The sequence below is a fragment of the Kribbella sp. NPDC048928 genome (assembly GCF_043197975.1).
In the GTDB taxonomy this organism is placed as follows: domain Bacteria; phylum Actinomycetota; class Actinomycetes; order Propionibacteriales; family Kribbellaceae; genus Kribbella.
In genome coordinates, this window is record NZ_JBICUC010000008.1 from 114,541 (window position 1) to 227,196 (window position 112,656).

Below are 112,656 nucleotides of genomic sequence, written 5' to 3' on the forward strand. Positions count from 1 at the left end.
CCGGGCTCTACCAGCGTGACGGCAGAGACCACGTCGTCGGTGGGCTTCGAGTGTTGCTTGATCGACGTCTCGGCGGCCGCCTGCACCTTCTGGTCGAGCGAGGTCCTGATCACCAGGCCGGCAGTCTCGATGTAGTTCTCGCGTTCCTCGGTCGTCTTGCCGAAGGCGTTGTTGGCCTTCAGCCTCGACACGACGTACTCGCAGTAGAACGGGTACCTCGAGTTCGCGCAGCCGCTCGGGATCACCTTGACCTTGGCGGGATTCAGAACCGGCGTCTTCAGCGCGTCCTGCGCCTGCTTGGCGGTGATGACGTTCAGCTCCTGCATCCGGCGCAGGACGACGTCGCGGCGGGCCTTGGCGCGCTTCGGGTTGTCGATCGGGTCGTAGCCGGTCGGGTTCTTCACCAGGCCGGCCAGCATCGCGGCCTGCGGGAGCGTCAGCTTGCTGGCGTGCACACCGAAGTAGTGCTGGGCCGCGGCGTCGACGCCGTACGAACGGTCGCCGAAGAAGGCCAGGTTCAGGTAGCGGTTCAGGATCTCCGTCTTCGGGAGCTCCTTCTCGACCGCGATCGCGTAGCGCAGTTCGGCGATCTTCCGCTCGTACGTCTCGGCGGTCGCTTCCTTGACCTCTTCGGGCGTCCGGGCCTTGTTGATCAGGCTCAGCTTCACGTACTGCTGGGTGATGCTCGAGCCGCCCTGCTGGACGCCGCCGGAGGACTGATTGCGCAGCAGCGCGCGGAGCGTGCCCTTGAAGTCCAGCGCGCCGTGCTCGTAGAAGCGGTCGTCCTCGATCGCGACGATCGCCTTCAGCATCATCGGGCTGATCTGCTTGATCGTCACCGGCGTGCGGTTCTGCTGGTACAGCGTGGCGATGGTGTGGCCGTCGGTGTCCTGGATGATCGTCTTCTGCGCCAGGGGCGCGGTCTCCAGGTCCTGGGGCAGGTACTGGACCGTCTCGTGCGCCTTCGCCGTGGTGACACCGGCCAGCCCGGCGAACGGGAGCGCGAGCCCCGCGGCGAGGGCGCCGGCCACCGCGCTGGTCACCAGGAACACGAACACCGACCAGACGACATTCGGTCGTTTGGCCCGTCGCTCGCCTCTGTGCATGGTTGGGCAGATTACGTCAGGAGAGAGCTTTCCGGGAGTCTCCTCGTTACAGAATTTACACATTGACTCATCGATCTCACCCTCGGTAACCGACGCTTCACAACCCGACGATCATCGCACCCCCCAACCAACACCCCGCACCGGGCGTCTCATCAGCAGGGGAAACACCGGAGCAAGGGGGAGCGAGATGAAGCGCTGGGGAGTTGGTCTCGCGGTCGTGGCGGCCGCCGGGCTGGTGTTGTCAGGGGCGCTGCCGGCGGACGCCGCCGTCGACAGTTCGGCCAAGTACGTCGCGGTTGGTACCGCGAGCACTGCACAGTCGTCGCCGGCGTTCGCGCGACGGTACTTCAGTTGTTACCCGGACTACGGCTGTTCCGCGTCGGCGGTGCTGCCGAAGTCCTGGCGCGCGATCCGGCTGGCCACGTTCGAGTACCGGTTCGCGGACCGTACGGCGCCGCGGATGATCCGGGTCCGGGTGAACCTGCGCGGCCTGAGCCCGGCCGCCGCCGCGAAGCACAAGCAGGCTGCTCTCAAAGGCACCCGCGGACTGAAGATCCTGAGCCGGAAGACGACCACCACGATGAAGTCGGCGAACGGCCAAGGCCCGCTCACCGTCACGACGCTGGTCTACACCTACCGGAGCGGTTCGACGACCCGTTGGGTCGCCACCCGGTACGTCGCCCAGTGGGGGATGTCCGAGGCGAACGTGGAGCTGACTGTCGGCGGGCGTTCGAAGGACCGGGCCGTCCTGACCAAGGTCCTCGACAAGGCGACCACCACGATCGCCCTCGCGGGTTGAGGAACCGCGGCTACCGGGCCACCCACCCCGCCCGGTAGCCGCATCGCGTCACGAGGCGATCAGGACCTTCAGGGCGGTCCGCTCGTCCATCGCGCGGTAGCCGCCCGGTGCGTCGTCGAGCGCGATCGTACGGTCGAAGACCTTGCCAGGGTTGACGGTTCCGTCGAGGACGGCAGGAAGCAGGCGCTCGATGTACGCGCGCGCCGGCGCCGGCCCGCCGGTGAGGGTGATGTTCGGCAGGAAGAGCGTGCCGAAGCCGATCGGCGCCTCGTCGTACTGCGGTACGCCGACGCGGCTGATCACCCCGCCCGGACGAACCACACCGAGCGCCTGTTCGTACGCCGGCAGATGGCCGACCGCCTCGAGTACGACATGCGTACCGTCGCCGCCCGTGAGTTCGCGGACCTTCGCGATGCCCTCGGGGCCGCGCTCCGCCACCACCTCAGTCGCACCGAACTCCACTCCGAGATCAGTACGGTCCTTGTGCCGGCCCATCAGAATGATGCGCTCGGCACCGAACTGCTTCGCCGCGAGGACGGCGAGCAGGCCGACGGCCCCGTCGCCGATCACCGTGACCGTGGTCCGCGCGGACACGCCGCCCTTGAGCGCCGCGTGGTACCCGGTGCCGTACACGTCCGACAGCGTGAGCAACGAGGGCAGCAGTGCGGGATCCGCACCGCCTTCCACCTTGACCAGCGTGCCGTCCGCCTGCGGTACGCGCACCGCCTCCGCCTGGCATCCGCCGACGCCGTTCGCGTTCCAGAACCCGCCGTGCCGGCAGGATGTCTGCACATCCTCCCGGCAGAAATCGCAGGTTCCGTCCGACCAGGCGAACGGTGCGATCACGAAGTCGCCCTTCCGGAGCGTGCGGACCTCGCGGCCGACGTCCTCCACGACGCCGATGAACTCGTGTCCCATGGTCTTGCCGCCGGGCGTCGCCGGCAGGTTGTGGTACGGGTGCAGGTCGCTGCCGCAGATACAGGAGCGGACCACTCGTACCACGGCGTCTGTTGGTTGCTGGAGCACCGGATCTGGTACGTCGATGACGCGGACATCTCCGGGGCCGTACATGTAAGTCGCTCGCATGACTCCAGTGAAGGGTCTGGCGGCCCGGCGTGGCAGTGCCTGTCGTTCCAGGTAACGCCAGTGCCTCCCTCGGGGGTTTCGGGTTCCGTAGGCTGGAGGACATGGACGACCGCGCGGAGATCAAGGAGTTCCTGAGCTCCCGGCGCGCTCGGCTCACGCCCGAGCAGGCCGGGCTCCCGGCGTACGGCGGCAACCGGCGTGTGAAGGGTCTACGCCGCGAAGAGGTCGCGCTGCTGGCTGGCGTGTCGGTTGACTACTACGTACGGATGGAACGCGGGAACCTCGCCGGCGCGTCCGAGAACGTCCTGGAGGCACTCGCCCGCGCATTGCAGCTCGACGACGCCGAACGTGACCACCTGCATGCGCTTGCCCGCAAGTGCGGTCCGGCACCCGTACGCCGACGCCCAGCGGCCAAGGGTGTCCGTCCGGCGCTGCAGCAGATACTGGAGGCGATCACCGACTCGCCGGCCTGGATCCGCAACGCCAACCTCGACATCCTCGCGGCGAACCAGCTGTCACAGGCGCTGTACGCGCAGATGTTCGCCGACCCGCGCCGCCCCGCCAACACCGCCCGCTTCACGTTCCTCGACCCGGCCTCGCAGGACTTTTTCGTCGACTGGGAACGAGCGGCCGACGACATCGCCGCCGTACTGCGCCTCCAGGCCGGCCGCACCCCGCACGACAAGACGCTCAGCGACCTGATCGGCGAACTGTCCACCCAGAGCGAGACCTTCCGCTCCCGCTGGGCCGATCACAACGTCCGCTTCCACCGCTCCGGCCGCAAGAAACTCCACCACCCGGTCGTCGGCAACCTCGAGATCGACTTCGAAGCCATGGAGTTCCCCTCCGACCCCGGCCTCACCCTGATCGTCTACACCGCCCCAGCCACCAGCCCCACCACAGACGCCTTCAAACTCCTAGCCACCTGGTCCGCCACCCAGCAAACCGGTGGCGAGCGGGTCATTCCTGGGTGAGGACCTCGGGGAGGTTGCCGAGGATGGTTAGGCGTTTGGTGGCTCGGGTTGTGGCTACGTAGAGGTCGGAGAGGCCGTGGTCGGAGGTGGTGGTGATGGTGGCGGGGTCGGCGATCACTACGGCGTCGAATTCGAGGCCTTTGGACTGGGGTACGTCGAGGAGGGCGACGGCGCCGTCGAGGACCGCCGGGTCGTGGCTGTGGGCAACTTCTGGTAGGGCGGCGGCGAACTCGTCGTAGCGGGAGGTGGGGACGATGACGGCCACGCGGCCGTCGCCGATCGCGGCGCGTTCGGTCCTGATCGCGGCCCGGACGGCGTCGATCAGTACGGAGGCCGGAACGGGGTCGATGTACGGGGCGGTGCCGGTGTCGCGGACGGAGGTCGGCGGCTGCAGGGTCGGGTCGATGGCCGCGAGGATGTGGCCGGCGACGGCCATGATCTCGGTCGGGGTGCGGTAGTTGACCGTGAGCTCGGCGGTACGCCAGCGGCGCGGGGCGTAGTGGTCGAGGAGCTCGGCCCAGGACCGTACGCCGGCCGCGGAGCCGGTCTGGGCGATGTCGCCGACGAGCGTCATGGAGCGGCGCGGAGCTCGGCGCATCAGCATCCGCCAGTCCATCGCGGACAACTCCTGCGCCTCGTCGACGATCACATGCCCGAACACCGACGTACGGTCGTAGGACCGCTCGCTGTCGTCGACCGGGTTGGCGAGCTGCTGGGTGCGCTGGGCGATCAGGTCGCGGAACTGCTCGATCTCCCACGGCATGACCTCGATCCGCTCGGCGGTCAGCTCGATGTCGACCACGCCGCTCGCGTACGCCCGGTTGGCCTCCTCGGCGGCAGCGTCGTCCCCGGCCTGCTGTTTGCGCCCGACGACGACCGCCGCGGTCTCGCCGAGCAACTCGGCCGCCTCGTCGAGCAGCGCGGCGTCCGACGGAGTCCAGCCGGTCGCGAGCGGGCGCAGTACGGCGGAGCGCTCGGCGCCGGTCAGGTACGGCGCGGCGGTTGCGAGGCGCTCGTCCGACGAGAACAGGACCGAGACGAGCAGCTGTGGTGTCAGCTCCGGCCAGAGGCGGTCGAGCAGTTCCAGGACCTGATCGTCGGTGAAGAGGTCCTGCTCGAGGTCCTCGATGTCGGCGTCGCCGAGGTACTGCCGGCCGATGCGCTCGATGATCTGGCTCGCGAGGGTCTTGATGATCCGGCGGACGAAGATCGGCCGTGCGCGGTTGTGCAGGTGCTGCGCCTTCAGGGCGCCGCGCTGCGCCTTCCGTACCGCGTCCGGTCGCAGCACCAGCTCCTCGGAGTTCACCTTGAGCCGGACCGGCTCGGTCGGCACGACCCGGAAGCCGGCGATTCCCTCCGCGATCACGTCGGCCATCGCCAGCTCGCCCTTGATCCGCGCGGCTTCGGCCGACTCCGGCGCGGTAGCCGTCACGCCGGGAAACAGCTCGCTGACTGTGGCGAGCGTGACGTCGTTCTCGCCGAGCGAGGGGAGGACCTGGTCGATGTAGCGCAGGAAGGTGGGGTTCGGACCGACGACGAGTACGCCGCTGCGCCCTAGCTGCTCGCGATAGGTGTAGAGCAGGTAGGCCGCCCGGTGCAGTGCGACGACCGTCTTGCCGGTCCCCGGACCGCCCTGAACCACCAGCACACCGGGCAGACCGGACCGGATGATCTCGTCCTGCTCGGACTGGATCGTCGCGACGATCTCGTTCATCCGGCCGGTGCGGCCGGCACCGAGCGACGCGAACAGCGCCGCCTCGCCGATCAACGTGCCGCGTTCGCCGTCGCCGAGCGCGCCGACATCCAGCAGGTCGTCGTCGACGCCGACCACGGTACGGCCGTGCAAACGGATGTGGCGGCGGCGCTTCACGCCGAGCGGCTGCACCGTCGTGGCCCGGTAGAACACCTGCGCGACCGGCGTCCGCCAGTCGATGAGCAGCGGGTTGTAGTCGTCGTCGAACAGCCCGATCCGCCCGATGTGGAACCGGTCGCCGGTCGTCTCGTCGATCCGGCCGAAGCACAATCCACGTTCCACCGACGACAATTGGGAGAATCGTCCGGAGAACAGTCTCGTGAACGACTCGCGTTCCGACCAGGCCTGCTCGGTCTCGGTCGTTTCCTCGACCTGTACGCGGCCGAGTTCGCCACGAGCCTGTTCGCGCAGCACGTCGAGCCGCTCGTACATCGCGGTCACTTTCCCTTGCTCAGCAGCAACTTCCTGCTCCAGCACCCCTGCCCCCAAATGATCTCTTGCACAATCCCGGAGTATTTGATAATCTGAACTTAGAAGCCCGAGAGGGCTTCTTTTTTGTTGTCCGATACAAATACACAACGATAGCTTTCCCGGGGTCCCGACGCAAGAGTGGAGGGCCCCTCGCGCAATACGCGAGAAACCGGCTCTTCGCGATCGAGGGCGTGGGGCGCAGTGCTGCGAGCGGCGGCCCGTCGTCGCTCGGGGAGGTGGCGCTGGTGGACAGTTGGACAGGACGTGTGTGGTGGTCGGGTAGTGCGGTTGAGCGTGAACGCGCCCCGCGTGTACACCGTCTCACTGGTGCACTACCTGTCCAAATGTCCAGTGGTCGAGGTGCGGCCGCTGCGGGTGGTCCGGCCCGGCCTGGTTCGGCCGGTGCGTTTGGGTGGTTAACCCCTGCCCTTGCCCCTTCCCCGCTCGTATCCAAGAGGCAGACGGGCAATCTGAGGGGTGAACCACCCAAACGGGGATGCCCAGGCCGCTGGCTGTCGGGTTGTTTGACCGGTGGCGTCGAGCAACCCGCCAGTGGTGACATTGCCCGCCAGTGGTGACATAGCCTGCCAGCGGCGAGGCAACCTACGCTGGGTGCCCGCCGCCTGCAGACCCTCCTACACCCCCAATCGTGAAGAGCCGAGAAGCCCTCCACGGTGAAGACCTACCGGGCTCAGCCGCCCAGCGAGATGATTCCGGCCTGAACGGGTCCGGACTCGCCGTACTGCGCTCCGGTGATGACGAAGACCAGGCCGCGGTTGTGCGGGTCCCCGGGGCCGTCCAGGGGAATGGTGAACCGGCTGTAGCCCGGCGGCATCGGCGACGCGAATCGCCGCCAGCCCTTCGGGTCACCGAGGTTGCGGTTGATCAAGAAGTCCTCGTCGTCGTTGCCGGTGACGATGATCGTTCCGTTCACGCCCCCCGACTGCGACCACGTCACGACCGGGGCGCCGTTCGGGGCGTAGCCGTTCGGGTCCACGAGCGGGATGTCCGGGGAGAACCGGAACGACTCCGGGTCCTTCGCGATCCGGTAGTGCACGAGGTAGGAGTAGTTGTCCTGATCGGGGTTGGCGGGGTCGTCGGGCTCCCCGAACTCGTACGTCATGATCCACAGGTCGCCCTTCAACCGTGCCACCGTGGTCATGCCGGGCCGCTCTGCGTAGGCGGTACCGGTCGCGTCGTTGACGACAGGACCCCACGTGCGCAGGTCCTTGCTGGTCTGGTGTGCGAGTTTCTGGCCGAAGCCGGGGTCCCGCTGGTCGGAGTAGTAGCAGATCAGATTGTCGTTGTGCAGCAGCAGGAACGGTTCCCACACCGGCGTCGCGCCGTTCGTCGTGTCGGCCGGTCCGCCCTGGGCCACCGTGCTCAGGAACTCCCACGTGAGGCCGCCGTCCGTGCTGGCATACAGCTGGATGTTCGTGCTGCCGAAGTTCGCTCCGAGCCAGTTGCACGAGAACAGCAGCGCGCCCTTGGGGAGGCCGGCGAACGCGCGGGGCAGTTCGTACAGGCACGGCTGCAGATACACCCCGGACGGCGCGGCGGGGACGACGCTCTGCTTCGCCCACGTACGGCCGTCGTCGTCACTGCGATACAGCGGCCACGAGGACAGGTCCGAACGGAACCTCCGCACCGGGCGGGCCGGGTGGCGGGCCGGGCTCGGCGAACGCCGGACCGGCCAGACCGAAGGCCATACCGGCGGCTGCGGCGCCCGTACCGAGAAGCCTGCGGCGGGAGATCTGTGGAGTCAGGCTGGCGGAATTTGGCACAGGGGACCTGCGATGCTGCACTTCTGCCTCCAGTGGATTTTAACGGCTGAAGCCTGCGGTGAGGCCGCTGAGGAGCTGGCGGCGGCTCACGGCGTAGAGGATGACGATGGGGAGGGTGGTGAGGACGACCGAGGCGAGGACTGCCGGTACGTTCACGCTGTACTGACCCTGGAACGTCCACAGCGCCAGCGGGAGTGTGCGCTTGTCGGGGCTCTGGGTGAGGATCAGCGGCAGCAGGAAGCCGTTCCACACGCCGAGGCCGTTGTAGATGCTGACGGTCACCAGCGCCGGCCGGGTGAGCGGCAGTGCGAGGCCGCGGAGCATGCCCCACTCGCTTGCCCCGTCCACCCGCATCGACTCGAAGAGTTCCTTCGGTACGTCGCGGATGAAGTTCGCCAGGACAAGCACCGACAGCGGGATCGAGAACGCGATCGACGGCAGGATCAGCGCGAGCAGGCTGTCGTACAGGTGCATCTTGATGATCAGCAGGTAGACCGGGATGATCGTCGCCTGCAGCGGAATCGCGAGCCCCATCAGGAACAGGCCGTTGACCCCGGCAAGGAACTTGCTGCCGGCGCCCCGGATGATCGCGTACGCCGCCATGAACGAGATCGCGACCGCCGGCAGGATCGTGCCGATCGTGACGATCACGCTGTTCAGGAAGTACCGCGGGAAGTCGGACTCGATGACGAGCTTGTAGTTGTTCGCGGTCGGCGCGGACGGCAGCGCGAACGGGTTCTGGGTGAAGTACGCGCTCTGGTCCTTGAAGCTGGTGACAACGATCCAGTACAGCGGGATCAGTACGATCGCGAGCCAGATCCAGCCGGCCAGGCCGCCGAACCAGTTCAGCTGCAACAGCTTCCGGGCCCGGAACGAAGGGCTGCTCGCCGGTGCGGTCGTCGTACTCGAATCACTCGTGACCACTGCCATCGTCACGCACCTTCCTGCTGGCTTGCCGTCGTACTGCCGCCCAACCGCCGCAGTAACAGCGCGAGCGCCAGGCCGAGCAGCACGATGAGTGCGGCGATCACACTGGCCGGGCCCATCTGGTTCGACATGAAGCCGCGCTTGTACATGTCGAGAGCCAGCACGCGGGTGGCGTCGCCCGGACCGCCCGCGGTCAGGACGAAGATCAGGTCGAAGAAGGTCAGCGATCCGACCACCATCAGCGTCGACGACGTGATGATCGTGTACTTCAGCTGCGGCACCGTGATGCTGAAGAACTGCCGGACCCGCCCGGCGCCGTCGATCGACGCGGCCTCGTACATCGTGGTCGGGATCTGCCGGACACCGCCTTGGTAGATCAGCGAGTGGAACGGGATGAACTGCCAGGACACGATGAAGATCACCACGCCGATCGCGAGGTTGCTCTTGCCGAGCCAGTCCTGGGTGAGGAAGCCGATGTGCAGGCCCGCGCCGAGCCCGAAGTTCGGGTCGAGGAGGGCCTTGTAGGTGATCGCGATCGCGGCCGAGCTGAGCAGCAGCGGGATGAAGTACAGCACCGCGAGGAACGCACGGTACCGCTGCCGGCCGGCCAGGAAGGTGCCGAGCAGCAGGCTCATCGGCGTCTGCACGACCCAGGACAGGATCATGATCTCGAACGTCACCAGGATGCTGTGCGGCAACTGGGAGTCGCTCAGCACGGTCTTCCAGTTCGAGAGTCCGGCGGCCTGGATCGCGCCGAGTCCGTCCCACTGGGTGAAGCTCAGCAGGAGGACGCCGATCAGCGGTACGACGCCGAACACCACGAACAGGATCAGCGCCGGCAGCACCATCCACGCCACCGGCCCGCTCCGCCCGACCCGGGACGACGAACGCTGCTGGGTGCCCGTCGGCGCGACGGGCGGAGCGGTCACGGTCATGGGGCCTCCCGGTCTGGACTGAGGAGCGGAGGGAGCGAAGCGACCGGAGCGACGAGGGAAGACCGGGAGTAACAGCCCCATGACCCGCCGCGACGGAGTCGCGGCATTGGTGCTGTCACTGCCCAATCACCGCGTTCATGTTGGTGGCGAACTGCTGCGGGGAGATGGACAGCTGGAAGAGCTTGGCGATGTTGTCGAGCAGGGTCTCGGCCGCGGTCGGGCTGAGCGCCTGGTCCCACGACTGCGCGAAGTTCTTCGCGTTCGAGGCCGTGTCGTAGACGAAGTTCAGCCAGGCGGCGTCGTTCTTGTCGGTGATGGAGGAGAGCTTGTCCTTCGCGCTCTTCACGACCGGGATGCTGCCGGACTTCACCCAGGCGTCGATGGTGGCGTCGTCGAGGGTGTTGTTCGCGATGAACTTCTTCGCGTTGTCCTTGTCGGCCTGGCTCGCCTTGGCGGAGATCGACATGTACTGACCCGGGTTGCCGACGGTGTCGGACGGGTCGCCCTTGCCGCCGTCGACCGGCGGGAAGTTCATGTAGCCGAGGTGCCCGTCGGTGACGAACTTGCCGCCGTCGGCCTTCATGCCGCCGTAGGTCCAGGCACCGTGCAGCATCATCGCGGCCTTGCCGGTGTACAGCAGCGCCTGGTCGGCGTTGGAGTCCGCGGTGATCGAGGAGAAGCCCTTGATGAAGCCGTTCGCCTTGATCAGCTTCTGCATCTCTTCGAGGGCCTTGATCGCGGACGGGTCGGACCAGCCGTCCTTCTTGCCGTCGTAGATGTTCTGGAACAGCTCGCTGCCGCCGATCCGGTCGAACAGGAACTCCAGCCACATCATGCTCGTCCAGCGCGACTGACCGCCGAGCGAGAACGGCGCGATCTTCTGCTCGTTGAACTTCGGCACCAGGTCCATGATGTCGCCCCACGACTGCGGGGGCTCGGCGCCGATCTTCTCGAAGGCCCGCTTGTCGTAGAACAGCACGATCGGCGTGACGGTCTCGCCCGGAACTGCGTAGAGCTTGCCGTTCACGGTCGCCGCGCCCCAGGCGGACGGGAAGATCGAGTCTTTGAGCTCCTTCTGGTCGGTGTTCATCCAGTCGGTCAGGTCCTCGACCTGGCCGGCCTCGACGTACGCCTTGAGGCCACCGCCGCCCCAGCCCCAGATCAGCGTCGGGCCCTGGCCGGCGCCGATGGCGGTCTTGATCTTCGCCTTGAACGCGTCGTTCTGGAACTCGGTGGTCTTGAGCTTGCTGTTCGGGTTCGCGTCGTTGAACCGCTTGACCTGCGCCTCGCGGATGCCCTGCTGCGGCTGGCCGGTGAGGAACCAGTACGTCGTACCACTGCCGGCCGCGGCGCCGGTGGTGGAGCCGGGCGTGCTCTTCGGGCCGGAGCTGCCACAGGCCGCGAGGCCGGCCGCCAGGGCGCCACCGCCTACGAGGCCGAGGAAGTTCCGCCTGGATGTCGTCATGGGATCCACTGTGATCTCCGTACTCCGTGCTGCCCCCACAGGTTGCGGAAGCACCTGCCGATATGACTTGTTTTCGAAACATAGATTTCGGAGATAGTGCTGTCAAGACTTGAACTGGAGACTTTTCGGGGTCACAGTGAGGTCACGCAAAGCCCCTGGTCATACAGGAGATTCACATCGATTCACCGATTCGGTGGAGGGCTTCGGCAGAGCATCGAAAAGTTTCGATAATTGCTTACCGAAACGAATACTCATCAAGGGAGATCTTCTTGTCCATCTCGACCGACCGGCCCTGGCGCGACCCGCGGAGGTCCGCCGCCGAGCGAGCCGGCCTGCTCCTGGCGGCGATGACGCTGGAGGAGAAGATCGCGCAGCTCGGCAGCCGCTGGATCGGTAACGACATGGCTGACGAGGAGCTCGCGGAGCGGTCGGTGGACGAGACGCTGAACGTCGCGCCGATGGAGGACGTCTTCGCCGCCGGCGGCGCGGTCACCCTGGAGGATGCGAGCCGCGAAGGGCTCGGCCACCTGACCAGGGTCTGGGGCAGCTACCCGCAGACGGTGCAGCAGGGGATTGCCGAGGTGATCCGCCAGCACGAGGTGGTGCTGAAGGAGTCGCGCCTGGGCGTGCCGGCGCTGGTGCACGAGGAGTGCCTCACGGGCTTCACGACGTACGGCGCGACCGTGTACCCGGCGTCGATCGCGTGGGGCGCGACCTTCGACCCGGATCTGGTCGAGCGGATGGCGGCGGCGATCGGGCGCGACATGGCCGCGGTCGGCGTTCACCAAGGTCTGTCGCCGGTGCTCGACGTCGTCCGTGACTACCGATGGGGCCGCGTCGAGGAGACGATCGGCGAAGACCCTTGCCTGGTAGGGATTCTGGGGTCTGCGTACGTTCGCGGTCTGCAGAGCGCCGGCGTGCTCGCGACGCTGAAACACTTCGCCGGGTACTCCGCCTCGCGCGCCGGCCGCAACCACGGGCCGGTGTCGATGGGGCGCCGCGAACTGCTCGACATCATCCTGCCGACGTTCGAGACCGCGATCGCGACGGCCGGCGCGGTGTCGGTGATGAGTTCGTACGCCGATCTCGACGGACTGCCCGCGAGCGCGGACCCCTGGCTGTTCACCGAAGTACTGCGCGACGAATGGGGATTCGAGGGAACGGTCGTCTCGGACTACTGGGCGGTGCCGTTCCTCGCCTCGATGCACCGGGTCGCGGCCGACGACGCGGAGGCGGGCGTGCTCGCGCTGACGGCCGGGACGGACGTGGAGCTGCCGGACACGATCGGGTACGCCGGGTTGCTGGACAAGGTGAAGGCCGGGGAGCTGTCCGAGGACCTGATCGACCGGGCGGCGCGACGGATCCTGCTGCAGAAGGCGGAGCTGGGCCTGCTCGACGAGGACTGGACGCCGGAAGGCTCGGTCACCGCCGCGCAGGACGTGGAGCTCAACTCCGAACAGAACAGGGCGATTGCCGCCGAGCTCGCCGAGAAGTCGGTCGTCCTTCTCGATGCGGGCTCGGTCCTCCCGCTCAGCAACCTCACGAAGGTTGCCGTCGTCGGACCGTGCGCGGACGACCCGCGGACGTTGATGGGCTGCTACGCCTTCCCGAACCACGTGCTGCCGCGCTACCCCGAGCACGGCCTGGGCATCGACATCACCTCACCATTGGATGCCCTACGCAACGAGCTGGCCGGCGTCGAGTTCTCGTACGCCAAGGGATGTGAGGTCGTCGGCGACGATCGCTCCGGGTTCGAGCGGGCCGTCGCGGACGCCGGGGACAGTGAGCTGACGGTTGCCTTCGTGGGCGACCTGTCCGGGCTGTTCGGGCATGGGACGTCCGGCGAGGGGTGCGATGCGGAGGACCTGCGGCTGCCCGGTGTGCAAGCGGACCTCGTCAACGCGTTGCTCGCTACCGGGAAGCCTGTTGTGCTCGTGGTGGTGTCGGGTCGGCCGTACGCGCTGGGCGAGTTCGACGGGCGACTGGCGGGACTGGTGCAGGCGTTCATCCCGGGCCAGGAAGGCGGGTCGGCGATCGCGGGTGTGCTGAGCGGCCGGATCGTGCCGAGCGGGAAGCTGCCGGTGCAGATCCCACGGCACGTCGGTGGGCAGCCCGGTACGTACCTGCAGCCGGCGCTCGGGAGCGTCGAGAGCGCAGGCATCAGCGGGCTCGAGGCCCGGCCGTTGTACCCGTTCGGCTACGGCGCCTCGTACACGGACTTCACGGTCGGCGACCTGCGCCTGAGCGCGCCGGTGATCGGCAGCGACGGCGAATTCACTGCCACGGTGCGAGTGGCGAACACAGGGGACCGGGCCGGCGACGAGGTCGTCCAGTTGTACCTGCGCGACGTCGTGGCCAAGGTTGCGCGGCCGTTGAAGCAGCTGACCGGGTTCGCGCGGGTCGCACTCGAGCCGGGCGCGGCGGCCGACGTCACGTTCCGCGTGCACGCCGATCGCACGGCGTACACGGGGCCGGATCTGCGGCGGATCGTCGAGCCGGGAGAATTCGAAGTGATGATCGGCACGTCGTCCCTGGACCTGCCGTGTCGTGCGATGCTGCGAGTCGGCGGAAATGTGAGGGTGGTCGGGCACGACCGGGTCCTGACGACGCCGGTAACCATCAACGGGACGATCAGCAGGACAGGCGGAGGAGGGTGATGAGATGTCGCGGTTGAAGGGGCGCGTCACCCTGGCCACCGTGGCCGGATCGGCGGGCGTCTCGGTCGCCACGGTCTCCAAGGTGCTGAACGGCCGCAGCGACGTCTCGCCGGGCACTCGCGCCCGGGTCCAGGACATCCTCGAGAAGCACGGGTACGTCGGACGCCGCCCGGAGCCGGTGCAGCGTGAGACCGTCGAGTTGTTCTACCAAGGAGTCGTGAACGCCTACTCGGTCGAGGTGATCCAGGGGGTCGTCGAGGCAGGTCAGACGGCGGGCGTCGACATCGTCCTGAACTCCCGCCCGAAGCATCCGCCCGCGGTGAACCCGAGCCCGGGCCGGGCGGCGCCCTGGATCCGGCAGCTGATCGCGAACGGCCGCCGGGCCGCGATCGGCCTCACCAGCGAGCTGTCGGACGCCGACCTGGCCGCGCTGGCCCGGGCCCGGTTGCCGCTGGTGGTGATCGACCCGGCGAACACGCCGGAGCCCGACGTGACCAGCGTCGGCTCGACGAACTTCGCCGGCGGCATGGCCGCCGCACAGCACCTGCTGTCCCTCGGCCACCGCCGGATCGGGTACGTCGGCGGCAAGCCGACGTCCGGGTGCAACCAGGCCCGGATGAGCGCGTTCCGCAGCGCGATGGACGCGGTCGGCGCGGACGTGCCGCCGCAGTACATCTGGCTGAGCGACTTCCTGTACGACGACGGCGTGGCCGGCGCCTCCGCGATGCTCGACCTGCCGGACCGCCCGACCGCGATCTTCGCCGGCAGCGACGAGGTCGCGCTCGGTGTGCTGGAGGCCGCGCGGGCGCGCGGTCTGCGGGTGCCGGAGGACCTCAGCCTGGTCGGCTTCGACGACACCGAGGTGGCCCGGCTCGCGTCGCCGCCGCTCACCACGGTCCGCCAGCCGCTGCGCGAGATGGGCGCCGTCGCGCTGCGTACGGCGCTGCAACTGGCGGCGGGGGAGTCGGTGGCATCGCACCACGTCGAGCTCGCGACGTCACTGATCGTCCGCGGCTCGGCGGCCCCGCACGGGTTGTCGTCGGTCGCCGCCTCCTGAGCTCAGTCCCGCCGGTCGGCCACCGTCCGGGTCACGAGTACGGCGACGACCAGAACGGCGAGGCACACGACGGCCAGCAGCGTCGTCGGTACGGCGTTGGCGGCCGCAGACTTCTCGTCGGACAGGACCTTCATCAGCGCGCTGACCGGCGAGATCCGGCGCACCATCATCAGCAGGATCAGGGCCGCCGCGGTCAGCATCGCGATCCCGATCCGCCGGATCAGCAGCCGCGAACAGAGCACGCCGATCGCGAGCCCGATCATCGCCGACGCCAACTGCGCGACCGCGCCGACGAGCAGGTCACCGGCCGTCACCGGATGGTCCCCGGTGACGAGCGGGCAGATCAGCCCGAACGCGACCAGCGGCAGGCACCACGTACCGACGACCGCGATCGTGATCGCGAGCACCCGCAGCGAGCTGCCGACCGTGACGAGGGTGATCTGGCGCTGCGTCGGGTCCTCGTGGTTGACGATCGCGACCGTGAGCCAGGTCGAGCAGATCAGCATCACCAGCACACCGAACGCGTACGAGGACTGCAGCGGCCCGTTGTCGGAGGCAGTACCGACCGCGAGCGCGCCGAAGAAGATCAGCATCGGCGGGAGGTAGCGCTGAGAGAGCAGGACGCTGTGCATCAGGTACCGGTACAGGGCGCTCATCGCACCCTCCGTACGGTCGTGACCGACCAGCCGTGGTTCAGGGCGGTCAGCAAGGCCGCGTCGTGGCGTCCCGTCGGCAGCGTCAGCGTGACGTGCCCGTCCTGCTGCCGTACGTCCAGAACGTCGGGATGCCGCGACCAATCGATCTCGGCGCCTGGCACGAGCGAGAGCTCCGTGAGGCTGTGGAGTTCCTCCGTCGAGGTGAGCCGCCCGTCGGTGATCTCGCAGACCCGAGTCGCCGTCGCACGGACGGTCTCGGCGGAGTGCTCCGTGAACGCGACGGCGGCGCCTTGCTCGGCGGCTTCGGTGAGGAGCTCGCGCAAGGTGCTGTGGGCGTTGGCGTCGAGGCCCGCCCAGGGTTCGTCCAGGACGAGCAGCTCGGGCGGATCGAGCAGCGCCTGCGCAAGGGCAACCTTCTGCGCGTTGCCCTTGGACAGCTTGCGCATCGCGGTGTCCGCACCGCCGGCCAGCGCGAGGCGGTCGAGCAGGTCGTGCGCGCGTTCGCGGGCCGTGTTCGTGGCGAGCCCGCGAACCCGCCCCAGGTGCGTCAGGTACGCCGAGGCAGACAGCCGATCGTGCGACGCGAAGACGTCCGGCACATAGCCGACCACGCGGGCGTTGCGCCGCACGGAGCCGGCCGACGGGCGGGACAGGCCGACCAGCAAGCGCAGTACGGTCGACTTTCCGGAGCCGTTCGCACCGATCAGCGCGACCAGTTCACCCGCGTTCAGGCGCAGGTCGACGCCGGTCAGGATCTCCCGCCGTCCGTACCGCTTCGAGACGTTCTGAAGCCCCACCACTTCCATGCGGCGAGCCTATCCGGCGCAGCGGTCCGGTCAGGATGATCGAGACGAGCAGCGAGGCCGCGGCGCAGAGCGTCATCGCCGGCGCGGCCGAGGTCAGGTCCGCGAGTGCCCCGGCGAGGATCGCGACCACGCCGAACGTCGTCATCCGCAGCGCGGACTCCAGCCCGAGTACCTGGCCGCGGAGCTCCGGCGGCGTCAGGTCGACGAGCAGTTCCTGCTGCGCGAGCGAGGCCGAGTACCCGATGCTGCCGATCGCGACGAGTACGCACAGCGCTGCGATCGGTAGGTCGAACGCGAACCCGAGGAACGGCACGGCCAGTACGAACCGGAGGAACTGTGCCGCGACGCGGCGGCCGTTGCGCGTGAGGAACCGGCCGACGACGAGGTCACCCGTCATCATCCCGGCGGCCCCGGCGGCGAGCAGCCAGCCCGCGCGCGAGCCGGCGTACGGGACGAACAGCGCCTCGCAGCCGACGATCAGACCGTTGGGCAGCGCGAGCGCCAGGAGCAGCGGACGGGTACGACGTTGCGCGAGCAGCGTCCGGTTGCCGCGCCACGTCTCCGCGAGGCCGGTCCGGGCGACCCGGCGCGGCGGACGATCCCGGAGACCGAAGCGGTTCACCAGTACGGCGACCGCGGAGAAGCCGACGGCCAGCCACAGGACGGTCGACGGGCTGAGCGTCTGCAGCAGGACGCCGGCGATCCCGAAGCCGGCGATCTGCATCGCGCCGACCGACAGGTTGATCGCTGACCGGCCGAGCACGAACTGGCGTTCGTCGACCACCTCGCTCAACAGGCCCCAGCGGGCACCGGACCCGATCGACAACCCGTACGCCAGTGCGAGCGCGAGCAGCAACCGGGCACCGGGCGGGAGATCGAAGGCGGCCTGCGCAGCGACCTCGACGGTCGCGAGGACGCTCAGCAACGTGAGGATCAGCCGCGGCCGTGCCGTGTCCGCGGCCGACATCAGCGTCGAGAGGCCGAGCACCTGCGCCAGCGACGGCCCGAACATGATCGCCGCGGCCAGCAGCGCCGACCCGGTGGCCGCGTCGACCATCAGCGCGAGCGTCAGGCTGGTCATGGTCGCGGAGGCGTTGCTCAGGGCGCTGCCGATCCACAGGTTCCGGAACTCGGAGTTGGCGAAGATCTCCCGGTACGTACTCATGGTGGTGAGGATCGACTGTCGGTCGGCCGACGCCTACAGTTTCGGATGGAGGCGAAACGTTGTCCGAATTCCTGGTCGATGCCGACACGCTGGTGAACGCGCGGTTCGGTACGTCGCAGCTGACCGAGACCGTGGCCGCGCTGAAGCTGCTGCGGACGCCGGTCGAGCCGTGGTTCCGGCCGTGGAAGGACACGCACCTGGCCGCGTACCAGGCGATGCTCGCGGCGCACCCGCTGCGGGCCGCGCTGATGGAGAGCGCTTTCGGGTACAGCTGGGCGGCCGACTTCCTGACCGTCCCGCCGCTCGAGCCCGACCTGACGATCGAGGCCGAGCTCGACTACCTGACGTCGTTGGACGACGACCACATCCGCGCGGACCTGAGCGTCGTACGGACACCGCTGCCGCTGATCGTGCAGGAGTCGTCCGGGCTGGCTGCGGAGGTGGCGGAGCTGTTGCGGTGGTTGTGGAAGGCAACGGTCGAGCCGGAGTGGCCACGACGGCTGCGGGTGCTGCAGGCGGACATCGTGTCGCGGACGTCACGGCTCAGCGAGCAAGGGTGGTCCGGCGTCCTGCGCGGGCTCGGCCCGGACGTGCGCTGGCTCGGCGACGGGCGGATCCAGGTGAACCGCTGGGACTATCCGCCGACGGATGTCCGCGGGCGCGACCTGATGTTCCTCGCGGCGCACAGCCAGCGCGTCAACGTGAGCTGGCGGCTGCCGGACCGGTTCGCGCTGACGTACCCCGTGACCGGGATCTTCGGTACCGCGCAACTGCCGGCCGAGCCGTTGGTGCAGCTGCTCGGCCGCAACCGCGCGCGGATCCTGGTCGAGGCCGCGGCACCGGTCAGTACGACGTTGCTGGTGGCAAGCACCGGTCTGTCGCTCGCGACGATCTCCGACCATCTGCGGGTGCTGACCGACGCGGGGCTGCTCGAACGCCGGCGGTCCGGACGGTCGGTCCTGTACTGGCAGTCCGACACCGGCCGCCGCGTTGTGCGACAGCCGGCATCGAACCCTTCCGAGCCTCGATGAAGCTCGTTCAGCCGGGCAGCTAACGGACCTGGAGCTCCGTGGAGAGCGGTAGGTCCGAAACCGACGAGCCGGCTCGGATCGTGAAGGCGCCGGACTCGGTGGCCCAGCCCGCGCCGTCTTCGGACACCGCCCAGTGCTCGAAGGTGTGCTCGTGCAGGTGGATCGTGATCTCACGAGCCTGACCGGCGTCGAGGCGTACGACCGCGAAGCCGGCCAGCCAGCGCACCGGGCGATCCACCGCACTGTCCGGGCGTTCGGCGTACACCTGAACCACGTGCTTGCCGGTGCGCTCGCCGGTGTTGCGGACGGTCAGTGCCACCGACGACGGGTCGTTCGCGCGCAGATCCGACAGGTCCCAGGTGGTGTAGCCGAGACCGTGACCGAACGCGTACGCCGGGTCGGTCCCCGCCTTGAGCCAGGCGCGGTACCCGATGTGGATGCCTTCGTCGTACCGCACGACACCGTTCTCGGGCGTGACGTCGATGACCGGCACGTCGGCCTGCTCGCGCGGCCAGGTCGTCGGCAGCCGGCCACCTGGCTCGGTGCGTCCGAGCAGAACGTCCGCGAGCGCGTCACCGTACTCCTGACCACCGAAGTACGTCGTGAGCACGGCCGCGACCTCGTCTCGCCAGGGGAGGAGCACAGGCGAACCGGCGTTGACGGCGACGACCGTCCGCGGGTTGGCGGCCGCTACTGCCCGGACCAGTTCGTCCTGGTGGCCGGGGAGGGCGAGGGTGGTCCGGTCGTAGCCTTCGGACTCGACCTTCGCATTGGTGCCGACGACAACAAGTACCACGTCGGCGTCCCGGGCTGCGGCGACAGCCTCGTCGATCAGGGCCTGTGGGTCGTCGTTGCTCGGCTCGATGCCGACCGTGATGCTCAGTGCGTTGTTCAGGCCGCCGTCCGCCTTGGGGAGGTCGAGCTCGACGCGGATGTCGATCGGCCGGCCGGCGACGACGTCGAGTGGGGTGGAGATGGAGGGCGGTGACAGCAGGGCAGCGCCCAGGTCGGTGCCGACCGGTACGGCGGTATCCTCGCGGAGGAGGTTGCCGTCGGCAAAGATCCGTCCGTGGCCGACCGACGCGAAGCCGAGGCGGACCGCGCCGGACTCCGTCGGTGTCCAGGTGGTACGGAACTCGAAGAGCGCGGACTCGGCGATCGGTGCGTTGCCGCCGAGATACACGAGCGCGCTGGAGAACCGGTCCTCGGCGAACATCTCCGACCCGTCGGCACCCAGGAACCGTACGCGGGCTCCGCGCTCGCCGGTCTGCGGGTTCGTCATCGTGTCGAGGGAGAACTCGCCGACGCCTTCCTGGACGACGGCGCCGATCGAGTACGTGATCTCGGCGTCCGGGAGCGCCCGGCGCAGCCCGTCCAGCGGCGACACGACCTGCTCCGGGATCACAGTCGCGCTACCACCGCCCTGCGTCCGCGCCGCACGCGCGTTGTGCCCGATGACCGCCACCTTCGTGAGGTCTGTGGAACGCCACGGCAATACCTGTCGACCGTTGGAGAGGAGGACGGTGCCTTCGGCTGCTGCTGTTCTGGCGAAGGCTGGTCCGTCCACCTGTGATGGGACTGGCGGCTTCTCGTGGCCTTCCAGGGCTCCTACGCGGGCCGCGAGGGTGAGGATCCGGCGTACCTTGCGGTCGATCGCCGCCTCCTCGACGGCACCGGACCGGACGGCTTCGAGCAGTGCGTCGCCCCAGGCGCCGACCGGGCCGGGCATCGCCAGGTCCTGCGAGTACTTCGCGCTCTCCACGCTCCGGACAGCGGTCCAGTCGCTGACCACGACGCCGTCGAAACCCCAGCCGGTGTTGAGCGGCGTCTCGAGCAGGTCGTTCTCCGAGGCGGTCGCGCCGTTGATCGAGTTGTAGGCGCTCATCACCAGCCACGCCTTCGACTCGGTGACCGCCTTCTCGAACGCGAGCAGATAGACCTCGCGCAGCGTGCGCTCGTCGACCACCACGTTTGCCGTGAAGCGGTCGGTCTCGAAGTCGTTCGCGACGTAGTGCTTCGGGGTGGCGCCGACGCCGAGCTCCTGGACGCCGGCGACGTACGCGGCGGCGAGGTCCGCGGTCAGTACCGGGTCCTCGCTGAACGCCTCGAAGTGCCGGCCGCCGAGCGGGGAGCGGTGCAGGTTGATCGTCGGCCCCAGGACGACGTCGACGTTCTTCCGGCGGGCCTCGAGCGCGGACATCACGCCGTACCGGTGGGCGATGTCCACGTCCCATGACGAGGACAGGGCGGTGGCGGACGGGAGGTTCAGCGACGGGTCGCGCTCGTCCCAGACCGGGCCGCGGACCCCGCTCGGGCCGTCGGACAGCACCATCGAGCGCAGCCCGATCGACGGCAGCGGATGGGTGGACCAGAAGTCCCGTCCGGTCAGCACCCGGACCTTCTCCTCGAGCGAGAGCCGGCCGAGCAGGTCGTCGACGTTCATGCCGGAACTGTACGTGCGAAAACCGAGTGATGCTAGGTTTTGAGAATGAACGGTTCCCGGGGTCCGTACGCGAAAGGGGTCGCCAAGCGCGCCGAGATCCTGCGCGCGGCGCTCGCGGTGATCGCGCGGCACGGCTACCGGAAGACGTCCACGCGGGAGCTGGCCGCCGCGGCCGGGCTCAGCGAGGCCGGGATGCTGCACTACTTCGGCTCGAAGGAGAAGCTCTTCGAAGAGGTCCTTCGGGCCCGCGACGAGGCGGACCAAGCGCGCATCACCGCGTCGGGTGGTGGTGCTGGGGACTCGATCGACGGGTTGCGGGCGGTTGTGCGGCACAACGGGACCGTGCCGGGGCTGGTCCAGCTCTACTCGACGTTCTCTGCCGAGGCGGGGGATCCAGAGCACAGCTCGCACGAGTTCTTCGTCGACCGGTACGCCCGTCTGCGTGCGTCCCTCGCCAACGCTGTCCGTACCCGCCAGTCCGCCGGCACCTTCACCCCCGACGCCGACCCCGACACCATCGCCACCCTCCTGATCGCCCTCTCCGACGGCCTCCAGGTCCAGTCCCAGTACGCCCTCCCCGCCGACCCTGCCAACCTCTTCACCCACCTCCTCAACCTCCTCTCCACCCCCAAGCGCGATAGTTGACCCATGACACCGCCCGCCGACCCCCACCCCACCCCGGCGGACGTCCCTCCAGTCGGCGTCAGCCGGCGGGTGGTGACTCGCGAGGTTTGGCTGGTGCTTGCCCTTTCCTTGGGGGCTTCGGGGGTGGCGGCGGTCATTTCGTTTGTGGGGGTGCTGACCTCGGAGAAGCCGATCAGCGGGCAGACGGCGGTCATCGTCGGTTCGCGGGCGCCGGGGCGGCCGTGGCTGGATCTGGCGTGGCAGCTCTTCGCGGTCGCGACCGCGCTCGTACCGGTCGCGCTGGTCGGTCATCTGCTGCTCCGCGGCCGGGAGTCGTTCCGGACGATCGGCTTCGACCTGCGCGACCGGTGGCGCGACCTCGGTCGCGGTACGGCGATCGCGGCGGCTGTCGGCGGCGCGGGCCTGCTGTTCTACATCGGTGCACACGCGACCGGCGCGAACCTGACCGTGGACCCGTCCCAACTGCCCGACCACTGGTGGCGGATCCCGATCCTGGTCCTGGTCTCCGCGCAGAACGCGGTCCTCGAGGAGACCATCGTGCTCGGGTACCTGAACCACCGCCTCGACCAACTCGGCTGGTCGGTCCGCCGCGCCACCGCAACGAGCGCACTGCTGCGCGGCTCGTACCACCTCTACCAAGGCGCCGGCGGCTTCGCGGGCAACGTGATCATGGGCGTGATCTTCACCTACCTGTACCGCCGCTGGGGCCGCGTCATGCCGCTGGTCGTCGCGCACACCCTGATCGACACCGCCGCACTGATCGGCGCCACGTACCTGCTCGGGAAGGTCTCCTGGCTGCCGAGCTGACCTGCAGAGGTGAAATTTGGTCAGTTGTAAAGACTGACGCGTAACCGATCGGGGCTTCGACGGGTTGTCACTCCCGTGACAGTCAACGGGGAAATGACGAATCCACCGGAGATCGATTCCGGTCTGGCCGCCGCGGCGCTGGCGGTGTTCGCGCACCGGCACGAGGTCGTCCATCTGCTGTACGCCGCGACCGACGAACCGGATGCGCTGCACCGGATCGGCGACCTGCTGCACGTGGACGAGGCGACGATCGCGCGGGTCCTGGACCAGCCGCTGCGCTGGATGCTGCCGCAGTTCCGCTCCGAGCTGGCGACGATCGCGGCCGAACCCGCTGCGCCGACAGCTCCGACGGTTCCGCCGACGCCGGCGACTCCGGTGGCGAAACCGGAACCGGCGCCCGCGGACCTGGAACCGGCCTCCACCAACTGACTCGCGCCCGGCCTCACCGCTTCATCCCCTAGGTTGGAGCGGTGCACACCTATGGGCGGGACATCCTGGAGATCGCGGACGAGCTGACCACGGCGTACGTCGAGGTGTTCACGGCTCCGCCGTTCGAGCACCGGGACGCCGAGGAGACCCGGAACGCGTTCCGCAAGCGGCTCGAGGGCGATGCCGGGCGGGACGGGTTCCAGGCGTGGGTCGAGCGTTCGGAGGACGGGCGGATCGCCGGGTTCGTGACCGGCTGGACGACGCCGGCGCCGTTCCGTACCGACCGGTCGTACGGCAGCGTGCTGGACCGGATCGGCGCCGAGCAGGTCGAGGACCTGCTGATCGGCGCGTTCGAGGTCGACGAGCTCGGCGTACTGGCGCACGCCCGCGGCACCGGCCTGGCCCGCCGCCTCCTAGAGCACGCCACCCAGGCCAACAAACGCTCCTGGCTCCTCGCCTGGAACCAGAACCACCACGCCATCGCGTTCTACCGCCACCTGGGCTGGCAAGAACCCGAGATCCGAGGCCCCGAACACGACATCCTCGTCTTCGTCACGCCCTGACCCCCGGGCTCCTGGGTCAGAGGGCGAAGAGGGCTTGGGCGTTGCGGTGGGTGATGGCGGCTTCTTCTTCGGGCGTGAGGTTGGCCGCCTCCAGGGCGCCTAGCGCGACAGATGGGTCGATGAGGGTGGCGTCGGTGCCGAACATCATCCGGCTGGGGCCGATTCGGTCCAGGATCCAGCGGATCCGGTTGGCCTCCGGCGCCGACCAGCACGGTTCGAACCAGATCCGGTCGGAACGGTCCGCGGCCTCGGGGACGCGCGGCCAGCCGTTCGCGCCCATGTGACCGGCGAGGACGCGCGCGCCCGGCACCCGCGCCGCGACATCCGCCAGGTCGACGACGGTGTCACCCCAGGTGTGTACGAGCGTGGGCAGGCCGTACTCCGTGGTGAGCTCGATCGCCGCCTGCATCGGGGGCGTACTGATCGGCGTCCGGCTGTACTCGCTGTGGATCTTCGCGCCGACCCACCGCGTCCGCCCGTCGCCCGCGAGCAGTTCGTCGAGATCCTTGCGCGCCTCGTCGAGCCGGCGCGGATCGACGACGATCATCCCGCGCAGCCGCGGGTCCGCCGGAAGCTGCTCGGCGAGCGAACGGTTGCCGAGCGGCGCGTCGTACACGATCGCCTCGATCGCGGAGACCAACTGGAGGTCGATCCCGAACCGGTCGAGGCCGTCGACGTTGACGTCGATGCTCGCGACGTCCATCGAGAAGAACCACGGCCCCCAGTGGGCGTGTACGTCGATCAGCATGCGGGCTCCAGGAGAGTGGTGAGACTGCGGCTACCGGCCTGCGCGATCTCGTCGGGGCCGAGCTTGGACGTCAGCAGCCGGCGGACCACCGAGCGGGTCTCGTGGAACGGCGTCCGGCACCCGAGCACCAGCCGCTCGGCGCCGACCTCCGCGGCCACGATCTCCAGCGAGTCCGGCCCGGTGAGCATCCGGGTCGACGTGTGGAACCCGGGCTCGGAGCGTGCCAGGAGGACGAAGTCGCCCAGGTAGTAGAAGTGCGTGTCCAGGAACACGACGCGGGCGCCGAGGCCGCGCAGCGCCGGTCCGACCTTCCGGACGTCGCCCTCGGTGAAGATCGTCAGCCCGGCGTCGACGAGCAGCTGCACGACATGCCCGAACGCCGGGAACCCGGGCTCCACCGCCTGAGCGGTCGGCGCCAGCCGTACGGCCCGCGGCGGTGTCGCACTCGCCAACTGCCGCTCCAGCTCCTTCTCCGCACCGAGCGGATCACGAAGGTCGAGCACCGGGACCGTCGTCCAGCCGTTGCTGTCAGCAACTTGTGCAGCCTCGACGTTCCCACTCGGTACGTCGAAGTGCACCGCCCGCAGCGCCGACACGGCACCACCCGAGATCCCGCCGTCCGCAAGGATCTTGGCGATGTTCTCCGGCCGCCCCCAGCGTCCGGTCGTCACCTCGTGCCCGACCAGGATGTCGCAGTCGAGCAGCGGGGGAGTGTCACTCATTTGGGCTCCAGGGCACTATGGACCTTGCGGATCGCAGTGGCGATGTCGTCGACGTCGGCGTCGGTGTAGTTCTCGTTGCACGGCAGGACGAGCAGTCGATGGCCGATCAGCGCCTCGGCGTTCGGGCAGAGGCCGACCGGGTACTCGACGTCCTGCAGCGGGAATCCGGACCCGCCGTACGTGATCCGCTCACGCACGGCCGGCGCGGCGTACAGCGGGCTGGTCAGGTAGCCACCGTTCGCCGGGATGCCCTCGGCCGTGAGCGCCGCGGCCCATTCACGCATGTTGCCGGCGGCCTCGTCGATGATCAGCGGGTACTGCCAGTACACGTGGTCGCCGCTGTCCGGCGGCGTGGTCACCCCGGCCAGGTCGCCGATCGCAGCGGTCAGCCGCGCCGCCGCCGTACGACGATCCTTGACGACGCCCCGGACCCGGTTCAGCTGGACGCGGGTCACCGACGCGACCAGTTCGGTCATGCGGTAGTTCAACGCCAGGAACAGGTACGTGCGCTCGTCGGTGTCGCGCGGCCAGCCCTTGTCGGCGAACAGCCGCATCCGGCGGGCGTGCTGGGCGTCGTCGGTGACCGTCAGGCCGCCGTCGCCGGCGCTGATGTGCTTGGTCTGCTGGAGGCTGAAGCAGCCGATGTGACCGATCCGCCCGACGTACGTGTCGCCGACCGGAGCCAGGTACGCCTGCGCGCAGTCCTCGATCAGCAGGATCCCGTGCTGGTCGCAGAGCGCCCGCAGTTCACGGACGGCGGCCGGTTTGCCGAACAGATGGACGACGATCACCGCCTTCGTCCGCGGCGTGATCGCGGCCGCCACCGTCTCCGGCGTGAGGTTGCCCGTGATCGGGTCGACGTCGGCGAACACCGGGACGGCGTTCTGCATCAGGATCGGGAACACGGTGCCCATGTCGCTGATCGGCGTGGTGATGATCTCGTCGCCCGGCTCCGGGTTCACCGCAGCGACCGCCAGGTGCAGCGCCGCCGTTCCCGAACTGCAGGCGACCGCGTGCCCGGCGCCGAGCAGCGACGCGAACTCCATCTCCAGCGCGGGCACCTCGGTACCCCAGGTGGCCGACAGCATGCCACTGCGGAGCACCCGCTCGACCGCCTTCACCTCGTCGTCGCCGAAGCGCCGCCCACTGGCGTCCATCACCGACGGCAGCGGCCCGGTACGCACCGGCGTCCCGCCGTCCCGGGCAAGCTGACTGTTCTGCATCGCGGCAAATCCCTCCGATAGTTGCTTAAGGCAATGGCAGTTGGACGAGGTCCCGGCCGGAAAGCCCCCACACCCGGTGCCGGGCGCCGCGCACCGGGGTCAGCTGCGGCACGGTGTACCACCCGTCGCCGAGCTTGTTCACGAGCAGCTTCGCCGTGTCGAGACCCGGTCCGAGCTGGTAGAGGTTCCCGCCGAAGTTCGTCTCACAGTAGACCCCGGCACGGTCGGTGAAGACCTGCCCGTAGCCGGAGAGCTTGTTCGCTCCACGCATCACAGCCTTGGTGCGCAGGTCGTACGTGAACCACGAGCCGCTGGTCCGCTTCAGTACGCCGTACAGAATTCCGTTGTGTACGGCAACACTCTGGATGGATCGCTCTCCGGCCAGCGGCTCGACGGTCCACAGCAGCTTGCGATGCACCAGGTCGAACGCTGTGATCGCGGCCGACGTACGGGTCGGAGTGATGCCACCGCCGCCGACCACGTCACCGCCGAGGTACGCGATGCCGTCGACGATCGAGATCGTCATCACGCTCTGGTCCGGCAGGACGCCGTAGTGCACGTCCAGCTCACCCGTCCGGACGTCGAGCAAGGTGAGAGCGCCGGTGAGCTTCCCGGTGCCGGGCGCCGACGCGATCGCGAGCAGCTTCGACCGTTCGTCGTACGCCGCCTGCCAAGGCCGGATCTGCTCATGATCGATCGTGCCGAAGCTGTGCACCTCCGCGGTGCGCGGGTTGATCCGGATCACCTCGGTGCTCGGGTACAGCGCCGAGTACAGCTCGCCCCGGACCCAGTTGAGGGTCTTGGCCTCACCGGCGACCCGGATCCGGCGGGTGGCACCGGTGCCGCCTGCCGGATCCGCGTGCTCGGTCACGACCCAGTGCCCGCCGACGTACAGGTGCGGGTCGCCGGTCACGATCGACTGCGGCTTGTCCGGCGCCGGCGTGAACCCGGCGTCGACGAGATCGAGCAGCTCGAACTCACCCGTCCGTACGTCGAGCCACCACAGCACGCCGGACCCGGTGGCGCCGAGGAGCGTGTCCTGGTCGAGCAGCACGATCCGCCGGTGCTCGTCCGCCGGCGCGGGCGTCGCCACCGCCGTGAGGACAGTGTCGGTCAGACCGCACGACCACACCGTCCCGGACGTGCGGGTGGTCAGGTACGCCATGCCGTCCGCGCCGACCGTGAGCGCATCGACCCCCGTCTCGCCGTCGGGCAGCGGCACACTCCGTACGTCGCTGCCGTCGAGCGCCATGCTGAACAGGGCCTGGCTGCTGCCGACGTAGACCCGGTCCGCACTCGCAGCGAACGGGCCGAAGTTCTGTCCGCGGGCGCTCTCGGGCGTGAGGTCCTGGAAGGATCCGGTGGTGCGGTCGTACCCGACCAGTTGCGAGGGCGTGTAGATGCCCGCATACACATAGTTGCCCGCGGCACCGACGTACCGGCCGTACTGGGCTCCCGGCACGGGGGCGCCGAGCTGGGTGGGGGCGTTGGTGGCGGGATCGATCTGCCAGACCGCGCCGTTCGGATAGCTGACGGCGAACACCTGACCGTCGGGTGCCGTCGTCATGTCCCAGACGAACCCGCCTGCGCCGGCCAGGCTCCCGACGCGGGTCACCGATCCGTCGGCGGGATCGAAGCAGTAGACGTCCGCGACCGGGTAGAGCCCGGCATAAACCTTGCCCGCGGCAACGGTGATGCCCCAGCCGCCCTCACCGGCCGGAAGCTCGACCGTCCGGGTCACGGTGCGCGTGGACAGGTCGATCTCGGTCAACCGGGGCGGCACGATGCCGCGGCTGATCACGTACGCATGGCCGTCGAGCACCGCCATCGCGACGACGGCCGCCGTGACGACCGCGGGACCGGAAGTGGGCAGCGTGGAGCCGTCGATGGGGCCCTCCTCGGCGGACGCGGGCAGGCTGGTCAGGGTGGTCTGGGTGGTCAGGGTGGCGGCGACGGTCGCGGCGAGCACGGTACGGCGGGGGATCCTCATCGCAGGCCGCCGATCCGGACCAGGTCGCGGCCCTTGATCGTGTAGAGCGCGTCGCCGTTGTGGGAGGTGGTGATCAGCGGATAGCCGTAGATCTGCGCACCGAGGCCGTCGACCACGGTGCTGACTGCCGCGCCGTCGACCTTGAAGACGCGTTGGCTGTCGGTGCCGTACAGGCCGCTGCGGGCGATCGTCAGGCGGCTCTGCCCGGTGCCGATCTTGGTCTCGGACAGCAGCTTGCCGGTACGTGAATCGAGGACCGCGAGGCGCCCGTCGTCGGTGGTCGCGTACAGACGGCCGCGATAGACGGCGAGGTCGCTGTAGCTCTGCGCCTTGGACAGCGCCGCGTTCTCCCAGAGCGTCTTGTTCGTCCGCAGGTCGTACGCGACGACCGTTGCCGCGGGCAGGATCGGGTCGGTGCCGAGGCTGTTCCGGGTCGCGCCGCCGAGGTACGCGATGCCGTTCGCGGTGGTCACGGAGCGCACCGATTGCTGCGGTACGACGCCGCGGTGCACCTCGCGCTGCCCGGTGTCCAGATGCTGCTCGACGAGCGTTCCGTCGTACTTGCCGTAATCGGGTTCGGTGGAGATCAGCCACGTCCGCGAGCACGCGTCGTACGCGTCGTCGGTCGGGCGGGTCTGCTCGTTGCCGATCTGCCCGAGCTCGTGCAGCCCGGTGCCGTCCGGCTTCATCTGCCAGAGGCGGGCCAGCGTGTACACACCGAGGTACACGTCCCGGCCGACCGGCGTCATCGTCTTCGCCTCGCCGGGCAGGAACGTCCGCGTGCTCGCGCCGGTCGCCAGGTCGTGGACCTGGATGCCGGCCTTTCCGCTGACCAGGACCGACGACTGCGTGGCGGTGATCGCCATCGCCTGTTCGGGAGCCGGTGGCAGACCGGCCTGCCCGAGGTCGGTGCCGGTGAACGTCCCGGTCGCCTCGTCGAAGTCGACGACCTGACTGGTCAGCTCCGCCCTGATGGTGCTGCCGTCGACGAAGATCCGGTTGAAGTACGCCCCGTCGTACGGCGAACCGAGCCGGGTCAACGTGTTGTCGCGGTACCGGTAGAGCGTGCCGGACGGCCGGGTGCCGAGATAGACGTCGGCGCCGTCGAGCGTGATCGCGGTGATGTACTGGTCGCCGCCAGGAGTCTGGACCTCGACCGGGTTGCTCAGGTCGCTGGTGTCGTAGACGAGCATCGTGCCGGTCGGGGAGAGGCTCGCGGCGAGCTTGGTCCCGTCCAGTGCGAGGGTGGCGACGAACGTCCGGTCGGCGTACTTCGCCGGGAGGATCTCGCGGCGCTCGCCGGTGACACGGTCGATCGCGATCAGGTGCGCCTTGGTGCCGACGCCGGCGTAGATCGTGGTGGCGTCGGCGGCGATGCTGCGGACGTACTGCTCGCCCGCGACCGCGGCCCCGTACGACCTGGTGGCGCCGGTGGCCGGGTCGTACTCGTGGACGGCGCCGTCGGGGTAGGTCCCGGCGACGATCTTGCCGTCCGGGGTCGCGGCGATCGACCAGATGAACGAGCCGAACTGCGCGACCTTCGTGGCGGTGCCGGTGCTGGTGTCGATCTTGTAGACGTCGCCGGGGGTGTACAGGCCGACGTACAGATCGGTGCCGAGGTGGGTCATCGCCCAGGCGCCGGCCCCGGTGGGCAGCGAGAACTTGCGGTCCACGGTCTTGCCGACCGGGTCGAACGCGCCGACCTGGACCGGCGAGACGCCGGAGGTGATGGTCCAGATCCGGTCGCCGACCTGTTCGGCGACGCTCGTCGAGGTCACGGCGGAGGCCGGACCGAGGTTGGTGATCGTCGGTGTTTCGGTCCCGGCCGGAACTGCCTGGGCGGGCACCGTCAGAAATCCTGTGCAGCAGAGCAGAGCAATGATCAGTCCCCGTGCGAATCGCTTGTCCACAAGGCCTCCCGGGACAGTGCCGACGGAATTACGGTCATGGCTGAAATTAGCCGGACGCGCGTGAGTGCGTCAACCGTTCGGGAAACAATCAGCTCTGAACGATCTACAGATGGACGCGGTACACCACGAGCGGGCGGCCGCTGCCGGTGCCGAGCTGGGTGCCGGTGGCGTCCGCGAGGCCGGCGCGCTCGAGCCGGTTCAGGACGCGCCGTGCGGTGCGCGGCTGGATGCCGAGGTGGTCGGCGACCGAGCGGGTGGTGAGACCGTTCTCCGGGGTGGAGCGGACGAGCTCCTGGAGGCGTTCGAGCGTCGCCTTCGAGAGGCCGGCGCGCTGGGCGAGGAGCTGCAGCTTCGAGCGCTGCTGCGGGCGTGGGGTTGCGCCGCCGACGAGGACCAGGTCGATGTCGTTGCGCAGGGACACCACGGCCGCCGTCCGTCCGGCGGTCCGGGCGCGGCCGAGGGCGCGGCGGGCCAGCACCTCGGTCTCGGTGCCGGAGCCGCCGATGCCGAACCCGATCCGTACGGTCCCGAACTGCTCCTTGAGCCGGTTCAGCATGCTCAGCTCGGTGAACGCGGCGGTCGCTTGTTCGAGCGGTCCGCGGGTCGCCACCACGAGCCAGCGCTTGTCGTCGTACCGGATGACGCTGCCGCCGAGCGTGCCCGCCTCGCGGCGGAGCGCGTCCTCGGCGTCCGGGGAGATCTCGACCAGGCCGAGCGCGATCTGCGCGTCGTCGCTGCGCAGCGCGTCGTGGCGCAGCAGGAGGCTGTTCACCGCGGCGCGGACCGAGTGCACCGACGGCGCGAGCCGCAGGGTGGTCTGCTCGGTGCGGAGCTTCTCGTACGCGGAGCGCAGACAGGTGATCGCGACGGTCGCGTGGGCCTGATGGTGGAACGTGAGGATCTCGTCGAGGCTCAGCCCGGACCGGTACGGGAGCACCTTGACCCCGCGCATCGGAAGCCCGACCTCGTCGAACGTCTCCCGTACCTCGGCCTCATCGAGGACGTCGATGCTCAGCGACGTGACGTCGTGCCCCTCGCGGAGCAGCTGGACCAGGGCGCGCATCAAGGTGGCGCCGGTGTACTCGACGTGCGCGGCCGGCCGGTCGAGGAGGTCCTGCGCGGCGGCGATCTGGTACGGGACGACGCCGGTGAACAGCCACGCGTCGACGCTGCCCGGGGCGTTCGCCATCACCTTCGGCGTGTCGGTCTCCCGGCGGTAGCGCAACGGGACGACCTCGACCCCACGCAGCCCTTTGACGATCCGGCTGCTGGAGGTGACCAGGTCCGACGGCCCGACCACCCCGATCGTCGTCACCATCCGCGGTTCCCCTCCATGCGGGCCAGTCTCACCACAAGACCCCACCGCTGCAAGAACCCGCGCCGTCGTGGGCTACGTTCGCTGCATGGACCGGGTTCTGGACTGGATCGACGAGGGTACGCAGCTGTGCCGCGGCGGAATGGCCGAGCTGGACGCGCCCTCGCTGCTGCCGGGGTGGTCGCGCAGGCACGTGGCCGCGCATCTGGCGCTGAACGCCGAAGCGCTGGGCAACCTGGTGTCCTGGGCAAGGACCGGTGAAGAACGCCCGATGTATCCGTCCGCCGAGGCGCGGAACGCCGACATCGAGGCGGCGAAGTCGCGGCCCGCGGACGAGTTGCGGTCCTGGTTCGAGGAGGCGTCGGCGGGGCTCACCGCGGCGATGGGGACCTTGACGGACGCGCAGTGGCAGACCGAGGTGCGGACCTCCCGCGGGGTGCCGATCCCGGCGACCGAGGTCCCGTGGATGCGGTCCTGCGAGGTGCTGATCCACGCCGTCGACCTCGGCACCGGTCCGACCTTCGCCGACCTCCCGACCGACTTCCTCACCGCCCTATGCGACAAGATCCGCAGCCAGCGCGGCAACGTACCGGACGTCGACGGCCCCCTCCCACAACTCGCGGCCTACCTGTCCGGCCGTCCCTACGTCGACGTACTGGGCTCCGACGGCAAGCCCGCCCAGGAACTCCCGCCCTGGCTCTGAGGCTAGAGGAACGCCCCGACGGACGGGGTGTTGTCGCTGCTCCAGTTGAGGATGGCGGCGTAGAGGACGCGGCGGTGGGCGACGCCGTTCGCGATCTGGCTGTCGGTGCACGGCGATGTACCGGTGCCGCAGACCCAGGCGTGCAGGAAGATCCGCCAGCCGCCGTCGAGCGACGGTGTGACGTCGGCGCCGCCGGGTCCGCAGAGGCCGGTGCCGGCGGACGTCATGAGTGAGTGCTCGGTCGCGCCCGCGAAGTTCCAGCGGTCGCTCGAGCGGAGCCAGACGGTCGCGTAGCTGCAGTTGTCGTAGCCGTAGCGGGACGCGAAGAGGACGAACTGCGAGCCGCGCTGCACCATCGTCGGGTTCTCGATGATGCCGTCACGTTGCAGCAGCTCCCGGCTGTCGGTACTTGCCTTGTGCAGACCCGTGCCGTCGAGGGGGACCATCCGCAGCGAGGACGGGATCTGCTGCGTCTTGTACAACAGGTAGCGAGTCCCGGCGCTGTCCTGGAACGGCGACGGGTCGATCACCCCGGCCGCTGCGATCGGCCGGCCGGGTACTCCGTCCTCACCACCGTGCCGCCCGCCGGGACAGACGAGCGGAGTGTCGCCGACCGGCTTGTACGGTCCGCCGGCCTGGCTCGACGTGGCGACGCCGATGCACCGCTGACCTGCGAAGTCCTTGGCGACGGCCGAATAGTACAGAACGAACCCGGCTGACGTCTGCCAGGCATCCGGCGCCCAGACGTCAGGTCCGGTGTCCATCCAGGACGGGGGAGTCGAGAGATCGAGCGCCGATCCGACGCTCTGCCACGGTCCGGAGGCAGTGTCACCACGGCTCACCCGGCCCTGAGGTCCGGTCGTGAACGCATAGAAGTCGCCGTTCGCCCGCAGCACCCCCGGATCGGCGACAGAGTTCGCCGGCGCATACACCGGTCCCGGAGCCACCACACCCAACACCGAACTGACCGCAAGCACGAGCGACGTCCACATCGGCGCAACCTCTCCTAGGAGTTTCGTGCCCTGAACTCTGCCCAGACGGCCGGGTTGTAATCCGGGAGACTTTTGACGTACGCCATCCAGGTGGCGCGGTCGATCTCGCCGGTGATGCGGGCGCGGTACATCCGCAGGTACTCCGGGTCGTCCGGCGACATCGGGTCGTCGGGGCGGCCGCCGACCCGTCCGTCGGTCAGCTCCCGGACGACGTCGGCGTGCCCGGTGTGCCGGGTGGTGTCGAGCAGGACGGTGTGCACCATCTCCCGCAGCGTCACTGTGCTCCCGGTGTGATGCGTACCGGTCGTGTCGAGGTCGAGTTCCGCGATCGTCCGCGCACCCGCGGCACACGCGCGCCGGTACGCTTCGACGAGTCCCGCGACCGACTCCTCCGGGGTCGCCCACAGGTCGAGCCCGAAGAGCAGCTCCTCGTCGTCGAGCTCCGAGGTGAGTTCATCCGCCGCCCGCTCCTGGCCGAACGCCGCCACCAGGTACCCGTACGTGATCCCGGTCAGATGCTTCACGATGCCGATCAGGTTCGTCCCCGTCGGCGTCATCGGGCGGCGCAGCTCGTCGTCGCCGAGCCCCTCGACCTTCCAGAGCAGCGACTGCTGGATCTCGTCCAGTTCCCTGAGCAACAGTTCCTTCTCGGAGGTCACTTGACGACCCGGTAGCGGAGGTGGGTCACGTCCCGGGCGGGAAGCTGCCGAACGTTCTCGAGTTCGATGTACTCCGCGGGCAGGTTGTCGAAGAGGCGGCGGCCCTGGCCGAGGAGGACGTTGACGACGTGCAGCTCGAGCTCGTCGAGGAGGCCGGCACGGAGCAGGGCTTGCGCGGCGCCGGCGCCGTGGACCATCACGTCGCGGTCCCCGGCCGCCTCCTTCGCCTGAGCGGCACAGTCCGCCGCGAACGAGCGGAACCCGCCGCGCCCCATCGGCTCGTCGACACTGTCGTCGGGACCGACCACGAAACCGTCGAGCGACATGCTCATGTACAAGCGGATCATCGGGCACCTCCGAGGGCCTGGGGAAAGTTGAACACGTCGCTGGGGTCGTACTGGTGCTTGATGTCGGCCAGCCGTGCGTAGTTCGGACCGTTGTAGGCGGCCGCCCAGTCGGCAAGCTCGGGATCGGGGAAGTTCGGGTAGACGCGTCCGGACCCGTGCGGCTGGGCGATCGCCCACGACCGGCGGACGGCGGAACGATCAGGACCGGCATGTTCGATGAGGAAGCGCTCGCCGCGGTGTGCGAAGGCGGTGGCGTCGACCGGGACGCGGTTGTAGGCGCCGCCCATCGGGGTGAAGTTGAGGTCGCAGCCGGCGCCGAGGAGTTCGGAGACGACGGACCGGGGGAGCGGCGTACGGAAGAACCCGGACTTGCTGTGCACCACGCGATCCTCCGCGTCGCCCTCGGACAGGCTGCGTTTGAGATCGGGCCAACTGAGGTCGTCACGCAGTTCCACCTCGCCGTCCACGAACGGGCCGGGGTCGAACGCTGCGAGCGTGGCGCCGAAGACCTCCGTACGGTCGCCGGTCACCGTCAGGCAAGCGGTGAGGTCGTCCGGTGCGTCCGGCGCCCACGCCTGCCAGGCGTCGATCACCTCGGCGGCGCGGTCGCGGGGCCAGGTGATCCGGAAGCGGGTCGCGGCCGGCGACGGTACGGCGGCGAACACCAACGACGTCACCACGCCGAACTGCCCACCACCGGCTCCACGCAGCGCCCAGAACAAGTCCGCGTTCCGCGAGGCATCACACGCCACGACCGTGCCGTCCGCGAGCACCACCGTCGCCGCGACGAGCCGGTCGCAGGTCAGCCCGTACTTCCGCCCGAGCAACCCGAGCCCACCACCCAACGTCAGCCCGGCGATCCCCACCGTCGGCCCGCACCCCGCCGGAATCGTCAGCCCGTGCTCGTGCAGCCCTTGATAGACCGCAGTGAGCCGCGCGCCCGCCCCGATCGTGGCCACGCCCGAATCCACCGAGATCGCCGACAGCCCCGACAGGTCGATCTGGACCCCGGTCGTCGACGAGCGCCCGGCGAAGCAGTGACCGCCGCCGCGCGGGGCGACCGGCAGACCGGCAGAACGCGCGTAGGCGAGCGCCTCGATCACATCGTCGGTGGACGAGCAGCGCGCGATGACCTGCGGACGGATGTCCCGGTACTGCGGCTGCGCCGGCCGCCGCAGTACGTCGTACAGCGCGTCGTCAGGCCCGATCAGTTCCATGGACCGACGCTAGAACCCGCCCGCCGGTCCGCGCTTGAACGAAACGGTCGTACCACCCGGTGAGGAACGGCGCCCACGAGGCGGTGTGGTCGTGGCCGCAGTCGCACCGATCCGCCTTGTCGCCGAGCAGGTCGCGCGGCGTCACGCCGGTCAGCCGCACGCACTCCCGGGTGAGATGCGCGTGATCGGCGTACCCGGTCTCGGCCGCGAGGTCCGCGAGCCCGTTCCCGTACCCGGCCTGGGCCAACGCGAGGTACCCCTGGAACCGCAACGTCCGCTGCAACGCCTTCGGCGCCACGCCCGTTGCGGTCAAACACCGGCGCCGCAGCTGGCTCTCCGACAACGCCAGCTCGTCGGCGAGCAGCGCGATCCCGGTCCGCTCCCACGGCATCAACCGCCGTACGAGCTCCGCCACCACCGGATCGGACCGCACCTTCTGCCCGGCCAGGTACTGCTGCACGCCCAGCAGCGCGGCCCTCGGAGTCGCCGCGTCCGCCACCACTGAGCCGATCCGGTCCGCGGCCGGACCCCACAGGTCCACCGCGCAGTCGACGAGGTCGTCGGCCGGTACGCCGAGCAGCGGCGTACCCGCGCCGGGCATGAACCGGACGCCGACGATCGTCGTCCGCGGCGGGATCACCTGCAGGTGCGCGCGGGTCAACGGCCCGATCAGCCGCGGTGCGCCGCCGACCGGGCAGTGCAGCTCGACGCCACCGGTCGGCAGGTCCCGTTGCGGGTAGGGCTGCGATCCGGTGCGCTGGATCCAGACCGTACGGACGAGGCCGGTCAATGCTCGGACCGGCGCGCTCTCGTCGTACGTCTGGGCCATCAGACCTCGATGTGTGAGCCGATGATGACTGTGCGGTCGCGGGGGAGGCTGAAGGCTTCGGCCGCGTCCGCGGTGATGTGCGACGTCGCGAGGAACAGCTGTTTGCGCCAGCCGGCCATCGTCTTGGCCTTGCCGCGCCGGAGCTCGATCTTCGAGAGGAAGTACGACGCCCGCTCGAGATCGAGCGGACCCTCGGAGTCGGTGGGATCCAGCAGGGCCAGCGCGGCCGGTACGTCGGGGCGCTCCATGTAGCCGAACTTGATCGTGACGTGCGTGATCCCGTCGTTGCCGTATCCGAGGTCGTTCACGGTGACCCGGTTCTCCTCGGCGACCCGCGGCACCGGCTCGGTGTCGATCGCGACGATCACCACGTGCTCGTGCCGGACCTCGTTGTGCTCGACGTTCGCGCGCAGCGCCAGCGGGGCGCTGACGCCGCCGCGGTTCAGGAAGATCGCCGTACCGGGGACCGTGCGAACCGCCAATTTGCCGGAGCTCAGCTCGTCGATGAACTCCTGCAGCGAACCCTCGGCGCGTTCCCGCTCCCGGGTGACGACCTCGCGGCCGCGCTGCCACGTCGTCATCACGGTGAACGCGGTGAGCGCGATCAGCAGCGGCAGCCACGCGCCGTGCAGCAGCTTGGTCAGGTTGGCCCCGATGAACAGCGCGTCGATCAGCAGCAGCGGTGTGGCGCCCGCGATGATCACCCACTTCGGGATCTTCCAGCGGTAGTGCGCGACGTAGAAGAACAGCAGGGTGGTGATGCTGATCGTGCCGGTGACGGTCATGCCGTACGCGTACGCCAGCGCGGCCGAACTGCGGAACGCGAAGATCAGCGTCAGCACCGACACGAACAGCAGCCAGTTCACGAACGGTACGTAGATCTGGCCGATCGTGGTCGCCGAGGTGTGCGTCACCCGCAGCCGCGGCAGGTACCCGAGCCGGGCGGCCTGCGCCATCACCGAGTACGCGCCGGTGATCACCGCCTGCGACGCGATCACGGTGGACGCGGTCGCGAGCAGCACCAGCGGCAGCCGGCCCCAGTCCGGGACCAGGAGGAAGAACGGGCTGCTGATGTTGTCGTGGTTCTTCAGGATCAGCGCACCCTGGCCCAGGTAGCTGAGCGTGAGGGCCGGCAGGACCAGGAACAGCCAGCCGCGGCTGATCGCCTTCCGGCCGAAGTGCCCCATGTCGGCGTACAGCGCCTCGGCGCCGGTGATCGACAGGACGACCGCGGCGAGCGCGAAGAACGCGATGTGGAAATGCCCGGCCAGGAAGCCGACCGCGTACGTCGGGGAGAGCGCCTTGAGGATCTGTACGTGGGTGAGGATGCCGCCGATCCCGGCCGCGCCGATGACCGCGAACCAGGCGATCATCACCGGCCCGAACGCCCGGCCGATGGACTCGGTCCCGCGGCGCTGGACCATGAACAGCCCGATGATGATCACCGCGGTGATCGGGATGACGTACTCGCCCAGCGATGGCTGCACGGTCTTGACGCCCTCGACCGCGGACAGTACCGAGATCGCCGGCGTGATCATGCCGTCGCCGAAGAACAGCGACGCCCCGAACAGGCCCACCGTCGCCAGCACCGCGGAGGCCTTCCGGCCCGGGTGCGTCTCGCGCCACTTGCGGAGCAGCGTGATCAGCGCGACCACACCGCCCTCACCGTTGTTGTCGGCGCGCATCGTGAGCATGATGTACGTGACGGTGACGATGATCATCACCGACCAGAAGATCAGCGACACCACGCCGTACACGTTGTGGTCGCTGAGCGGCACCGGGTGCGGGTCCTCGGGGTTGAAGACCGTCTGCAGGGTGTAGATGGGGCTGGTGCCGATGTCACCGAACACGACACCGAGTGCGCCGACCACCACGGCGAGCTTCGCCGTGTCGTGGATCGTGTGCGCAGGCTGATCCGTCACGGGACCGGACGATACCCGCCCCGGGAGCTAGGACTGTGCATGTCCAGCCGCCGGCCTCGGCTCCGACGTACCGGGCATGACAGCCGAACGGGTACTGCGCACCTATCTCACGCTCGTCGTGGTGTCGACGGGGGCGTCCTCGATGATCTGGGGCATCAACACGGTGTTCCTGCTGGACGCCGGGCTGAGTATCGGGAAGACGTTCGCGGCGAACGCGTTCTTCACCGTCGGGATGGTGCTGTTCGAGGTGCCGACCGGGGTGGTCGCGGACACCGTCGGCCGCCGGGCGTCGTACCTGCTGGGGACGGCGACCCTGATCGGTACGACACTGCTCTACCTGCTGCTCTGGCGGATGCACGCGCCGTTCGTGTGGTGGGCGGTGGTGTCGGCGCTGCTCGGTCTCGGGTTCACGTTCTTCAGCGGTGCGACCGAGGCGTGGCTGGTGGACGGGCTGCACGCGACCGGGTACCGCGGGTCGCTGGACGACGCGTTCGCGAAGGGGCAGGTGGCGAACGGCGTCGCAATGATGGCCGGCTCGATCGGCGGCGGCGTCCTCGCCCAGTTCACGAACCTCGGGATGCCGTACGTCGCTCGTGCGGTCTTGCTGACGGCCACGTTCGTCGTGGCTTGGCGATCGATGCGGGACATCGGGTTCACGCCGAAGCCGCGAGGGTCGGTACGGGGCGAGTTGACCGGCATCGTGCGGGCATCGCTCCAGTACGGGCTGCTGAACCGACGGGTGCGCTGGGTGATGCTCGCCGGCCCGTTCACCGCCGGAGTCAGCGTCTACGGCTTCTACGCCGCCCAGCCCTACCTGCTCCAGCTCTACGGCCACACCAACGCCTACGCCGTAGCCGGCCTCTCCGCCGGCATAATCGCCGCCGCCCAAATCGCCGGCGGCACCACCTCCCCCCACCTGACCCGCCTGTTCCACTCTGCCCGACCGCGAGAGCGCACCCCGCTCCCGACCTCGGAGCGCGGCTTCACCCCCCACCCCGCCCCGGAGCGAAGCGGAGGGGCGGAACCTCGGATCCGGATGCTGATCGGCACCGTCCTGGTGTCCGCGGTCATGATCGCAGCGCTCGGCCTGGTGTCGTCGTTCTGGATGGCTGTGGTGTTGTTGATGGTTTGGGGGTCGATGTTCGCCGCGATGTCGCCCGTCCGCCAGGCGTACCTGAACAGCCACATCCCGTCCGAACAGCGCGCGACCGTCCTGTCCTTCGACAACCTGCTCGGCTCCGCCGGCGGCGTTGTCCTGCAGCCAACCCTCGGCCGTACGGCGGACGCCTGGGGCTACGGACCGGCGTACCTGATCTCCGCCGTCATCCAGCTGCTGGCGGTCCCGTTCCTCAGCCTGACACGCCCTAAATCCCTCGATGCCACCGTTGAAAAACCTCTAGCCTTGCGGGCGTGACGGCGCGACTGATGATCATCAACGGCGGCTCGAGCTCCGGGAAGACCGGGATCGTGCGCTGCCTGCAGGCGCTGCTGCCGGAGCCGTGGCTCGGGTTCAGCGTGGACGATTTCGTGGCCGCGCTGCCGGCGGTGATGGACGGCGGCATCGAGTTCGGGCCGGACGGCGAGGTCTCGGTCGGCCCGGCGTTCCGCGCACTCGACGCGGCCTGGATCGCCGGCGTCGTCGCGATGTGCCGCGCCGGCGGGCGGGTGATCGTCGACGACGTGTTCCTCGGCGGCGCCTCCTCGCAGCAGCGCTGGCGTGACGCGGCCGGTGACGTCGAGACCGTGTTCGTGGGCGTCCACTGCGACCCGGCGGTGGCCGCCGGCCGCGAGCTGGCCCGCGGTGATCGCGCGCGGGGGATGGCCGAGCAGCAGGCGTACGTCGTCCACGAGGGCGTCACGTACGACGTCGAGATCGACAGCGCCCACACCGAGTCCGTCGAGTGCGCGCGAGCGATCGTCGACTACCTGAAGAGCTGATCCACCGCCGCCAGGGCGCTGATGATCCGGGCGCGGTGATCCGCCGCGACGACCTCCGCATCCTCGCCGTCCAGGATCCGGCGTACCGCCTCGAGATGGACGACGCGGTAGGCGGCAACAGTCAGCGCGGCAGTCAGCCGCGGATCCGGTACGCCGGTGTGCTCCATCGCCGCGGCGATCGCCTGCTCGATCACCTCGAGGAGTTCCCGGGCCCGGGACTGCAACGCCCGCGACTCCGCGATCACCTCCCAGAACCGGCTGAAGTGCCCCCGCATCGTCGACAGCGGATGACCCTCGTCGGCGAGCCTGACGAGCAGGTCCGACAGCGCGATGACCGCGGACGTCCCCGGCTCCCGATCGTTGACTGCACCAACGACCAGAGCCTCCGCCTCGGGATAGCGATCGAAGAGCAGATCCTCCTTGCGCGGGAAGTGCGCGAACACCGTCGGCCGCGCCACGTCCGCCGCCTCCGCGACCTCGGACACCGACACGGCGTCGAACCCACGCTCGAGGAACAGCCCGGTCGCGACGTCCGAGATCCGCGCCCGGACCTCGGCCTTCTTCCGCTCGCGACGACCCTGGTGCTCCACGCGCTAACCATACTGGATAAAAAGATGTACCGAGTATGGTTTGAGTTGTAGAGTGCCGACCATGGTCTCTATCGGGGTGAACTACGACACGGGCTTCGTGTACGGCGGCCGCAACACCCGTCGGCGCTTCGACGCCGACGCGGTCCGCAACGACCTGGCGGTGATCGCCGGCCGGCTGCACGCTCCGGCGGTCCGGATCGTCGGTGACGACCTGGACCGGATGGCGCTCGCCACCGAGGCGGCGCTCGCGACCGGGCTCGACGTCTGGTTCTCGCCGATGCCGATCGACCTGGAGCCGGCCGGGTTCATCGCGTACCTCACGGACTGTGCCGCACGGGCCGAGACCTTGCGGCGGGCCAGTGCCTCCGGTGAGGTCGTGATGGTGCTCGGGTGTGAGTTGTCGCTGTTCTGCAAGGGTTTCGTACCGGGCGAGACCTCGCAGGAACGGATCGCGGCGATGTCGGATCCGGCGACCTGGACCGATCCGGCCAAGCTCGCCGTGCTGCAGGCCGGGTTCGCGCGCTGGGCCGATGTCCAGCAGGAGCTGACCGACGCCGCCCGGAGGGTGTTCTCCGGCCGGATCACCTACGCGGCCGGGATGTGGGAGGACGTGAACTGGGACCTCTTCGACATCGTCGCCGTCGACGCGTACCGGGACGCGCAGAACGCGGCTACCTTCGGCGAGGAACTGGCGTCGCGGTCCAAGTGGGGCAAGCCGGTGGTGGCGACCGAGTTCGGTTGCTGCACGTACCGGGGTGCCGCCGACCGGGGCGGGATCGGCTGGTCGATCGTCGACACGACGGCGGACCCGCCGGTGATCACCGGCGCTCCCGAGCGACGGGAGGAGGAACAAGTGGAGTATCTGATCGACCTGGTCGAGGAGTTCGACCGGATCAACCTCGCGGCCGCCTTCTGGTTCAGCTTCGCCGGCTTCGAGCTGCCGCACCGCCCCGACGACCCGGAGCACGACCTGGATCTGGCGGCGTACGGTCTGGTGGCCGTCGACGACGACGGGAACTGGCAGCCGAAGCAGGTCTTCGGCAAGCTCGCCGAGCTGAACAGCTGAACCAGCGGGTACATTTGACCGCGTGCTGACAGCGAAGGGTGCGGCGACGCGGGACCGGATCGTAGCGGCCGCCGCGGCCGAGATCCGCGAGCGCGGGATCAGTGCGGTGAAGCTCGACGACATCGGCCACCGCAGCCGGACCGGGAAGAGCCAGCTCTTCCACTACTTCCCGGACGGGAAGGAGCAGCTCCTGCTCGCGGTCGCCGAGCGCGAGGCCGCGCAGGTGCTCGTCGACCAGGAGCCGCACCTCGGGCAGCTCACCACGTGGGACGCGTGGCGCGAGTGGCGGGACGCCGTCGTCGAGAAGTACCGGCGGCAGGGCGTGAACTGTCCGCTCGGCGTACTGATCACCGAGATCGGCCGCCACACCCCGGCCGCGCAGGCGGTGACCGGCCAGCTGCTCGCGCAATGGCAGCACCGGCTCCAGCTCGGGATCGAGGAGATGCAGGCCACGGGCGAGATCCGTACGGATGTGGATCCCGCCCGCGCCTCGGCCGCTCTGGTCGCCGCGATCCAGGGTGGGGTCGCGATCCTGATGTCGTCGGGCTCCGCGACCCATCTGGAGTACGCGCTCGACCTGTGCCTGGACTACCTCAGCGCCAGTTGACGACCGGTGGCCGGTAGCCGGCCGGCTTGTCGGAGACCTTCGCGCCGGTGCTGACCATCCAGCCCTGGTACTCGGGCGTGAACATCCGGTACACCGACGTCGGCGGTACGGCGCTCGCCTCGTCGAGGACCGTGCGCAGCTCGGCCGGCAGTTCGAAGTCGAGCGCCGCGATGCTCGACTCGAGCTGGGCCGGGTTGCTGGCGCCGACGATCGCGGACGCGATACCCGGCTGCGTCGCCGCCCAGTTCACCGCGACCTGCGCCATCGCCACGCCGAGCTTTTCCGCCACGTCCCGGACCGTGGGCAGCAGGTCCCACTGCCGGTCGGTCCAGCTCTGCCCGGCCGCGCCGGCGCCGGTCAGCCGCCCGTCCCCGGACATCGTCTTCGTCTCGTCCCGCTGGTACTTCCCGGTCAGGAAGCCGGCGCCGAGCGGGCTCCACGCCGTGACCCCGAGCCCGAGCTGCTGCGCCATCGGCACATGCTCGGTCTCGATCCCGCGGTCGATCAGCGAGTACGGCAGTTGCAGGCTCACCATCGGCGTCAGCGCGTGCGCGTCGGCCAGCGTCTGCGCGCGAGCCGCGTACCAGGCGGGGACGTCGGACAGCCCGGCGTACCGGATCTTGCCGGCCCGGGCGAGATCGTCGAGGGTCCGCAGTACTTCGTCGACCGGGGTGAGGCGGTCCCAGGTGTGCAGCAGGAACAGGTCGACGTAGTCGGTGCCGAGCCGGCGCAGCGAGTCGTCGAGGGCGCGGATCAGGTGCTTGCGGCTGTTGCCGCCGGCGTTCGGATCGCCGCTGTCGACGCTGTTGGTCGCCTTGGTGGTGAGCACCATCCGCTCCCGGACGCCGGCCTCGGCGATCAGCCGGCCGACGATCCGTTCGCTCTCACCCGCGGTGTAGAAGTCGGCGGTGTCGATGAAGTTGCCGCCGGCCTCGAGATAGGCCCGGAAGATCGCCCGCGCCTCGTCCTCGGTCTTGCCGTACGGTGCGTGGAATCCGTCCTGCCCGAAGTTCATGGTGCCCAGCGCGAGCCGGCTGACGCGCAGTCCGGAACGCCCGAGCAGGTAATAGTCGTCGAGTGCCATGACCACAGCGTTGCTCGCAAAAAATGGACCAGCAAGTACAAATTGTGCGACTGCGATGTGGAAGGATTCCGGCGTGCGCTTGTCTGAACAGCAGCGGAGTGAGCTGGAGCGGTTGGCGGCGGCTGTGGTGCCGGGGGAGGAGTGGCACCGTGCGGCCACCGGGTTTGTCGAACGGGTGCTGAGCGAGGATCGGCCGGACTGGACCGATCGGGTCTCGCGGGCGCTGGCGGATCCGGACGATGCGGACCGGCCCTGGCTGGTCAGGTTGATCGCCCAGGGCTACTACGCGGAGCCGGCGACCTGGGCGTCGGTGGGGTGGCGGACGGGGGAGTTCGCCACTGTGCAGACCGAGCTGCAGCTGACGCCGCGCGAGGCGTTGGCGGACCGGTACGACTGTGTGGTCATCGGATCCGGGGCCGGTGGAGGTACGACGGCCCAGGTGCTCGCGGAGTCGGGTCGGTCGGTGCTGGTCGTCGAGCTGGGCAGCTACCCGTCGACGGGGATGCTCGCACACGACCACCTCCGGAACCCACGGTCGGTGCTCGGGCTGCCGGCGCCGACCGATCCGGATCCCGCCGGGCGGCCGCGGGTCTCGATCGCGAACGGCGTCCGCCGTCAGGTGCTGCCGCCCGACGGCGGCTGGGGCAACAATGCGTTCACGGTCGGCGGTGGGACCCGGGTGTACGGCGCGCAGGCGTGGCGCTTCGTCCCGCAGGACTTCCGGATGGCCACGACGTACGGCGTACCGGAAGGCAGTTCGCTCGCCGACTGGCCCATCACCTACGACGACCTGGAGCCGTACTACTCGCTCGCCGAACAGCGCTTCGGGGTGAGCGGTGGCGGGAAGGACCCGTGGCACGAGCCGCGGTCGATCCCGCTGCCGATGCCGCCGCTGCCGCGCACCGGGCCGGCGCAGTTGCTGGCGGGTGCCGCGGACCGGTTGGGCTGGGGCACCCTCGACGTACCGCTGCTGATCAACTCGGTCGACTACCAAGGGCGGTCGGGGTGCGTGCGGTGTGGGCAGTGTGTCGGGTTCGCCTGCCCGGTCGACGCGAAGTCGGGCACGCACAACACCGCCTTGCCCGCCGCGCTCGCGACCGGCAACTGCACGCTCGTCACCGAGACGACCGCCGAGCGACTCGTCACGGACGCGTCCGGTCGCGTCGTCGGCGTCGCACTCGTCGCCGAGAACTGGCGGCAGACGGTCCTCTGCGACGAGGTTGTCGTGGCTGCGGGTGCTTCGGAGACACCGCGCCTGTTGCTGAACAGCGCCCACGACGGCGAGCCGCAAGGGATCGGCAACAACCAGGACCAGGTCGGCCGGCACCTGCAGGCGCATGTGTACGCCAGTGCGGTCGGGCTGTTCGAGGACGAGGTGAGCGATCTGGCCGGGCCCGGGGTGTCGATCGCGACCTGCGACTTCCGGCACGGGAACGACGGGATCGTCGGCGGCGGGATGCTCGCCAACGAGTTCGTCCCGACCCCCGCGTCGACGTACGACTATCTGACCGCGGCCGGGCTGATCCCGGCGGCCGGTGTGGAGAGCAAGGACGGGATGCGGCACGCGGTGCCGCGGATGCTGCGGGTGGTCGGACCGATCCAGGAGATGACGTCGGCGGAGTCCCGCGTCCGCGTCGATCCGTCCGTCGTCGACCGGTTCGGGAACCCGGTGGTGGTGACGAGCGGCTCGCTCCATCCCGAGGACGCCCGCGCGCAGCGGTTCATGAGCGCCAAGGCGAAGGTGTGGCTCGAGGAGGCCGGTGCGGTCCGGACGGCCGTCGGTGAGCTCGGGAGTCTGGGACAGCCGAGCACCGGGCAGCACCAGGCCGGGACCTGCCGGATGGGCGACGACCCGGCCCGTTCGGTCACCGATCCGCACGGCCGTGTCTGGGGCCACGACAACGTGTGGATCGCCGACGCCTCCGTACACGTCACCAACGGCGGGGTGAACCCAGTGCTGACCGTCCTGGCAACCGCACTACGGACAGCTGAGGGGATTGTGCGGCGTTAGCGCGAGATCCCCACTCCGCTGCGGGCCTCGGCGCCGTACTTCGCCAGTTCGGCGGGGAGGTCGAGGCGGGCGATGCCGTTCTTGTTCCGGTCGGCGTCGGTGAGCAGGTCGGCCGGGATGATCCAGACGATCTCGAACTCGAGGCCGTCGGGGTCCTTGCCGTACAGGGACTTCGTGGTGCCGTGGTCGGACGCGCCGACCAGTGCGCCGGCGCCGCTGAGCTTGCCGGCCAGGTCCTCGAGGTCGCCGAGCGTGTCGACCTCCCACGCAAGGTGGTAGAGGCCGACAGTCGTCCGCCCGGCACCGGACGGCGCCGCCGCGGAGCCGATCTGGAACAGGCCGAGGTCGTGGTCGTTGGTCGACCCGGGCGCGCGCAGGAACGCCGCGCCGGGAATGACGTCGCCGGTCTCGGTGTAGCCGAAGCCGAGGACGTCTCGGTAGAACGCGACGCTCGCCGCGACGTCGCGTACGTACAGCACCGCGTGATTCAACCGGAAGATCGCCATACCCACGATAGTAGTTGAAAGCTCAATCGATTTCTAGCGGCGGCGTTTCGGTTTCTTCTGCGGCGTCCGCTTGGGCGCAGATTTGGGGCCGGCTTTGGGGGTGGGCTCGGGGCGCTGTCTGGCCGCGGCGGGGCCGCGGGTGCTGTTGACCGTGCGGCCGCGGACGATGCCGATCAGGTGCTCGACGAGCTCGCCGGCCCCGTCCTCGGACCAGCTGAGCGCGACCTGCGACTCCGGTACGCCGGTCAGCGGGCGGTACGTGAGGTCCTTGCGATGGTGCAGCCGGGCCAGCGACTGCGGGACCACGAGCAGCCCGGTGCCCATGGCAACCAATTCGACGGCGTCGGCGGTGCGCGGGGGACGGTCCTCGATCAGCCGGCCGGGGGGACGCTCCCAGTCGAGCACGTCGTCCTGCGGGTGCAGCATCAGCTCGTCGGCGAGGTCGTCGGTGGCGACCTCCTCGGCGGCCGTGATCACGTGGTCCTTCGGAACCACGACGACGGTCTGTTCGACGTACAGCGGGATCGCGTGCAGCCCGGTGCGGTCGATCGGCAGCCGGAGCAGGACCGCGTCCAGCTCGGCACGCCGGACCAGCTCGGGCGCCTGGGCGGCCGTGACCTGGATCAGCTCGAGCGGGACCCGGGGGAGTCGCTCACCCCAGATCCGGACCCACTTGGCGGGCGTCACGCCGGGGACGTAGCCCAGCCGGAATCCGGTCACGATGCTGAGGTTACAGGGCGTTACGCTGCTCCTATGACGCCGCGCAAGTCCACGCAGAAGAGCATGCAGACCATGAAGCCCGCCACGGCGGCGAAGAAGCTGGACGTGTACCTGCCGGCCACCCCGGCGGAGTTCCAGGAAGGCGTCGTGTCCCGCGAGGAGCTGAACGTGCTCCAGGCCGACCCGCCGGAGTGGCTCCGCGACCTGCGGCGCAACGGTCCGCACCCGCGGTCCGTGGTCGCCGCCCGGCTCGGCGTCTCGATCAGCGGCCTGGCCCGGGCCGGCGTCATGGAGGCGCTCACCACCGACGAGATCGACGAGATCCGGACCGACAACCCGGACTGGCTCGAGCGCGAACGCGCCACCCAGGCCGAGGTTCGCCGGCAGGCAGCCGACCAGAAGCAGCAGAAGTAGGGCCGGTCGCGGATCCAACGGGCCGGAGGTAGCGTCTCACTCCCACAGCAACCAGGGGGTGGGGACAATGCAGATCATCGAGAACAGCATTGTGGGGACGCGGTCGGCCGTGCTGCGGCTGACCAAGCCCGGCGGTGGGCCGGCGATCGTGATCTTCCCGATGCTGCACGTCGCCGAGCCGCAGTTCTACCGGGACGTGGAGGCGCGGCTGCGGGAGTGCGGCCTGCTCGTCGTCGAGGGGATCCACGGCGACTCCACGCCGGTCGTCGAGGGCCTGACGATGACGTACCGCGTGATGCCGGTCAACGAGGAGTCGGGGCTGATCGAGGACGACATTCCGTACGGTGACCTCGGCGTACCGTTCCTGACGCCGGACATGTCTGCCGAAGAGGTCCAGGAAGGCGTCCAGGAGTTGCCCTGGAAGATGCGCGCGGCGATGTGGGCGTCGGTCCCGGTGGCGTCGGTGAGCAACTTCATCGCGGGCCGTCGCGCACTGCTCTCGCCGCAGATCGAGGTCAACGACCTTCCTACCCGGGAGGAGGAGTTGCTCCCCGATGAGTGGGACCGGTTCTTCGACCTGTTGCTCGACCGCCGGGACGATCTAGCGGTCGCCGCGGTGGCGGAGGTGGTGCGGGACCGGCCGGACGACGACATCGACATCGCGGTCGTGTACGGGGCCAGGCACGTGCCCGGCATCCTGCGCGGCGTCTACCGGCTCGGGTACCGCGTGGTGAGCGCGGACTGGCTGATGGCGGTCAGCGCACCAGTGTCGTGAACGCGTCGAGGGCCCGGCGGATGTTCTCGACCGAGTTGGCGTACGAGAAGCGCAGGTGGCCCTCGCCGTACTCGCCGAAGGACGTACCGGGCAGGCAGGCGACGCCGGCCTCGTCCAGCAGCCGGTCGGACAGCGTCGCGGCCGGTACGCCGAGCTCGGTGATGTTCGGGAACGCGTAGAACGCGCCGCCGGGCTCGACGCACGAGACTCCCGGTACGGCGTTCAGCCCGGAGACGATCACGTCGCGCCGTTCGCGGAACGCCTCGCGCATCCGGTCGACGTCGTCCCAGGGCCCTTCGAGTGCGGCGATCGCGGCGTACTGGCTGAACGCCGACGTACAGGACACGGAGTTGATCATCAGCCGCGTCACCGGCTCCACCAGCGGCTCCGGGAAGACGCCGAAGCCGAGCCGCCAGCCGGTCATCGCGAACGTCTTCGACCAGCCGTCGAGCAGGACGGTCCGCTCGGCCATGCCGTCGAGGTCGAGCACGCTGTGGTGCGCGCCGTCGTACCGCAGCGCCCAGTACACCTCGTCGCTCAGCACCACCAGGTCGTGCTCGATCGCGATCTCGGCGATCGCCTGCAGCTGCTCCGGGGTGGACGCGCTGCCGCACGGATTGTGCGGCGAGTTGAGGATCAGCAGCTTGGTCCGGTCGGTGACCAGCGAGCGCAGCTCGTCCGGGTCGACGACGAAGCCGTTCTCCTCGCGCAGCGGGACCGGGACCGGCGTCGCGCCGGCGAAGGACGCGATCGACGCGTACATCGGGAACCCCGGGTCCGGGTAGAGGACCTCGTCGCCCTCCTCGCAGAGCGCGAGGATCGTGAAGAACATGATCGGCTTGGCGCCCGGTGTGATCAGCACGCGGTCGGGCGTCGTCCGCAGCCGGCCGCTGCGGTCCAGGAAGTCCGCGACCGCGCCCCGTAGCTCGGGGATGCCCGGCGCCGGTACGTAGTGCGTCATGCCCTTGTCCAGCGCCTGCTGCGCGGCGGCGATCACGTGCGGCGGGGTGTCGAAGTCCGGTTCGCCGATCTCCAGGTGCACGATCTCTCGCCCCTGGGCCTCGAGTGCCTTCGCCTTCGCGAGCACCTCGAACGCCGACTCGGTCCCCAATCGGTCCATCCGCTGAGCAAGTCTCACGGGCCCCAGCCTATGTCTGCGAGGATTGCTACGTGGCACGGGTAGCGGTTACCGGAAGCAGTGGCAAGCTCGGCAGGGCCGTCGTCGATCATCTGGCGGACCACGGCTGGGACGTGGTCGCCCTCGATCAGGCGCCGCCCGCCAGGGCCGGCGTGACGTCGACGCGGCTGGATCTGACCGATTTCGGTCAGACCTACGAGGCGATCGCGGGGATCGACGACCGGCATGACGGCGTCGACGCGGTTGTGCATCTCGCCGCGATCCCGGCGCCAGGTCTGCGGCCGAACGCGGCGACCTTCGACAACAACATCAACGCCACGTACAACGTGTTCTCGGCCGCGTTGCGGGCCGGCGTCCGGAACATCGTGTGGGCGTCCAGCGAGACGGTGCTGGGCCTGCCGTTCGACGAGTTCCCGCCGTACGTGCCGGTCGACGAGGAGTACCCGCCGCGGCCGAACAGCACCTACTCGCTGGTGAAGACGCTCGAGGAGGAGCTGGCGCGCCAGCTGTGCCGCTGGCACCCGGACCTGAAGATGATCGGGTTGCGGTTCTCGAACGTGATGTACCCCGAGGACTACGCCCGGTTCCCGGCGTTCGACGCGGACGCGCAGGCACGGAAGTGGAACCTCTGGGGGTACATCGACGCCCGTGACGGCGCGCAGGCCGTCCGCAAGGCGCTCGAGTACGACGTGACCGGGACGGACGTCTTCATCGTCGCGAACGCCGACACCGTGATGTCCCGGCCGAACGAGGAGTTGCTCGCCGAGGTGTTCCCCGGCGTACCGGTGAAGCGGCCCTTCGGTCCGAACGAGACGCTGCTGTCGATCGAGAAGGCGCGCCGCCTGCTCGGTTACGAACCCGAGTTCTCCTGGCGGGGCCCGAACGGGAACAGCCTGTCCGGGTCGTAGGCCGCCCGTATGTCGGTCAGCCGCGCGAAGGTCTCGGCCGGCCAGGACGCCTCGTACGACCCGGGCAGCGCGAAGCCGCCGGCGAAGTTCACCGAGGTCTCGGTGCACACCCAGGGCCCGAGCTTCGCCAGCACGCCGTCGACCGTTGCCGGAAGCACCTTTTCGAACAGGTTCGGGTCCGGTACGCCGATCATCGTCAGCGTGCACGCCCCGCTGCGGCCGCCGACCGCCGAGCCCTCGGGTACGTCGCGTTCGGTCGCGCCGCCGAGATGCCGGATCTCGACCGCGATGAGCGGGACCTGCTGCTCCGGGCCGACCACATCGAGGAAGGTCGTGACGAACTCGGCGTCCAGTTCGTCGAGCAGCATCCCGCGGTCCCAGGACGGCGTCGGGTCCTTCGGGTCGTTGTGGATCAGCGCGATGTCGCCGGCCGGCATCTCGCCGACGGCGTCGATCAGCGCGGTCCCGGCCTCGCGGATCGGCCGGAACAGGCGCTGGCCCTGCACCGCGTCGCCGACGTACGCGAACCGGACGCTCAGCACGGTCTTGCCGCGCAGCGGTTCCGGGATGAACTCCAGCGGCGGCAGCCGGAGGATCACCACCGACGAGTTCGCGGCCTCGGGCAGCGTCTTCGTCCAGCCGGCCCAGGTACCGAAGACCGCGGCGATGTGCTCCGCGTCGAAGAACACCGAGCCGCCGTACAGCGTGCCGAGCTCGACAAGCCCGAAGTCCATCGCGGTGACGATGCCGAACCCGCCCTTGCCGCCGCGCAACGCCCAGAACAGGTCGGGGTTCTCGGTGGTGCTGGCGGTCAGCAGCTCGCCGGAGCCGGTCACGATCCGGAAGCTGCGCGCCCAGTCGGACGAGAAGCCGTACGTACGAGCCAACGGCCCGAGGCCGCCGCCGAGCGTGTAGCCGATACAACCGACCACGTCGGACGCGCCGGTGACCGGCGCCAGCCCGTGCGGCGCCGCGGCCGCGACGACCTCGGCCCAGCGACTGCCCGCGGCGATGTGCGCGACCTGTGCCTCGGCGTCCACGCTGACACCGGTCATCCGGGTCGTGGTCACAACGATCCCGCCCTGCATCGGGTTCGGGATGCCGTGGCCGGTGGCCAGTACGCGAACGGGCGTACCGGTCTCGGCCGCTGCCCGCACCACTGCCACCGCGTCGTCCTCGGACGTCAGCCCGACCACGACGTCCGGCGTGTGCGTCACCGCCAGGTTGAACCCGGACAGCTCCTCGGCGTACCCCTCGTCACCCGGGGTCAGTACAGGTCCGGCAACTTCGCTGCGTAGCCGGGTGATCAGTTCCTCAGTCATGTGTTTCCCCTCCTGCCGGGCAGTGTTTCGCACCGCTGGGGTCACGTCATAGCAGGGGTCGAAACACGCCTGAAGAGGGGGCCGACTCGACGGTAACGGCCATTGACTGAAAACCTGTGCCAGCGACACCTGTCTCCTGCGATCCAGGGGAGAGGTCTGTCCGCAAAGCTCAGGGTGAGACACGGAGGCGGTCGATGTTCAAGCGTATCGCAATAGTGAACCGGGGTGAAGCCGCGATGCGGCTCATCAACGCGGTCCGCGAAGTCAACGCCGAGGGCGGTGACCCCATCGAGACCGTCGCCTTGTTCACCGAAGGCGAGCGCACCGCAACCTTCGTGCGGGCCGCGGACCTCACGTACCCGCTCGGCCCGGCGTCGGCGCGGCCGTACCTGGACCTGGAGGTCCTCGAGCGCGCGCTCCGCGAGACCGGGGCGGACGCCGCCTGGGTCGGCTGGGGCTTCGTCGCCGAGGACCCGGCGTTCGCGGCGTTGTGTGACCGGATCGGCGTGACCTTCATCGGCCCGTCGGCCGACGCGATGCGCAAGCTCGGCGACAAGATCGGCTCGAAGCTGATCGCCGAGGAGGTCGGCGTCCCGGTCGCCCCGTGGAGCCGGGGCGCGGTCGAGTCGCTGGAGGCTGCGCTCGAGGCGGCCGACCGGATCGGCTACCCGTTGATGCTCAAGGCAACGGCCGGCGGCGGTGGCCGCGGCATCCGGGTCGTCCGTTCGGCGGACGAGCTCTCCGACGCCTACGCCCGGACCAGCGAGGAGGCGGCCCGCGCGTTCGGCAGCGGCATCGTGTTCCTGGAGCGTCTCGTCACCGGCGCGCGGCATGTCGAGGTCCAGGTGATCGCGGACGGCCAGGGCACGGCGTGGGCGCTCGGCGTCCGGGACTGCTCGGTGCAGCGCCGCAACCAGAAGGTGATCGAGGAGTCGGCGTCGCCGCTGCTGTCCGGGTCCCAGGTCGACGACCTGAAGGCGTCGGCCGAGCGGCTCGCGATCGCGGTCGGCTACCGCGGCGCGGCGACGGTCGAGTTCCTGTACCACCCGGGCGAGAAGTCGTTCGCGTTCCTCGAGGTGAACACCCGGCTGCAGGTCGAGCACCCGATCACCGAGCTGACCACCGGGTTCGACCTGGTCAAGGCCCAGCTGCACGTCGCCGACGGGGGCCGGCTGGAGGGTCCGAAGCCGGTCGAGAGCGGGCATGCGGTCGAGGCGCGCCTGAATGCCGAGGACCCGGACCGCGACTTCGCGCCGTCGCCCGGCCGGATCGCGGTCCTGGATCTGCCGGCCGGTCCCGGCATCCGGGTCGACACCGGGGTGAGCGCGGGCGACAGCATCCCGGCGGACTTCGACTCGATGATCGCGAAGATCATCGGGTACGGCCGGACCCGCGAGGAGGCGCTGGCGCGGCTGCGGCGCGCGATGCAGTCCACGACCGTACTGATCGAGGGCGGCGCGACCAACAAGAGCTTCATCCTCGAACTGCTCGACCAGCCCGAGGTGATCGACGGCAGCGCCGACACCGGCTGGATCGACCGGGTCCGCGGCGAGGGCCGCCTGGTCTCGCACCGGCATTCGGGCATCGCGCTGGTCGCGGCCGCGATCGAGGGGTACGAGGACGCCGAGCAGGTCGAGCGCATCCGGCTGTACGAGACCGCGCACGGCGGCCGACCGCAGGTGCAGCACGAGGTCGGTCGTGCGATCGACCTGAAGCTGCGCGGCGCGAGCTACCAGGTGACCGTGGCGCGGATCGGGCCGGAGCGGTTCCGGGTCGGTGTCGGCAACGGGCAGCTGAAGATCGTGGACGCCGAGCTGGAGCGTCTGGACGAGTACACGAGCCGCCTGGTCGTCGGCGGGCAGCGGTTCCGCCTGGTGACCGCGACGCACGGCCCGGTGCATCTGGTCGAGGTCGACGGCGTCACTCACCGCGTGAGTCGCGACGAGGGCGGCGTACTGCGTTCTCCCGCGCCGGCGCTGGTGGTGGCGACTCCCGTGCAGGCGGGCGCCGAGGTGGAGGCCGGTGCGCCGGTCCTGGTGCTCGAGAGCATGAAGATGGAGACGGTGCTGTACGCGCCGTTCAAGGCGACCGTGAAGGAGCTGCAGGTCTCGACCGGCAGCCAGGTGGAGACCGGTGCGCCGCTGCTCCGGCTCGAGCCGGTGGCCGACGACGCCGCTGCCGAGGAAGCTGCGCCGGTGCATCACGGCGTGCAGCTCGATCTACCGAACGGTACTGGGGAGAAGTCTGCCGCCGAACGGGTGGAGCGCGGGCTGGACAACCTGCGGAGCATGCTGCTCGGGTTCGACATCGACCCGCAGGACGAGGGCGGCATGCTCGCCGACTACCTGACTGCGCGGGCCGAGCTCGCTGCGCAGTCCGGGCCGCCGGTGGCCGCCGAGATCGAGCTGCTGACGGTGTTCGCGGACTTCGCCGAGCTGAGCCGGAACCGGCCGGCCGGCGCGGACACCTCGATCGAGAACCGGGTGCACAGCCCGCGCGAGTACTTCTACACGTACCTGCAGAGCCTCGACCCGGACCGTGGCGCGCTGCCGGCCGAGTTCCAGTCCCGGTTGACCCGGGTGCTGAGCCACTACGGCGTGACCGGACTGGAGCGGAGCCCCGAGCTGGAGGAGGCGGTCTTCCGGATTTTCCTGGCACAGCAGCGCTCGACTCCCGACGTACTGATCGTGACGTCCGTGCTGCAGCGGTGGATCGCCGAGCCGCTGCCGCTGGACGAGTCCGTGCACGACCTCCTGGACCGGCTGGTGCCTGCCACACAGCTGCGATTCCCGGTGGTGGGCGACCTGGCGCGGAGCGTCCGGTTCCGCTGGTTCGACCAGCCGCAGGTGGACGCCGAGCGGGCGTCGATCATCGCGGGCGTCGGCGACGAGGTGGCCGACCTGGCCGAGCACCCGGACGCGCCGAACCGGCAGCAGCGGATCGACGCGCTGGCCGCGATCCCGGAGCCGATCGTCCGGTTCCTCGCCCAGCGGCTGGAGGGCGGCTGGGGCGAGCGCGAGCCGATGCTCGAGGTGCTCGTCCGGCGGCACTACCGCGAGTACGAGCTGCACGACCTGCGGGCGTTCGCCGTCGACGGGCGGCCGTTCGCGACCGCCGACTACACGATCGACGACCGCCCGAGCCACCTGGTCACGACGGTCGGCACGGTCGCCGAGCTGGCCGATCCCGACAGCGGGCTGACCCGGGCGCTGACCGCACAGGTCGACTCCCGGACGGCGGGCCACGAGGCCGTCGTCGAGCTGTACCTGTACGGCCCCGACCTGCCGGAATCGCAGCAGGACGCGTCCGACCTGTACCGCCGGATGGTCGCGGACCTGCCGATCGCCCAGCGGGTCCGGCGGATCTCGGTCGCGGTCGCTTCGGGACAGGGCCATGCGGTCTCGTACTTCACCTACCGCCCGGTGGGCGGCTCGATGACCGAGGACGACAACGTCCGCGGTGTACACCCGATGGTCGGCCGCCGGCTGAACCTGTGGCGGCTGCGCGACTTCCGCATCACCCGCCTGGACGCGCCCGACGACGTGCTCCTGTACTACTGCGTCGCCCGCGAGAACGAGGCCGACCGGCGGCTGGTCGCGCTGGCCCAGGTCCGTCAGTTCGCGGTCGCCCGCGACGAGGACGGCCAGGTCACGGCGCTGCCGCACGCCGAGCGCGCCATCGCCAACTGCCTGGAGGCGATCCGCCGGGCCCGTACGGCACGCGGCGCGGCCGGCGCGAAGCTCGACATGAACCACGTCTGGGTGCAGATCTGGCCCGTGGTCGAGGCTCAGGTCGACGAGGTCACCGCGCTGCAGCGCAACATCGCACCGATGACCGCCGGCGCCGGGATCGAGGAGGTCCTGGTGCAGGGCCGGGTCGCCGGCCCGGACGGCACCACCAACCCGGTGACGGCGCGGTTCTACTACCAGCACGGCGCGGGTGTCGTGACGTCGGTGGAGCAGCCGCCGACCGGGCGGCTGCTGCCGCTCGACGACTACGCGCAGAAGGTCCAGCGGTCCCGGCGGCGGAACACGATCTACCCGTACGAGGTCAGCGGCATGGTCGCCGGCCAGGGCGGATCGTTCGTCGAGCACGACCTGGACGACACCGGCAACCTGGTCCCGGTCGAGCGGGCCAAGGGCCTGAACAAGGCCGGCCTGATCGTCGGCATCGTCACGACGCCCACCGAGCGCTACCCCGAGGGCGTCACCCGGGTCGCGATGAGCGGGGACCCGACCAAGGCCCTCGGCGCGGTCGCCGAGGCGGAGTGCTCGCGGATCATCGCCGCCCTGGACCTGGCCGAGCGGCTGCGGATCCCGGTCGAGTGGTACTCGCTGTCCGCCGGCGCCCGGATCTCGATGGACTCCGGCACCGAGAACATGGACTGGGTCGCGAAGGCGCTGAAGCGGATCGTCGAGTTCACCCAGGACGGCGGTGAGATCAACGTCGTGGTCGCGGGCATCAACGTCGGCGCGCAGCCGTACTGGAACGCCGAGGCGACGATGCTGATGCACACCAAGGGGATCCTGGTGATGACGCCGGACAGCGCGATGGTGCTGACCGGCAAGCAGACGCTGGACTTCTCCGGCAGCGTGTCGGCCGAGGACAACTTCGGCATCGGCGGGTACGACCGGGTGATGGGGCCGAACGGTCAGGCGCAGTACTGGGCGCCGGACCTGAAGGGCGCCCGCGACGTCTTGATGACGCACTACGACCACACGTACGTGGCGCCGGGGGAGCAGCGGCCCCGGCGGGCGTCGACCACGGACCCGATCGACCGCGACGTCACGCCGTACCCGCACGACGTCGCCGGGAGCGACTTCAAGACGGTCGGCGAGATCTTCTCGTCCGCGACCAACCCGGACCGGAAGAAGGCGTTCGACATCCGCACGCTGATGCGGGCCGTCACCGACCAGGACCACCCGGTGCTGGAGCGCTGGGCCGGGATGGCCGACGCCGACACGGCCGTCGTCCAGGACGCGCGGCTCGGTGGCTTCGGGGTCTGCCTGGTCGGGATCGAGTCCCGGTCGGTGCCGCGCCGCGGCTTCCCGCCCACCGACGGGCCGGACACCTACACCGCGGGCACGCTGTTCCCGCGGTCGTCGAAGAAGGTTGCGCGGGCGATCAACTCGGCCAGCGGGAACCGGCCGCTGGTGGTGCTGGCGAACCTGTCCGGCTTCGACGGCTCGCCGGACTCGATGCGGAACCTGCAGCTCGAGTACGGCGCCGAGATCGGCCGCGCGATGGTGAACTTCCGCGGCCCGATCGTGTTCTGCGTGGTCTCCCGGTACCACGGTGGCGCGTTCGTGGTGTTCTCGAAGTCGCTGAACCCGTCGATGACCGTGCTTGCGGTCGAGGGCTCGTTCGCCTCGGTGCTCGGCGGCGCGCCGGCCGCGGCGGTGGTCTTCGCGGGCGAGGTCGACGCGCGGACGGCCGCGGATCCACGGGTCGCGTCGCTGGCCGAGCGGGTCGGCGAGGCGTCCGGAGCGGAGCGGGCCGCTCTGGCCACCGAGCTCGCCGACGTGCGGACCGTCGTCCGGGCCGAGAAGCTCGGTGAGGTGGCGACCGAGTTCGACCGGGTGCACAGCATCGAGCGGGCCCGCGAGGTCGGATCGGTCGACGAGGTCATCAGTGCAAGGCAATTGCGGCCAAAGTTGATCGAGGCAATCAATTCCGGGGTACCCGGAGTTTGATCCCTCCTCTACCCTGGAAGCATGCGTGCCGACAGGGGCGGTCGCAATTGGGCTCGGTCGTTGATCATGTTCATCGGCGTGAGCGCGCTGTCGGGTGCGCTGGCGGCGGGACTCGCGATCCCGTTCGCCGGCTTCGCCGGACAGGGCGCGGCGCAGGTCGCTTCGACCGTGGAGAGTCTGCCGCGGGAGTTCGAGAGCGACGCGCCGGCCGTCCGGAGCCGGATCCTGTCCGCGGACGGCACGCTGCTCGCCACGCTCTACGAGCAGAACCGGGTGCCGGTGCCGCTGAGTGCGGTCAGCCCGATCATGCGCAAGGCGATCATCGCGATCGAGGACTCCCGTTTCTACGACCACGGGGCGCTCGACCTGAAGGGCACGCTGCGCGCGATGGTGCGCAACAGCAGCGGCGGTGAGGTGCAGCAGGGCGGGTCCAGCATCACCCAGCAGTACGTGAAGATGAGCCTGGTCGAGAAGGCGAAGAACGCGGCCGAGCGGGCGAAGGCGACCGAGGTCTCGTACGAGCGCAAGCTCACCGAGCTGCGGTACGCGATCGCGGTCGAGAGCGAGTTCTCCAAGGACGAGATCCTCGAGCGCTACCTGAACCTGGCGAACTTCGGCGACGGTTCGTACGGCATCCAGACCGCCGCGCAGCACTACTTCCGGACCACCGCCGACAAGCTCACGCTGCCACAGGCCGCACTGCTCGCCGGGCTGGTGAAGAATCCGTCGGGCTACGACCCGACCAACGACCTGGCCCGTTCCCGGGCGCGCCGCGACGTGGTGATCAAGCGCATGCTCGAGCTCGGCGTGATCACCGTCGGCCAGGCGAACCAGGCACTCCGGACGCCGGCGATCGACCTGTCGAAGGTCGAGCCGGTGCCGAACGGCTGCGCGAACTCGCGGTACCCGTTCTACTGCGACTACGTGGTCTCCAAGCTGCTCGAGAACCCGGCGCTCGGCAAGACCCCCAAGGACCGCGACCACTACCTGAAGACCGGCGGCCTGCTGATCCGGACCTCGATCGACCCGAAGCTCCAGGCGGCGGCGCAGGCCTCGATCGACAAGCACAGCAAGCGCACCGACACCGCGATCGCCGCGATCACGATCGTCGAGCCGGGCACCGGCCTGGTGAAGGCGATGGTGCAGAGCCGTCCGTACGGCAACGGGCGCAACCACACGAACTACAACTACAACGTCGAGAAGTCGTACGCCGGCGGGTACGGCGGGTTCCAGAACGGCTCGACGATGAAGGCGTTCACGATCGCGGCCGCGCTGGCCAAGGGCATCCCGATGGACTACCGGATCAACTCGCCGGAGCAGATCGACCTGAGCAACAAGAAGTTCCGCACCTGCAGCGGATGGACGCGCGATCCGACGTACCGGCCGAAGAACTCGACCCGCAGCGGTGACCTGACCATGGTCGAAGCCGCGCGGTACTCGACCAACACCTACTTCCTGCAGCTGTCCCAGCGCACCGGACTGTGCTCGATCGCGAAGATCGCGGCCAAGCTCGGGATGTACAACGCACAGACCGGCAAGCCGCTCGACCAGGTGATCTCGATGACGCTCGGCGTCGGGTACGTGACGCCGCTGATGCTGTCGAACGCGTACGCGACGTTCGCGGCGCGCGGGAAGTACTGCCGGCCGCTGGTGGTCACCTCGGTGCGGGACAAGGCCGGGCGGCCGGTGCCCGGGCCCGGGTTCGACTGCAAGCAGGCGATCCCGCGGGCGGTCGCGGACGGCGTGAACCGGGTGCTGAGCCAGGTGATGATGCCGGGCGGCACCGGTGGCCACCTGCGGTTCGGCACCCGGGACATGGGCGGCAAGACCGGCACGATCCAGGACAACCTGGCGGTCTGGTTCGCCGGCTACACGCCGAACCTGGCCGCGGCGGCGGTGGTCGCGGACGCGAACCTGCCGTACACGAACCTGATGTACCGCCACACGCTGGACGGCCGGGACATCTCCGACCCGACCGGCTCCGGCACCGCCGGCCCGCTCTGGGAGAGCGCCATGCAGGGTGCCCTGCGCGGCCTCCCGGTCGAACGCTTCGTGGCGCCGCCGAAGAAGATGATCGGCGACCCGAACGCGAAGCCGGCCAAGCCGGACAAGAAGAACCCCAAGCCCAAACCCAAGCCTGGGCGGTAGCTCCTAGAGCGGGCGGAGGTCCGCTCCCGAAACCCAGGTGATCTCACCGTCGGAGTCCCGGAAGCGGCCCAGCCACTCGCCGTTGTGCCGGATCCAGACGTCCAGCTTGCCGGTCGACCAGACCGCCCGCTGCACCTGCTGACTGGGGTCGACCCGGCGGACGGCCTCCGCCGCCCGCGGGCCGTGTGCGTCGTACTGCACATCGAGGTCGGAGGCGAGCTCGCGGGCCCGCCCCTCGTCGTCGATCCCTGTTGCACGCCACCCGTTGACCGCACCGTCCCAGACGCCGAACCTGTTGGATCCGTCGTCGGACGGGCGAACCGTGAACCGACCAAGCATGTTTTCAGATTACCGCTACTTCGAACACATGTTCTAGTCTTGATCGAGGCAGGAGGTGTGTGCGATGAGTGACAATCCGGGCTCAGCTCCGGTAGCGGAAGACGATCCGCCCCCGGTCCAGGTCGTAGGGGCTGAGCTCCACCAGGACGCGGTCCTCGGGGAGGATCTTGATGTAGTTCTTCCGGATCTTCCCGCTGATGTGCGCGAGGACCCGGTGGCCGTTGCTGAGTTCGACCCGGAAGTTCGCGTTCCGGAGGCACTCGACGACGGTGCCCTCCATCTCGAGACCGCCTGCTTTTCTGGGCATGGTCAGCCCCTTTCCGGTCGGCTGACCAGTTCGAGGGTGCGGCCCGTGCGCTGGGCGCCGAGCTGTTCGAGGAGTGCGGTCGCGGCGGTGTTGGTCTCGTCGACCTCCGCCGTGACGGCTTCGGTGCCGGCGCGGTGCAGTTCGTTCAGGACCTGGCTCAGCAGGGCCCGGGCGATCCCTTGGCGTCGCTCCTCGGTCAGTACGGCGACGAGCCCGATCCGCGGGCGCCGGGTCCTGGTCGCCACGCGGACCATCCCGACGTACCGGCCGTCCCTGATCGCCACTGTGCACTTCGACGGGTCGAGCGGCCGCGTCCCGCCCTGCCAGGGCAGGACCTCCGCGGGCATCGTGTGCCAGCCGACGGTCGCCTCGACCTCGGCGCGGATCGCCTGGTCCAGTGCGCGCAGCGGCGCCTCGTTGGCAGTGGTGATGGTGATGCCGGCGGGTAGCTTCGCCGGGTCGTGTCCGGTGGGGACGACGAATTCGGATTCACGACGCCAGATCGTGAGCCCAGCGCGTTCCCAGCCGGCGGTGAGTTCGTGGTCGGTCTCGTCGACCACGGTGTACTGCGGGTCCGGCTGATTGGCCAGCATCACGGCGGCGAGCCGGTCGAAGACGGCGTCCTGCCAGGTGTCGATGCTGAGGAAGGTCCGGCCGTCGAGCCGCCGCGCCGCGTACCCGCGGCCGACGGTCAGGTCGTTCTGCACCGCATGCCACTGGTTGCCGGCGACCTGCGAGATCGTCACCGGCCGTGGATCCAGGCCAGGACGGAAGGGCAAAGGGTTCATAGGTGTGTCCTTTCGAGAGTCTGCTCGAGGCGCTCCCGACGACACCTACGTCAATCGCCCGCCCGTGACCCGAGGGAGGGAGCACCCAACTGCGCTACAGCGTTCATCGGGGCATCACCTCCACCTCAGAAGTCACGGACGCGAAAGACGCTAGCAGCCTGCTCCTCCCGCCGGCCAACCAATTTCTCGACAGGGCTTGCACTAGACCGGATTCCGTGACCTCGGCAAGCTGTGACGCTGAGCCGGACCAGCGTCGCCGTCAGCGGACTCAATACGGTGCCGGTCACCGTGACGGTCAAGGGGTCCTACGGGCTCGGCACGCCGGAAGAGAACAAGACACCGGTGAACGTGATTCTCGAACGGACCGCCGGCAGCGGCCAGAAGTCGACCTTGTGGTCTGCCGACCTCCCGCGGCAGGCGAACGGCACCTGGGGCGGTCCGCTGTACGTGCCGTCGGCTCCGCGACGCCTACCAGCCCGTCTGCCTGGGACTGCCGAGCAATCCGGGGTTGATACGGCGCTACGCAGTGGCGCACCGTCGGTACCGCGGGGGTCCGGCTCTCGGAGCGATACACGGCCAACGTGAAACTCACCTCCAAGGGCAACATCCCGTACCGGTCCTACGTCCCGGCCTGCCACTCGGTCGTAGTAGTCAGCAAGACCTTCTACCTCCGCGGAACCTGACCCCTTCGGAAACTCATTCGCCTAGGGGAACATGTGTTCTAATATTGGCGGAGGGGTGGTTCGATGGGTTACAACAATCCTCCGATCAAGTGGTCGGAGTTGGAGCGGAAGCTGTCGGATCGGTCGCGGCCGGGGAGTCACGGTGGGCGGCCGGTGACGGCGGACGGCGGGGACAGTCCGGCGTGGTCGCAGCACCGCGGGCCGTATGTGGCGGAGCCGGTCCGCCGCCCCGAGCAGTCGGTGCCGTACGCCGAGCTCCACGTGCACTCGAACTTCTCCTTCCTCGACGGCGCCTCGCAGCCGGAGGACCTGGTCGAGGCCGCCGTCCGGCAGGGCCTGCGGGCGCTGGCCTTGACCGATCACGACGGGTTCTACGGCGCGGCGCGGTTCGCCGAGGCCGCCGCGGCGTACTCGCTGCCCACCGTGTTCGGGGCGGAGCTGTCCCTCGGACTGACCGGCCCGCAGAACGGTGTCGCCGACCCGGAGGGCAGTCACCTGCTGGTGCTCGCCGAGGGCGAGGAGGGGTACCACAAGCTCGCCGGTGAGATCACCGAGGCGCAGCTCGCCGGTGGCGAGAAGGGAAAGCCGGTCTACTCGCTGGAGCGGTTGGCCGCCGAGGGGCGTGACCACTGGGTGATCCTGACCGGCTGCCGCAAGGGACTGGTCCGGCAGGCGCTCGAGCTCGGCGGCCGCGCCGACGGTCCGGCCGCCGCCGGCCGCGAGCTGGACCGGCTGACCGCGCTGTTCGGCAAGGACCGGGTGGTCGTCGAGCTGATCGACCACCACCTCCCCGCCGACACCACCCGGAACCGGATCCTGGCCGGCCTGGCCGCCGACCGCGGCCTCCCGGTCGTTGCCACGAACAACGTTCACTACGCCACCCCCGCGCAGTACAAGCTGGCGTCCGCGCTGGCCGCGGTCCGGGCCCGTCGCGACCTGGACTCGATGGACGGCTGGCTGCCGTCGAGCGGGATGGCATTCGTGCGGTCCGGCGCGGAGCTGACCGCCCGCTTCCAGCGATACGACGGGGCGGTGGCGCGCTCGGTGACGCTCGCCGACCAGCTCGCGTTCGACCTCGCGCGGGCGAAGCCGAAGCTGCCGCTGCGCGACGTACCGGCCGGGGAGACGCCGATGTCGTGGCTGCGGGTGCTGACCTTCGAGGGCGCCGCCCGGCGGTACGGGCCCCGCGACAAGCGCCCGGATGCGTACGAGCGGCTGCAGCGGGAGCTGGACGTCATCGACGAGAAGGGCTTCCCGGGGTACTTCCTGATCGTCCACGACATCGTGAAGTTCGCGCACGACCAGGGAATCCTCTGCCAGGGCAGGGGATCGGCGGCGAACTCCGCGGTCTGCTACGCGCTCGGGATCACCGCGGTGGACAGCATCCTCTACAACCTGCCGTTCGAGCGGTTCCTGGCCACCACGCGGGCCGAGGAGCCGGACATCGACGTCGACTTCGACTCCGGGCGGCGCGAGGAGGTGATCCAGCACGTCTACGAGAAGTACGGCCGGCGCAACGCGGCGCAGGTGGCGAACGTGATCTCGTACCGGCCGAAGTCCGCCGTCCGAGACATGGCCAAGGCCCTGGGGTACTCGGTGGGTCAGCAGGACGCCTGGTCGAAACAGGTGGACGGCTGGAGCCCGGAGATCACCTCGACGGAACACGACATCCCGCCGCAGGTGGTGGGGATGGCGAGCGAGCTGCTGAAGTTCCCGCGGCACCTGGGGATCCACTCCGGCGGAATGGTGCTGACCGAGCGCCCGGTCGGCGAGGTGGTGCCGATCGAGCACGCCCGGATGGACAACCGCACGGTCCTGCAGTGGGACAAGGACGACTGCGCGTGGATGGGGCTGGTGAAGTTCGACCTGCTCGGGCTCGGCATGCTGGCCGCCCTGCAGTACTGCCTGGACATGGTCCGCGAGCAGCTCGGCGAGTCGTGGGAGCTGCACACGATCCCGCGGGAGGAGGCCGGCGTCTACGACCAGCTCTGCCGGGCGGACTCGGTGGGCGTGTTCCAGGTCGAGTCGCGGGCGCAGATGGCGACGCTGCCGCGGCTGAAACCGCGGCGGTTCTACGACCTGGTCACCGAGATCGCGCTGATCCGGCCGGGCCCGATCCAGGGCGGCGCCGTGCATCCGTACATCCGCCGCCGGACCGGGGAGGAGCCGATCACCTACCTGCATCCGAAGCTGCAGCCGGTACTGGAGCGGACCATGGGGGTGCCGCTGTTCCAGGAGCAGCTGATGCAGATGGCGATGGCGGTCGGCGAGATCGACGGCGACGAGGCCGACCTGCTGCGCCGCGCGATGGGGTCCAAACGCGGCATCGAGAAGATCTCCTCGCTGAAGCAGAAGCTCTACGCCGGGATGGCGGGCAACGGGATCACCGGCGACCTGGCCGACGAGATCTACGCCAAGATCGAGGCGTTCGCGAACTTCGGGTTCGCCGAGTCGCACTCGATCAGCTTCGCGTTGCTCGTCTACTCCAGCACCTGGCTGCGGCTGCACTACCCGGCCGCGTTCCTGGCCGCGCTGCTGCGGGCGCAGCCGATGGGGTTCTACTCACCGCAGTCCCTGGTCGCGGACGCCCGCCGCCACGGTGTCGAGGTGCGACGCCCGCACCTGCATCTGTCCGGTGTCGACGCGGGGCTCGAAATGCTCGTCGAGGGGCAGGAGCTGACCGGGCCGACCGGGCGCGACGAGTGCCTGGCGGATCCGCAGCCACTGGTGGGTCCGTTCGATCCGAAGGCGCCGTCCGACACCACGGTGCACCGGCGGGACGGGGCGTTCGCGGTCCGGCTCGGGCTGGCCGAGGTGCGCACCGTGGGGGAGAAGGGCGCGAAGCTGATCGTCGAGGAGCGGGAGCGCGGCGGTCCGTTCACCGAGATGGCCGACCTGGTCCGGCGGACCGGGATCACCGCGGCGCAGGTCGAGGCGCTGGCCACCGCCGGGGCGTTCGACTGCTTCGGGCTGGACCGGCGGCAGGCGCTGTGGGAGGCGGGTCGGGCGGCCGAGGAACGCCCGGGCCAGCTGGCCGGGATCACCGCTGCCGGGCCGCCGCCGACACTGCCCGGGATGAGCGACATCGAGGCCGACATGGCCGACCTGTGGTCCACCTCGATCACCACCACCAGCCATCCGATGGAACGCGTCCGCGAGCGGCTCCGTGCCGAGGGCATCCTGTCCGCGGCCGAGCTGCGAGCCGCCCCGGACGGCGCCCGGGTCCGCGTCGCCGGCGTCGTCACCCATCGCCAGCGCCCCGCCACCGCCTCCGGCGTCACGTTCATGAACCTCGAGGACGAGACCGGCATGGCGAACATCGTCATCACCGTCGGCTGCTGGCACCACCACGCCGCCGTCGCCCGCAACGCCGCCGCCCTGATCATCCGCGGCCGCGTGGAACGCGCCGGCGAAGTCACCAACCTCTCCGCCGACCACCTCCAACGCCTCCCCCTCGCCGCCCGAACCAAATCCCGCGACTTCCGCTGACCGCGACGGCGACTGCTCAGTTTGAGCGGGGGCGGAGCATTCGGCGTAGTCGGGTGAGGACCTGGTCGGTGAACAAGCCCGCCAGGCAGCCCGTGAGGACGAGTACGGCGACTCCTGCGCTGGAGGTGGTTTCGTCGCCGATGCTCAGCAGGCCGGTGTTCATCGCGAGTACCGAGACCGAGCCGAGCAGTGCCGACCACAGTGGGCGCATCACGTACCAGCTCACCTGGTGGCCGGACGTACTGCTGCGTGCGAACGCCATGCTCTGGTGGATCACGCTGCCGGCCATCCCGGCGGCCGCGCCGACGATCAGCAGGCTCATGTTGAGCGTGATCGAGACGTGCGCGACCGACCGGCTCGCGACCTGGTGCGGGCCGGCGAGCTCCTGCGCGGCGACGAGGCGCTCTGCCAGGCCGTACGACGCGATCAGGAACGGCAGCGCGATGACGGCTTCGGCGACGTTGATTCCGGCGATCGTCCGTCGTGCGGACCGCCGGCGTCCCGGTCGAACTGTGTTGCTCATGACAACTCCCCCTTACTCGGTCGGAGTCGCCGGTGGGCCGCGCGATACATCCTCGGCCGGTTGGGGATGCGACGGATCGCCGTTCGGACGCGGGTTGTGCAGACCTTGGGTACGGTCGGGGGGACGGCGACGGTGGAGGTGGGCGCGTGGACGCGTGTGTGGTGCGCGGTGCTGGGGATATGCGGGTCGAGGAGCGGGAGGCTGTCGGACCGGCGGCCGGGCAGGTTGCGGTGCGGATCGCGTACGGCGGGATCTGCGGGACGGATCTGCACTACTTCCACGACGGCGGCGTCGGGAACTTCCGCGTTCAGGAGCCGCTGGTGCTCGGGCACGAGGTGGTCGGGCGGGTCAGCGGCGGCGAGCTTCCCGCCGGTACGCCGGTGGGCATCCATCCGGCGACGCCCTGCGGAGAGTGCGCGGAGTGCCGCCAGGACCGGCGGAACATCTGTGCCTTCAGCAACTATCTCGGGAGTGCCGCGCGAATGCCGCACATCCAGGGTGGCTTCGTCCAGGAGCTCATCCTCCCGGCCGATCAGGTACGGGTGCTGCCGGACGGGCTCGAGTTGCGCAGAGCCGTCCTGGCGGAGCCGTTGTCGGTGGCGATCCATGCGGTACGGCAGGCGGGCCACGGTGCCGTCGACGGGAAGCGGGTGCTCGTCACCGGTGCGGGGCCGATCGGGCTGCTCGTGGTGGCGGTGTTGCGGCAGGAGGGTGCGAGCGACGTCATCGCGACCGATCTGCAGCAGTATCCGCTGAAGCTCGCGCGTGAGGTCGGCGCGACGCGGACGATTCAGGTCGGTGAAAGCGAGTGGCCGGACGAGATCGACATCGCGATCGAGGCGTCCGGTACGGCGGGCGGATTGTGGACCTGCCTGGAACGGGTCCGTCGCGGCGGCACCGTCGTACAGGTGGGATCGTTGCCGCCCGGGGACACGGGGTTCCCTGGTGCGTTGCTGATGACGCGCGAGCTGACGCTGACCGGTGCGTTCCGGTTCGACCACGAGTTCGACACCGCGATCGCGTGGCTGGCCGGCGGGTTGCCGGTCGATCCGATCGTCACGCACACGTTCCCGCTGGCCGAGGCGTTGACGGCGTTCAACCTCGCGAGCGATCGTACGGTCGCGTCGAAGGTACTGCTGGAGATCAGCGCCGATACACCGAGCTGAGGTCGGCGTCCGGGTCGATGGACTCGAGGATCGCGCCGGCGATGTCGGCCAGTTGGCTGATCTGCTCCGGTGTGAGTACGTCGATGACGTGCTCCCTGACCGTGCCGACATGGCCGGGCGCGGTCGCCTTGATCTTCTTCCAGCCCTCCGCGGTGAGTCGCGCGTTCGTGGCGCGGGCGTCCTCGGGGCAGGGGAACCGGTCGACCAGCCCGCGGTCCTCGAGGCGTTTCACGACGTGTGACAGCCGGGGGAGCGTGGCGTTCGTGCGCTGCGCGAGCGCTGTCATCCGCAGCGTCCGCTGCGGCGCCTCGGAGAGCATCGCCAGTACGTAGTACTCGTAGTGGGTCACCCCCGCGTCCCGGCGCAGTTGCGTGTCGAGGATGCCCGGGAGCAACTCGACCACACCGACCAGCCGCAGCCAGGCGGTCATCTCCTCGTCGTCCAGCCACTGTGTGCTCACGAAAACATTCTTGCACCCGATGGTTGTAGCTACAACTATTCTGCGTTACCGTGATGGTTGAAGGAACAACCAAAAGGAGCGCGAGTATGACGCACGTCAGCATCATCGGCACCGGGAACATGGGACAGGCCATCTCGGCCGTCGTGGCCAAGGGTGGCAACACCGTCGAGCTGTTCAACACCACCGACAAGGACAAGGCCGTCACCGGCGAGGTCGTGATCCTCGCGACGCCGTACCCGGCCTTCGAGCAGGTGCTCGCCGAGCGCGCCGACCAGCTGGCCGGCAAGGTCGTCGTCGACATCAGCAACCCGCTGAACTTCGAGACCTTCGACTCGCTGACCGTGCCCGCGGACGGTTCCGCGGCCGCCGAGCTGGCCGCGAAGCTGCCGGATTCCAAGGTGCTCAAGGCGTTCAACACGAACTTCGCGGCCACGGTCGGCACTGCCAAGACCGGCGATGTCCCGACCGCTGTCCTGATTGCGGGCGACGACGCCGACGCCAAGGCGCTGCTGGCCGGGATCATCTCCGCCGGCGGTCTGCGGGCCGTCGACGCCGGTTCGCTGAAGCGTGCCCGCGAGCTCGAGGCGGTCGGCTTCCTGCAGCTCACCCTCGCGGTCGGCGAGAAGCTCGCCTGGACCGGCGGCTTCGGCCTGGTCTGACCGGGCGCCGAAGCTGCCCACATAGTGGCAAGCGCTTACCCAAGCGCCGCCATCCCTGCCAGACTGAGTCGTCATGGATACCCCTCGGGTGGTCAACGACAACGGTGCGTGGTGCTGGTTCCAGGACGAGCGGGCGGTGGCCGACCCGGACGGCGGCGTCCTCGTCGTCGGGTCGATCGCGGCGCCCGAGGGCCCGGGCGGCGACGGCCGGGCCGGCAACGTCGAGCTGACCGTCGTCGATCTGCAGACCGGTACGGCGGACGTCGTCGTCCTGCACGAGCAGTTCGAGGCAGACGATCACGACGTACCGGCGTTGTGGCGGCGCCGGGACGGTCGGTGGCTCGCGGTCTACACCAAACACAAGACCGACAACCTGACGCGCTGGCGGATCAGTGAGCCGGGCGATCCGCGGGCTTGGGGCCCGGAGCAGACGTACGACTGGAGCGAGTTCACCGGCGGCCGCGGCGTCACGTACTCGAACCTGCACGAGCTCGACGGCCGCCTGTACTGCTTCGCCCGGGCGGTCAACGACGATCCGTGCGCACTGGTGTCCGACGACGAGGGCGACACCTGGACGTACGCAGGCAAGCTCTTCACCCGTCCGAAGGTCGGCTATGTGAACGGCTACACCCGGTACGTCTCCACACCGACTCGCGTCGACCTCATCACCACCGACCACCACCCGCGCGACTACAACAACTCGATCTACCACGGTTACCTGGAGGGCGGCGCGCTGCACCGCACCGACGGGACCGTGGTGGACGAGGTTGCGCTCGACGCCGACGCACCGTCGCAGGTGGAGCTGACCACGATCCTCGCCGCGGACTCGGTCTGGGACGGCGAGCCGATGACGCACTGCTGGACGGTGGACATCCGCCGCGGCGCCGACGGTTCCTTCGCGGCGGTGCTGACCGCGCGCCACGACACTCCGGAGAACCCGGAGGACGCCTTCGCGCGCAAGCATCCGGTGCCGGATCATCGCTTCTTCTACGCGCGTCTCGCGCCGGGCGGCGAGTGGCAGGTGCAGCAGCTCGCGAAGGCGGGCCACGGTCTGCTGGAGCACGAGAACGACTACACCGGCCTGGTCGCGATCGACCCGTACGACCTCGACGCGGTGTACGTCTCCACGCCGGTCGATCCGCAGGACGGCACCGCGCTCGACCACCACGAGATCTTCCACGGTCGTACGGCAGACAGCGGCGAGACGTGGAAGTGGACGCCGGTCACCGCGAACTCCGGCGTCGACAACCTGCGCCCGATCGTCGCCCCGGGCGACCCGAGCCGGATCCCGCTGCTCTGGTTCCGCGGCGAGATGACCGCGTCCCAGCACTACAACTGCGAGGTCGTGCTGCTGGACCAGGTCAGGTGACGATCGCGTAGTCGCGGATCTTCCGGTAGATCGTCGCGCGCGACATCCCGAGCGCCAGCGCAGCAGCCGCCTTGTCGCCTTGATGTGCCGCGAGCGCGTCGACGATCGCATCCCGCTCGAGCGCTTCGAGCCGGGTCAGGTGCCGGCGCGTCGTCGCCCGGCACTCGGCCGGCAGCTCGCCGAGCTCGACGACTCCGGACCGGCGCCGCCGCGCGACCTCGCCGAGCACCGTCCGTAGATGGGTGACGTTCCCTGGCCACGGCAGCCTCATCAGCTGGCTGACCGCAGCCTGGGAGAGCGTCACCCCGGCAACGCCGGTACGCGCGAGCAGATGCGGGACGAGCGCCTGTACGTCGTCCAGGTGGTGTCGCAACGGCGGCACGGCGACTGTCCGCGGGAAGAACCGCAGCAGTTGAGTATTGAGCTCGTCCTGCGCACCTGACTGGCCGGTGATGACCGTCAACGCCACCCACGGCTCGTCGGACAGGCTGTCGCGCACGGTCTGCAGGACGTCCACGAGCGCGTGGATGTCCTCGGCGGACAGCAGGTGTGCGTGCCGCAGTACGAGATCCGAACCTGCCTCGAGCTCGGTGGCGGCGGCGTTCACGAGCTCGGGATCGTCGGCGTCCAGGATGACCAGCCGGTTGCCCGGCCGCGAGTAGTTGTGCACGGCCCGGAGCAGAGTCAGCTTGCCGGTGCCGGACTCGCCCTCGGCGACGATCCACTCGGCCCGGCCGGCCGACTCGAGGATCTCCTGTGTGGTGTGCCGCCACAGTGCGCTGGTGCCGATCACGCCGGGCAGCGTCGGCACCCGGGTCGTGCTCCCGGGAGTCCGCAGGCCGGACCGGTGCTCCCGCACCTGGACGATGCCGCCGGCCAGCCGGTTGCCGAGGAACGTCGGCTGGTACGCGAGCCGTGCGGTGAACCCGCTGGGCAGGTCGGCGATGAACGTGCACGGCCGGACGCCGCCGCGGGCGTCCCGGGTCCGGTCGATCAACGCTGCCTGGTCGACCGAGTCGAAGTGCGCCTGGGCGTGCGCGTTGATCATGAACACCTCCTCGCCGAGCGCGATCACCGAGCCACCGGTGTGCCGGCAGGCCGCGTAGTAGTCGCTGAGCAGCGCCTGGTCGAGCGCGTTGGCCTCCTCGACGATCCGTTCCTGGATCCTCCGGGCGGCGAGTTTCGCGAACGAGAGCAGGACGGCGTTCGAGTTCTGCGCCTGCGTGGTGATGTCCAGGACGCCGAGTTGACCACCTGTGACCGGATGCGTGATCGGTGCGCCCGCGCAGGCGAACCGGCGCAGTACACCGGTGTAGTGCTCAGGTCCGAGCACGAGAATCGGGCCGCCGACCTCGAGCGCCGTACCGATCCCGTTGGTGCCGACCTCGGCCTCGGTGTAGGTGAAACCGGGGGACAGGTCGACCGCGTCCAGGCGCCGGATCAGCGACGGGTCGCCGCCGCGGCGGTCGAGCACAACGCCCTTGGCGTCGGTCAGGATGATGCAGACCGGCTCGTTGGTGAGCTCCGAGGCCAGTGAGTCGATGACCGGGCGGGCCGCCCGGGTGAGCGTGGTGTCGACGTCGAGACCGGAGATGTAGGCCGGCGAGGGCTGGTCGACGTCCACCAGCGACGCCTCCGACCGCTGCCAGGACAGCAGGATCGACTCGCGAAGCGACATCGTGCACCTCCTCGATCGACGGATCACCCAGCGAACACCGACCAAGGTAGTTCGGCAATGCTGTGACCGGTATCTCACATTGAGACAGGACCGCCCGCGCTGTCCGGCTTTCATCTGTGCAACCAGCCCGACCCTGGAGGCAGACAGATGAGCAGGCAAAGTCTCACCAAGGCGCATGCCAAGATCACGGAGCTCTCGTGGGAGCCGACGTTCGCGACCCCGGCGACCCGGTTCGGTACCGACTACACGTTCGAGAAGGCGCCGAAGAAAGACCCGCTGAAGCAGATCATGCGGTCGTACTTCCCGATGGAGGAGGAGAAGGACAACCGCGTGTACGGCGCCATGGACGGCGCGATCCGCGGCAACATGTTCCGCCAGGTCCAGCAGCGCTGGCTGGAGTGGCAGAAGCTCTTCCTCAGCATCATCCCGTTCCCGGAGATCTCGGCGGCCCGGGCGATGCCGATGGCGATCGACGCGGTCCCGAACCCGGAGATCCACAACGGGCTCGCGGTGCAGATGATCGACGAGGTCCGGCACTCGACGATCCAGATGAACCTCAAGAAGCTGTACATGAACAACTACATCGACCCGGCCGGTTTCGACATGACCGAGAAGGCGTTCGCGAACAACTACGCGGGCACCATCGGCCGGCAGTTCGGCGAGGGGTTCATCACCGGTGACGCGATCACCGCCGCGAACATCTACCTGACCGTGGTCGCGGAGACGGCGTTCACCAACACGCTGTTCGTCGCGATGCCCGACGAGGCGGCCGCGAACGGCGACTACCTGTTGCCGACGGTCTTCCACTCGGTGCAGTCCGACGAGTCCCGGCACATCAGCAACGGCTACTCGATCCTGCTGATGGCACTCGCCGACGAGCGCAACCGGCCGCTGCTGGAGCGCGACCTGCGGTACGCGTGGTGGAACAACCACTGCGTCGTGGACGCCGCGATCGGCACGTTCATCGAGTACGGCACGAAGGACCGTCGCAAGGACCGGGAGAGCTATGCCGAGATGTGGCGGCGCTGGATCTACGACGACTACTACCGCAGCTACCTGCTGCCGCTGGAGAAGTACGGCCTCACGATTCCGCACGACCTGGTCGAGGAGGCGTGGAACCGGATCACCAACAAGGGCTACGTGCACGAGGTGGCGCGGTTCTTCGCCACCGGGTGGCCGGTGAACTACTGGCGGATCGACGCGATGACCGACAAGGACTTCGAGTGGTTCGAGGACAAGTACCCGGGCTGGTACTCGAAGTACGGCAAGTGGTGGGAGAACTACAACCGCCTCGCGTACCCGGGCCGGAACAAGCCGATCGCGTTCGAGGACGTCGGCTACCAGTACCCGCACCGCTGCTGGACCTGCATGGTGCCGGCCCTGATCCACGAGGACATGGTCACCGAGAAGGTCGACGACCAGTGGCGGACGTACTGCTCGGAGACCTGCTACTGGACCGACGCGGTCGCGTTCCGCAGCGAGTACGACGGCCGTCCGACCCCGAACATGGGCCGCCTGACCGGCTTCCGGGAATGGGAGACCCTGCACCACGGCAAGGACCTGGCCGACATCGTCGCCGACCTCGGCTACGTCCGCGACGACGGCAAGACGCTGATCGGGCAGCCGCACCTCGACCTGGACCCGAAGAAGATGTGGACCCTGGACGACGTCCGCGGCAACACCTTCAACAGCCCGAACGTGCTGCTCAACGAGATGACCGACGCCGAGCGCCAGGCGCACATCGCCGAGTACCGCGCCAACGGCACGAAGGTCTCCTGAGGACAAACCATGGCCGACAAACACCGTATCCAGTTCGAACCGGTCGGCATCGAGATGGAGGTCGACGAGGACGAGAAGATCCTGGACGCGGCGTTCCGGCAGGGAATCCACCTGATGCACGGCTGCAAGGAGGGGCAGTGCTCCGCCTGCAAGTCGTACGTGCTCGAGGGTGACCTGCAGATGGAGCGCTACTCCACCTTCGCCTGCAACGACGCGGAGGTCGCCGAGGGGTACGTGCTGCTGTGCCGGGCGCACGCGTTCAGCGACTGCACGATCGAGCTGCTGAACTTCGACGAGGACGAACTGCTCGGCGGCATCCCGATCCGGACCGTCGCGACCACGGTGGCCGCGATCGAACCGGTCACCCGGGACATCGTGTCGCTGCGCCTGAAGCCGGCTGAGGAGTTCGACTTCAAGCCGGGGCAGTACGTCGACCTCACGATCCCGGGCACCGACGAGCACCGGTCGTTCTCGATGGCGACGACGCCGTCGGGGGAGATCGAGTTCCTGATCAAGAAGTACCCGGGCGGCCGGTTCTCCAGCCTGCTCGACGACGGCCTGGCCGTCGGCGACGAGCTGTCGATGACCGGGCCGTACGGCTCGTCCACCCTGAAGGACGGGCACGTACTGCCGGTGGTCTGCGTCGCCGGCGGGGCCGGGATGGCGCCGATCCTGTCCATCATGCGGCACCTGAGCGCGACGGAGAGCACGCGACCCGTGCGGTTCTACTACGGCGCTCGTACTGCGGCCGACCTCTTCTATCTCGACGCGATCAAGGATCTCGGCGCCAAGCTCAAGGACTTCGAGTTCGTGGCCTGCCTGTCCGAGTCGGACCACAGCGAGTACGAGATCGGCAACGTCACCGAGGTGGTCGAGCGCCGGGAGCCGCAGCTCGCGAAATGCGAGATGTACCTCTGTGGGCCACCGCCGATGGTCGACGCGGCACTCGGTCTGCTCGACGCACACGACGTACCGAAGGACCAAGTCTTCTACGACAAGTTCACCAGCCCAGTGACCGATGGAGCCTGAGATGACACAGATCAAACAACGCAGTTTCCCGAGGATCGAGTTCACCGACTCCGAAGCCGGTGCGCTGGAGTTTCCCAGCTCGACCAGCCGGAGCTACAACTACTACAAGCCGGCCAAGCTGCGGGCGACGATGTACGAGGACGTGACGGTCGACGTCCAGCCGGACCCGGACCGGCACTTGAGCCAGGGCTGGATCTACGGCTTCGGCGACGGCCCGGGCGGCTACCCGAAGGAGTGGACGGCGGCGAAGTCGTCCAACTGGCACGCGTTCCTCGACCCGAACGAGGAGTGGAACCAGACCATCTACCGCAACAACTCCGCGATCGTCCGGCAGGTCGACCTCGGCCTGCAGAACGCCAAGCGGGCCAGGGCGTACGACGGCTGGAACGCGGCCTGGCTGAAGTTCATCGAGCGCAACCTGGGCGCCTGGATGCATGCCGAGAACGGCCTCGCGCTGCACGTCTTCACGAGCATCCAGCGGTCCGGCCCGACGAACATGATCAACACCGCGGTCGCCGTGAACGCGGCGCACAAGATGCGGTTCGCGCAGGACCTCGCGCTGTTCAACCTGGACCTGAGCGAGGCCGACGTACCGTTCGACGGCTCGGCGCACAAGGAGGTCTGGCAGTCGGCGCCGGAGTGGCAGCCGACCCGGCAGGTCGTCGAGCAGCTGACCGCGGTCGGCGACTGGTGCGAGTTGCTCTTCGCAACGAACATCGTCTTCGAGCAGCTCGTCGGCTCGCTGTTCCGCAGCGAGCTGGTGATGCAGATCGCGGCCCGCAACGGCGACTACATCACGCCCACCATCGTCGGCACCGGCGAGTACGACTACGACCGCGACCTCAGCTACTCGCGGAACCTGTTCCGGCTGCTGACCCGGGACGACGAGTACGGCGAGGCCAACAAGGCGCTCTTCGGCGAGTGGCTCGCGACCTGGGTGCCGCGGTGCCTGGAGGCGGCGCACGCACTGCAGCCGATCTGGTCGCAGCCGGCCGACAAGGCCGTCACGTTCGCGTCGAGCTTCGACGCGGCCAAGCAGAAGTTCCGCTCGTTGCTCACCGAGCTCGGGCTCGACCTCCCGAAGGAGCTGGACCAGTGACCGCGATGCAGTTCGGATCCCAGACCGAGTTCTCCAACAAGTGCGGTGTGACCCTGATGAACACGCCGGTCGGCCGCGTGGTCGCGGAGGTGATGGGCAGCAAGGACGGCGTCGAGCTGACCGAATACCCGTCGATGATCCGCGTCGACGGCACCGGCGTCCTCGACTTCGACTACGCGGAGCTGACCGACGCGCTCGGCTCGGACTTCGACGGGTCGGTGTTCGAGGAGATCAGCTCCACGCACTACGGCCGGATGGTGCACCTCGACGAGCGGACCCTGCTGTTCGCCAGCCCGGAGGACGCGGCGGAGTACATCGGCTTCGACCTCACAGTCCACTAGGAGATACGCATGTACGAGAAGGACGGCGAGAAGTACTACGTGGTCGACGCGCACGTGCATCTGTGGGACGGGCGCGAGTCGAACCAGAAGAACGTGCACGGCAAGCAGTTCATCGACTGCTTCTACGACTACCACCGCAACCTGAGCCCCGAGGCGGAGGTGTGGGACTACGACACCTACACCTACTACGGCGGTGAGCGGCTGATGAAGGACGTGTTCGAGGAGGGGTACGCAGATCACGCGATCTTCCAGGCCACGCTGCTGAGCGACTTCTACAAGACCGGGTTCGGCCAGACCGAGGACGCGTTCGGGCTGACGAAGGCGCATCCGGGCAAGCTCACGTACAACCACGCCTACGACCCGCGCAACGGCGAAGCGGGCCTCGAGCAACTCCGCCGGGACGCCGAGCGGATGAACCTGAAGGGCGTGAAGCTCTACACCGCCGAGTGGCACGGGGACTCGCGCGGCTACAAGCTCGACGAGCCGTGGTCGCGCCGGTATCTGGAGGAGTGCCTGAAGCTCGGGATCAAGAACGTCCACGTGCACAAGGGCCCCACGATCCGGCCGCTGGACCGGGACGCGTTCGACGTCGCGGACATCGACAAGGTCGCCACCGACTACCTCGACCTGAACTTCGTCGTCGAGCACGTCGGCCTGCCGCGGCTCGAGGACTTCTGCTGGATCGCCACCCAGGAGTCCAACGTGTACGGCGGGCTCGCGGTCGCGATGCCGTTCGTGCACGCCCGGCCGAAGTACTTCGCGCAGATCATCGGCGAGCTGCTGTACTGGCTCGGCGAGGACAAGATCCTGTTCGCCAGCGACTACGCGTTGTGGACGCCGAAGTGGCTGGTGGAGAAGTTCGTGGACTTCCAGATCCCCGAGGACCTGCCCGAGTACGCCCCGATCACCACGGCCCAGAAGAAGAAGATCCTCGGCCTGAACGCGGCCGCGCTGTACGACCTCGAGGTACCGCAGGAACTGCGGCTGCCGACGGACGCCGGCGACGCCGCCGCAGAGGTCGCGGCGGGCGCGCGGTCATGATCGCCGTCGCCAAGACGTCACTGTCCGACGGGGTCCTTGCGGCCCTGTCGACAGTGCTGGATCCCGAGCTGGACGAGCCGATCACCGACCTCGGCTTCGTCCGCTCGGTCCGGATCCAGGACGGGAACGTGACCGTGCACCTGCGGTTGCCGACCTCGTTCTGCTCGCCGAACTTCGCCTACCTGATGGCGTCCGATGCCCTGGACGCCCTCCGGCGGGTGGAGCGGATCGGGCAGGTGGTCGTCCAGCTGGACGACCACCACGATTCGGGCAAGATCAACGCCGGCCTGGCGGCGGAGGCGGGGTACGTCGGGACCTTCGGCGTCGAGGCGGAGCAGAGCCTGGACGAGCTGCGCGGGATCTTCCATCGCAAGGCCCACACCGCCGCGATGGAACGTTGCGCCGAGCAACTACTCAGGACGACCGACGTGCCGGTGGACGATCTTCACCAGGTCACGCTCGCGGACGTACCGGAGGGCTCGCACAAGGAGGCGTTGCTCCGGCGCCGGGCCACGATCGGGCTCAGCACGGGTCCCACCTCGAGGCTGGTGGTGGACGACGAAGGGCGGGCACTCGCGGCGGAGGAGGTGCCGCTCCGGCTGCGGTTCGCGAAATCGGTACGGATCTCGATGGAAGGCAACGCGCACTTCTGTCGTGGACTGCTGGCTACGAGATACGGGAGTACGACATGAGAGCGGTCCAAGTCGTCGGCTACCACACCGACCTGAAGCTGGCCGACGTACCGGAACCGAAGGTCGAAGGCCCGCTCGACGTGATCGTGAAGGTCGGCGGCGCCGGAGTGTGCCGGACCGACCTGCACATCCTCGAAGGGCAATGGGCGGAGAAGTCCGGCGTCGCACTGCCGTACACGATCGGGCACGAGAACGCCGGCTGGGTGCAGGCGACCGGCGACGCGGTCACCAACGTGAAGGCGGGCGACAAGGTGATCCTGCATCCGTTGATCACCTGCGGGCTGTGCCGGGCGTGCCGGTTCGGCGAGGACGTGCACTGCGAGAACAGCCAGTTCCCCGGGATCGACACCGACGGCGGCTACGCCGAGTACCTGCGGACCACGGCCCGCAGCGTGGTGAAGATCGACGACAGCCTCGAACCGGCCGACGTCGCGGCGCTAGCGGACGCGGGACTGACGGCGTACCACGCGGTCCGGAAGGCGGCGGCCACGCTCCGGCCCGGCGATGTCTGCGTACTGATCGGGGCCGGCGGACTCGGCCACATCGGTATCCAGGTGCTGAAGGCGATCTCGGCCGCGACGCTCGTCGTGGTCGACCGGAACCCGGCCGCCGTCGAGCTCGCGGTCGCGATCGGCGCCGATCACGGAATCGTTGCCGACGGCACCCAGGTACGACAGGTCCTGGAGCTGACCGGCGGCCGCGGTGCCGAGGCGGTGGTGGACTTCGTCGGTGAGGGCGGGGCCACCGCGGAGGGCGTGGCGATGCTGCGCCGGGCCGGCAACTACTACGTGGTCGGGTACGGCGAGAACCTCGACGTACCGACGATCGACGTGATCTCCACCGAGATCAACTTCATCGGGAACCTGGTCGGCTCCTACACCGATCTGCAGGAGCTGATGGTTCTCGCCGCGCAGGGCAAGGTCACCCTGCACACCAGCAAGTACCCGCTCGCCGACTTCCAGCAGGCGATCGACGACCTCGACCGCGGCCTGGTCCGCGGCCGGGCGATTCTCATCCCGTGACCCGAGAGGCGAACAAAGCATGGCCAAGGAACTGCGATTCAACGAAGACGCCCGGCGGCTGCTCGAGTCCGGGGTGAACGCCCTGGCCGACGCGGTCAAGGTGACGCTCGGGCCGAAGGGCCGCAACGCCGTCCTGGAGAAGCTCACCGGACCGCCGACGATCACCAACGACGGGGTGACGATCGCCCGCGAGATCCAGCTGCGCGAACCGTTCGCGAACATGGGCGCCCAGCTGGTCAAGGAAGTCGCGATGAAGACCAACGGCGTGGTCGGCGACGGTACGACGACCGCGACCGTGCTCGCCCAGGCGATGGTCCGCGAGGGCCTGCGGGCCGTCGACGAGGGCGCCAACCCGATGCGCGTACGGCGCGGCATCGAGCAGACCGTACCGGTGGTGGTGGCGACCCTGCGCTCGTGGGCGGCCGGCGTCGGCGGCGGGCAGGACCTGCGGAACGTCGCGACGATGGCGGCCGGCGACGACGAGTCGATCGGCGAGGTGATCGCCGAGGCGGTCGAGCGGGTCGGGCGGAACGGCATCGTCAGCACCGAGGAGTCCGACCAGCTCGGGCTGTCGGTCGAGGTGGTGGACGGGATCGAGTTCGACCACGGGTACATCTCGGCGTACATGGTCACCGACAAGGAGCGGATGGAGGCGGTCCACGAGCGGCCGCTGATCCTGCTCACCAACCGGAAGATCAACCAGGTGCAGGACATCATGCCGACCGTCGAGGTGGCCAAGCGCGCGGACCGGCCGCTGGTCGTACTGGCCGAGGACGTCACCGGTCCGGCGCTGCAGTTCCTCGTCGGCGGCAACATGCACGGCACGATGCAGACGGTCGTCGTCCGGGCGCCCGGGTTCGGGCACCGGCGGATCGCCGAGCTGGAGGACCTCGCGGTGGCGCTCGGCGGGCACGTGATCGCGCAGGACACCGGGCTCGACCTGTCCGAGGTGTCGCTGGATCACCTCGGTACCTGTGACCGGATCACGATCAGCGAGGACAGTACGACGATCGTCGGCGGGCACGGGGATCCGGCGTTGGTGGAGGCGCGGCTGGCGCAGCTCGAGACGCAGTTCGAGCGGGCCAGGATCGAGGCGGACCGGGACAGCCTGCAGCTCCGGATGGCGCGGCTGTCCGGGCGGGTCGCGGTGATCCGGGTCGGCGGGGCGACGAGCGTCGAGCTGAAGGAGCGGATGCTGCGGGTCGAGGACTCGCTGGCCGCTACCCGCGCCGCGGTCGAGGAAGGCGTGGTGGCCGGCGGCGGTACGGCGCTGGTCCAGGCGCAGGAGGCGGTGTCCCGCGTCGAGCTGACCGGTGACGACGCGATCGGCCGCGAGGTCGTCCGCCGCGCGCTGCCCGAGCCGCTGCGGTGGATCGCGATCAACGCCGGGTACGACGGCGACGACGTGGTGAAGAAGGTCGCCGATCTGCCGCTGGGGCACGGGTTCAACGCGCTCACCGGTCAGTACGACGACATGTTCGACCAGGGCGTGATGGATCCGCTGAAGGTGACCCGGGCGGCGCTGGAGAGCGCGGCCTCGATCGCGGCGCTGCTGATCACCACCGAGACCGCAGTGGTCGAGGAGATCCTCGGCAACCCCGGCGCCATCATGGCCCCGGGCTTCGGCGACCTGGCCGAGGGCATGGTCCGCCCGTCGAACATCTACTGAGATGACAGTGTCCGAGCCCGCGGTGGTGTCCGCGCCCGCGGTGGCGCCGACCGCACGCCAGTTGGCCGCCGCGGCTCGGACCTTCGGTCTGCTGGTGCCGCCGGTCCGGCTGCACCTCGTCTGGCTCGCGACGCATTTCGAGTACGACGTGGGCACGCTCGCCGACCACGCCGGCGTCAGCGTCGCGACCGCCAGCCAGCACCTCGGCAAGCTGCGCATCGCCGGCCTGATCACAGTCCACCGGCACGGCCGCCGCCACGTCTACACCGTCGACGACCCACACGTCCGAGCCCTGGTCACCCAGGTCTTCCCCCACGGCTGATCCGCTGCGGAGCGCTGCTTTACGGAAAGAAGTTTGCTCTCCGTGGCGGATTTGTTCCGGAAAGGCGGGTACGAGTAGATGGTAACGGGCGGTACTATCTAGTCCATGACGGTTCCGGTGCGGCGGTTGTGGGTGGCGGTTCTGTGTGGGTACCTCGCGTTCGGTGCGGCGTTGCAGGTGTTGCCGACGTACGTACCGGAGAAGTTCGGTGGGGGAGCGCTGGCGAGTGGCACCGCGGTAGGGATCGCGTTCCTGGCGACGGCGTGTGGGCGGCCGTTCGCCGGGTGGCTGGCGGATGCGGGCTGGTCGCGGCCGGTGGTGATCACCGGGGGAGTGCTCGCCGCACTTGGTGGCCTGGGGCAACTGCTTGCGCCGGACCTGCTGTCGCTGCTGGTGGCGCGGCTGGTGATGGGTGCCGGCGAGGCCGCGTTGTTCTCGGCCGCACTTCCGTGGGTCCTGTCCGGCGCCCGAATCTCCCAGCGAGGAAGACTCGCCGGCTGGTTCGGCCTCTCCATGTGGGGAGGCCTGGCTGCAGGCCCGGTGCTTGCGAGTGTTGTCGGCCGGGTGGTCTGGTGGATGGTTGTCGGGTTGTGTGTTGCTTCGGTTCTGCTGGTGGTGAGTACCAGGCGGGATCCGGGGCGAATGCTTCCGCTGGGGCGGATTCAGGTGCACGCATCATTGCCGGGGGCAATTATCGGGCTGGCGGCCTACTGCTACGGGACGGTGGCCGCGCTGCTTGTGTTGCGACTGCGGGGCGGGCAGCTCGGAGGCGACGAGTTCGCGCTGAGTGTGTTCGCGGGCGCCTTCCTGGTACTGCGGTTTGCGGGAAGTCCGTTGGTCGATCAGTACGGCGGTCGGGTGGTCGCCCTGTCGACCATTGCCGTGGAGATCGGCGCGCTGGTGATGATCGCGCTCGCGAGGACGCCGGGGATGGCGCTGGCCGGCACGGCGTTCGCTGGGTTCGGGATGGCCCTGATCTATCCGGCGTGTGTCTCGATGACGCTTGCCCGAGGACTCCGGCCGGGTGTGTCGATGGGGGTGATGACGTCGTTCTGGGACCTCGGAGTGCTGGCGGCGGGTCCACTCGGAGGCCTGATCGCCGAGCATGCAGGATTCCCCGCTGCGTTCCTGGTGGCGGCCGGTACGGGGGTCGTCTGTGTCGTCGTACTGCTCAGAATGCCGCGTCGAGCAGTGTCTCCACGATGACCCGCGCCTCCGCGCCCAGCCCCGGGTCCTGGTCGATCGCGCTGATCAGCGTCGCTCCTTCCAGGACGACGACCAACTGCCGCGCAACGACGTCGGGCGCACGCGCGTCCGCCAGCAGTCGCGCGAACAGCTCTCGGTAGAACCGGAGATGGTCCTGCGCGAGCCGCCGCGGCGCACCGTCCTGGCCGCGGTCCTCGGTGGCCGCGTTCATCATCGCGCAGCCGCGGAACCCGGTCTCGGCGTACCAGGTCGCGATCAGGTCGAAGACCGCGAGCACCTGCGCGCGACCGGGCGGCGCGGCGTCGACCGCCTCGTGGTGCCAGGCGCGGACCCGCTGCGTACGGTCGGTCAGCACCGCCTCGACCAGGCCCTCCTTGGAGCCGAAGTTCTTGTAGATCGTCAGCTTCGACGCGCCGGCCGCCTCGACGATCTCGCTGATCCCGGCCGCATGGATCCCGCGCCGGCCGAACACCTCCGCGGCCGCCTTCAGGATCCGGGCCCGGGTCGCCTCGGGGTCCAGTCGTTCGCCAGCCTTCACCGGCATCGCGCGATCACCTCCACGGCTCCACCCTACCGAGCTGAACCAAGATAAAAATGATCGGTACTACCATGCTGACGATGGTCGCCGGTGGCTCGCGGCACGGCGCTCGGCCGGGCCGCGAGACCACCTGCTGTGACGCTCAGCCGAGGTAGTCGTGCCAGGGGCCGGTGATGGCGAGGGTGATGCCAGGCGTCTGGATGTTGACGAACAGCACCTTGCCGTCGGCGGAGAACGTCGGGCCGGTGAACTCGGAGTCGTTCAGCATGTTCCGGGCGATGGCGTACGCCGGGCCGCCCGGGGTCGCGCTCAGCACGTGGCTGCTGGCCTGGCCGTCCTCGGCGAGGATCAGCGAGCCCCACGGCGTCACGGTGACGTTGTCCGGGCCGTCGAAGTTGTACTCGTCGTACTTCGCCGCGTCGCCGGTGTTCGCGGCGGCGTTCTCCGGGAAGTACGTGACCAGCTGGATGGTCTCGTCCTTGTAGTTGTAGAACCAGACCATGCCGTCGTGCGGAACGGCGTCGGCCGGCAGGTCGGCGGTACCCGACTCGGCGTACGAGTTCACGACGTACACGCCGTCCTTGGTTCCGAAGACACCCTCGAACTTCTTGCCGCGGGTGATCTGGCCGTCGGTGAACTGCTTGCGCACCGAGGTGGTCGCGCCGTCGCGGTCGGCAACCTTCACCCACTTGACCCGGAACGGCCGGAGCAGCTGCGCCGACGTCAGATACGCCACGTCCGGGATCGTCTTGCCGCTGCCGTCCAGGATCGACAGCGCCTCGAGGGTGCCGAAATCCTTGTCCTGCAGGTCTTCCCAGCTGCGCGGGCCGAGCTTGTAGCCGCGCGGCGCCGACCAGCGGTAGAAGGTGCCGTTCGGGCCGGAGGCGTCCTCGGACAGGTACGCGTGGGTCCGGTCCTCGTCGATCGCGAGCGCCTCGTGGGCGTACCGGCCGAACGCCTTGAGCGGCACCGGGTGTGCGGTCCTGCCGTCGCCCCAGACCTCGAAGACGTACCCGTGGTCCTTCAGCCGGGTCGTGCCGTTGGCCTTGTTCTCGGTCTCCTCGCAGGTCATCCAGGTGCCCCACGGGGTCGGACCGCCGGCGCAGTTCGTCAGCGTGCCGGAGATGCCGACCCACTCGCCGAGGTTGGTGCCGTCCTTGTCGACGTCGATGACCGTGCAGCCACCGGCCGCACCGACACCGGTGTCGTAGACCGTGCCCGCGATCTGCGGTACGCCGAGCGCGTCGTTCGCGCCGATCTCGTGGTTCTGGATGAGCTGGTAGCGGCCGTGGCGTACGGAGAAGACCGCCGTGCCGTCGTGCAGGGACGGCGTCGGCTGGCCGCTCTTCAGTTTGGTCTCACCGGCGTGCGTGACGACCTTGTACTTGAACCCGGCCGGCAGCGCGAGCAGGCCCTTGGGGTCGTCGAGCAGCGGCGGGAAGGGCCGGTGCTGCGGGAACGGCGTGTGGCCGCCGTGGGACGCCGGGGCGGCCTGGGCGAGCGTCGGCATGGCACCGACGGTGGTGAAGCCGACTCCGGCGGCGCCGACTGCGGCGCCTCGGAGGACGGAACGACGATCGACTGACATGGTGGAGCTCCTCCTGCGAAATGGCGGTTCCCGAGGACTTGGATCCAATCGGTCGCGGACTGACAGGCGGCAAACTCCAGGTGAACGGCACTCTGCAACGAACCGGCGCCGTGCGACGTCTACTGTGGGAGGTGATCATGATGCGCAGGGTGACGACCGTGGTGGCGCTTGCCGCACTTCTGGTTGCGTGCGGCAACGAACCGACGACTGGAGGACAACCGTCCATGACGCCGAGCAGCACGAGCAGCAGCAGTTCCGGACCCGCGAGCCCCGGCAGCGGCCCGGCCGAGCAGGCGAAGGCCGACCTGATCAAACGCCTCGGCGTGGAGTCCGCGCTGGTGACAGTGGTGAGCTCGGACGACGTGACCTGGCCGGACGGCAGCCTCGGCTGCCCGGAGCCGGGGATGCGCTACACCCAGATGCTGGTGCCGGGGAACCGGACCGTTCTCGAGGTGAACGGCAAGCAGTACGAGTACCACTCCGGTGGGCAGCGGGCGCCGTTCCTCTGTGAGCATCCGACGTCCGCAACTCGTTGAAAACTTTCCTGATCACTGGGTGTATCAACCTCGTCCGAGGGTGACTCCGCAGAAATGGGGGGAGGCCCTCGGACCGCTGCAGGGGGGAGGGCGGTGTGAGGGCACGTAGAGGGGGAGGCTGACGCGGTGCGGAGGGCCGGCTGATCAGCATGGCCGGGACGGGGTCCGCGCCGCGTCAGTGCCTCACCTGACGCTCAGGGAAGTGAGTTCAGTGCGTCGCCGGCCCGGAGTACGGGGCCGGTGCCCGGCTCGGGCTGGGTGAGCGCGAACGCGAGCAGCGCATCCGCTGCCTGCTTCGCATTCTCGCCGGTGATCGACATCCGTCCGGCGATCAGGCCCGCGACGAGCGGCGTCGCGAACGACGTACCGCTCCAGCGAGCCATCCCCTGGAACGACCGCAACTGACCGGTGTTCGGCGGTTCGGTGCACTCGTAGTCACCGGTGAGGAAGGCGTTCACCAGATTCGAGCCCGGGGCGTAGACGTCGACCCAGCCGCCGAAGTTGCTGAACGACGCACGGTCCCGCCCGTTGTCCGCGAGCGCGCCGACGCCGACCGTCTCCGGGAACGCGGCCGGCCAGAAGTAGTCCCGGGTCGACTCGTTGCCCGCGGCAGCGACCAGGGTGAGCCCGTTGATCCGGTCCAGGCGGGTCTTGACGAACACGTCCAGTCCGAGCGGCGGCAGGTCGAAGCGGGTCCGGGTCCCGGCCGACAGGCTGATGATGTCCGGCGCCAGGTCGAGGACCTCGTCCAGCGCCTGTGCGAGGTCGAACTCCCAGATCGCGCCCGCGGTGGTGAAGTAGCTCTTCACCATGACCTCCACGTTGCGCGCGATCGACCGCAGAACACCGGCGATGAAGGTGCCGTGGCCGGCGTACGGCCGGATCCGCCCGGCGCCGTCGAAGGCGTTCTCCGGATCGCCGGTCACGCCGTTCAGCCAGTACGCCGCCGGAGCATCGGACCAGCCGACGTCCAGGACGACGACCTTCACCCCACGTCCGTCCGCGGCGCCCGCGGGCAGGAACGGTGTCGGCACGGCCGGATCCGGCGGTACGCCGGGCGGGACCTCCTCGGGTTCGGTCGCCGGACACGGGCTGACGCTCGGACAGACGTAGAACAGGTGCTCCGGCGTCACCACACCGCGTCCGAGGCGCAGGTCGGCGTACTGCAGGAATCGTTGGGTGAGCGAACGATCCTCCGGCGCCTCCGGTGGGACCTTGTCCGGCAGCAGCAGCCGGGTGACGCCACCGATCCCGCCCTCGGCCGGGCGCCCGCCCTGGAAGAGCTCGACGACTCGCGTGACGTCCTCGTCGCGGACCAGGACCACCCCGGTGCGGTTCAGGTACTCGGCGCCTTCCGGACGTTTTTCCCAGTCCTCCGGGTAGACCTCGACCTCTTTTCCGAGAGCCTCGAGAATCAGCGCGATCTGGGCGATGTACTTTCGGTCATCCGTTTGATTTTCCATTCCCTTTTCTTTCCCCCCTTGGATCAACGAAACGACCGATATCATTTCAGAATGCCGGTGGCTGGGGGGAGTGCCGAGGCGGCAGAAAATCTGCTGCCGCTCGCGTTGTCGCGCCCGCACGACGCGATTGCGTCCGCGCGCACGCTGCTGGCCGCCGATCCGGCGGTGCTCGAGGCGTCGTTCGCGCACCAGGCGTACGGGATCGGTCTGCGCCAGCTCGGCCAGGTGCCGGCCGCGGTGCGCGAGTTGCGGACGGCGCTGCGGCTTGCCGAGCAGACCGGCCGGTCGGAGCGGGAGGCGGATGTCCTTGCCACGTTGGGCGCAACACTCGGCCGGGCGGGGCGGAGCCGGGAAGGACTGGCCCGGCTCGATCGCGCGGTGCAGCTCAGCCGGGGCGCGCTGACCGGGCGGGTGCTGCTGCGGCGCGCCGACGTACTGCTGGTGCTCGGCAGGCACCGCGAGGCGCTCGACGACCTGCGGGTGGCGGTCGCGCGGTTGCGGCGCTCGGGCGACCAGGTCTGGGAGGCGCGGTCGCGGAACTATCGCGGATTCATTCAGCTCGCGCTCGGCGGGACAAAACGCGCGGACGCGGATTTCGCGGTGGCGGAGAAGTTGTACGCCGCGACGGGCCAGGAGTTCGAGTACGCGGAGGCGCGGCAGAACCGGGGTCTGGTGGCGTATTCGCGCGGCGATCTGCCGGCCGCACTGCGGTACCTGGACGAGGCCGGGCGACGGTTCGCCGCCGTTGGTGTGGCGTGGCCGGATCTCGCGATCGACCGGTGCGGAGTCTTGCTGGCTGCTGGGTTGAGCGCCGAGGCGCTGGCCGAGATGGATCAGGCGATCGGAGCCGGGAACGGTACGGCGACGAAGCGGGGTGAGCTGTGGTTCGCTGCGGCGACGGCTGCGCTGGCGGCCGGCGATCGCCCGGGGGCGCGGGAGCGTGCGGAGCGGGCGCGGAGGTTGTTCTCCGCGCAGCGGCGCGAGTGGTGGTCGGTGCGGTCGTCGATGGTCGTGCTGGATGCTCGTTATCAGGCGGGTGAACGGGGTGCGGGGTTGCTGCGGCGGGTGAGTGCGGTAGCTGGCCGGCTCGATGCGCTAGGGGCATCGGAGGCGTCGGCTGCGCATCTGCTGGCTGGGCGGTTGGCGTTGAAGCTTGGGAGAGTACGGGCGGCGGATAGGCAGCTGGAGTTGGCCGGGCGGCACAGCAAGGATGCGCCGCCGATCGCGCGGAGTGCTGCGTGGCTTGGGAAGGCTTTGCGTGCTGAGGCTCGGGGCGAGGTGCGGTCGATGTTGTCGGCGTGCGGCCGGGGGTTGGATGCGCTGGACGAGCATCGGTTGACGATGGGGGCGACCGAGCTGCGGGCGTTGGCGACCGGGCAGGGAGCCGAGCTGGCTGAGTTGGCGTTGCGCGACGCGTTGCGGCGGGACGATCCGCGGCGGTTGCTGGTTTGGGGCGAGCGGTGGCGGGCGACGGCGCTCGGCGTCCCGCCGGTGCGTCCGCCCGACGACGAGCACCTCGTCGGAGAGCTCGCCGCCTTGCGAGATGTCGTGCGGCGCCTGGACGCCGCGCCAGACCCGTCACTCGACAAAGAACGCCGCCGCCTGGAGAAAGCAGTCCGCGACCGCGCCCTCCGCGCAGCCGGTCGGGAGACTCCTGGCGGCACCACCCTTGCCCTCGACATAGGGGAGTTGGTTGGGGCGTTGGGGGAGAGCGTGTTGGTGGAGTTGGTTGAGGTGGGTGGGGTTCTGCATGCGGTGGTGGTGCGGGACGGGCGGATCAGCCGGCACGAGGTCGGGCCGCTCGCGGCGGCTGCGCTGGAGGTGGAGCGGTCGAGGTTCCGCCTTCGACGGTTGGCCCACGCGCGCCCGGCCAACGCGGGCGGTGGAACATTGGGGCCTTCGCTCGAGGTGCTCGGCCGGCGGCTGGCGGACGCCATTCTCGGAAGCGCTCAAGAATTGCTCGCGGACCGGCCGGTGGTGATGGTGCCGCCGGGCCGGTTGCACGCCCTGCCTTGGGGATTGATCCCGGGCCTGGCCGATCGCGCAGTGAACGTGGTCCCGTCGGCCGCAGTCTGGTTGCGAGCACGCAAGCTCCGGCCGCCGTCGGACCGCCGCGTCGTTCTCGTCCTCGGACCAGGCCTGTCCGCGGGCCGCGCCGAGGTGATGCGCCTCGCCGAGCAGTACCCGGACGCAACAGTCCTCGCAGACGGCGAAGCGACCGCGGATAACGTACTGCGAGAACTCGACGGCGCCTGGATCGCGCACATCGCTGCGCACGGAACGTTCCGCTCGGACAGCCCGATGTTCTCGTCGTTGCGGCTCGACGACGGACCGCTGACCGTGTACGACTTCGAGCGGCTGCGCAGGGCGCCGTACCGGATGGTGCTGTCGAGCTGCGACTCCGGGCTCGCGAAGCCGGTCGGTGCGGACGAGTTGCTCGGGTTGAGCAGCAGCCTGATCCCGCTCGGTGCGGCCGGAATCCTGGCCAGCGTCGTACCGGTGAACGACCCGGCGACCGCACCGCTGATGCTGGCGCTGCACGAGAACCTGCGGGCCGGGCAGTCACTGGCGCACGCGTTCGCGACAGCCTGCCGTGGCGCACGCGGTGATCCGGTCGCGGACGCGGCGAGCAGATCGTTCGTGGCTCTCGGGGCCTGATGTATCAGCGGTACTCCGGAACGCTCTGTACCAGTAAGAGGTGCTGGCGGTCCGGTGAAAGGGGGACGGCATGCGGGACGACCCGGCAGTCGTCGACCTGGTCACCAGAGCCAGGGGCGGCGAGAAGGACGCGTGGGACGAGTTGGTCGAGCGGTATGCGCCGCTGGTCTACTCGATCTGCCGACGCTACCGGCTGATGCCGACCGACATCGATGACATCGGGCAGAGCGTGTGGTTGCGGCTGGTCGAGCACCTGCCCGGTCTGCGTGAGCCCGCGGCCCTCCCGGGGTGGATCGCGACCACGACGCAGCGCGAGTGCTTCCGGCTGATCCGTACGAGCAGCCGCGTCGAACCGGTCGACCTGGCCGACTCGCCCGACGTCCCCGAGCAGGCGATCGCCGAGGAGGAGGTCCTGCGGCACGAGCGTGGGGCAATTCTGCGTACGGCGTTCAGCGAGCTGTCCCGGCGTTGCCAGCTGTTGCTGTCGTTGCTGATGCAGGACCCACCGGCGCCGTACGACGAGATCAGCCGGCGACTGCAGTTGCCGGTCGGAAGCATCGGGCCGAACCGGGCCCGCTGCCTGACCCGGCTCCGGCAGACACCGGCGCTGGTCGGGCTGGCGGCCGACGGACCTGACGACGGAACGAGGAGGTGAGAGCCGTGCTGAATCCGGACTGGAACGACGACGAGTTGTTGATCGAGGCCCTGCGTGCGGCGTTTGCTGACGCTGACGAGGTGCCGTCGGCGTTCCTCGACGTCGGCAAAGCAGCGTTCGCTTGGCGGACCATCGATGCCGAGCTGGCGGCGCTCACCTACGACTCCGCGCTGGAGCCGCCGGCCGCGCTCGCGATCCGCTCCGAGAGCGCGATCCTGCGGTCGCTGACCTTCGCCTCGGACGGCTGGACCGTCGAGCTCGAGCTCACCCCGGACGCCGTCCTCGGGCAGCTCGACCCGCCCGAGGTCGGTACCGTCGTTGCCCGCGGCGACGGCGGCCAGCTGATCGCAGCGGACATCGACGAGCTCGGATTCTTCGTCCTCGGACCGCCGCCGACCGTCCCGTACCGGCTGGTCTGCACGACCCGCTCGGGGACCACGATCCTGACCGGCTGGATCACGCCGTAGCCAGGCCTTCGGGGACTAGGCCGCGAACACCTGGGAGTCGTCCGCGAAGGCCTTGAACTCCAGGGCGTTGCCGGCCGGGTCGAGGAAGAACATCGTCCACTGCTCGCCGGTCTGGCCCTGGAACCGGACGTACGGCTCGATGACGAACTCGGTCCCGGCCGCCCGCAGCCGGTCCGCGAACTGCTGGAACTCCTCGACGGCCAGCACCAGCCCGAAGTGCGGCACCGGTACGTCGTGCCCGTCGACCGGGTTGTGGATCTGCTGCGGCCTGGCCGGCGCGAGATGCGTGACGAACTGGTGGCCGCGCAGGTTCCAGTCGATCCAGGTGTCGGAGCTGCGGCCCTGTTCGAGGCCGAGGACCTCGCCGTAGAAGTGCCGCGCCGCGGCCAGGTCGTCGACCGGCATCGCGAGGTGGAAGCGGGGGATGGGGGAGTCGAGAACTGTCATGCCGTCCATCCTTCCGCACCTCTCGCCCGGCTGCGACTCAGCAGAATCAGGCGGACGTCTCGTTCCGCTGGCCGGATTCCACGTGCGGACGGGACTGCCACAGCGCCCACTCCGCACTCACGTCGCCGGCCGTGCGCAGTAGGAGCGGGAGGTGGTCGTGCAGCAGCGTGTCCACGGAGGTCTCGGCGGCGTGCACGGTCACGTTCATCGCGGCCCGGACCGTGCCGGTGCCGTCGCGTACCGGCGCCGCGACCGAGCGGACGCCCGGCGCGAGCTCCTCGTCGGCCAGTGCCCAGCCGCGCGCACGGATCTCGGTGAGCTGGTCGCGCAACTGCTCCGCGGTCCGGCCGATGTACGGCGGGAGACCGGCGCGGCTCGGCTCGGCGAGCACCTCGGCCAGCTCGTCGGGGGCGAGCGCGGAGAGCAGGACCTTGCCCTGTGAGGTCTGGGTGGCGGGGAAGCGGGTGCCGATGTCGACCCGCAGGGCGATCAGCTTCGGTACGGACACGCGCGCCACGTACACGATGTCCGAGCCGTCGAGCTGGGCCATCGAGGACGACTCGCCGGTGCGCGCGACGAGCGCCTCGAGGTGCGGTCTCGCGATGTCCCAGAGGCCGAGCGAGCCGACGTACGCCATCCCGAGCGTGAGCACCTTGGGCGTCAGCTGGAACGAACCGCCGGTGGTACGCACGAAGCCGAGCTCCTCGAGCGTGAGCAGCAGGCGGCGCGCGGTCGGCCGGGCAAGACCGGCCGCGGTCGCGACCTCGGACAGCGACATCGTCGGGTGGCCGGCGTCGAAGCAGGCGAGTACGTCCAGCCCGCGAGCCAGTGACTCGACGAAATCCGGACCCGCGCCACGGCCTGCCATCTGGTTCCTCCTGCTGGTTCGACTACTTATTCACCGAAGATGGTCCCACGGGCCTCCCGCGTCGAGCCGGACTTGTACTCCGTGTACTGGTACGGGTTGTCGAGCACCTCGCCCTTCGGCAGCTCCGGGTTCATCCCGCTCTTCCACGCCTCCTCGCCGAGTTCCTTGCGCAGGTACTCCACCGTCGCCTCGACCTCCTTGCGGACCGCGGGCAGGTCGCAGCCGACCAGCTGGTGGTCGTACTTCACGACGCGGCCGTCGACGATCACCGTGTGGACGTCGCCGCGCTGCGCCTGGAACGCGACCTGCCCGTACGGGTTGATCAGCGGGAACGACACCGGTGACCGGTCGTTCTTGATCAGGATGACGTCGGCCTTCTTCCCGGATTCGAGGCTGCCGAGGTCGTCGCGGCCCAGGGCCTTCGCGCCGCCGCGGGTCGCCCAGTCGACGACGTGCTCGGCGCGCAGATGGCTGTGCGTCACGGTGGCGCCCTTCATGTGCGCCTCGAGGTGCTCGCGGGCCCGGTCGGCGCCGAGCGTGCTGCGCATCGCGCTGAACAGGTCGCCGCTCCACCAGACGCTGGTGTCCATCGAGAGCGAGACGCCGATGTTGTGCCGGCGGACCTGCCAGGTGGGCGGGTAGCCCTGGCCGGCGCTCTGCTCGGACTCGGTGGAGACCGAGATCGAGCCGCCGGTCGCGGCGATCCGCTGGTACGAGTCCCGGGTCAGGCTCGCCGAGTGGACGTAGATGTTCCGCGGCGTCATGAACTCGTTCTCGTGCATGAGCTTGATGCCGTTGTCGTTGGTCGCGCCCCAGACGCCGGCGTGGGTGGTGACGGGCAGGTCGAGTTCCCGTGCGACCTCGAACGCGGCCCGCTCGGGGAACGCCGGGTCGCCGGTCACGTCGAACGCCAGCTGCAGCCCGATCCGGTCGTCGTCGCGCAGCCGCTCCAGGAACGCGCGTACCGACGGGTCGGCGCTCCACTCCCACGGACCCGCCTGGATGTTGCCGTAGGCAAGGACGAACCGCCCCGGGACGGCGCGCAGTGCGTCGACGGCAGCCTCGGCGTGCTCGACGGTCTGGAGGCCGTGCGACCAGTCGACCGTGGTGGTGATGCCGGCCTCGAGCGACTCCCAGGCGGACGTCAGGTTGCCGGCCCGGATGTCCTCCGGGCGGAACGTCTTGCCGTGCTCGAGGTAGTACCAGACGAAGTACTGCGTCAGCGTCCAGTCGGCGCCGTACGCGCGCATCGCGGTCTGCCACATGTGCCGGTGGGTGTCGATCATCCCGGGCATCACGATGCCGCCGGACGCGTCGACCACCTGGGTGCCCTCCGGGACGGCGAGGTTCGGGCCCACGTCGGCAATCTGATCGTCGACAATCAGCACATCTCCGGCCGGCAGCACGGTGTGCCGGTCGTCCATGGTCAGGACGGTGCCGCCGCGCAGCACCGTCGGTCGCCCGGCGATCGGCGCAGGTGCGGTGCTGCGGCCCGGCCGCGTCTCGGCAGTGGTCATGAGTCCCCTCCAGAAGTAGCCGGACATACGTCCGTATGACGGTCAACGGGGCGATGAGGCTCACTCTCTGCGCCGGGTCCGGCGCTGTCAAGGGTTCGAAGCAGGCGGTTGACAGTGCTGCCGTGCGGGCTGAGACTGAGGCGGTCAGAGAGTGCGGACAGCTGTCCGCGAACGTCTGTTGGAGGTCGTGTGAAGGGTCCGCTGTCCGGTCTCCTGGTGGCCGACTTCTCCCGGATCCTCGCCGGTCCGTACGCGACCATGTTGCTCGCCGACCTCGGTGCCGACGTGATCAAGGTCGAGTCGCCCGGTGGTGACGACACCAGGTCCTGGCAACCGCCGGTCCGCGACGGCATCTCGACGTACTACCTCGCAGTGAACCGGAACAAGCGGTCGATCGCCCTCGACCTGAAGGACCCCGCGGACCTCGCGGCGGCGCAGGAGCTGGCGCGCCGGGCGGACGTCCTGGTGGAGAACTTCCGGCCCGGTGGGCTGGGCCGGTTCGGGCTCGACTACGAGACCGTTGCCGAGGGCAACCCGCGGCTGATCTACGCGTCGATCAGCGGATTCGGGTCCGGGGAACGCGGCGCTCAACTTCCGGGGTACGACCTGATCGTGCAGGCGATCTCCGGCTTGATGAGCCTGACCGGCGATCCGGGCGGAGAGCCGTTCCGGGCCGGGATCTCGATGTTCGACGTGATGGCCGGGCTGCACGCGTCGATCGGCGTCCTGTCGGCGCTGCACCAGCGACAGGAGAGCGGTCGTGGTCAGCACGTCGAGGTCAACCTGTTGTCGTCGGCGCTCTCGGGCCTGGTGAACCAGTCGAGCGCGTACGTGGCGGGTGGTGTCGTACCGCAGCGGATGGGGAACAGCCATCCGAGCCTGTTCCCGTACGAGCCACTGCCCTGCGCGGACGGGGAGCTGATCATCACGGCCGGGAACAATGGACAGTTCCGCAAGTTGGTCGAGGTGCTCGGCGTACCGGAGTTGGCCGACGATCCGCGGTTCGACCGGAACGAGCAGCGGACCGCGCATCGCGACGAACTGCGGCCGTTGCTCGTCGAACGGTTGCGGACGCGGACCAAGATGGAGTGGTTCGCGGACATCATCGGGGCGGGCGTGCCGTGCGGGCCGATCAACACCGTCGACGGCGGCGTGGCGTTCGCCGAGGACATCGGCCTGGACCCGGTGGTCACGGTCGGCGGGATCCCCGGGGTCCGCAACCCGATCACCCTGTCCGACAGCGCAGCTTCCTACCGCCTCCCGCCGCCCGCGCTCGACGAACACGGCACCGACCTGAGGAAGTGGCTGACCGAATGAACGACGAACAGAGCGCCGGGCAGAGCGACCGAATAGGTGGCGAGCGGAGCGAGGGAGCGGGGGACGGATCGGCGGACGGGCGAGTCAGGCCGCCGGTTTTTCCGACGTCGCTGGGGACGTCGACCGCGGACGAGATCCGGCTGCTCGGGCAGGATCTGACCGCGGACCTGATGGGGAAGGTCGGGTTCGGCGAGCTGGCGTTCTGGCTGGTCGCGATGCGCCGTCCGACACCGTCGGAGACGCGCCTCTTCGAGTCCGTCCTGGTCGCGCTCGCGGACCACGGATTCACACCGACAGCGATCGCCGCGCGCCTCACCTACCTGTCCGCACCGGACTCACTCCAAGGCGCACTGGCAGCCGGCCTCCTCGGCGGCGGTTCCCGCTTCCTCGGCGTCACCGAAGACTGCGCGACCTTCCTCCACCAAGCCCTCCCGACGGACCTCCCGGCAGACGATCGTGAGTGGGACGCTCTCGCGCTGGACCTTGTCCAGCAGTCCAAGGCCAACAAGACGTTCATCCCGGGCCTCGGGCATCCGGTGCACAAGGTGCAGGACCCTCGGACACCAGTACTGATCGGCATCGCCCGCGAGGAAGACCTGGAAGGCCCGCACCTGAAGCTGTTCCAGGCCATCGGCCGCGTCCACGAACAGGTGCTCGGCCGGAAGCTCCCACTGAACGGCGCCGGCGTCTGCGGCGCTGCGCTCGCCGATCTCGGCCTCCCGATCGAACTACTGCGCGGCTACGCCCTGCTCGCGCGCGCCGCCGGTCTCCTCGGCCAGCTCGCCGAGGAACGCCGCCGCCCGATCGGGATGGACGCCTACCTCACCGTCGACCGCAACGCCGTCTACGTCGAACCCTGAAGCCGAACCCTGCCGTTGAACCCTGAAGGAGCACCAGATGGCCACAGTCGCCGCGGTGATCGCCTCCACGCACCACCCGTTCTACTACCGGGCCAGTACGGCGACCGGCGCCGACCGCCCGCCGTTCGCGGACGAGTGGGTGGCGAAGATCGAGGCGTTCCGCGAGACGCTGACGAAGGCCCGGCCGGACATCCTGGTGATGGTCGGGAGCGACCACTTCCACCAGCTGTGGCTGGACAACATGCCCCAGTTCCTGGTCGGCAAGGCGCCGTTCTTCGACGCGAACTGGTACAACGAGGAACGCGAGTTCGGCCTCCCACGGATGCGACTGGCCGGCGACGAACAGCTCGCGTCGCACATTCTGCGTAACGGCCTGGACGCCGGCTTCGACCTTGCCTTCAGCAACGAGCTGCGGATCGACCACAGCATCACCTGCCCGATCATCACGCTCCGGCCGGAGGCGGACCTGCCGATCGTGCCGATCTACACCAACATCTTCGCGCCGCCGCTGCCGCGTCCCGGACGGTTCGTCGAGCTCGGGCGGACGATCCGGCAGTTGGTGGAGTCGTGGCCGATCGACAAGCGGGTGGCGATCATCGGTACCGGGCACCTCTCGCTGGAGCTCGGCGGACCGCGGCAGTTCGGCGAGCACGGTCCGGACCCGGAGTTCGACCGCAAGGCCGTGGACTGGATCGCGGGCGGTGACATCGATGGGTGCCTGTCGGAGGTGACGCTCGACAGTCTGCACCTGCCGGGGAACGCGACGCACGGGTTCATGGACTTCATGCTGATGATGGGCGTCGCCGGGGCCGGCGCGAAGGCGGACCACGTGGATTCGCTGGACCTGTTCCACACCATGGAGGCGTACTTCACCTGGTATCCGAACGGAGCGCCGGCATGAGCAAGTACCTGCTGGACAAGTTCCTCTACACGGTCGACCGGGATCCGGATCTGGTTGAGCGGTACCGCGCGGATGCGGCCGGTACCGTCGAGTGGTGGGAGCGGGAGGTCGCCAATCAGCTCCTGAACTGTGCCGTTCCGGAGAGGTCGACGTGGCAGTCGTTCACGGACGCCGAGCGGAAGGCGCTGCGGGAGCACGACCATGTGGCGCTGTTCGGGTTGGGTGCCCATCCGTTCCTGACGTTGACGTTGTTCATCGCGATGTTCGAGCGGGATCACGGGCCGCTCGAGTACCAGAAGGCGTACGGGCGGGCGCTGCAGCAGCACTCGTTGCCGTACCCGGACATCACTACCTGAGGAGGGCGCGTGCGCGCCGCAGTACTGCACACCCATGGTGAACCGCCGTCGCACGCCGAGCATCCTGACCCGGTTGCGGGCCAGGGCTCCTCGATCGTGCGCGTGACGGCTGCGCCGATCGTCCCGCTCGATCTCCTCTGTGCTTCCGGTACGTCGTATTTCGGGCCACCCGCACTGCCGTACGTCCCTGGTGTGCAAGGTGTCGGCGTGGTGGAGGAGTCGGCGACGGTCGCGCCGGGCACGAGGGTGTTCTTCGCGACCTCCGCCGGAATGGCGGCCGGCGACGGCAGCCTCGCCGAACGGGCCGCGGTCCCGGATGCGGACCTGATAGTCCTCAAGCCGGAAGCGGCGGTGGGGGATGGGGCGGTGGCGGCTCTTGGGCTGTCGGGGGTTGCCGGATGGATGGCGTTGACGTGGCGGGGCCAGCTGCAGGCGGGGGAGCGGGTGCTGGTGCTCGGCGGTGGTGGCGCGGTCGGGCAGGTCGCGATCGGTGCGGCGCGCGTACTCGGGGCGTCGCACGTGGCGGCCGTCGTACGGTCCGAATCCTCACGGGAACGCGCACAGGCAGCCGGGGCTCACGAGGTGGTTGCCTTGAGCACGGATGTCGACGAGCTGACGGCACTGCTCGGCACCACACCGTACGACGTGGTGATCGACCCGGTCTTCGGAGTCGCGGCGACGGCTGCGGCGCGGGTGCTCGCTCCCGGGGGAAGGCTGGTCAACCTTGGTGGTTCGTCGGGCGACGAGGCGGTGTTCTCGTCCTCCGTACTGCGAAGCAAGTCGGCGAGCGTGCTCGGCTACACGAACAACGCGCTGACAGCGGACCAGCGCCGTGACGCACTGACCGCCGTCCTCGACCACGCAGCCACCGGCGCCATCACCGTCGCCCACGAAACGGTCACCCTCGCGGACATCACCGACGCATGGCACCGCCAGTCCACCGGCACCACCAGCGGCCGCCTGGTCCTCACCTTCGACTGACTTGCAGATCGACAGTACGTATACCTCCACTACCGCCCCGGCGCAGGCCGCATACGGTGCGAGCGGGCGGGTGCTGCACGTATACGTACTGTCGAACTGCAGCCGCTGTCTAGAGCAGGCGGGTGATGAGGCCGTAGTCCTTTGCCTGCTCGGCGGTTAGCAGGCGGGTTGCATCGAGGTCGGTGGTGATCTCGTCGGTGGGGCGACCGGTGGCGTCGGCGATCAGCTCGGCGAGGCGGACCGCCTGGCGTTCGTGCTGTTCGGCGTAGCCGGCGAGTTCGTCCGCGGTGCCTTCCGCGGTGAACTGGGGTGCCGACAGTACGAAGGTCGTGTGGCGATGAGCTTCGCGTTGTGCGGCGGCGGCGAGTACGGCGATGGCCGGGCCGCGGACTGTGCCGCGGGCAATGACGTGGACGGGGGAACTGATCAGGTCGATCGCGGCGGCGACCGAGAGCGCGGCGTCCAGGCCGGAGTCCGTCGAGGACAGGTGCAGCTTGACCGGATCGTTGCTCCCGGCATCCAGTAGCAGCAACTGCGCGGCGACATGGTTCGCCAGGTCGTCGTCCAGCCGTCCGCCGATCAGGATCACCCGGTCCGCCAGCAGCCGATCGGCCAGCTCGCGCTCCACCGTGACCGAGGCCGGCTCGTACCACGACGGCAGAATCGGCTGCGGCGCGCGCGGCCCCTCCGGAGCCCCGGGCGCACCAGGCGCCCAAGGTCCCCCCGGCCGCGGTTCGGGGTAGTGCGGGGTGGTCGTGTTGTTGACGTGCATGTGTCCTCCTTCGACCTGTCCAGCGTGCGGTACGGGGCGGCTGGGGTGAAGGGTCTTCCGCTGTTAGCAGACGGCGGATCGGGCGACTGCGCTCTGTTGCTGTGTTGGGGCGGGTTCAGGTCCTATGTTTGCTGCATGAGCGAGAAGGAACCGCCGTCGAAGGACCGGTCCAACGCCGACGCCGGGAAAGGCCCGGACTCGGGCGACCGGAAGAGCGACGGTTCGCAACGGCCACCGCACAAACCGTGGCGGACCGAGGGACTGCCGGCCGGGCACGGGGACGACGACAAGCCGCGGCGGCCACGGTGGTGGAAGTGGGTCGCCTGGATCGTCGGCGGCTACCTGGTGCTCTTCCTGCTCACCACCATGCAGGACCAGCTCGCAGGCGGTGAGCAGACGATCGCGTACACCGACTTCACCGCCCAGGTGCAGAAGCAGAACGTCGCCGAGATCTTCTCCCGGGGCGACACCATCGAGGGCCGGCTCAAGCAGGCTGCGGAGGTCCCGGGCAAGAGCGGGTCGACGTACACCAAGTTCACCACCGAGCGGCCGACGTTCGCCAACGACAACCTGTACGGCGACCTGCAGAAGGGCGGCGCGACGGTGCGCGCGACGCCGGTCGTGCAGCAGCGCGGTGTCATCTGGAACCTGCTGATCTCGCTCGGCCCGTTCATCCTGATCGCGGCGTTCTACTTCTGGTTGTTCCGGCGCAGCCGCGCCGGCGGTGGACTGGGCGGCGGCCTCGGCGGGCTGCTCGGCGGCGGCGGTCAGCAGAAGAAGCCGGTCGACCCGAGCACGGTGCGGGTGACGTTCGCCGACGTGGCGGGGATCGACGAGGTCGAGGCCGAGATCGAGGAGGTCGTCGACTACCTGAAGGATCCCGAGAAGTACCGGCGGCTCGGAGCGCGGGCGCCGAAGGGCGTGCTGCTGGCCGGCGCGCCCGGTACCGGCAAGACGCTGCTCGCGCGGGCGACCGCCGGTGAGGCCGGCGTGCCGTTCTTCTCCGCGAGCGCCTCGGAGTTCATCGAGATGATTGTGGGCGTGGGCGCGAGCCGGGTGCGGGAGCTGTTCGGCGAGGCGCGGAAGGTGGCGCCGGCGATCATCTTCATCGACGAGATCGACACCATCGGCCGGGCCCGTGGCGGTGCGCGGTCGGTCGGCGGGCACGACGAGGGCGAGCAGACGCTGAACCAGATCCTCACCGAGATGGACGGTTTCTCCGGTACCGAGGGGGTCGTGGTGCTGGCCGCGACGAACCGCGCCGACGTACTCGATCCGGCGCTGCTCCGCCCCGGCCGGTTCGATCGGACGATCACCGTGCACGCGCCCGATCAGCCCGGGCGGGCCGCGATCCTCAAGGTCCATGCGCGCGGGAAGCCGCTCGCGGCGGACGCGGACCTGACCGCGCTGTCGCGGTCCACGCCCGGGATGACCGGCGCGGATCTGGCCAACCTGCTGAACGAGGCGGCGCTCGCCGCGGCGAGGCAGGGCGAGTCGCAGATCACCCAGCGGGACCTGACCGACGCGCTGGAGAAGGTCCAGCTCGGTACGGCGCGGAACGTCGTGATGCCGGAGGAGGAGCGCCGGCGGACCGCGTACCACGAAGGCGGGCACGCACTGCTGGGGATGATCCAGAAGGGCGCGGACCCGGTACGGAAGGTGTCGATCATTCCGCGCGGACGTGCGCTCGGCGTGACGCTGTCGACGCCGGAGACGGACCGGTACGGGTACGACGTGGCGTACCTGCGCGGCCGGATCATCGGCGCGCTCGGTGGTATGGCGGCCGAGCAGGAGGTGCTCGGCGTGGTCACCACCGGCGCCGAGAGCGACCTCGAGACCGCGACCCGGATCGCCCGCTCGATGGTCGGCCGCTGGGGCATGTCCGAGGCGATCGGCCCGGTCTCCGTACTGCCCGCCGAGGGCGATGCGCGGATGGCCGGTGTCTCCGACGATCTGCTGAACACGGTCGACGAGGAGGTACGGCGGCTGATCGAGCAGTGCTACGCCGAGGCTCGCCGCCTGCTCCGCGACCACCGCCCGCAGCTGGACTCGATCGCCGCCCAGCTTCTCGAACACGAAACCCTCGACGAACCAGCCGCCTACGCAGCAGCCGGCATCCCCCGCACCCCCAACCAACCCCAACCCGCGGAACCGGTCCCGGCCCCCGCCTCAACCCGGGACCAAGTCACCGACTAGTTCCCGCCGACCTTGTGCACGGGAGCCGTGTCTGCGGGCTCGGAGAATACGGCTCCGGTGCACAAGGTGGATCTGCAGCCGCGGTTGGGCGGCCGGGGTGGCTAGCTGGTGGTCAGGGTTTGGTGCAGGTCGTTGTAGCCGGTGGTTGGTTGCCAGGTTCCGTTGTTGGCGAGGCGGACGGCGTAGACCGCGTTGTACGTCTCGCTGGAGCCGGGCAGCCGGGCCTGGGACTGGAGCTTCGGGTCGGCGATGTTGAGCAGCACCTTGTACTTGCCTGGGACCGGCGGCGCCTTGACGTTCCAGCTGAGGTCGGTTGTCGTGCCCGCGCCCCAACGGCGCGGGTCGGCCGGGACGTTCACCTTGAACGTGTGCTTGGCGCTTTGGAAGATCAGCTGGACCTGACGCGGGTTGTACGGTGCCGCCCAGCCGTCGTTGCGGATCTGCAGGTTGACCTGGGCCCTTCCGCGGTCGACCCTGACCGTGCTCTGGGTCAGCGCGAACCGGTAGCCGAGCTTCTGCTTCGCCACCTCGATGTTCTCGCCCCAGCTGGCCAGCACGTCCGGGTGGTACTCGATGTTCAGGAACGAGAAGTGCAGCCGGGCCATCTCCGCCGACGCCGAGGGCCACTCCGACCGTGGCGCGTCGACGCCGCAGGTCTCACCGCCCTCGGGGACGTAGTTGGTGTCCTGGGCAACGAAATCCTTGTCCAGCTCGATCGGGTCGCTCAGGTACGTACCGAAGTCGTCCGGGCTGGCCAGGAAGCAGTCGTTGTGCTGCCCGATCCGGGCGACCGCCGATCCGTTGTACGCCTGGTCCGCGGTGAGACCGCCCGCGGTTCCGGTCGGTACGCCGTACATCCGTTGCTTCATGTACGGCGTCCGCACCTGGATCATCTTGTCCTTCGGCAGCGCCCGCAGCAGTGCGTCGGTGACCGCCTTGCGGTCGGCCCAGTTCTGGTCCGAGACCTGACTCGGGTCGGCCGGGTTCGAGAAGTAGTCGGTGTAGTAGCCCTCGCCCCAGAGCCCGACGAAGCCGGACTGGACGACGGCGATCATGTCCGAGTTCGCGCGCAGGATCGGCGTGAGCTGTTTGATCTGCTTGACCACCCGGGCGACCGGTGCGTCGCCGTACGGGGTCGGTGGCGGCCAGCCGTCGCCGGGCAGCGCGTAGGCGAACCGGACGATCATCTTCACGCCGGCCGCGCGGGCGGCATTGAAGTCGGCCTGCATCAGGTCGAGGTAGTGCTTGTCGATCACGTCCTGCTTGGCGAACTTCTCCAGGTAGAACAGCCGCAGGATCTGCGTGATGTGTTCCTGGGTCCGGAAGTTGCGCAGGGTGGCGACGTCCAGTGGGACATAGCCGGAGTTGTCGGCGTAGTAGTGCGTTTCCTGGTGGTGGTAGAACCCGCGCTCCTGGTTGGAGATCACGTCGTCGGAGGCGGTGTAGCTGATCGTCGTGGCGGGGGGAGCGGCGGGGGGAGCATGGTGAGCCATCGCGGTCTGGGCCGGTAGCAGCAACCCGACCACCGCGAGACCTGCGGCAAGCCTTCTCATGGGGTAATCATGGAGTCCAGGGAAATTATGTCAAGGTCTCAGGCCGCTTGTGATGGATGCTTCGACCTCGTCCAGTGCCAGCCGGACGGCACCGAGCGCGACGCCTTCGTCCGCGAACGCCGAGACCCGGATCTCCGGCGTCCGCAGGCACCAGCGGTCGAGTTCGCGGCGCAACGGCTCGACCATCACGTCTGCTGACCGGGAGAACCCGCCACCGATCACCACGAGCTGCGGATCCAGCGTCAGTACCAGCGCAGACGCGCCAACCGCGAGATCACGCACGTAGGCATCCACGGCCTGTACGGCGTCCGCCTCACCCGCCCGCGCCGCCACGAACAGCCGCTCAAACCCACCCGACCTGTCGGTGTTGGTGCTGTCCAGCCAGGTTTGAAGGTGGGTGGGGGCCTGGAGCCAGCCGGCTGCGGGGAGGGCGCCGATCTCGCCGGACCAGTTGGCGAAGCCGCGGTGGAGTTTGCCGTCGATGATCAGTCCGGCGCCGGTGCGCAGACCGGCGAGTAGGAACACCACATCCTTCGCGTAGCGCGCAACACCACGCCACGTTTCGGCGAGAGCGGCGAGCTTGCAGTCGTTCTCCACGCGCACCGGACCTGGAACCAGACGGCGTACGTGCGCAGCCAGATTCACGCCGGTCCACTCCGGCAGCGAGTCCGACAACATCACCTTCCCGGTCCCGTCCACCAATCCGGTCGTGGCCACACCCGTCGCCCAGATCCGCGGACCCGCTTCCGCACCAACTCCGCCATGACCAGCGGTAGCGGCTGCACCAAGGCCGGCGCCGGCGAGGGTCTTTGCCACGCAGTGGTCGAGCGCTGCCAGGCGTTCGCGGCGGCCGGCTTCGGGTGGGACCTCGATGCGTACCTGGTTGAGGACCTCGCCGTCGAGGTCGGTGACCAGCGCGAGCACCTTGTGCCCGCCGACGTCGACCCCGAGCAACCGCCCGGCGCCGGCGTTGAAGCGATACCGCCTGGCCGGCCGCCCGACCGACCCGGCCGCCGGCGCCACCTCCGCCAGCCAGCCCCGTCCGCGCAGGTCCCGCGCAACATCCTCGGTCGAAGCGCGCGACAGCCCTGTCCGTTTCGACAGCTCGGTGAGCGTCAGCGGCTGCGCAGCGCGCAGTTCCCGCAGTACGGCGACCGCGTTCAGCTGGCGCAGCCGCGACAGATCCCCACCAGCGGGCTCGTCGGTCATCGGGCGCTCCTTACCTAATCCAGGACTCCTGGATAACTATAAGCAGCCGAGCAGCGCCCTGGTCTCACCGTGTGAAAGGGCTTGCCGGAAGTCTGTTGCGGACTCCTGACAACGTTGTACCGTGATCTGCCGACGGTCGATCAGCAACGTTTCCCGCAGGCTCCACCGAGGAGGACCAGCGTGTCCAATCCACTGAAGATCGCGACGCTCAGCTTCTGGCATGTCCATGCCGGGGACTATTCGCGGCAGGCCCAGGCGCACCCCGGAACGGAGTTGGTGGCCGTCTGGGACGACGACGCCGAGCGCGGCCGCGCCGGCGCCGAGCAGTTCGGGGTCGACTACACCGGAGATCTCGACGCGCTGCTCGCGCGCGACGATCTGGACGGCGTGGTGATCACGACGCCGACCGACGTGCACCGCGACATCATGCTGAAGGCGGCCCAGGCCGGTAAGCACATCTTCACCGAGAAGGTCCTCGCCCCGACGGTCGCCGAGGCCGAGGAGATCGTCGCCGCCACCGATGCCGCCGGCGTGAAGCTCATCGTCTCGCTGCCGCGGCTGTACCACGGCTACACGACGGCGATCCGCGAGGTGCTCGACAAGGGCACCCTGGGCACGTTGACGTACGGCCGGGTCCGCCTGTCGCACGACGGCGCGATCGGGCGTGACGGCAAGGACGGCTGGCTGCCGCACCGGTTCTTCGAGCCGAAGGCCGCGATCGGTGGCGCGCTCACCGACCTCGGCTGCCACCCGGTGTACCTGACCCAGTTGTTCCTCGGCGCGCAGCCGGAGACGGTGAGCGCGACGTACCGCTCGGTCGCCGGCCTCGGGCTGGAAGACAACGCTGTCGTGGTGGCCGGGTACGGCGACCAGCGGATCGGGGTGATCGAGGCCGGGTTCGCGAGCAACAACCCGTTCACGATCGAGCTGTTCGGCACCGAGGGCACGCTGACCTACACCGACGCGGGCAACGTACTGCTCGTGAACGGCGAGCAGGTGGACGTCCCCGAGCACGCGCAGGACGCATTCGCGCAGTGGGTCGATCACATCACCAACGGCACCCGTGCGGACGAGAACATCGAACGCGCAGTCGAGCTGACGCGGCTGGTGGTCGCGGCGAATGCTGCGGCCGAGTCCAGCCAAGTCATTTCCTACAGCTGAGAGGGGCCCCGGATGATCAAGGTCGGGCTGATCGGTGGCGGCGGGATCGCCTCCGCACACATCAAGGGTTACCGCGCGCACGCCGGCAAGATCGGTGTCACCGCGGTCGCGGACGCCGTCGAGGAGACCGCGAAGAAGCGCGGCGAGGAGCTCGGCGCGGCGCCGTACACGGACTACCAGGAGATGCTCGCCAGCGAGGAGCTGGACGCGGTCGACATCTGTCTGCCGCACCACCTGCACCGGGGCGCGATCGTCGCGGCTGCCGAGGCCGGCAAGCATGTCCTCTGCGAGAAGCCGCTGTGCCTGTCCGCCGAGGAAGCAGCGGATGTGCGCAAGGCGGTGACCGAGAACGGCGTGACGCTGATGTGTGCGCACAACCAGCTGTTCATGCCGGCGGTCGCGAAGGCCCGCGAGCTGTTGCAGGGCGGCACGATCGGCACCGTCTACGAGGTACGGACGACCGACAGCTTCTACAACGACTTCGACCCGAGCAGCATGGGCTGGCGGGCGAGCAGCAAGACGAGTGGCGGTGGCGAGCTCATTGACACCGGGTACCACCCCACCTATCTGATGCTGCACCTGGCCGGCGGCATGCCGGTCGAGGCGACCGCGATGCTCTCCACGCACCGGTTGAAGTTCATGGAGGGCGAAGACTCCGCCCAGGTCCTGATCAGGTTCGACAACGGAGTCGTCGGGCAGCTCGTGACCAGCTGGGCCTACCAGCCGGCCACGTCGACCGAGCGCTTCTCCGCCGTCGGCGAGCTGGGCTCGCTCACCAGTGACGGTACGTCGCTCTCGTACCGCCTCCGGTCCGGCGAGACCGAGACCTTCGAGTTCGAACCGGTCGACACGTTCGTCGCCGAGATCGGCCACTTCGCCGACTCGCTGGCAGGCAAGCAGCGCCCGCTGCACACCGAGGAGGAAGGCATCGCCGTCCTGGGCATCCTCCTGGCCGCCTACGAAGGCTCGAAGGCAAAGTCCATCGCCCCGGTCCTGAAGGTCTAGGCGAAGTAGAAACCGGTTGCGAGGTCGGCGAGCAGGTCCGGGTGGGTGGGCTGCCAGTTGAGCAGCTCACTCGTCCGGGCGCCGGACGTCGGGATGCCGAGGCCGGCGAAACGGCTCAGGAACCCGAGGTACTGCGGTGCCTCCTCGACGGTCACCGACCGGGCCGGAAGCCCGAGGCCCTTGCCGATCGCCTCGGCGATGACGCGGAACTCGATGCCTTCGTCCTGGATCGCGTGCAGCCGGGTGCCCGCGGGCGCGGACTCGAGTGCCAGGCGGTAGAGCCGGGCGGCGTCGAGCGTGTGCACCGACGACCAGCGGTTCGTCCCGTCGCCGATGTACGCCGCGAAGCCGTTCTTGCGGGCGAACGCGATCAGCGTCGGCGCGAACCCATGGTGGTCGAGCCGGCTGTGGGTGATCGGTGGCAGCCGGACGACCGACGAACGGATGCCCTTGCCGGCCAGGTCGACGACCAGGTTCTCGGCGTCGATGCGGTACCCGCCGTTCGGGTCGTAGTCGTCCTCGGTCGCGACGCGACCCTTCGCGACGGCCTCGAGCATGGCGGTTCCCGACGTACTGACCAGTGGCTTGTCGGTGCCGGCCAGTGCGTCGCCGATCGCCCGCAGTGCGGCGAGGTCGGACTCCGCCGCGCCGGCCAGATCGCCGGCCTGCATGGCGTCGTGGCGGAAGGCGAGGTGTACGACGCCGTCGGCCGCATTGGCGGCGGCTCGGATCCGGTCGAGATCGTCGAGGTCGCCGCGAACAGCCTCGGCGCCCCACTCGGTCAGCCGCTTCGCGGACTCGTCCGAGCGGGCCAGGCCAAGAACCTGGTGACCGTTGTGCAGGAGCTCCGGGACCAGCGCCGAACCGACGTGTCCGGAGGCTCCGGTGATGAAGACGCGCATGAAAATGGATCCTCTCAAGTGATGTCCCAGTGATGTCATTGACTGACATCACCGACCATACACCCTGATGTCAGTCAATGACATCAGTTAGGATCGACTCCATGGGACGGTGGGAGCCGGATGCGGCCGGGCGGCTGCGCGAGGCGGCGATGGCGCTGTACGCCGAGCGCGGGTTCGACGGCACGACCGTCGCCGAGATCGCCGACCGGGCCGGCGTCACCGCGCGGACGTTCTTCCGGCACTTCGCCGACAAGCGCGAGGTGCTGTTCGCCGGCTCCGAGCAGCTCCAGGAGTTGATGGTCAAGGCCCTCGCGGCCGCGCCCGCGGAGGCGACGCCGATGGAGGCCACGACGATCGCAGTGCTCGCCTCGGCCGAGTTCTTCGACGACATCCGCCGGGACTACTCGCGCCGCCGGGCCGCGGTGATCACGTCGACGCCTGAGCTGCTCGAGCGCGAGCTGATCAAGATGGCGTCGCTGACCACCGCGCTCAATCAGGGCCTGCTCGAGCGCGGGGTCGCCCCCGAGGTTGCGGCGCTGGCCGCCGAGACCGGGGTCGCGGTGTTCCGGGTGTCGTTCGAACGCTGGATCAGCGCGCCGGGCGACGTACCGATCGCCGAGCTCATCCACGCGAGCCTCAAGACGCTCTCCGGACTCACCGCCTAGCGTTCCAGGACGCAATGGCGACCACCGCGACGCAGGTCGCGGCCATCAGTGCGAGATCGGTGACCGCTCCGACGGCGGGTGTTGCGAGTGGCAGCGTGAGCAGGATCGTCATGCCCGCGAGCGTCGTCGCGAACTGGACGCGGGTCGGCTCCGCGAGGCAGCGGTGCACGACCCACAGAAGGCCGATGAACCCGGCGGCCGGTACGGCGACCGCGTAGCCGGCCGCGGTGGGGGACAAGTGCAGTTCGTGTCCGGTCTGCTCGACCGCGACCTCCAGCCCCGCGCCGAGGGCGGCCAGCGCCGCGAACAGTCCGTAGTGAAGGTAGCCCCAGCGGTACGACCTGTTGCGCCGGTCCTCGAGCCGCGGGCCGGCCGGGTGCAGGAAGTACAGCCACCACAGCGCGAACAGGATCACCAGGCCGCAGCCCGCGACCGCGATCAGCTCGACGCTCACCGCGGTGTCCTCGACGGCTCGCCGTACGGCGTTGGACGCTGCCAGCACCGCCTCGCCGAGCAGGATGATCGTGAAGAGTCCGTACCGTTCCGCGATGTGGTGCGGATGCCAGGTCGTCGGCCGCGGCCGCTCGGCCCAGCGCGGCACCGACAGCTCGAGAGCCGCCAGGCCGATGAACGCGGCGAGCAATACACCGTCGGACGCGCCCGCGTCGGCGACGTACAGCCTGGCGAACCAGCCGAGCTGCAACGCCCCGATGCCGATCGCGTACCGGAACGCCGTCCGCCGGGATGCGCGATCCTCGAGGCCCGCGCGCACCCAGAGCGAGATGAGGCCGAGGCGCATCACCAGGTACCCCGACGTGATCATCAGGTAGTCACCATGGTCCGCGGCCGCCGGTACACCGGCCGCGAGCAGCAGCACGCCGGCCATCTGCACCATCGTGAGGATCCGGTACGTGACGTCGTCGGTGTCGTACGACGAGGCGAACCAGGTGAAGTTCATCCACGCCCACCAGATCGCGAAGAACACCTGCAGGAACGGGAGCACGCCGGACCCGGCGTGGCCGCCCGCGATCGTGTGCGCGAACTGCTCGGTGACGGCGGCGACCGCGACCACGAAGGTCAGGTCGAAGAGCAGTTCGAGCTGGCTGGAGACGCGATGCGGCTCGTCGATCGGGCGGGCCGTCATCCGTACCCGGATGTGGACTTCTCCGTTCGGCACAGGCGGGTCCTCTCGCGCGCGGGGGCTGTCGTGGAGAAAGACAGCGCAGGGCGTCTCGCTGTGACTGTCACAAGCTCCGGGGGTGCCCTGTCTTACCTGGTGACAGCGAAAACAATCGAAGGGGTTCTGCGATGAAGATCGTCGTGATCGGCGGCACCGGCCTGATCGGTACGAAGCTGGTGGCGAAGCTCACCGAGCACGGCCACGAGGCGGTCCCGGCTGCGCCCAGCACCGGCGTCAACACGATCACCGGGGAGGGCCTGGCGGACGTACTGAAGGGCGCCGACGTGGTGGTCGACGTGGCGAACTCGCCGTCGTTCGAGGCCGGGCCGGTGATGGAGTTCTTCCAGACCTCGACCGGGAACGTCCTGGCGGCCGGCCAGGCGGCCGGCGTCCGGCACCACGTCGGGATCTCGATCGTCGGCACCGAGCGGATGCCGGACAACCACTACTTCGCGGCGAAGATCGCGCAGGAGGAGCTCATCAAGGCCGCCGGTATTCCGTACTCGCTGGTGCACGCCACGCAGTTCTTCGAGTTCGTCGCGGCGATCGCGGACGAGGGCACCTGGGACGACGGCAAGGTGCACATCGCGCCGGTCGCCTGGGCGCCGATCGCCGCCGAGGACGTCGCCAAGAACCTCGGCCGGGTCGCGGTCGGCGAGCCGCTGAACAGCCGGATCGACATCGCCGGGCCGGACGAGTTCCGGATGGACGAGTTCTTCCGCAAGGCGCTCGCCGGGCGCGGTGACAACCGCGAGGTGGTTCCGGACGAGCACGCGCGGTACTTCGGCTCCGAGCTGACCGAGCGCAGCCTGGTCCCGGTCGGCGAGGCGCGGCTGGGCGACCTGCACTACGACGAGTGGTACGCCGCCCAATGAGCAGCGGGTCGGGCAGCGAGTTCCTGCACGAGCTCGACGTCGAGGTGGAGGCGGACCTCGAACTGAACAAGGCCGGTACGCCGCCGGCCGGCGAATCACCCGCCGAGTGGCTGCTGGATCCGTACGAGGCGCAGGCCGAGACCGCGGATCTGAACAGTCTGCACGGCGCGATCGAGGCCCTGGAGACGGACCCGTATCCTCCAGCTGATGACTGAGGAACTCGACGACGCGGTCGCGGTCTTCAACCAGGTGCGCCCACGCCTGATGGGGATCGCGTACCGGATGCTGGGCAGCCACGCCGAGGCCGAGGACCTCGTCCAGGAGGTGTGGCTGCGCTGGCAGGCCACGGACCGCAGTACGGTCCAGAGCCCGACCGCGTACCTGTCGACAGCCGTGACCAGGCTCGCAATCAACGCGAGCCAGTCGGCGCGCGCTCGCCGGGAGACGTACGTCGGGCCGTGGCTGCCCGAACCGGTCGATACCAGCGCCGACCCGTACCTGGGCGCCGAGACCGGGGAGGCGCTGAGCTTCGCGGTACTCCTCGTGCTCGAACGGTTGTCGCCGACCGAGCGGGCCGCGTACATCCTCCGCGAGGCGTTCGACTACCCGTACGACGAGCTGGCCGCGATGCTGCAGTCGACCGAGCCTGCCGTACGTCAATTGGTCAGCCGGGCCCGGAAGCGGATCCGTGCCGAGCGCCGTACGGAGGTGTCGGGGCCCCAGCAGAAGAAGTTGCTCTCGGCATTCATCACGGCCGCGCGGTCGGGGAATCTCGCGGTGCTCGAGGACCTGCTCGCCAAGGACGCGATCAGCTACTCCGACGGCGGCGGTGCTGCGCGCGCGTCGAAGTTCCCGGTGGTCGGTCAGGAACGGGTGGCCAAGTACCACCGGGCGTTCCACAAGCACTTCTGGGTCGGGGTGGAGGTGGAGTTCAGTACGGCGAACGGCCGCGCGGTCGCACTGTTGAGCCGCGACGGCAAGGTGTTCGCGGTCTGCACCGTGACGGCGTCCGCCGACGGCATCGACGAGGTGCTGTGGCAGATGAACCCGGCGAAGCTTTCCGCTGTCGCTTGAGCTGGAGGTCAGATGTTCAAGCGGGACGATCATGCCGTCGTGCACAGGTTCGCGACGGCGTGCCGGGCGGGTAGCGCCGGAGCGATCCGGAGTCTGCTGGCGCCCGAGGTGATCTCGGTCAGCGACGGCGGCGGGCAGGTGGCGGCGGCGCTGTCACCGGTCCGGGGTGTTGAGCAGGTCGCGCGCAGTGTGGCCGACCTGCTCGGGAGGCACCGGGAGCCGGCGTTGACGGTCGAGGCGGTGAACGGCCAGCCGGGCGTCGTGGTGCGCTCGGTCGGCGGCGTGGTCGCGGTGATGAGCTTCCGGGTGGCCGGCGCGAAGGTCGCCGCGGTCTGGATCGTGCTGAACCCTGACAAGCTCCGGCACTGGGAATGAATCCCGCCCGCTCTGGTGTTGACATGTCAACCTAGACTTGTGACAGTGAGCGGACAGGAGAGTGCGGACATGGCCGAGGTGGCTGATGTTCAGTTCGGGCTGGACACCTTCGGGGACATCCCAGTGGACGACGCCGGTGCGCCGGTGACGGCCGCGGCGGCGATCCGCCAGGTGGTCGACGAGGCGGTGCTGGCCGATCAGATCGGGGTCGACGCGATCGCGCTCGGCGAGCACCACCGGCCGGAGTTCTCGATCTCGACCCCGGAGACGGTGCTGGCCGGGATCGCGACGAAGACCTCGAACATCAAGCTCGGTTCCGGTGTCACGGTGCTCAGCTCCGACGACCCGGTCCGGGTGTTCCAGCGGTTCTCGACCGTCGACGCGCTGTCGAACGGTCGCGCCGAGGTGATCCTCGGGCGCGGCTCGTTCACCGAGTCGTTCCCGTTGTTCGGGTACGACCTGGAGGACTACGACAAGCTCTTCGAGGAGAAGCTGCAGCTGTTCGTGCAGCTGCTCGACGAGAAGCCGGTGACCTGGGAAGGCACCGTGCGGGCGGCGCTGGACAACGCGGAGGTCTACCCGAAGACGGAGTCCGGCCGGCTGACCACCTGGGTCGGCGTCGGCGGGTCGCCGCAGTCCGTCGTTCGTACCGCGTACTACGGGTTGCCGTTGATGCTCGCGATCATCGGCGGTTCGCCGGAGCGGTTCGCGCCGTACGTCGACCTGTACCAGCGGGCCGCGCAGCAGTTCGGGACCGTCGCGCATCCGATCGGGATGCACTCGCCGGGCTTCGTCGCGGAGACCGACGAGCAGGCCAAGGAGATCTACTTCGCGCCGTACAAGGTGATGCGGGACCGGATCGGGGCGCTCCGCGGCTGGCCGCCGCTGAAGCGCGAGGAGTTCGAGTCCGAGCTGCAGCACGGCTCCATGTACGTCGGTTCGCCGGAGACCGTGGCGCGCCGGATCGCGGCCGCCGTGCAGACGCTCGGCGTGAAGCGGTTCGACCTGATCTACTCCGGTGGCCCGCTGCCGTCGAGCGCCCGGATGAAGGCCGTCGAGCTGTACGGGACCAAGGTCGTCCCGCTGGTCCGCGAGATCCTGGCGGACGCCGAGTGACGACGATCGGCATCCTCGGCGCCGGCAAGGTCGGCACCGTACTGGCTCGGCTCGCGGTCGCGGCCGGGTACGACGTGCTGATCGCCGGCTCGGGCGAGGTGTCGAAGATCGCGCTGATCGTCGAGGTCGTGACCCCGGGCGCCGTGGCCGCCACGGCGGCCGAGGCGGCCGCGCAGGCCGATGTCGTGATCCTGGCGCTGCCGCTCGGCAAGCACCGGACGATCCCGGCCGCCGAGCTGCGCGGCAAGCTCGTCATCGACGCGATGAACTACTGGTGGGAGGTCGACGGCATCCGCGACGACCTGACCGACCCGCAGACGTCGTCGTCGGAGATCGTCCAGGAGTTCCTCCCGGAGTCGCGGGTCGTGAAGGCCTTCAACCACATGGGTTACCACGACCTCGACGAAGGCGGCCGCCCGTCCGGTACGCCCGGACGCAAGGCGATCGCGATCGCCGGCGAGCCGGACGCTGCCGAGCAGGTGGCGCGGATCGTCGACGCTCTCGGGTTCGATCCGGTGCTCGCCGGACCGCTTGCCGAGGGCAAGCGTCTCGAGCCGGGCACCGAGTCGTTCGGTGCGAACGTGGACGCCGGCGAGCTCAGAGCGATGCTGGATCGGTTTCCGGAGACTGTGCGCGGTCAGGAGATCCAGCAAGCTCGCTCTGCCTGATCGTGCGGCTCGCGGCGCGTTCGGCGCCGATGCCGGCCGCGATGACGCACGCGATACCGAAGGCCTGAAGTGCGCCGGGGGACTGGCCGAGGAGCAGCCAGCCGATCACCAGCGCCAGGGCGGGTTCGAGACTCATCAACGTGCCGAAGACGCCGGCGTCCAGCCGCCGCAGCGCCATGTACTCCAGGCTGAACGGGATCACCGGCAGCAGCAGCGCCAGCCCGAAGCCGATGGCCACCAACTGCCAGGTCATCACGGGGATCGTCGCTGGGCCGGCGACCGCGGTGGCCACCACGGCGGCGACCGGGATCGAGACTCCCATGCCTTGAAGCCCGGTGACTGTGCTGCCGACGCGTTGGGTGAGGACGATGTACGCCGCCCAGCAGGCAGCTGCCCCGAGGGCGAACAGGACGCCGGCACCGTTGACCGCACCGTGCCAAGGCTGGGTCAGGAGCAGTACGCCGATGAATGCCAGCGCCGGCCAGATCAGCCGCCCGCGACTCCGCAGTACGGCGACCGACAACGGACCGAGGAACTCCAGCGCGCTCGCCGTCCCGAGCGGCAGCCGCGCCGCCGCAGCCATGAACAGCAACGTCACACCCGCCGTCGCGACGCCGAGGCCGACGGCGGCCAGGAACGACCGGCGATCGAACGAGCTCGGCCGCGGCCGGAACAGCACCAGCACGATCAGCCCCGCACATGCGAGCCGCAGCCAGGCGGCGCCCTCCGGGCCGACCCGGTCGAACAATCCGATCGACGCGGCCAGCCCCAGCTGGACCATCGTCATCGACAGGACCGCGAAGGCGATCCCGGTCTCCCGTGTGCGCATGGTCTCCAGTGAAGCCGGGGACTCCGTTCGCGTCCACGTGAGAATACTGGACACATCGTTCATGATTGATGAATGGATGTCCGTCGGCTCGAATTCCTGCTCACGCTGTCCCGGCTGGGCTCGATGCATGCCGTGTCGGAGGTCCTCGGCGTCACCACCTCCACCGTCTCGCAGCAGATCGCCGCGCTGGCCAAGGAGGTCGGCACGCCACTGCTCGAGCCTGACGGACGGCGCGTCCGGCTCACGCCGGCCGGTCGCCGGCTAGCGAGTCACGCCGTGACGATCCTCGCCGCGCACGAGGCGGCTCGTGCCGACCTCGACCCGTCCGCCGAGCCCACCGGGACCGTCCGGATCGCCGCTTTCCACACCGCGATCCGGGACACGCTGCTTCCCGTCGTGCATCGGATCGCCGAAAAGCACCCGGCCGTCCGCCTGGAGATCCAGGAGCAGGAACCGCCCGACGCGCTGGCGATGCTCGAACGCGATCAGGTCGACCTCGCGCTGACGTACGACTACAACCTCGCTCCCGCGGCGCTCGACCCGGCGCTCGAATCGAGACCGCTGTGGGAGTCGACGTGGGTCCTGGCGGTCCCGTCCCGTTCGCGTCGCACCCGCGGTACCGCGGTCGATGTCGTCGCGGCCTTCGCGGACAGCGACTGGATCGTCAACTCGCGCAACGACGCGGACGAGCAGGTGCTGCGTACGATCGCCGCCCTGGCCGGGTTCGAGCCGCGCGTCACGCATCGCGCGGACAGCCTCGCTCTCGTGCAGGCGATGATCACCGCGGGGCTCGGGGTCGCCTTGATGCTCGCCTCGTACCCGAAGACGACGGGCGTCTCGCTCCGTGCCCTCCACGACCCCGAGCCGCGGCTGCGTGCCCACGCTGTCACTCGCCGGGCTCACACCAACTGGGCACCGTTGTCCGTCGTCCTCCAGTTGCTGTAGGCGCTACTCGACGAGTTTGCCGTCGGAGGAGACGTGGCGCATCAGGTGCTGGAGCTCCTCGGGGATCGGCGGGATCTGCTCCTGGTCGACCTGTCCGCGGCCGGACCAGACCAGGTTGACCTGCAGCGAGTCGTCCAGTTCCGGGTAGTCCGAACGGTTGTGGCAACCACGGCTCTCGCGTCGTACGAGGGCGGCATCGAGTGTCGCGCGCGCCGCCAGTGCCGACGCCTTCAGGTCGAACGCATGGGCCAGATCCTGGAAG

At 69.3% G+C, this 112,656-nt stretch carries 102 protein-coding genes (2 of these 102 cut by a window edge); 54 read left to right on the forward strand and 48 right to left on the reverse strand.

Annotated elements, in window-relative coordinates; genetic code table 11:
• On the reverse strand, positions 1-1,106 hold the 5' portion of the coding sequence (locus ACGFI6_RS31335; protein WP_393124926.1) for a transglycosylase domain-containing protein. Its footprint begins 1,324 nt before the window's first position; 1,106 of the gene's 2,430 nt are visible here — the first part of the coding sequence; it begins with the start codon at positions 1,104-1,106; the stop codon falls past the left edge of the window.
• 187 nt (positions 1,107-1,293) lie between these two features.
• Between ACGFI6_RS31335 and ACGFI6_RS31340 the strand changes: the two genes are divergently transcribed.
• Positions 1,294-1,905, forward strand: a complete 612-nt coding sequence (locus ACGFI6_RS31340) for a hypothetical protein (protein ID WP_393124928.1) — start codon at positions 1,294-1,296, stop codon at positions 1,903-1,905.
• Positions 1,906-1,953: 48 nt separating this feature from the next.
• On the opposite strand, the gene ACGFI6_RS31345 is transcribed toward ACGFI6_RS31340, so the two are convergent.
• Entirely contained in the window at positions 1,954-2,991 is a 1,038-nt protein-coding gene (locus ACGFI6_RS31345; RefSeq protein WP_393124930.1) for a zinc-binding dehydrogenase, read from the reverse strand.
• Positions 2,992-3,092: 101 nt separating this feature from the next.
• Here ACGFI6_RS31345 and ACGFI6_RS31350 point away from each other — a divergent pair, with 101 nt between their 5' ends.
• Positions 3,093-3,965: a helix-turn-helix transcriptional regulator gene (locus tag ACGFI6_RS31350; protein ID WP_393124932.1), complete on the forward strand. Its 873-nt coding sequence runs from the start codon at positions 3,093-3,095 to the stop codon at positions 3,963-3,965.
• Here ACGFI6_RS31350 and ACGFI6_RS31355 read toward each other — a convergent pair.
• The 5 genes from ACGFI6_RS31355 to ACGFI6_RS31375 form a co-directional block, all read right to left on the reverse strand.
• On the reverse strand, positions 3,952-6,150 hold the full coding sequence (locus tag ACGFI6_RS31355; protein ID WP_393124934.1) for a HelD family protein: 2,199 nt from the start codon (positions 6,148-6,150) through the stop codon (positions 3,952-3,954). The two genes, ACGFI6_RS31350 and ACGFI6_RS31355, sit on opposite strands and share 14 nt — an antisense overlap.
• A 730-nt stretch (positions 6,151-6,880) precedes the next feature.
• Entirely contained in the window at positions 6,881-7,837 is a 957-nt protein-coding gene (locus tag ACGFI6_RS31360) for a sialidase family protein (RefSeq protein WP_393124936.1), read from the reverse strand.
• Between the two features lie 175 nt (positions 7,838-8,012).
• On the reverse strand, positions 8,013-8,903 hold the full coding sequence (locus tag ACGFI6_RS31365) for a carbohydrate ABC transporter permease (RefSeq protein ID WP_393124937.1): 891 nt from the start codon (positions 8,901-8,903) through the stop codon (positions 8,013-8,015).
• A 2-nt stretch (positions 8,904-8,905) separates the two neighbouring features.
• The gene (locus ACGFI6_RS31370) at positions 8,906-9,835 is read right to left on the reverse strand and encodes a carbohydrate ABC transporter permease (RefSeq protein ID WP_393124939.1); all 930 of its coding nucleotides are present in this window, start codon (positions 9,833-9,835) and stop codon (positions 8,906-8,908) included.
• A 115-nt stretch (positions 9,836-9,950) separates the two neighbouring features.
• Positions 9,951-11,300 (reverse strand): extracellular solute-binding protein, encoded by a 1,350-nt coding sequence (locus ACGFI6_RS31375; protein WP_393124941.1) that lies wholly within the window; start codon positions 11,298-11,300, stop codon positions 9,951-9,953.
• Positions 11,301-11,569: 269 nt separating this feature from the next.
• Between ACGFI6_RS31375 and ACGFI6_RS31380 the strand changes: the two genes are divergently transcribed.
• Together ACGFI6_RS31380 and ACGFI6_RS31385 are read left to right on the forward strand one after the other, a co-directional pair.
• Positions 11,570-13,957, forward strand: a complete 2,388-nt coding sequence (locus ACGFI6_RS31380) for a glycoside hydrolase family 3 N-terminal domain-containing protein (RefSeq protein WP_393124943.1) — start codon at positions 11,570-11,572, stop codon at positions 13,955-13,957.
• 4 nt (positions 13,958-13,961) lie between these two features.
• Positions 13,962-15,014: a LacI family DNA-binding transcriptional regulator gene (locus ACGFI6_RS31385; RefSeq protein WP_393124945.1), complete on the forward strand. Its 1,053-nt coding sequence runs from the start codon at positions 13,962-13,964 to the stop codon at positions 15,012-15,014.
• Between the two features lie 2 nt (positions 15,015-15,016).
• On the opposite strand, the gene ACGFI6_RS31390 is transcribed toward ACGFI6_RS31385, so the two are convergent.
• Genes ACGFI6_RS31390 through ACGFI6_RS31400 form a run of 3 tightly spaced genes read right to left on the reverse strand, consistent with a single transcriptional unit; the run spans position 15,017 to position 17,641 of the window.
• On the reverse strand, positions 15,017-15,670 hold the full coding sequence (locus tag ACGFI6_RS31390) for a hypothetical protein (RefSeq protein WP_393124947.1): 654 nt from the start codon (positions 15,668-15,670) through the stop codon (positions 15,017-15,019).
• The gene (locus tag ACGFI6_RS31395) at positions 15,667-16,476 is read right to left on the reverse strand and encodes an ATP-binding cassette domain-containing protein (RefSeq protein ID WP_393124949.1); all 810 of its coding nucleotides are present in this window, start codon (positions 16,474-16,476) and stop codon (positions 15,667-15,669) included. Before ACGFI6_RS31395 ends, ACGFI6_RS31390 begins: the two co-directional genes overlap by 4 nt.
• Positions 16,388-17,641, reverse strand: coding sequence for a hypothetical protein (locus ACGFI6_RS31400; protein ID WP_393124951.1), 1,254 nt, complete (start codon positions 17,639-17,641; stop codon positions 16,388-16,390). Before ACGFI6_RS31400 ends, ACGFI6_RS31395 begins: the two co-directional genes overlap by 89 nt.
• A 59-nt stretch (positions 17,642-17,700) precedes the next feature.
• Here ACGFI6_RS31400 and ACGFI6_RS31405 point away from each other — a divergent pair, with 59 nt between their 5' ends.
• Complete coding sequence (locus tag ACGFI6_RS31405; RefSeq protein ID WP_393124953.1) at positions 17,701-18,672, forward strand: ArsR/SmtB family transcription factor; 972 nt, start codon at positions 17,701-17,703, stop codon at positions 18,670-18,672.
• Positions 18,673-18,691: 19 nt separating this feature from the next.
• On the opposite strand, the gene ACGFI6_RS31410 is transcribed toward ACGFI6_RS31405, so the two are convergent.
• Positions 18,692-21,115 carry a glycoside hydrolase family 3 protein gene (locus tag ACGFI6_RS31410; RefSeq protein WP_393124955.1) on the reverse strand — a complete coding sequence of 808 codons (2,424 nt, stop codon included), beginning with the start codon at positions 21,113-21,115 and terminating at the stop codon, positions 18,692-18,694.
• Positions 21,116-21,160: 45 nt separating this feature from the next.
• On the opposite strand from ACGFI6_RS31410, the gene ACGFI6_RS31415 reads away from it, so the two are divergent.
• From ACGFI6_RS31415 to ACGFI6_RS31430, 4 genes are all read left to right on the forward strand, one after another.
• On the forward strand, positions 21,161-21,760 hold the full coding sequence (locus tag ACGFI6_RS31415; protein ID WP_393124956.1) for a TetR/AcrR family transcriptional regulator: 600 nt from the start codon (positions 21,161-21,163) through the stop codon (positions 21,758-21,760).
• A 150-nt stretch (positions 21,761-21,910) separates the two neighbouring features.
• On the forward strand, positions 21,911-22,567 hold the full coding sequence (locus ACGFI6_RS31420) for a CPBP family intramembrane glutamic endopeptidase (RefSeq protein ID WP_393124958.1): 657 nt from the start codon (positions 21,911-21,913) through the stop codon (positions 22,565-22,567).
• Between the two features lie 93 nt (positions 22,568-22,660).
• Entirely contained in the window at positions 22,661-22,996 is a 336-nt protein-coding gene (locus ACGFI6_RS31425) for a hypothetical protein (RefSeq protein ID WP_393124960.1), read from the forward strand.
• Between the two features lie 41 nt (positions 22,997-23,037).
• Positions 23,038-23,559 (forward strand): GNAT family N-acetyltransferase, encoded by a 522-nt coding sequence (locus ACGFI6_RS31430; protein ID WP_393124962.1) that lies wholly within the window; start codon positions 23,038-23,040, stop codon positions 23,557-23,559.
• Positions 23,560-23,575: 16 nt separating this feature from the next.
• Here ACGFI6_RS31430 and ACGFI6_RS31435 read toward each other — a convergent pair whose 3' ends face one another.
• From ACGFI6_RS31435 to ACGFI6_RS31460, 6 genes are all read right to left on the reverse strand, one after another.
• The gene (locus ACGFI6_RS31435) at positions 23,576-24,307 is read right to left on the reverse strand and encodes an amidohydrolase family protein (RefSeq protein WP_393124964.1); all 732 of its coding nucleotides are present in this window, start codon (positions 24,305-24,307) and stop codon (positions 23,576-23,578) included.
• Complete coding sequence (locus tag ACGFI6_RS31440; RefSeq protein WP_393124966.1) at positions 24,301-25,029, reverse strand: hypothetical protein; 729 nt, start codon at positions 25,027-25,029, stop codon at positions 24,301-24,303. Before ACGFI6_RS31440 ends, ACGFI6_RS31435 begins: the two co-directional genes overlap by 7 nt.
• On the reverse strand, positions 25,026-26,252 hold the full coding sequence (locus ACGFI6_RS31445; protein ID WP_393124968.1) for a DegT/DnrJ/EryC1/StrS family aminotransferase: 1,227 nt from the start codon (positions 26,250-26,252) through the stop codon (positions 25,026-25,028). The genes ACGFI6_RS31440 and ACGFI6_RS31445 overlap by 4 nt, the downstream gene beginning before the upstream one ends.
• A gap of 25 nt (positions 26,253-26,277) precedes the next feature.
• Positions 26,278-28,242 (reverse strand): hypothetical protein, encoded by a 1,965-nt coding sequence (locus ACGFI6_RS31450; RefSeq protein ID WP_393124970.1) that lies wholly within the window; start codon positions 28,240-28,242, stop codon positions 26,278-26,280.
• Complete coding sequence (locus ACGFI6_RS31455; RefSeq protein ID WP_393124972.1) at positions 28,239-30,089, reverse strand: PQQ-binding-like beta-propeller repeat protein; 1,851 nt, start codon at positions 30,087-30,089, stop codon at positions 28,239-28,241. Before ACGFI6_RS31455 ends, ACGFI6_RS31450 begins: the two co-directional genes overlap by 4 nt.
• Positions 30,090-30,255: 166 nt before the next feature.
• On the reverse strand, positions 30,256-31,470 hold the full coding sequence (locus ACGFI6_RS31460) for a helix-turn-helix domain-containing protein (RefSeq protein WP_393124975.1): 1,215 nt from the start codon (positions 31,468-31,470) through the stop codon (positions 30,256-30,258).
• An 85-nt stretch (positions 31,471-31,555) separates the two neighbouring features.
• Between ACGFI6_RS31460 and ACGFI6_RS31465 the strand changes: the two genes are divergently transcribed.
• Positions 31,556-32,170, forward strand: a complete 615-nt coding sequence (locus ACGFI6_RS31465; protein ID WP_393124977.1) for a maleylpyruvate isomerase family mycothiol-dependent enzyme — start codon at positions 31,556-31,558, stop codon at positions 32,168-32,170.
• 2 nt (positions 32,171-32,172) lie between these two features.
• Here ACGFI6_RS31465 and ACGFI6_RS31470 read toward each other — a convergent pair whose 3' ends face one another.
• From ACGFI6_RS31470 to ACGFI6_RS31495, 6 genes are read right to left on the reverse strand one after another with little or no spacing between them, the layout of a single operon-like run.
• On the reverse strand, positions 32,173-33,162 hold the full coding sequence (locus tag ACGFI6_RS31470; RefSeq protein ID WP_393124979.1) for a family 43 glycosylhydrolase: 990 nt from the start codon (positions 33,160-33,162) through the stop codon (positions 32,173-32,175).
• A 14-nt stretch (positions 33,163-33,176) separates the two neighbouring features.
• The gene (locus ACGFI6_RS31475; protein ID WP_393124981.1) at positions 33,177-33,821 is read right to left on the reverse strand and encodes a DinB family protein; all 645 of its coding nucleotides are present in this window, start codon (positions 33,819-33,821) and stop codon (positions 33,177-33,179) included.
• Positions 33,818-34,168: a dihydrofolate reductase family protein gene (locus ACGFI6_RS31480; protein ID WP_393124983.1), complete on the reverse strand. Its 351-nt coding sequence runs from the start codon at positions 34,166-34,168 to the stop codon at positions 33,818-33,820. The genes ACGFI6_RS31475 and ACGFI6_RS31480 overlap by 4 nt, the downstream gene beginning before the upstream one ends.
• Complete coding sequence (locus tag ACGFI6_RS31485; RefSeq protein WP_393124985.1) at positions 34,165-35,385, reverse strand: FAD-binding oxidoreductase; 1,221 nt, start codon at positions 35,383-35,385, stop codon at positions 34,165-34,167. Before ACGFI6_RS31485 ends, ACGFI6_RS31480 begins: the two co-directional genes overlap by 4 nt.
• Complete coding sequence (locus ACGFI6_RS31490; protein WP_393124986.1) at positions 35,366-36,214, reverse strand: helix-turn-helix domain-containing protein; 849 nt, start codon at positions 36,212-36,214, stop codon at positions 35,366-35,368. The genes ACGFI6_RS31485 and ACGFI6_RS31490 overlap by 20 nt, the downstream gene beginning before the upstream one ends.
• Positions 36,214-38,136 carry a potassium transporter Kup gene (locus ACGFI6_RS31495; protein WP_393124988.1) on the reverse strand — a complete coding sequence of 641 codons (1,923 nt, stop codon included), beginning with the start codon at positions 38,134-38,136 and terminating at the stop codon, positions 36,214-36,216. The genes ACGFI6_RS31490 and ACGFI6_RS31495 overlap by 1 nt, the downstream gene beginning before the upstream one ends.
• A 76-nt stretch (positions 38,137-38,212) precedes the next feature.
• Between ACGFI6_RS31495 and ACGFI6_RS31500 the strand changes: the two genes are divergently transcribed.
• Both ACGFI6_RS31500 and cpt read left to right on the forward strand, forming a co-directional pair.
• Positions 38,213-39,550 carry an MFS transporter gene (locus tag ACGFI6_RS31500; RefSeq protein WP_393124990.1) on the forward strand — a complete coding sequence of 446 codons (1,338 nt, stop codon included), beginning with the start codon at positions 38,213-38,215 and terminating at the stop codon, positions 39,548-39,550.
• The gene (gene cpt / locus ACGFI6_RS31505) at positions 39,547-40,074 is read left to right on the forward strand and encodes a chloramphenicol phosphotransferase CPT (protein WP_393124992.1); all 528 of its coding nucleotides are present in this window, start codon (positions 39,547-39,549) and stop codon (positions 40,072-40,074) included. Before ACGFI6_RS31500 ends, cpt begins: the two co-directional genes overlap by 4 nt.
• Here cpt and ACGFI6_RS31510 read toward each other — a convergent pair.
• On the reverse strand, positions 40,059-40,664 hold the full coding sequence (locus tag ACGFI6_RS31510) for a TetR/AcrR family transcriptional regulator (protein ID WP_393124994.1): 606 nt from the start codon (positions 40,662-40,664) through the stop codon (positions 40,059-40,061). The two genes, cpt and ACGFI6_RS31510, sit on opposite strands and share 16 nt — an antisense overlap.
• A 61-nt stretch (positions 40,665-40,725) precedes the next feature.
• Here ACGFI6_RS31510 and ACGFI6_RS31515 point away from each other — a divergent pair, with 61 nt between their 5' ends.
• Together ACGFI6_RS31515 and ACGFI6_RS31520 are read left to right on the forward strand one after the other, a co-directional pair.
• Complete coding sequence (locus ACGFI6_RS31515; RefSeq protein WP_393124996.1) at positions 40,726-41,730, forward strand: hypothetical protein; 1,005 nt, start codon at positions 40,726-40,728, stop codon at positions 41,728-41,730.
• A gap of 22 nt (positions 41,731-41,752) precedes the next feature.
• A complete protein-coding gene (locus tag ACGFI6_RS31520; protein WP_393124999.1) occupies positions 41,753-42,337 on the forward strand; it encodes a TetR/AcrR family transcriptional regulator in 585 nt (194 codons plus the stop codon).
• On the opposite strand, the gene ACGFI6_RS31525 is transcribed toward ACGFI6_RS31520, so the two are convergent.
• On the reverse strand, positions 42,324-43,421 hold the full coding sequence (locus ACGFI6_RS31525) for an aldo/keto reductase (RefSeq protein WP_393125001.1): 1,098 nt from the start codon (positions 43,419-43,421) through the stop codon (positions 42,324-42,326). The genes ACGFI6_RS31520 and ACGFI6_RS31525 overlap by 14 nt on opposite strands.
• Before the next feature lie 73 nt (positions 43,422-43,494).
• Between ACGFI6_RS31525 and ACGFI6_RS31530 the strand changes: the two genes are divergently transcribed.
• Positions 43,495-45,432 carry a GMC family oxidoreductase gene (locus tag ACGFI6_RS31530; RefSeq protein ID WP_393125003.1) on the forward strand — a complete coding sequence of 646 codons (1,938 nt, stop codon included), beginning with the start codon at positions 43,495-43,497 and terminating at the stop codon, positions 45,430-45,432.
• Here the strand turns inward: ACGFI6_RS31530 and ACGFI6_RS31535 are convergent.
• Both ACGFI6_RS31535 and ACGFI6_RS31540 read right to left on the reverse strand, forming a co-directional pair.
• Complete coding sequence (locus tag ACGFI6_RS31535) at positions 45,429-45,938, reverse strand: VOC family protein (protein WP_393125005.1); 510 nt, start codon at positions 45,936-45,938, stop codon at positions 45,429-45,431. The two genes, ACGFI6_RS31530 and ACGFI6_RS31535, sit on opposite strands and share 4 nt — an antisense overlap.
• Before the next feature lie 33 nt (positions 45,939-45,971).
• Positions 45,972-46,658, reverse strand: coding sequence for a LysR family substrate-binding domain-containing protein (locus ACGFI6_RS31540; RefSeq protein WP_393125007.1), 687 nt, complete (start codon positions 46,656-46,658; stop codon positions 45,972-45,974).
• A 33-nt stretch (positions 46,659-46,691) separates the two neighbouring features.
• Between ACGFI6_RS31540 and ACGFI6_RS31545 the strand changes: the two genes are divergently transcribed.
• Both ACGFI6_RS31545 and ACGFI6_RS31550 read left to right on the forward strand, forming a co-directional pair.
• Entirely contained in the window at positions 46,692-47,072 is a 381-nt protein-coding gene (locus tag ACGFI6_RS31545) for a DUF5997 family protein (RefSeq protein WP_393125009.1), read from the forward strand.
• Between the two features lie 67 nt (positions 47,073-47,139).
• On the forward strand, positions 47,140-47,847 hold the full coding sequence (locus tag ACGFI6_RS31550) for a hypothetical protein (protein WP_393125011.1): 708 nt from the start codon (positions 47,140-47,142) through the stop codon (positions 47,845-47,847).
• On the opposite strand, the gene ACGFI6_RS31555 is transcribed toward ACGFI6_RS31550, so the two are convergent.
• Entirely contained in the window at positions 47,828-48,985 is a 1,158-nt protein-coding gene (locus ACGFI6_RS31555; RefSeq protein ID WP_393125013.1) for a pyridoxal phosphate-dependent aminotransferase, read from the reverse strand. The genes ACGFI6_RS31550 and ACGFI6_RS31555 overlap by 20 nt on opposite strands.
• A gap of 32 nt (positions 48,986-49,017) precedes the next feature.
• On the opposite strand from ACGFI6_RS31555, the gene ACGFI6_RS31560 reads away from it, so the two are divergent.
• On the forward strand, positions 49,018-49,893 hold the full coding sequence (locus ACGFI6_RS31560) for an NAD-dependent epimerase/dehydratase family protein (RefSeq protein ID WP_393125015.1): 876 nt from the start codon (positions 49,018-49,020) through the stop codon (positions 49,891-49,893).
• On the opposite strand, the gene ACGFI6_RS31565 is transcribed toward ACGFI6_RS31560, so the two are convergent.
• Positions 49,836-51,215 carry an FAD-binding oxidoreductase gene (locus tag ACGFI6_RS31565; protein WP_393125017.1) on the reverse strand — a complete coding sequence of 460 codons (1,380 nt, stop codon included), beginning with the start codon at positions 51,213-51,215 and terminating at the stop codon, positions 49,836-49,838. The genes ACGFI6_RS31560 and ACGFI6_RS31565 overlap by 58 nt on opposite strands.
• Positions 51,216-51,409: 194 nt before the next feature.
• Here ACGFI6_RS31565 and ACGFI6_RS31570 point away from each other — a divergent pair, with 194 nt between their 5' ends.
• Positions 51,410-56,908, forward strand: coding sequence for a carboxyl transferase domain-containing protein (locus tag ACGFI6_RS31570; RefSeq protein WP_393125019.1), 5,499 nt, complete (start codon positions 51,410-51,412; stop codon positions 56,906-56,908).
• Positions 56,909-56,929: 21 nt separating this feature from the next.
• Positions 56,930-59,056: a transglycosylase domain-containing protein gene (locus ACGFI6_RS31575; protein WP_393125021.1), complete on the forward strand. Its 2,127-nt coding sequence runs from the start codon at positions 56,930-56,932 to the stop codon at positions 59,054-59,056.
• A 3-nt stretch (positions 59,057-59,059) separates the two neighbouring features.
• Here ACGFI6_RS31575 and ACGFI6_RS31580 read toward each other — a convergent pair whose 3' ends face one another.
• From ACGFI6_RS31580 to ACGFI6_RS31590, 3 genes are all read right to left on the reverse strand, one after another.
• Positions 59,060-59,395 carry a hypothetical protein gene (locus ACGFI6_RS31580; protein ID WP_393125023.1) on the reverse strand — a complete coding sequence of 112 codons (336 nt, stop codon included), beginning with the start codon at positions 59,393-59,395 and terminating at the stop codon, positions 59,060-59,062.
• Between the two features lie 82 nt (positions 59,396-59,477).
• A complete protein-coding gene (gene infA / locus ACGFI6_RS31585) occupies positions 59,478-59,702 on the reverse strand; it encodes a translation initiation factor IF-1 (RefSeq protein WP_393125025.1) in 225 nt (74 codons plus the stop codon).
• A 2-nt stretch (positions 59,703-59,704) separates the two neighbouring features.
• A complete protein-coding gene (locus tag ACGFI6_RS31590; RefSeq protein ID WP_393125027.1) occupies positions 59,705-60,490 on the reverse strand; it encodes a GNAT family N-acetyltransferase in 786 nt (261 codons plus the stop codon).
• Positions 60,491-61,236: 746 nt separating this feature from the next.
• Here ACGFI6_RS31590 and ACGFI6_RS31595 point away from each other — a divergent pair.
• Complete coding sequence (locus ACGFI6_RS31595; protein ID WP_393125029.1) at positions 61,237-64,662, forward strand: error-prone DNA polymerase; 3,426 nt, start codon at positions 61,237-61,239, stop codon at positions 64,660-64,662.
• A gap of 16 nt (positions 64,663-64,678) precedes the next feature.
• Here ACGFI6_RS31595 and ACGFI6_RS31600 read toward each other — a convergent pair whose 3' ends face one another.
• Complete coding sequence (locus ACGFI6_RS31600; RefSeq protein WP_393125031.1) at positions 64,679-65,185, reverse strand: hypothetical protein; 507 nt, start codon at positions 65,183-65,185, stop codon at positions 64,679-64,681.
• Between the two features lie 146 nt (positions 65,186-65,331).
• On the opposite strand from ACGFI6_RS31600, the gene ACGFI6_RS31605 reads away from it, so the two are divergent.
• Positions 65,332-66,351 (forward strand): L-idonate 5-dehydrogenase, encoded by a 1,020-nt coding sequence (locus ACGFI6_RS31605; protein WP_393125033.1) that lies wholly within the window; start codon positions 65,332-65,334, stop codon positions 66,349-66,351.
• Here the strand turns inward: ACGFI6_RS31605 and ACGFI6_RS31610 are convergent.
• On the reverse strand, positions 66,329-66,811 hold the full coding sequence (locus tag ACGFI6_RS31610; RefSeq protein WP_393125035.1) for a MarR family winged helix-turn-helix transcriptional regulator: 483 nt from the start codon (positions 66,809-66,811) through the stop codon (positions 66,329-66,331). The two genes, ACGFI6_RS31605 and ACGFI6_RS31610, sit on opposite strands and share 23 nt — an antisense overlap.
• A gap of 86 nt (positions 66,812-66,897) precedes the next feature.
• Here ACGFI6_RS31610 and ACGFI6_RS31615 point away from each other — a divergent pair, with 86 nt between their 5' ends.
• The gene (locus ACGFI6_RS31615) at positions 66,898-67,470 is read left to right on the forward strand and encodes an NADPH-dependent F420 reductase (RefSeq protein ID WP_393125037.1); all 573 of its coding nucleotides are present in this window, start codon (positions 66,898-66,900) and stop codon (positions 67,468-67,470) included.
• 73 nt (positions 67,471-67,543) lie between these two features.
• Complete coding sequence (locus ACGFI6_RS31620) at positions 67,544-68,839, forward strand: BNR-4 repeat-containing protein (RefSeq protein WP_393125039.1); 1,296 nt, start codon at positions 67,544-67,546, stop codon at positions 68,837-68,839.
• On the opposite strand, the gene ACGFI6_RS31625 is transcribed toward ACGFI6_RS31620, so the two are convergent.
• Entirely contained in the window at positions 68,832-70,517 is a 1,686-nt protein-coding gene (locus ACGFI6_RS31625; protein ID WP_393125041.1) for a sigma-54-dependent Fis family transcriptional regulator, read from the reverse strand. The genes ACGFI6_RS31620 and ACGFI6_RS31625 overlap by 8 nt on opposite strands.
• A 147-nt stretch (positions 70,518-70,664) precedes the next feature.
• Here ACGFI6_RS31625 and ACGFI6_RS31630 point away from each other — a divergent pair, with 147 nt between their 5' ends.
• The 10 genes from ACGFI6_RS31630 to ACGFI6_RS31675 all read left to right on the forward strand — a co-directional run bounded on the left by ACGFI6_RS31630 (position 70,665) and on the right by ACGFI6_RS31675 (position 80,717).
• Complete coding sequence (locus tag ACGFI6_RS31630; protein WP_393125043.1) at positions 70,665-72,296, forward strand: hypothetical protein; 1,632 nt, start codon at positions 70,665-70,667, stop codon at positions 72,294-72,296.
• A gap of 9 nt (positions 72,297-72,305) precedes the next feature.
• The gene (locus ACGFI6_RS31635) at positions 72,306-73,325 is read left to right on the forward strand and encodes an FAD-binding oxidoreductase (protein WP_393125045.1); all 1,020 of its coding nucleotides are present in this window, start codon (positions 72,306-72,308) and stop codon (positions 73,323-73,325) included.
• 1 nt (position 73,326) lies between these two features.
• The gene (locus tag ACGFI6_RS31640) at positions 73,327-74,424 is read left to right on the forward strand and encodes an aromatic/alkene monooxygenase hydroxylase subunit beta (protein WP_393125047.1); all 1,098 of its coding nucleotides are present in this window, start codon (positions 73,327-73,329) and stop codon (positions 74,422-74,424) included.
• Positions 74,425-74,429: 5 nt separating this feature from the next.
• Positions 74,430-74,765: a propane 2-monooxygenase effector subunit MimD gene (mimD, locus tag ACGFI6_RS31645; protein WP_393125509.1), complete on the forward strand. Its 336-nt coding sequence runs from the start codon at positions 74,430-74,432 to the stop codon at positions 74,763-74,765.
• 9 nt (positions 74,766-74,774) lie between these two features.
• Entirely contained in the window at positions 74,775-75,806 is a 1,032-nt protein-coding gene (locus ACGFI6_RS31650; RefSeq protein ID WP_393125049.1) for an amidohydrolase family protein, read from the forward strand.
• Positions 75,803-76,498 carry an iron-sulfur cluster assembly protein gene (locus ACGFI6_RS31655; RefSeq protein ID WP_393125051.1) on the forward strand — a complete coding sequence of 232 codons (696 nt, stop codon included), beginning with the start codon at positions 75,803-75,805 and terminating at the stop codon, positions 76,496-76,498. The genes ACGFI6_RS31650 and ACGFI6_RS31655 overlap by 4 nt, the downstream gene beginning before the upstream one ends.
• Positions 76,495-77,520: an NAD(P)-dependent alcohol dehydrogenase gene (locus ACGFI6_RS31660; RefSeq protein WP_393125053.1), complete on the forward strand. Its 1,026-nt coding sequence runs from the start codon at positions 76,495-76,497 to the stop codon at positions 77,518-77,520. The genes ACGFI6_RS31655 and ACGFI6_RS31660 overlap by 4 nt, the downstream gene beginning before the upstream one ends.
• Before the next feature lie 19 nt (positions 77,521-77,539).
• Entirely contained in the window at positions 77,540-79,189 is a 1,650-nt protein-coding gene (gene groL, locus ACGFI6_RS31665) for a chaperonin GroEL (RefSeq protein WP_393125055.1), read from the forward strand.
• A gap of 1 nt (position 79,190) precedes the next feature.
• Positions 79,191-79,511 carry an ArsR/SmtB family transcription factor gene (locus ACGFI6_RS31670; protein WP_393125057.1) on the forward strand — a complete coding sequence of 107 codons (321 nt, stop codon included), beginning with the start codon at positions 79,191-79,193 and terminating at the stop codon, positions 79,509-79,511.
• A 105-nt stretch (positions 79,512-79,616) separates the two neighbouring features.
• A complete protein-coding gene (locus ACGFI6_RS31675) occupies positions 79,617-80,717 on the forward strand; it encodes an MFS transporter (RefSeq protein WP_393125059.1) in 1,101 nt (366 codons plus the stop codon).
• Here ACGFI6_RS31675 and ACGFI6_RS31680 read toward each other — a convergent pair.
• Positions 80,683-81,261 carry a TetR/AcrR family transcriptional regulator gene (locus ACGFI6_RS31680; RefSeq protein ID WP_393125061.1) on the reverse strand — a complete coding sequence of 193 codons (579 nt, stop codon included), beginning with the start codon at positions 81,259-81,261 and terminating at the stop codon, positions 80,683-80,685. The genes ACGFI6_RS31675 and ACGFI6_RS31680 overlap by 35 nt on opposite strands.
• Before the next feature lie 136 nt (positions 81,262-81,397).
• Positions 81,398-82,843 (reverse strand): alkaline phosphatase PhoX, encoded by a 1,446-nt coding sequence (locus tag ACGFI6_RS31685; RefSeq protein WP_393125063.1) that lies wholly within the window; start codon positions 82,841-82,843, stop codon positions 81,398-81,400.
• 137 nt (positions 82,844-82,980) lie between these two features.
• Between ACGFI6_RS31685 and ACGFI6_RS31690 the strand changes: the two genes are divergently transcribed.
• Positions 82,981-83,379 (forward strand): hypothetical protein, encoded by a 399-nt coding sequence (locus ACGFI6_RS31690; protein WP_393125065.1) that lies wholly within the window; start codon positions 82,981-82,983, stop codon positions 83,377-83,379.
• A gap of 194 nt (positions 83,380-83,573) precedes the next feature.
• Here ACGFI6_RS31690 and ACGFI6_RS31695 read toward each other — a convergent pair whose 3' ends face one another.
• The gene (locus tag ACGFI6_RS31695) at positions 83,574-84,842 is read right to left on the reverse strand and encodes a S8 family serine peptidase (protein WP_393125067.1); all 1,269 of its coding nucleotides are present in this window, start codon (positions 84,840-84,842) and stop codon (positions 83,574-83,576) included.
• Positions 84,843-84,893: 51 nt separating this feature from the next.
• On the opposite strand from ACGFI6_RS31695, the gene ACGFI6_RS31700 reads away from it, so the two are divergent.
• The 3 genes from ACGFI6_RS31700 to ACGFI6_RS31710 all read left to right on the forward strand — a co-directional run bounded on the left by ACGFI6_RS31700 (position 84,894) and on the right by ACGFI6_RS31710 (position 88,622).
• A complete protein-coding gene (locus ACGFI6_RS31700) occupies positions 84,894-87,500 on the forward strand; it encodes a CHAT domain-containing protein (protein WP_393125069.1) in 2,607 nt (868 codons plus the stop codon).
• Between the two features lie 70 nt (positions 87,501-87,570).
• The gene (locus ACGFI6_RS31705) at positions 87,571-88,155 is read left to right on the forward strand and encodes an RNA polymerase sigma factor (RefSeq protein ID WP_393125071.1); all 585 of its coding nucleotides are present in this window, start codon (positions 87,571-87,573) and stop codon (positions 88,153-88,155) included.
• 5 nt (positions 88,156-88,160) lie between these two features.
• The gene (locus ACGFI6_RS31710) at positions 88,161-88,622 is read left to right on the forward strand and encodes a hypothetical protein (RefSeq protein WP_393125073.1); all 462 of its coding nucleotides are present in this window, start codon (positions 88,161-88,163) and stop codon (positions 88,620-88,622) included.
• Positions 88,623-88,637: 15 nt separating this feature from the next.
• Here ACGFI6_RS31710 and ACGFI6_RS31715 read toward each other — a convergent pair whose 3' ends face one another.
• Genes ACGFI6_RS31715 through ACGFI6_RS31725 form a run of 3 tightly spaced genes read right to left on the reverse strand, consistent with a single transcriptional unit; the run spans position 88,638 to position 91,454 of the window.
• Entirely contained in the window at positions 88,638-89,069 is a 432-nt protein-coding gene (locus ACGFI6_RS31715; protein ID WP_393125074.1) for a VOC family protein, read from the reverse strand.
• 46 nt (positions 89,070-89,115) lie between these two features.
• Positions 89,116-89,937, reverse strand: coding sequence for an IclR family transcriptional regulator C-terminal domain-containing protein (locus tag ACGFI6_RS31720; protein ID WP_393125076.1), 822 nt, complete (start codon positions 89,935-89,937; stop codon positions 89,116-89,118).
• A gap of 26 nt (positions 89,938-89,963) precedes the next feature.
• Positions 89,964-91,454, reverse strand: a complete 1,491-nt coding sequence (locus ACGFI6_RS31725) for an amidohydrolase family protein (RefSeq protein ID WP_393125078.1) — start codon at positions 91,452-91,454, stop codon at positions 89,964-89,966.
• Between the two features lie 189 nt (positions 91,455-91,643).
• Between ACGFI6_RS31725 and ACGFI6_RS31730 the strand changes: the two genes are divergently transcribed.
• The 5 genes from ACGFI6_RS31730 to ACGFI6_RS31750 are packed head-to-tail and all read left to right on the forward strand — an operon-like array spanning position 91,644 to position 95,869.
• A complete protein-coding gene (locus tag ACGFI6_RS31730) occupies positions 91,644-92,771 on the forward strand; it encodes a CaiB/BaiF CoA transferase family protein (RefSeq protein WP_393125080.1) in 1,128 nt (375 codons plus the stop codon).
• Positions 92,768-93,631: a citryl-CoA lyase gene (locus ACGFI6_RS31735; RefSeq protein ID WP_393125082.1), complete on the forward strand. Its 864-nt coding sequence runs from the start codon at positions 92,768-92,770 to the stop codon at positions 93,629-93,631. The genes ACGFI6_RS31730 and ACGFI6_RS31735 overlap by 4 nt, the downstream gene beginning before the upstream one ends.
• Before the next feature lie 37 nt (positions 93,632-93,668).
• Positions 93,669-94,532: a hypothetical protein gene (locus tag ACGFI6_RS31740; RefSeq protein ID WP_393125084.1), complete on the forward strand. Its 864-nt coding sequence runs from the start codon at positions 93,669-93,671 to the stop codon at positions 94,530-94,532.
• The gene (locus ACGFI6_RS31745; RefSeq protein WP_393125086.1) at positions 94,529-94,888 is read left to right on the forward strand and encodes a hypothetical protein; all 360 of its coding nucleotides are present in this window, start codon (positions 94,529-94,531) and stop codon (positions 94,886-94,888) included. Before ACGFI6_RS31740 ends, ACGFI6_RS31745 begins: the two co-directional genes overlap by 4 nt.
• A 9-nt stretch (positions 94,889-94,897) precedes the next feature.
• Complete coding sequence (locus tag ACGFI6_RS31750) at positions 94,898-95,869, forward strand: zinc-binding alcohol dehydrogenase family protein (RefSeq protein ID WP_393125088.1); 972 nt, start codon at positions 94,898-94,900, stop codon at positions 95,867-95,869.
• 109 nt (positions 95,870-95,978) lie between these two features.
• Here the strand turns inward: ACGFI6_RS31750 and ACGFI6_RS31755 are convergent, their stop codons facing one another.
• Entirely contained in the window at positions 95,979-96,641 is a 663-nt protein-coding gene (locus ACGFI6_RS31755) for a ClpP family protease (protein WP_393125090.1), read from the reverse strand.
• A gap of 135 nt (positions 96,642-96,776) precedes the next feature.
• On the opposite strand from ACGFI6_RS31755, the gene ftsH reads away from it, so the two are divergent.
• Positions 96,777-98,837: an ATP-dependent zinc metalloprotease FtsH gene (ftsH, locus tag ACGFI6_RS31760; protein ID WP_393125092.1), complete on the forward strand. Its 2,061-nt coding sequence runs from the start codon at positions 96,777-96,779 to the stop codon at positions 98,835-98,837.
• A gap of 101 nt (positions 98,838-98,938) precedes the next feature.
• Here the strand turns inward: ftsH and ACGFI6_RS31765 are convergent, their stop codons facing one another.
• Positions 98,939-100,390 carry a DUF4832 domain-containing protein gene (locus ACGFI6_RS31765; RefSeq protein ID WP_393125094.1) on the reverse strand — a complete coding sequence of 484 codons (1,452 nt, stop codon included), beginning with the start codon at positions 100,388-100,390 and terminating at the stop codon, positions 98,939-98,941.
• Between the two features lie 30 nt (positions 100,391-100,420).
• Positions 100,421-101,599, reverse strand: a complete 1,179-nt coding sequence (locus tag ACGFI6_RS31770) for an ROK family protein (protein ID WP_393125096.1) — start codon at positions 101,597-101,599, stop codon at positions 100,421-100,423.
• A 180-nt stretch (positions 101,600-101,779) separates the two neighbouring features.
• Here ACGFI6_RS31770 and ACGFI6_RS31775 point away from each other — a divergent pair, with 180 nt between their 5' ends.
• Both ACGFI6_RS31775 and ACGFI6_RS31780 read left to right on the forward strand, forming a co-directional pair.
• A complete protein-coding gene (locus tag ACGFI6_RS31775; RefSeq protein ID WP_393125098.1) occupies positions 101,780-102,760 on the forward strand; it encodes a Gfo/Idh/MocA family protein in 981 nt (326 codons plus the stop codon).
• A 12-nt stretch (positions 102,761-102,772) separates the two neighbouring features.
• A complete protein-coding gene (locus ACGFI6_RS31780) occupies positions 102,773-103,765 on the forward strand; it encodes a Gfo/Idh/MocA family protein (protein WP_393125100.1) in 993 nt (330 codons plus the stop codon).
• On the opposite strand, the gene ACGFI6_RS31785 is transcribed toward ACGFI6_RS31780, so the two are convergent.
• The gene (locus ACGFI6_RS31785; protein ID WP_393125102.1) at positions 103,762-104,667 is read right to left on the reverse strand and encodes an SDR family oxidoreductase; all 906 of its coding nucleotides are present in this window, start codon (positions 104,665-104,667) and stop codon (positions 103,762-103,764) included. The two genes, ACGFI6_RS31780 and ACGFI6_RS31785, sit on opposite strands and share 4 nt — an antisense overlap.
• A 101-nt stretch (positions 104,668-104,768) precedes the next feature.
• Here ACGFI6_RS31785 and ACGFI6_RS31790 point away from each other — a divergent pair, with 101 nt between their 5' ends.
• Positions 104,769-105,332: a TetR family transcriptional regulator gene (locus tag ACGFI6_RS31790; protein WP_393125104.1), complete on the forward strand. Its 564-nt coding sequence runs from the start codon at positions 104,769-104,771 to the stop codon at positions 105,330-105,332.
• Here ACGFI6_RS31790 and ACGFI6_RS31795 read toward each other — a convergent pair.
• Positions 105,322-106,509: a low temperature requirement protein A gene (locus tag ACGFI6_RS31795; protein ID WP_393125106.1), complete on the reverse strand. Its 1,188-nt coding sequence runs from the start codon at positions 106,507-106,509 to the stop codon at positions 105,322-105,324. The two genes, ACGFI6_RS31790 and ACGFI6_RS31795, sit on opposite strands and share 11 nt — an antisense overlap.
• Positions 106,510-106,640: 131 nt before the next feature.
• Here ACGFI6_RS31795 and ACGFI6_RS31800 point away from each other — a divergent pair, with 131 nt between their 5' ends.
• The 6 genes from ACGFI6_RS31800 to ACGFI6_RS31825 are packed head-to-tail and all read left to right on the forward strand — an operon-like array spanning position 106,641 to position 110,620.
• A complete protein-coding gene (locus ACGFI6_RS31800; protein ID WP_393125108.1) occupies positions 106,641-107,387 on the forward strand; it encodes an SDR family oxidoreductase in 747 nt (248 codons plus the stop codon).
• A complete protein-coding gene (locus ACGFI6_RS31805) occupies positions 107,384-107,602 on the forward strand; it encodes a hypothetical protein (protein ID WP_393125110.1) in 219 nt (72 codons plus the stop codon). The genes ACGFI6_RS31800 and ACGFI6_RS31805 overlap by 4 nt, the downstream gene beginning before the upstream one ends.
• Complete coding sequence (locus ACGFI6_RS31810; protein ID WP_393125112.1) at positions 107,595-108,461, forward strand: RNA polymerase sigma-70 factor; 867 nt, start codon at positions 107,595-107,597, stop codon at positions 108,459-108,461. The genes ACGFI6_RS31805 and ACGFI6_RS31810 overlap by 8 nt, the downstream gene beginning before the upstream one ends.
• Before the next feature lie 12 nt (positions 108,462-108,473).
• Entirely contained in the window at positions 108,474-108,836 is a 363-nt protein-coding gene (locus ACGFI6_RS31815; protein WP_393125114.1) for a hypothetical protein, read from the forward strand.
• Between the two features lie 45 nt (positions 108,837-108,881).
• The gene (locus ACGFI6_RS31820; protein ID WP_393125115.1) at positions 108,882-109,952 is read left to right on the forward strand and encodes an LLM class flavin-dependent oxidoreductase; all 1,071 of its coding nucleotides are present in this window, start codon (positions 108,882-108,884) and stop codon (positions 109,950-109,952) included.
• On the forward strand, positions 109,949-110,620 hold the full coding sequence (locus ACGFI6_RS31825) for an NADPH-dependent F420 reductase (RefSeq protein ID WP_393125117.1): 672 nt from the start codon (positions 109,949-109,951) through the stop codon (positions 110,618-110,620). Before ACGFI6_RS31820 ends, ACGFI6_RS31825 begins: the two co-directional genes overlap by 4 nt.
• Here the strand turns inward: ACGFI6_RS31825 and ACGFI6_RS31830 are convergent.
• Positions 110,550-111,449 carry a DMT family transporter gene (locus ACGFI6_RS31830; RefSeq protein ID WP_393125119.1) on the reverse strand — a complete coding sequence of 300 codons (900 nt, stop codon included), beginning with the start codon at positions 111,447-111,449 and terminating at the stop codon, positions 110,550-110,552. The two genes, ACGFI6_RS31825 and ACGFI6_RS31830, sit on opposite strands and share 71 nt — an antisense overlap.
• Before the next feature lie 72 nt (positions 111,450-111,521).
• Between ACGFI6_RS31830 and ACGFI6_RS31835 the strand changes: the two genes are divergently transcribed.
• Positions 111,522-112,394, forward strand: coding sequence for a LysR family transcriptional regulator (locus ACGFI6_RS31835; RefSeq protein ID WP_393125121.1), 873 nt, complete (start codon positions 111,522-111,524; stop codon positions 112,392-112,394).
• A gap of 3 nt (positions 112,395-112,397) precedes the next feature.
• Here ACGFI6_RS31835 and ACGFI6_RS31840 read toward each other — a convergent pair whose 3' ends face one another.
• On the reverse strand, positions 112,398-112,656 hold the final stretch of the coding sequence (locus ACGFI6_RS31840) for an L-aspartate oxidase (protein WP_393125123.1). 1,472 nt of this gene lie beyond the right edge of the window; 259 of the gene's 1,731 nt are visible here — the last part of the coding sequence; its start codon lies beyond the right edge, outside the window; the stop codon is at positions 112,398-112,400.

What these genes read in the sequence shown, in the direction of transcription:
- ACGFI6_RS31415 (WP_393124956.1), top strand. Translation starts at nt 21,161, where the DNA reads ATGAACGGTTCCCGGGGTCCGTACGCGAAAGGGGTCGCCAAGCGCGCC.
- ACGFI6_RS31390 (WP_393124947.1), bottom strand. Translation starts at nt 15,670, where the DNA reads ATGAGCGCCCTGTACCGGTACCTGATGCACAGCGTCCTGCTCTCTCAG.
- infA (WP_393125025.1), bottom strand. Translation starts at nt 59,702, where the DNA reads ATGCCCAGAAAAGCAGGCGGTCTCGAGATGGAGGGCACCGTCGTCGAG.
- ACGFI6_RS31465 (WP_393124977.1), top strand. Translation starts at nt 31,556, where the DNA reads ATGGACCGGGTTCTGGACTGGATCGACGAGGGTACGCAGCTGTGCCGC.
- ACGFI6_RS31695 (WP_393125067.1), bottom strand. Translation starts at nt 84,842, where the DNA reads ATGGAAAATCAAACGGATGACCGAAAGTACATCGCCCAGATCGCGCTG.
- ACGFI6_RS31470 (WP_393124979.1), bottom strand. Translation starts at nt 33,162, where the DNA reads ATGTGGACGTCGCTCGTGCTTGCGGTCAGTTCGGTGTTGGGTGTGGTG.
- ACGFI6_RS31765 (WP_393125094.1), bottom strand. Translation starts at nt 100,390, where the DNA reads ATGAGAAGGCTTGCCGCAGGTCTCGCGGTGGTCGGGTTGCTGCTACCG.
- ACGFI6_RS31655 (WP_393125051.1), top strand. Translation starts at nt 75,803, where the DNA reads ATGATCGCCGTCGCCAAGACGTCACTGTCCGACGGGGTCCTTGCGGCC.
- ACGFI6_RS31425 (WP_393124960.1), top strand. Translation starts at nt 22,661, where the DNA reads ATGACGAATCCACCGGAGATCGATTCCGGTCTGGCCGCCGCGGCGCTG.
- ACGFI6_RS31515 (WP_393124996.1), top strand. Translation starts at nt 40,726, where the DNA reads ATGGTCTCTATCGGGGTGAACTACGACACGGGCTTCGTGTACGGCGGC.
- ACGFI6_RS31700 (WP_393125069.1), top strand. Translation starts at nt 84,894, where the DNA reads ATGCCGGTGGCTGGGGGGAGTGCCGAGGCGGCAGAAAATCTGCTGCCG.
- ACGFI6_RS31770 (WP_393125096.1), bottom strand. Translation starts at nt 101,599, where the DNA reads ATGACCGACGAGCCCGCTGGTGGGGATCTGTCGCGGCTGCGCCAGCTG.
- ACGFI6_RS31670 (WP_393125057.1), top strand. Translation starts at nt 79,191, where the DNA reads ATGACAGTGTCCGAGCCCGCGGTGGTGTCCGCGCCCGCGGTGGCGCCG.
- ACGFI6_RS31805 (WP_393125110.1), top strand. Translation starts at nt 107,384, where the DNA reads ATGAGCAGCGGGTCGGGCAGCGAGTTCCTGCACGAGCTCGACGTCGAG.
- ACGFI6_RS31490 (WP_393124986.1), bottom strand. Translation starts at nt 36,214, where the DNA reads ATGGCCCAGACGTACGACGAGAGCGCGCCGGTCCGAGCATTGACCGGC.
- ACGFI6_RS31550 (WP_393125011.1), top strand. Translation starts at nt 47,140, where the DNA reads ATGCAGATCATCGAGAACAGCATTGTGGGGACGCGGTCGGCCGTGCTG.
- ACGFI6_RS31580 (WP_393125023.1), bottom strand. Translation starts at nt 59,395, where the DNA reads ATGCTTGGTCGGTTCACGGTTCGCCCGTCCGACGACGGATCCAACAGG.
- ACGFI6_RS31365 (WP_393124937.1), bottom strand. Translation starts at nt 8,903, where the DNA reads ATGGCAGTGGTCACGAGTGATTCGAGTACGACGACCGCACCGGCGAGC.
- ACGFI6_RS31350 (WP_393124932.1), top strand. Translation starts at nt 3,093, where the DNA reads ATGGACGACCGCGCGGAGATCAAGGAGTTCCTGAGCTCCCGGCGCGCT.
- ACGFI6_RS31480 (WP_393124983.1), bottom strand. Translation starts at nt 34,168, where the DNA reads ATGATCCGCTTGTACATGAGCATGTCGCTCGACGGTTTCGTGGTCGGT.
- groL (WP_393125055.1), top strand. Translation starts at nt 77,540, where the DNA reads ATGGCCAAGGAACTGCGATTCAACGAAGACGCCCGGCGGCTGCTCGAG.
- ACGFI6_RS31600 (WP_393125031.1), bottom strand. Translation starts at nt 65,185, where the DNA reads ATGAGCAACACAGTTCGACCGGGACGCCGGCGGTCCGCACGACGGACG.
- ACGFI6_RS31565 (WP_393125017.1), bottom strand. Translation starts at nt 51,215, where the DNA reads ATGACTGAGGAACTGATCACCCGGCTACGCAGCGAAGTTGCCGGACCT.
- ACGFI6_RS31440 (WP_393124966.1), bottom strand. Translation starts at nt 25,029, where the DNA reads ATGAGTGACACTCCCCCGCTGCTCGACTGCGACATCCTGGTCGGGCAC.
- ACGFI6_RS31525 (WP_393125001.1), bottom strand. Translation starts at nt 43,421, where the DNA reads ATGGCACTCGACGACTATTACCTGCTCGGGCGTTCCGGACTGCGCGTC.
- ACGFI6_RS31705 (WP_393125071.1), top strand. Translation starts at nt 87,571, where the DNA reads ATGCGGGACGACCCGGCAGTCGTCGACCTGGTCACCAGAGCCAGGGGC.
- ACGFI6_RS31570 (WP_393125019.1), top strand. Translation starts at nt 51,410, where the DNA reads ATGTTCAAGCGTATCGCAATAGTGAACCGGGGTGAAGCCGCGATGCGG.
- ACGFI6_RS31790 (WP_393125104.1), top strand. Translation starts at nt 104,769, where the DNA reads ATGGGACGGTGGGAGCCGGATGCGGCCGGGCGGCTGCGCGAGGCGGCG.
- ACGFI6_RS31675 (WP_393125059.1), top strand. Translation starts at nt 79,617, where the DNA reads ATGACGGTTCCGGTGCGGCGGTTGTGGGTGGCGGTTCTGTGTGGGTAC.
- ACGFI6_RS31625 (WP_393125041.1), bottom strand. Translation starts at nt 70,517, where the DNA reads ATGTCGCTTCGCGAGTCGATCCTGCTGTCCTGGCAGCGGTCGGAGGCG.
- ACGFI6_RS31395 (WP_393124949.1), bottom strand. Translation starts at nt 16,476, where the DNA reads ATGGAAGTGGTGGGGCTTCAGAACGTCTCGAAGCGGTACGGACGGCGG.
- ACGFI6_RS31340 (WP_393124928.1), top strand. Translation starts at nt 1,294, where the DNA reads ATGAAGCGCTGGGGAGTTGGTCTCGCGGTCGTGGCGGCCGCCGGGCTG.
- ACGFI6_RS31650 (WP_393125049.1), top strand. Translation starts at nt 74,775, where the DNA reads ATGTACGAGAAGGACGGCGAGAAGTACTACGTGGTCGACGCGCACGTG.
- ACGFI6_RS31800 (WP_393125108.1), top strand. Translation starts at nt 106,641, where the DNA reads ATGAAGATCGTCGTGATCGGCGGCACCGGCCTGATCGGTACGAAGCTG.
- ACGFI6_RS31735 (WP_393125082.1), top strand. Translation starts at nt 92,768, where the DNA reads ATGAACGACGAACAGAGCGCCGGGCAGAGCGACCGAATAGGTGGCGAG.
- ACGFI6_RS31355 (WP_393124934.1), bottom strand. Translation starts at nt 6,150, where the DNA reads ATGTACGAGCGGCTCGACGTGCTGCGCGAACAGGCTCGTGGCGAACTC.
- ACGFI6_RS31400 (WP_393124951.1), bottom strand. Translation starts at nt 17,641, where the DNA reads ATGAGTACGTACCGGGAGATCTTCGCCAACTCCGAGTTCCGGAACCTG.
- ACGFI6_RS31375 (WP_393124941.1), bottom strand. Translation starts at nt 11,300, where the DNA reads ATGACGACATCCAGGCGGAACTTCCTCGGCCTCGTAGGCGGTGGCGCC.
- ACGFI6_RS31435 (WP_393124964.1), bottom strand. Translation starts at nt 24,307, where the DNA reads ATGCTGATCGACGTACACGCCCACTGGGGGCCGTGGTTCTTCTCGATG.
- ACGFI6_RS31575 (WP_393125021.1), top strand. Translation starts at nt 56,930, where the DNA reads ATGCGTGCCGACAGGGGCGGTCGCAATTGGGCTCGGTCGTTGATCATG.
- ACGFI6_RS31590 (WP_393125027.1), bottom strand. Translation starts at nt 60,490, where the DNA reads ATGAACCCTTTGCCCTTCCGTCCTGGCCTGGATCCACGGCCGGTGACG.
- ACGFI6_RS31835 (WP_393125121.1), top strand. Translation starts at nt 111,522, where the DNA reads ATGGATGTCCGTCGGCTCGAATTCCTGCTCACGCTGTCCCGGCTGGGC.
- ACGFI6_RS31745 (WP_393125086.1), top strand. Translation starts at nt 94,529, where the DNA reads ATGAGCAAGTACCTGCTGGACAAGTTCCTCTACACGGTCGACCGGGAT.
- ACGFI6_RS31445 (WP_393124968.1), bottom strand. Translation starts at nt 26,252, where the DNA reads ATGCAGAACAGTCAGCTTGCCCGGGACGGCGGGACGCCGGTGCGTACC.
- ACGFI6_RS31595 (WP_393125029.1), top strand. Translation starts at nt 61,237, where the DNA reads ATGGGTTACAACAATCCTCCGATCAAGTGGTCGGAGTTGGAGCGGAAG.
- ACGFI6_RS31680 (WP_393125061.1), bottom strand. Translation starts at nt 81,261, where the DNA reads ATGCCGGTGAAGGCTGGCGAACGACTGGACCCCGAGGCGACCCGGGCC.
- ACGFI6_RS31815 (WP_393125114.1), top strand. Translation starts at nt 108,474, where the DNA reads ATGTTCAAGCGGGACGATCATGCCGTCGTGCACAGGTTCGCGACGGCG.
- ACGFI6_RS31755 (WP_393125090.1), bottom strand. Translation starts at nt 96,641, where the DNA reads ATGCACGTCAACAACACGACCACCCCGCACTACCCCGAACCGCGGCCG.
- ACGFI6_RS31690 (WP_393125065.1), top strand. Translation starts at nt 82,981, where the DNA reads ATGATGCGCAGGGTGACGACCGTGGTGGCGCTTGCCGCACTTCTGGTT.
- ACGFI6_RS31370 (WP_393124939.1), bottom strand. Translation starts at nt 9,835, where the DNA reads ATGACCGTGACCGCTCCGCCCGTCGCGCCGACGGGCACCCAGCAGCGT.
- ACGFI6_RS31830 (WP_393125119.1), bottom strand. Translation starts at nt 111,449, where the DNA reads ATGCGCACACGGGAGACCGGGATCGCCTTCGCGGTCCTGTCGATGACG.
- ACGFI6_RS31485 (WP_393124985.1), bottom strand. Translation starts at nt 35,385, where the DNA reads ATGGAACTGATCGGGCCTGACGACGCGCTGTACGACGTACTGCGGCGG.
- ACGFI6_RS31450 (WP_393124970.1), bottom strand. Translation starts at nt 28,242, where the DNA reads ATGAGGATCCCCCGCCGTACCGTGCTCGCCGCGACCGTCGCCGCCACC.
- ACGFI6_RS31720 (WP_393125076.1), bottom strand. Translation starts at nt 89,937, where the DNA reads ATGGCAGGCCGTGGCGCGGGTCCGGATTTCGTCGAGTCACTGGCTCGC.
- ACGFI6_RS31785 (WP_393125102.1), bottom strand. Translation starts at nt 104,667, where the DNA reads ATGCGCGTCTTCATCACCGGAGCCTCCGGACACGTCGGTTCGGCGCTG.
- ACGFI6_RS31660 (WP_393125053.1), top strand. Translation starts at nt 76,495, where the DNA reads ATGAGAGCGGTCCAAGTCGTCGGCTACCACACCGACCTGAAGCTGGCC.
- ACGFI6_RS31535 (WP_393125005.1), bottom strand. Translation starts at nt 45,938, where the DNA reads ATGGCGATCTTCCGGTTGAATCACGCGGTGCTGTACGTACGCGACGTC.
- ACGFI6_RS31630 (WP_393125043.1), top strand. Translation starts at nt 70,665, where the DNA reads ATGAGCAGGCAAAGTCTCACCAAGGCGCATGCCAAGATCACGGAGCTC.
- ftsH (WP_393125092.1), top strand. Translation starts at nt 96,777, where the DNA reads ATGAGCGAGAAGGAACCGCCGTCGAAGGACCGGTCCAACGCCGACGCC.
- ACGFI6_RS31500 (WP_393124990.1), top strand. Translation starts at nt 38,213, where the DNA reads ATGACAGCCGAACGGGTACTGCGCACCTATCTCACGCTCGTCGTGGTG.
- ACGFI6_RS31385 (WP_393124945.1), top strand. Translation starts at nt 13,962, where the DNA reads ATGTCGCGGTTGAAGGGGCGCGTCACCCTGGCCACCGTGGCCGGATCG.
- mimD (WP_393125509.1), top strand. Translation starts at nt 74,430, where the DNA reads ATGCAGTTCGGATCCCAGACCGAGTTCTCCAACAAGTGCGGTGTGACC.
- ACGFI6_RS31460 (WP_393124975.1), bottom strand. Translation starts at nt 31,470, where the DNA reads ATGGTGACGACGATCGGGGTGGTCGGGCCGTCGGACCTGGTCACCTCC.
- ACGFI6_RS31620 (WP_393125039.1), top strand. Translation starts at nt 67,544, where the DNA reads ATGGATACCCCTCGGGTGGTCAACGACAACGGTGCGTGGTGCTGGTTC.
- ACGFI6_RS31635 (WP_393125045.1), top strand. Translation starts at nt 72,306, where the DNA reads ATGGCCGACAAACACCGTATCCAGTTCGAACCGGTCGGCATCGAGATG.
- ACGFI6_RS31740 (WP_393125084.1), top strand. Translation starts at nt 93,669, where the DNA reads ATGGCCACAGTCGCCGCGGTGATCGCCTCCACGCACCACCCGTTCTAC.
- ACGFI6_RS31345 (WP_393124930.1), bottom strand. Translation starts at nt 2,991, where the DNA reads ATGCGAGCGACTTACATGTACGGCCCCGGAGATGTCCGCGTCATCGAC.
- ACGFI6_RS31615 (WP_393125037.1), top strand. Translation starts at nt 66,898, where the DNA reads ATGACGCACGTCAGCATCATCGGCACCGGGAACATGGGACAGGCCATC.
- ACGFI6_RS31780 (WP_393125100.1), top strand. Translation starts at nt 102,773, where the DNA reads ATGATCAAGGTCGGGCTGATCGGTGGCGGCGGGATCGCCTCCGCACAC.
- ACGFI6_RS31725 (WP_393125078.1), bottom strand. Translation starts at nt 91,454, where the DNA reads ATGACCACTGCCGAGACGCGGCCGGGCCGCAGCACCGCACCTGCGCCG.
- ACGFI6_RS31685 (WP_393125063.1), bottom strand. Translation starts at nt 82,843, where the DNA reads ATGTCAGTCGATCGTCGTTCCGTCCTCCGAGGCGCCGCAGTCGGCGCC.
- ACGFI6_RS31640 (WP_393125047.1), top strand. Translation starts at nt 73,327, where the DNA reads ATGACACAGATCAAACAACGCAGTTTCCCGAGGATCGAGTTCACCGAC.
- ACGFI6_RS31810 (WP_393125112.1), top strand. Translation starts at nt 107,595, where the DNA reads ATGACTGAGGAACTCGACGACGCGGTCGCGGTCTTCAACCAGGTGCGC.
- ACGFI6_RS31715 (WP_393125074.1), bottom strand. Translation starts at nt 89,069, where the DNA reads ATGACAGTTCTCGACTCCCCCATCCCCCGCTTCCACCTCGCGATGCCG.
- ACGFI6_RS31410 (WP_393124955.1), bottom strand. Translation starts at nt 21,115, where the DNA reads ATGAACGTCGACGACCTGCTCGGCCGGCTCTCGCTCGAGGAGAAGGTC.
- ACGFI6_RS31545 (WP_393125009.1), top strand. Translation starts at nt 46,692, where the DNA reads ATGACGCCGCGCAAGTCCACGCAGAAGAGCATGCAGACCATGAAGCCC.